The 115343-nt window shown below is 47.2% G+C and carries 102 protein-coding genes and 2 other annotated features (2 of these 104 running past the window's edge); of the genes, 70 read left to right on the top strand and 32 right to left on the bottom strand.

The genetic code is table 11. The annotated features are described in order from the left end of the window. The 3 genes in view from AC58UX_RS11890 to AC58UX_RS11880 are tightly spaced (at most 58 nt apart) and all read right to left on the bottom strand, a layout consistent with a single transcriptional unit that may run on beyond the window. Positions 1 to 499, bottom strand: the 5' portion of a protein-coding gene (locus AC58UX_RS11890) for a TIGR00266 family protein (protein WP_497252758.1). It extends 182 nt beyond the left edge of the window; 499 of the gene's 681 nt are visible here — the first part of the coding sequence; the start codon lies at positions 497 to 499; the stop codon falls past the left edge of the window. A 49-nt stretch (positions 500 to 548) separates the two neighbouring features. Next, positions 549 to 1748: an MFS transporter gene (locus AC58UX_RS11885; protein ID WP_497252756.1), complete on the bottom strand. Its 1200-nt coding sequence runs from the start codon at positions 1746 to 1748 to the stop codon at positions 549 to 551. 58 nt (positions 1749 to 1806) lie between these two features. Further along, entirely contained in the window at positions 1807 to 2694 is an 888-nt protein-coding gene (locus AC58UX_RS11880) for a helix-turn-helix transcriptional regulator (protein WP_497252754.1), read from the bottom strand. A gap of 159 nt (positions 2695 to 2853) precedes the next feature. Between AC58UX_RS11880 and AC58UX_RS11875 the strand changes: the two genes are divergently transcribed. The 3 genes from AC58UX_RS11875 (at position 2854) to AC58UX_RS11865 (ending at position 7016) form a co-directional block, all read left to right on the top strand. Continuing rightward, a complete protein-coding gene (locus AC58UX_RS11875) occupies positions 2854 to 4251 on the top strand; it encodes an MATE family efflux transporter (protein WP_497252752.1) in 1398 nt (465 codons plus the stop codon). Positions 4252 to 4571: 320 nt separating this feature from the next. Beyond that, positions 4572 to 4904, top strand: coding sequence for a c-type cytochrome (locus tag AC58UX_RS11870; RefSeq protein WP_497252750.1), 333 nt, complete (start codon positions 4572 to 4574; stop codon positions 4902 to 4904). Between the two features lie 99 nt (positions 4905 to 5003). Continuing rightward, the gene (locus AC58UX_RS11865; protein ID WP_497252748.1) at positions 5004 to 7016 is read left to right on the top strand and encodes an LTA synthase family protein; all 2013 of its coding nucleotides are present in this window, start codon (positions 5004 to 5006) and stop codon (positions 7014 to 7016) included. Positions 7017 to 7076: 60 nt separating this feature from the next. On the opposite strand, the gene AC58UX_RS11860 is transcribed toward AC58UX_RS11865, so the two are convergent. Beyond that, on the bottom strand, positions 7077 to 8300 hold the full coding sequence (locus tag AC58UX_RS11860) for an amidohydrolase (protein WP_497252746.1): 1224 nt from the start codon (positions 8298 to 8300) through the stop codon (positions 7077 to 7079). Positions 8301 to 8537: 237 nt separating this feature from the next. On the opposite strand from AC58UX_RS11860, the gene AC58UX_RS11855 reads away from it, so the two are divergent. The 13 genes from AC58UX_RS11855 (at position 8538) to AC58UX_RS11795 (ending at position 23288) form a co-directional block, all read left to right on the top strand. Continuing rightward, positions 8538 to 9314, top strand: coding sequence for an ABC transporter permease (locus AC58UX_RS11855; protein ID WP_497252744.1), 777 nt, complete (start codon positions 8538 to 8540; stop codon positions 9312 to 9314). Beyond that, on the top strand, positions 9311 to 10102 hold the full coding sequence (locus tag AC58UX_RS11850; protein ID WP_497252742.1) for an ABC transporter permease: 792 nt from the start codon (positions 9311 to 9313) through the stop codon (positions 10100 to 10102). The genes AC58UX_RS11855 and AC58UX_RS11850 overlap by 4 nt, the downstream gene beginning before the upstream one ends. Before the next feature lie 32 nt (positions 10103 to 10134). Then, positions 10135 to 11106, top strand: coding sequence for an ABC transporter ATP-binding protein (locus AC58UX_RS11845; RefSeq protein ID WP_497252740.1), 972 nt, complete (start codon positions 10135 to 10137; stop codon positions 11104 to 11106). A gap of 128 nt (positions 11107 to 11234) precedes the next feature. Further along, on the top strand, positions 11235 to 13553 hold the full coding sequence (gene helD, locus AC58UX_RS11840) for an RNA polymerase recycling motor HelD (protein WP_497252738.1): 2319 nt from the start codon (positions 11235 to 11237) through the stop codon (positions 13551 to 13553). Between the two features lie 310 nt (positions 13554 to 13863). Further along, positions 13864 to 14955 carry a GerAB/ArcD/ProY family transporter gene (locus AC58UX_RS11835; protein ID WP_497252736.1) on the top strand — a complete coding sequence of 364 codons (1092 nt, stop codon included), beginning with the start codon at positions 13864 to 13866 and terminating at the stop codon, positions 14953 to 14955. Next, positions 14955 to 16406, top strand: coding sequence for a spore germination protein (locus tag AC58UX_RS11830; RefSeq protein WP_497252734.1), 1452 nt, complete (start codon positions 14955 to 14957; stop codon positions 16404 to 16406). Before AC58UX_RS11835 ends, AC58UX_RS11830 begins: the two co-directional genes overlap by 1 nt. Beyond that, positions 16403 to 17563 carry a Ger(x)C family spore germination protein gene (locus tag AC58UX_RS11825; RefSeq protein WP_497252732.1) on the top strand — a complete coding sequence of 387 codons (1161 nt, stop codon included), beginning with the start codon at positions 16403 to 16405 and terminating at the stop codon, positions 17561 to 17563. The genes AC58UX_RS11830 and AC58UX_RS11825 overlap by 4 nt, the downstream gene beginning before the upstream one ends. Before the next feature lie 223 nt (positions 17564 to 17786). Beyond that, complete coding sequence (locus tag AC58UX_RS11820) at positions 17787 to 18722, top strand: hypothetical protein (RefSeq protein ID WP_497252730.1); 936 nt, start codon at positions 17787 to 17789, stop codon at positions 18720 to 18722. Between the two features lie 66 nt (positions 18723 to 18788). Beyond that, positions 18789 to 19544, top strand: a complete 756-nt coding sequence (locus AC58UX_RS11815) for an ABC transporter ATP-binding protein (RefSeq protein ID WP_497252728.1) — start codon at positions 18789 to 18791, stop codon at positions 19542 to 19544. Continuing rightward, the gene (locus AC58UX_RS11810; RefSeq protein WP_497252726.1) at positions 19537 to 20289 is read left to right on the top strand and encodes a DUF2705 family protein; all 753 of its coding nucleotides are present in this window, start codon (positions 19537 to 19539) and stop codon (positions 20287 to 20289) included. The genes AC58UX_RS11815 and AC58UX_RS11810 overlap by 8 nt, the downstream gene beginning before the upstream one ends. A 4-nt stretch (positions 20290 to 20293) precedes the next feature. Beyond that, positions 20294 to 21769 (top strand): sensor histidine kinase, encoded by a 1476-nt coding sequence (locus tag AC58UX_RS11805; RefSeq protein ID WP_497252724.1) that lies wholly within the window; start codon positions 20294 to 20296, stop codon positions 21767 to 21769. After that, a complete protein-coding gene (locus AC58UX_RS11800; protein WP_497252722.1) occupies positions 21766 to 22455 on the top strand; it encodes a response regulator transcription factor in 690 nt (229 codons plus the stop codon). Before AC58UX_RS11805 ends, AC58UX_RS11800 begins: the two co-directional genes overlap by 4 nt. A gap of 146 nt (positions 22456 to 22601) precedes the next feature. Beyond that, positions 22602 to 23288: an MgtC/SapB family protein gene (locus AC58UX_RS11795; protein WP_497252720.1), complete on the top strand. Its 687-nt coding sequence runs from the start codon at positions 22602 to 22604 to the stop codon at positions 23286 to 23288. A 63-nt stretch (positions 23289 to 23351) separates the two neighbouring features. Here the strand turns inward: AC58UX_RS11795 and AC58UX_RS11790 are convergent, their stop codons facing one another. After that, on the bottom strand, positions 23352 to 23795 hold the full coding sequence (locus AC58UX_RS11790) for a flavodoxin (RefSeq protein ID WP_497252718.1): 444 nt from the start codon (positions 23793 to 23795) through the stop codon (positions 23352 to 23354). Between the two features lie 164 nt (positions 23796 to 23959). On the opposite strand from AC58UX_RS11790, the gene AC58UX_RS11785 reads away from it, so the two are divergent. The 6 genes from AC58UX_RS11785 to AC58UX_RS11760 all read left to right on the top strand — a co-directional run bounded on the left by AC58UX_RS11785 (position 23960) and on the right by AC58UX_RS11760 (position 30380). Further along, the gene (locus tag AC58UX_RS11785) at positions 23960 to 25033 is read left to right on the top strand and encodes a TrmB family transcriptional regulator (protein WP_497252716.1); all 1074 of its coding nucleotides are present in this window, start codon (positions 23960 to 23962) and stop codon (positions 25031 to 25033) included. Next, on the top strand, positions 25030 to 25689 hold the full coding sequence (locus tag AC58UX_RS11780; RefSeq protein ID WP_497252714.1) for an HD domain-containing protein: 660 nt from the start codon (positions 25030 to 25032) through the stop codon (positions 25687 to 25689). Before AC58UX_RS11785 ends, AC58UX_RS11780 begins: the two co-directional genes overlap by 4 nt. 832 nt (positions 25690 to 26521) lie before the next feature. Further along, positions 26522 to 27769: a DUF445 domain-containing protein gene (locus AC58UX_RS11775; protein WP_497252712.1), complete on the top strand. Its 1248-nt coding sequence runs from the start codon at positions 26522 to 26524 to the stop codon at positions 27767 to 27769. 26 nt (positions 27770 to 27795) lie between these two features. Further along, positions 27796 to 28635 (top strand): ABC transporter ATP-binding protein, encoded by an 840-nt coding sequence (locus tag AC58UX_RS11770; RefSeq protein ID WP_497252710.1) that lies wholly within the window; start codon positions 27796 to 27798, stop codon positions 28633 to 28635. Further along, entirely contained in the window at positions 28568 to 29332 is a 765-nt protein-coding gene (locus tag AC58UX_RS11765; protein WP_497252708.1) for an ABC transporter permease, read from the top strand. The genes AC58UX_RS11770 and AC58UX_RS11765 overlap by 68 nt, the downstream gene beginning before the upstream one ends. 13 nt (positions 29333 to 29345) lie before the next feature. Next, positions 29346 to 30380 (top strand): ABC transporter substrate-binding protein, encoded by a 1035-nt coding sequence (locus tag AC58UX_RS11760; RefSeq protein WP_497252706.1) that lies wholly within the window; start codon positions 29346 to 29348, stop codon positions 30378 to 30380. Positions 30381 to 30445: 65 nt separating this feature from the next. Here AC58UX_RS11760 and AC58UX_RS11755 read toward each other — a convergent pair whose 3' ends face one another. Next, complete coding sequence (locus AC58UX_RS11755) at positions 30446 to 30898, bottom strand: bactofilin family protein (RefSeq protein ID WP_497252704.1); 453 nt, start codon at positions 30896 to 30898, stop codon at positions 30446 to 30448. Between the two features lie 14 nt (positions 30899 to 30912). After that, positions 30913 to 31926 carry a peptidoglycan DD-metalloendopeptidase family protein gene (locus tag AC58UX_RS11750; RefSeq protein WP_497252702.1) on the bottom strand — a complete coding sequence of 338 codons (1014 nt, stop codon included), beginning with the start codon at positions 31924 to 31926 and terminating at the stop codon, positions 30913 to 30915. Positions 31927 to 32116: 190 nt separating this feature from the next. On the opposite strand from AC58UX_RS11750, the gene AC58UX_RS11745 reads away from it, so the two are divergent. Next, positions 32117 to 33304 carry a YCF48-related protein gene (locus AC58UX_RS11745; protein WP_497252700.1) on the top strand — a complete coding sequence of 396 codons (1188 nt, stop codon included), beginning with the start codon at positions 32117 to 32119 and terminating at the stop codon, positions 33302 to 33304. Between the two features lie 515 nt (positions 33305 to 33819). On the opposite strand, the gene AC58UX_RS11740 is transcribed toward AC58UX_RS11745, so the two are convergent. Next, positions 33820 to 34659 (bottom strand): MurR/RpiR family transcriptional regulator, encoded by an 840-nt coding sequence (locus AC58UX_RS11740; protein WP_497252698.1) that lies wholly within the window; start codon positions 34657 to 34659, stop codon positions 33820 to 33822. Between the two features lie 189 nt (positions 34660 to 34848). On the opposite strand from AC58UX_RS11740, the gene AC58UX_RS11735 reads away from it, so the two are divergent. Genes AC58UX_RS11735 through AC58UX_RS11720 form a run of 4 tightly spaced genes read left to right on the top strand, consistent with a single transcriptional unit; the run spans position 34849 to position 39008 of the window. Next, on the top strand, positions 34849 to 35709 hold the full coding sequence (locus AC58UX_RS11735) for a DUF8171 family membrane protein (protein WP_497252696.1): 861 nt from the start codon (positions 34849 to 34851) through the stop codon (positions 35707 to 35709). Further along, on the top strand, positions 35709 to 37454 hold the full coding sequence (locus AC58UX_RS11730) for an ABC transporter ATP-binding protein (RefSeq protein ID WP_497252694.1): 1746 nt from the start codon (positions 35709 to 35711) through the stop codon (positions 37452 to 37454). The genes AC58UX_RS11735 and AC58UX_RS11730 overlap by 1 nt, the downstream gene beginning before the upstream one ends. Then, positions 37432 to 38238: an energy-coupling factor transporter transmembrane component T family protein gene (locus AC58UX_RS11725; protein ID WP_497252693.1), complete on the top strand. Its 807-nt coding sequence runs from the start codon at positions 37432 to 37434 to the stop codon at positions 38236 to 38238. Before AC58UX_RS11730 ends, AC58UX_RS11725 begins: the two co-directional genes overlap by 23 nt. Positions 38239 to 38258: 20 nt before the next feature. Next, entirely contained in the window at positions 38259 to 39008 is a 750-nt protein-coding gene (locus AC58UX_RS11720; protein WP_497252691.1) for a PHP domain-containing protein, read from the top strand. Positions 39009 to 39040: 32 nt separating this feature from the next. On the opposite strand, the gene AC58UX_RS11715 is transcribed toward AC58UX_RS11720, so the two are convergent. The 4 genes from AC58UX_RS11715 to AC58UX_RS11700 form a co-directional block, all read right to left on the bottom strand. Beyond that, positions 39041 to 39535 (bottom strand): hypothetical protein, encoded by a 495-nt coding sequence (locus tag AC58UX_RS11715; protein ID WP_497252689.1) that lies wholly within the window; start codon positions 39533 to 39535, stop codon positions 39041 to 39043. A gap of 27 nt (positions 39536 to 39562) precedes the next feature. Beyond that, complete coding sequence (locus AC58UX_RS11710) at positions 39563 to 40741, bottom strand: MGDG synthase family glycosyltransferase (protein ID WP_497253639.1); 1179 nt, start codon at positions 40739 to 40741, stop codon at positions 39563 to 39565. 28 nt (positions 40742 to 40769) lie between these two features. Then, complete coding sequence (locus AC58UX_RS11705; protein WP_497252687.1) at positions 40770 to 41345, bottom strand: thymidine kinase; 576 nt, start codon at positions 41343 to 41345, stop codon at positions 40770 to 40772. Positions 41346 to 41406: 61 nt separating this feature from the next. Next, on the bottom strand, positions 41407 to 42387 hold the full coding sequence (locus AC58UX_RS11700; protein WP_497252685.1) for an HD domain-containing protein: 981 nt from the start codon (positions 42385 to 42387) through the stop codon (positions 41407 to 41409). A gap of 375 nt (positions 42388 to 42762) precedes the next feature. Here AC58UX_RS11700 and gltB point away from each other — a divergent pair, with 375 nt between their 5' ends. The 3 genes from gltB to AC58UX_RS11685 all read left to right on the top strand — a co-directional run bounded on the left by gltB (position 42763) and on the right by AC58UX_RS11685 (position 49541). Continuing rightward, positions 42763 to 47355, top strand: coding sequence for a glutamate synthase large subunit (gltB, locus tag AC58UX_RS11695; RefSeq protein ID WP_497252683.1), 4593 nt, complete (start codon positions 42763 to 42765; stop codon positions 47353 to 47355). Between the two features lie 26 nt (positions 47356 to 47381). Next, a complete protein-coding gene (locus AC58UX_RS11690; RefSeq protein ID WP_497252681.1) occupies positions 47382 to 48866 on the top strand; it encodes a glutamate synthase subunit beta in 1485 nt (494 codons plus the stop codon). A 213-nt stretch (positions 48867 to 49079) separates the two neighbouring features. Then, positions 49080 to 49541 (top strand): hypothetical protein, encoded by a 462-nt coding sequence (locus tag AC58UX_RS11685; protein ID WP_497252679.1) that lies wholly within the window; start codon positions 49080 to 49082, stop codon positions 49539 to 49541. 54 nt (positions 49542 to 49595) lie between these two features. Here AC58UX_RS11685 and AC58UX_RS11680 read toward each other — a convergent pair whose 3' ends face one another. Beyond that, positions 49596 to 50282, bottom strand: a complete 687-nt coding sequence (locus tag AC58UX_RS11680) for a response regulator (RefSeq protein WP_497252677.1) — start codon at positions 50280 to 50282, stop codon at positions 49596 to 49598. A gap of 21 nt (positions 50283 to 50303) precedes the next feature. Then, entirely contained in the window at positions 50304 to 51506 is a 1203-nt protein-coding gene (locus AC58UX_RS11675; protein WP_497252675.1) for a sensor histidine kinase, read from the bottom strand. Positions 51507 to 51693: 187 nt separating this feature from the next. Between AC58UX_RS11675 and AC58UX_RS11670 the strand changes: the two genes are divergently transcribed. Next, a complete protein-coding gene (locus AC58UX_RS11670; protein WP_497252673.1) occupies positions 51694 to 52632 on the top strand; it encodes an ABC transporter ATP-binding protein in 939 nt (312 codons plus the stop codon). 19 nt (positions 52633 to 52651) lie between these two features. Then, the gene (locus tag AC58UX_RS11665; RefSeq protein ID WP_497252671.1) at positions 52652 to 53560 is read left to right on the top strand and encodes an ABC transporter permease; all 909 of its coding nucleotides are present in this window, start codon (positions 52652 to 52654) and stop codon (positions 53558 to 53560) included. A gap of 54 nt (positions 53561 to 53614) precedes the next feature. Here AC58UX_RS11665 and AC58UX_RS11660 read toward each other — a convergent pair whose 3' ends face one another. From AC58UX_RS11660 to AC58UX_RS11650, 3 genes are all read right to left on the bottom strand, one after another. Then, positions 53615 to 54349, bottom strand: coding sequence for an HAD family hydrolase (locus AC58UX_RS11660; protein ID WP_497252669.1), 735 nt, complete (start codon positions 54347 to 54349; stop codon positions 53615 to 53617). Positions 54350 to 54431: 82 nt separating this feature from the next. Next, positions 54432 to 54884 carry a bactofilin family protein gene (locus tag AC58UX_RS11655; RefSeq protein ID WP_497252667.1) on the bottom strand — a complete coding sequence of 151 codons (453 nt, stop codon included), beginning with the start codon at positions 54882 to 54884 and terminating at the stop codon, positions 54432 to 54434. A gap of 1 nt (position 54885) precedes the next feature. Next, positions 54886 to 55926: a peptidoglycan DD-metalloendopeptidase family protein gene (locus AC58UX_RS11650; protein WP_497252665.1), complete on the bottom strand. Its 1041-nt coding sequence runs from the start codon at positions 55924 to 55926 to the stop codon at positions 54886 to 54888. 198 nt (positions 55927 to 56124) lie between these two features. Here AC58UX_RS11650 and AC58UX_RS11645 point away from each other — a divergent pair, with 198 nt between their 5' ends. Then, a complete protein-coding gene (locus AC58UX_RS11645) occupies positions 56125 to 57216 on the top strand; it encodes a ParM/StbA family protein (protein ID WP_497252663.1) in 1092 nt (363 codons plus the stop codon). Between the two features lie 89 nt (positions 57217 to 57305). Here AC58UX_RS11645 and AC58UX_RS11640 read toward each other — a convergent pair whose 3' ends face one another. The 4 genes from AC58UX_RS11640 to AC58UX_RS11625 are packed head-to-tail and all read right to left on the bottom strand — an operon-like array spanning position 57306 to position 61587. Beyond that, positions 57306 to 58658, bottom strand: coding sequence for a GerAB/ArcD/ProY family transporter (locus AC58UX_RS11640; RefSeq protein WP_497253637.1), 1353 nt, complete (start codon positions 58656 to 58658; stop codon positions 57306 to 57308). 38 nt (positions 58659 to 58696) lie between these two features. Beyond that, a complete protein-coding gene (locus AC58UX_RS11635; protein ID WP_497252661.1) occupies positions 58697 to 58927 on the bottom strand; it encodes a hypothetical protein in 231 nt (76 codons plus the stop codon). Positions 58928 to 58930: 3 nt separating this feature from the next. Next, entirely contained in the window at positions 58931 to 60103 is a 1173-nt protein-coding gene (locus AC58UX_RS11630; RefSeq protein ID WP_497252659.1) for a Ger(x)C family spore germination protein, read from the bottom strand. Next, the gene (locus AC58UX_RS11625; protein ID WP_497253635.1) at positions 60100 to 61587 is read right to left on the bottom strand and encodes a spore germination protein; all 1488 of its coding nucleotides are present in this window, start codon (positions 61585 to 61587) and stop codon (positions 60100 to 60102) included. The genes AC58UX_RS11630 and AC58UX_RS11625 overlap by 4 nt, the downstream gene beginning before the upstream one ends. Before the next feature lie 388 nt (positions 61588 to 61975). Between AC58UX_RS11625 and cls the strand changes: the two genes are divergently transcribed. Then, the gene (cls, locus tag AC58UX_RS11620) at positions 61976 to 63409 is read left to right on the top strand and encodes a cardiolipin synthase (RefSeq protein ID WP_497252657.1); all 1434 of its coding nucleotides are present in this window, start codon (positions 61976 to 61978) and stop codon (positions 63407 to 63409) included. A gap of 31 nt (positions 63410 to 63440) precedes the next feature. On the opposite strand, the gene ligD is transcribed toward cls, so the two are convergent. The 5 genes from ligD to AC58UX_RS11595 all read right to left on the bottom strand — a co-directional run bounded on the left by ligD (position 63441) and on the right by AC58UX_RS11595 (position 67005). Further along, positions 63441 to 64337 (bottom strand): non-homologous end-joining DNA ligase, encoded by an 897-nt coding sequence (gene ligD, locus AC58UX_RS11615; RefSeq protein WP_497252655.1) that lies wholly within the window; start codon positions 64335 to 64337, stop codon positions 63441 to 63443. Between the two features lie 79 nt (positions 64338 to 64416). Further along, complete coding sequence (locus AC58UX_RS11610) at positions 64417 to 65709, bottom strand: arsenic transporter (RefSeq protein ID WP_497252653.1); 1293 nt, start codon at positions 65707 to 65709, stop codon at positions 64417 to 64419. A gap of 99 nt (positions 65710 to 65808) precedes the next feature. Continuing rightward, positions 65809 to 66243, bottom strand: a complete 435-nt coding sequence (locus AC58UX_RS11605) for a protein-tyrosine phosphatase family protein (protein WP_497252651.1) — start codon at positions 66241 to 66243, stop codon at positions 65809 to 65811. A 1-nt stretch (position 66244) separates the two neighbouring features. Then, the gene (arsC, locus tag AC58UX_RS11600; RefSeq protein WP_497252649.1) at positions 66245 to 66673 is read right to left on the bottom strand and encodes an arsenate reductase (thioredoxin); all 429 of its coding nucleotides are present in this window, start codon (positions 66671 to 66673) and stop codon (positions 66245 to 66247) included. Between the two features lie 8 nt (positions 66674 to 66681). Beyond that, complete coding sequence (locus tag AC58UX_RS11595; RefSeq protein ID WP_497252647.1) at positions 66682 to 67005, bottom strand: ArsR/SmtB family transcription factor; 324 nt, start codon at positions 67003 to 67005, stop codon at positions 66682 to 66684. A gap of 206 nt (positions 67006 to 67211) precedes the next feature. Between AC58UX_RS11595 and AC58UX_RS11590 the strand changes: the two genes are divergently transcribed. From AC58UX_RS11590 to AC58UX_RS11580, 3 genes are all read left to right on the top strand, one after another. After that, entirely contained in the window at positions 67212 to 67553 is a 342-nt protein-coding gene (locus AC58UX_RS11590) for an ArsR/SmtB family transcription factor (RefSeq protein WP_497252645.1), read from the top strand. 288 nt (positions 67554 to 67841) lie between these two features. After that, positions 67842 to 69167 (top strand): FAD-dependent oxidoreductase, encoded by a 1326-nt coding sequence (locus AC58UX_RS11585; protein ID WP_497252643.1) that lies wholly within the window; start codon positions 67842 to 67844, stop codon positions 69165 to 69167. A 132-nt stretch (positions 69168 to 69299) separates the two neighbouring features. Then, on the top strand, positions 69300 to 70640 hold the full coding sequence (locus AC58UX_RS11580) for an FAD-binding oxidoreductase (protein WP_497253633.1): 1341 nt from the start codon (positions 69300 to 69302) through the stop codon (positions 70638 to 70640). Between the two features lie 56 nt (positions 70641 to 70696). Here AC58UX_RS11580 and AC58UX_RS11575 read toward each other — a convergent pair whose 3' ends face one another. Further along, positions 70697 to 71641, bottom strand: coding sequence for an ATP-dependent DNA ligase (locus AC58UX_RS11575; RefSeq protein WP_497252641.1), 945 nt, complete (start codon positions 71639 to 71641; stop codon positions 70697 to 70699). Between the two features lie 269 nt (positions 71642 to 71910). On the opposite strand from AC58UX_RS11575, the gene AC58UX_RS11570 reads away from it, so the two are divergent. The 4 genes from AC58UX_RS11570 (at position 71911) to AC58UX_RS11555 (ending at position 77888) form a co-directional block, all read left to right on the top strand. Continuing rightward, entirely contained in the window at positions 71911 to 75201 is a 3291-nt protein-coding gene (locus AC58UX_RS11570; RefSeq protein WP_497252639.1) for an OmpL47-type beta-barrel domain-containing protein, read from the top strand. A gap of 185 nt (positions 75202 to 75386) precedes the next feature. After that, on the top strand, positions 75387 to 76595 hold the full coding sequence (locus tag AC58UX_RS11565; RefSeq protein ID WP_497252637.1) for a multidrug effflux MFS transporter: 1209 nt from the start codon (positions 75387 to 75389) through the stop codon (positions 76593 to 76595). A 99-nt stretch (positions 76596 to 76694) separates the two neighbouring features. After that, positions 76695 to 77543: a hypothetical protein gene (locus AC58UX_RS11560; RefSeq protein ID WP_497252635.1), complete on the top strand. Its 849-nt coding sequence runs from the start codon at positions 76695 to 76697 to the stop codon at positions 77541 to 77543. 183 nt (positions 77544 to 77726) lie between these two features. Continuing rightward, positions 77727 to 77888: a hypothetical protein gene (locus tag AC58UX_RS11555; RefSeq protein WP_497252633.1), complete on the top strand. Its 162-nt coding sequence runs from the start codon at positions 77727 to 77729 to the stop codon at positions 77886 to 77888. Between the two features lie 256 nt (positions 77889 to 78144). On the opposite strand, the gene AC58UX_RS11550 is transcribed toward AC58UX_RS11555, so the two are convergent. Next, on the bottom strand, positions 78145 to 79080 hold the full coding sequence (locus AC58UX_RS11550) for a DNA-3-methyladenine glycosylase family protein (RefSeq protein WP_497252631.1): 936 nt from the start codon (positions 79078 to 79080) through the stop codon (positions 78145 to 78147). Positions 79081 to 79229: 149 nt separating this feature from the next. On the opposite strand from AC58UX_RS11550, the gene AC58UX_RS11545 reads away from it, so the two are divergent. The 5 genes from AC58UX_RS11545 to AC58UX_RS11525 all read left to right on the top strand — a co-directional run bounded on the left by AC58UX_RS11545 (position 79230) and on the right by AC58UX_RS11525 (position 84316). Continuing rightward, positions 79230 to 79772, top strand: a complete 543-nt coding sequence (locus AC58UX_RS11545; protein ID WP_497253631.1) for a bifunctional transcriptional activator/DNA repair enzyme AdaA — start codon at positions 79230 to 79232, stop codon at positions 79770 to 79772. Between the two features lie 102 nt (positions 79773 to 79874). Next, positions 79875 to 80411: a methylated-DNA--[protein]-cysteine S-methyltransferase gene (locus tag AC58UX_RS11540; protein ID WP_497252629.1), complete on the top strand. Its 537-nt coding sequence runs from the start codon at positions 79875 to 79877 to the stop codon at positions 80409 to 80411. Positions 80412 to 80481: 70 nt separating this feature from the next. Then, the gene (locus AC58UX_RS11535) at positions 80482 to 82014 is read left to right on the top strand and encodes a spore germination protein (protein ID WP_497252627.1); all 1533 of its coding nucleotides are present in this window, start codon (positions 80482 to 80484) and stop codon (positions 82012 to 82014) included. Between the two features lie 19 nt (positions 82015 to 82033). Further along, complete coding sequence (locus tag AC58UX_RS11530; protein ID WP_497252625.1) at positions 82034 to 83185, top strand: Ger(x)C family spore germination protein; 1152 nt, start codon at positions 82034 to 82036, stop codon at positions 83183 to 83185. Between the two features lie 21 nt (positions 83186 to 83206). Then, positions 83207 to 84316, top strand: a complete 1110-nt coding sequence (locus AC58UX_RS11525) for a GerAB/ArcD/ProY family transporter (RefSeq protein WP_497252623.1) — start codon at positions 83207 to 83209, stop codon at positions 84314 to 84316. Between the two features lie 50 nt (positions 84317 to 84366). On the opposite strand, the gene ku is transcribed toward AC58UX_RS11525, so the two are convergent. Beyond that, positions 84367 to 85248, bottom strand: a complete 882-nt coding sequence (gene ku / locus AC58UX_RS11520) for a non-homologous end joining protein Ku (RefSeq protein ID WP_497252621.1) — start codon at positions 85246 to 85248, stop codon at positions 84367 to 84369. 158 nt (positions 85249 to 85406) lie between these two features. Here ku and AC58UX_RS11515 point away from each other — a divergent pair, with 158 nt between their 5' ends. From AC58UX_RS11515 to AC58UX_RS11485, 7 genes are all read left to right on the top strand, one after another. Beyond that, complete coding sequence (locus AC58UX_RS11515; protein ID WP_497252619.1) at positions 85407 to 85592, top strand: hypothetical protein; 186 nt, start codon at positions 85407 to 85409, stop codon at positions 85590 to 85592. After that, positions 85589 to 85771 carry a small, acid-soluble spore protein, H family gene (locus AC58UX_RS11510; RefSeq protein ID WP_497252617.1) on the top strand — a complete coding sequence of 61 codons (183 nt, stop codon included), beginning with the start codon at positions 85589 to 85591 and terminating at the stop codon, positions 85769 to 85771. Before AC58UX_RS11515 ends, AC58UX_RS11510 begins: the two co-directional genes overlap by 4 nt. Before the next feature lie 148 nt (positions 85772 to 85919). Further along, entirely contained in the window at positions 85920 to 86426 is a 507-nt protein-coding gene (gene tsaE / locus AC58UX_RS11505) for a tRNA (adenosine(37)-N6)-threonylcarbamoyltransferase complex ATPase subunit type 1 TsaE (RefSeq protein WP_497252615.1), read from the top strand. Further along, positions 86407 to 87216 carry a tRNA (adenosine(37)-N6)-threonylcarbamoyltransferase complex dimerization subunit type 1 TsaB gene (tsaB, locus tag AC58UX_RS11500; protein WP_497252613.1) on the top strand — a complete coding sequence of 270 codons (810 nt, stop codon included), beginning with the start codon at positions 86407 to 86409 and terminating at the stop codon, positions 87214 to 87216. Before tsaE ends, tsaB begins: the two co-directional genes overlap by 20 nt. A 2-nt stretch (positions 87217 to 87218) precedes the next feature. Continuing rightward, positions 87219 to 87722 (top strand): ribosomal protein S18-alanine N-acetyltransferase, encoded by a 504-nt coding sequence (gene rimI / locus AC58UX_RS11495; RefSeq protein ID WP_497252611.1) that lies wholly within the window; start codon positions 87219 to 87221, stop codon positions 87720 to 87722. Positions 87723 to 87731: 9 nt separating this feature from the next. Continuing rightward, positions 87732 to 88826 (top strand): tRNA (adenosine(37)-N6)-threonylcarbamoyltransferase complex transferase subunit TsaD, encoded by a 1095-nt coding sequence (gene tsaD, locus AC58UX_RS11490; protein ID WP_497252609.1) that lies wholly within the window; start codon positions 87732 to 87734, stop codon positions 88824 to 88826. A 333-nt stretch (positions 88827 to 89159) separates the two neighbouring features. Continuing rightward, positions 89160 to 89411, top strand: a binding site (T-box leader). 70 nt (positions 89412 to 89481) lie between these two features. Further along, positions 89482 to 89742, top strand: a binding site (T-box leader). Between the two features lie 359 nt (positions 89743 to 90101). Next, positions 90102 to 91679, top strand: coding sequence for a 2-isopropylmalate synthase (locus AC58UX_RS11485; RefSeq protein WP_497252607.1), 1578 nt, complete (start codon positions 90102 to 90104; stop codon positions 91677 to 91679). Between the two features lie 513 nt (positions 91680 to 92192). Here the strand turns inward: AC58UX_RS11485 and AC58UX_RS11480 are convergent. Then, positions 92193 to 94154 (bottom strand): ABC-F family ATP-binding cassette domain-containing protein, encoded by a 1962-nt coding sequence (locus AC58UX_RS11480; RefSeq protein ID WP_497252605.1) that lies wholly within the window; start codon positions 94152 to 94154, stop codon positions 92193 to 92195. A gap of 199 nt (positions 94155 to 94353) precedes the next feature. Here AC58UX_RS11480 and AC58UX_RS11475 point away from each other — a divergent pair, with 199 nt between their 5' ends. From AC58UX_RS11475 to groL, 8 genes are all read left to right on the top strand, one after another. Continuing rightward, complete coding sequence (locus tag AC58UX_RS11475) at positions 94354 to 94986, top strand: 5-formyltetrahydrofolate cyclo-ligase (protein ID WP_497252603.1); 633 nt, start codon at positions 94354 to 94356, stop codon at positions 94984 to 94986. A gap of 16 nt (positions 94987 to 95002) precedes the next feature. After that, a complete protein-coding gene (gene moaC, locus AC58UX_RS11470; protein ID WP_497252601.1) occupies positions 95003 to 95497 on the top strand; it encodes a cyclic pyranopterin monophosphate synthase MoaC in 495 nt (164 codons plus the stop codon). Between the two features lie 59 nt (positions 95498 to 95556). After that, complete coding sequence (locus tag AC58UX_RS11465) at positions 95557 to 96048, top strand: MogA/MoaB family molybdenum cofactor biosynthesis protein (protein ID WP_056608535.1); 492 nt, start codon at positions 95557 to 95559, stop codon at positions 96046 to 96048. Between the two features lie 29 nt (positions 96049 to 96077). Next, on the top strand, positions 96078 to 97091 hold the full coding sequence (locus AC58UX_RS11460; RefSeq protein ID WP_497252598.1) for a molybdopterin-binding protein: 1014 nt from the start codon (positions 96078 to 96080) through the stop codon (positions 97089 to 97091). A 36-nt stretch (positions 97092 to 97127) separates the two neighbouring features. Then, entirely contained in the window at positions 97128 to 97646 is a 519-nt protein-coding gene (locus AC58UX_RS11455) for a twin-arginine translocase TatA/TatE family subunit (protein ID WP_497252596.1), read from the top strand. Between the two features lie 311 nt (positions 97647 to 97957). Then, positions 97958 to 98713 (top strand): twin-arginine translocase subunit TatC, encoded by a 756-nt coding sequence (gene tatC, locus AC58UX_RS11450; RefSeq protein ID WP_497252594.1) that lies wholly within the window; start codon positions 97958 to 97960, stop codon positions 98711 to 98713. A 230-nt stretch (positions 98714 to 98943) separates the two neighbouring features. Beyond that, the gene (groES, locus tag AC58UX_RS11445) at positions 98944 to 99225 is read left to right on the top strand and encodes a co-chaperone GroES (RefSeq protein ID WP_497252592.1); all 282 of its coding nucleotides are present in this window, start codon (positions 98944 to 98946) and stop codon (positions 99223 to 99225) included. 76 nt (positions 99226 to 99301) lie between these two features. Then, positions 99302 to 100930, top strand: a complete 1629-nt coding sequence (groL, locus tag AC58UX_RS11440; protein ID WP_497252590.1) for a chaperonin GroEL — start codon at positions 99302 to 99304, stop codon at positions 100928 to 100930. 175 nt (positions 100931 to 101105) lie between these two features. On the opposite strand, the gene AC58UX_RS11435 is transcribed toward groL, so the two are convergent. Then, entirely contained in the window at positions 101106 to 101342 is a 237-nt protein-coding gene (locus tag AC58UX_RS11435; protein WP_497252588.1) for a hypothetical protein, read from the bottom strand. 274 nt (positions 101343 to 101616) lie between these two features. Here AC58UX_RS11435 and AC58UX_RS11430 point away from each other — a divergent pair, with 274 nt between their 5' ends. The 3 genes from AC58UX_RS11430 to AC58UX_RS11420 all read left to right on the top strand — a co-directional run bounded on the left by AC58UX_RS11430 (position 101617) and on the right by AC58UX_RS11420 (position 106594). Then, positions 101617 to 101859, top strand: a complete 243-nt coding sequence (locus tag AC58UX_RS11430) for a hypothetical protein (RefSeq protein WP_057315025.1) — start codon at positions 101617 to 101619, stop codon at positions 101857 to 101859. A 113-nt stretch (positions 101860 to 101972) separates the two neighbouring features. Next, a complete protein-coding gene (locus AC58UX_RS11425; RefSeq protein ID WP_497252586.1) occupies positions 101973 to 103532 on the top strand; it encodes an SWIM zinc finger family protein in 1560 nt (519 codons plus the stop codon). 20 nt (positions 103533 to 103552) lie between these two features. After that, positions 103553 to 106594 (top strand): DEAD/DEAH box helicase, encoded by a 3042-nt coding sequence (locus tag AC58UX_RS11420; RefSeq protein WP_497252584.1) that lies wholly within the window; start codon positions 103553 to 103555, stop codon positions 106592 to 106594. Between the two features lie 39 nt (positions 106595 to 106633). Here AC58UX_RS11420 and AC58UX_RS11415 read toward each other — a convergent pair whose 3' ends face one another. Next, positions 106634 to 109162 (bottom strand): O-antigen ligase family protein, encoded by a 2529-nt coding sequence (locus AC58UX_RS11415; RefSeq protein ID WP_497252582.1) that lies wholly within the window; start codon positions 109160 to 109162, stop codon positions 106634 to 106636. 167 nt (positions 109163 to 109329) lie between these two features. On the opposite strand from AC58UX_RS11415, the gene AC58UX_RS11410 reads away from it, so the two are divergent. The 6 genes in view from AC58UX_RS11410 to AC58UX_RS11385 are tightly spaced (at most 26 nt apart) and all read left to right on the top strand, a layout consistent with a single transcriptional unit that may run on beyond the window. Further along, on the top strand, positions 109330 to 110604 hold the full coding sequence (locus AC58UX_RS11410) for a glycosyltransferase family 4 protein (RefSeq protein WP_497252580.1): 1275 nt from the start codon (positions 109330 to 109332) through the stop codon (positions 110602 to 110604). Between the two features lie 24 nt (positions 110605 to 110628). Beyond that, a complete protein-coding gene (locus AC58UX_RS11405; RefSeq protein WP_497252578.1) occupies positions 110629 to 111711 on the top strand; it encodes a mannose-1-phosphate guanylyltransferase in 1083 nt (360 codons plus the stop codon). 26 nt (positions 111712 to 111737) lie between these two features. Continuing rightward, on the top strand, positions 111738 to 112712 hold the full coding sequence (gene gmd / locus AC58UX_RS11400; RefSeq protein WP_497252576.1) for a GDP-mannose 4,6-dehydratase: 975 nt from the start codon (positions 111738 to 111740) through the stop codon (positions 112710 to 112712). A gap of 3 nt (positions 112713 to 112715) precedes the next feature. After that, the gene (locus AC58UX_RS11395; protein WP_497252574.1) at positions 112716 to 113669 is read left to right on the top strand and encodes a GDP-mannose 4,6-dehydratase; all 954 of its coding nucleotides are present in this window, start codon (positions 112716 to 112718) and stop codon (positions 113667 to 113669) included. Continuing rightward, positions 113656 to 114585 carry a GDP-L-fucose synthase family protein gene (locus AC58UX_RS11390; RefSeq protein ID WP_497252572.1) on the top strand — a complete coding sequence of 310 codons (930 nt, stop codon included), beginning with the start codon at positions 113656 to 113658 and terminating at the stop codon, positions 114583 to 114585. The genes AC58UX_RS11395 and AC58UX_RS11390 overlap by 14 nt, the downstream gene beginning before the upstream one ends. Positions 114586 to 114595: 10 nt before the next feature. Further along, on the top strand, positions 114596 to 115343 hold the 5' portion of the coding sequence (locus tag AC58UX_RS11385; protein WP_497252570.1) for an ABC transporter permease. Its footprint extends 35 nt past the window's final position; only the first 748 of its 783 coding nucleotides appear in the window; its start codon is at positions 114596 to 114598; its stop codon lies off the right edge, out of view.

Below are 115343 nucleotides of genomic sequence, written 5' to 3'. Positions count from 1 at the left end.
CTAGATGCCCGTTGTCGATCACGACCTCTTGGCCTGGCGCCAAGTTGATCGCATGGATCGCGCCGTAGGAGGAGAGGAACACAGTGCCTCGACCGCTAATCTCGACGATGAAAAAGCCTTCGCCTGACATGAAGCCGCTAGCTAGATTTTGCATCTTGGTGTTCACTTGGATGCCTGAGGTGCCGGCTAGGAAGCCGTCTTTTTGTACGTATAGCTTGTACGAGCCGTCTAATTCAACAGCTTCAATATCACCGATAACAGCGGGAGCTAGAAGCACTTCGCCTGATCCACGGTTAGGGCTTAATTCTTGAAAGAAGAAGCTCTCGCCACTCAGCATCCGTCCAAGTCCTCGCATTATCCCGCCGTCTGCCGTTCCTTTAAGCTCGATATTCGGGGACATGGACACCATGGCACCGGATTCAGCTTTAATGTTTTCTCCAGCTTCAAGCTGCACGCGCAGCATAGGAAATGCACCTTTATATAAGATTTCGTGTTTCATCGTAATCCTCCAATTTAGTTAATTTTGATGATAAAATTCCCGTATATTTCTACGCTTCTTTAGGCCGTATGGTTGCATCCAAATTTCGATTCACATACACGAACACAGCACATAGCAGCAAAATACTCATCGTGACATAGAACACGGAAGTGAAGCCATACGCAGCAGCTAAATGGCTGCCGAGCAAAGGGCCAATCAGATTGCCAAGGAACAGCGAGGAAGTATTGAATCCATAAGCTGTCCCTTGAATCTCAGCAGGTGCAAGCTTCATGACGAGTGCATTCAACGAAGGGATCATCCCGCCAATGAACAATCCGAGCATGAATCTGCCGATTAATAGCGTCGAGATATGGGTGGCAAAAGCCTGCGGAATGAAGGCGACAGCCGCCATCGATAAGGCGATAACGAGCGTCATGCGCTGCCCGATTCGGTCACCAAGTCGACCTAATGTCGGGGCGCCGACCAAATTGGCGATACCCGTAATTGCGACGATAAGTCCGGCGAAAAACGCTAAGTGTTTGCCCATGTAGATGGTTTTGGCATACACGGTTACAATCGGTTCGATGCTCATCATTCCGATCTGAGTGATCAAGGATGCAGCAAAGACGGGCAGCAAGGGGCGGAATAAGTGCCATTGTGTGCGCTGTCGCGTTTTTTTCGTGGTGGAAGGCTTACGCTCTTCCCTGATGAAAACCATCACGATAATGCTGGCGCATAGCATGAGCCCTCCCGTGAAGAAGAACACATGGTGGTACCCAAGGAAGCTAGCCAGTACACCGCCGATTAAGGGGCCGATGAGTGTGCCGGCGATCGCTCCTGTTTGCAGTGTGCCGAGTGACTTGCCCGAATGTTCCCGCGGCGTTAGGGAGGCTTGCAAAGATACCGCCATCGAGATGAAGCCGGAGAAGAATCCGTTCAGCAATCTCAGCGACAACAGCTGCCAAGGCGATGTGACGATGCCCATAAGTGCGGTTACGATGGCCATTCCGAATCCTGCGCGCAACAGCATGATTTTGCGTCCGCGTCGATCGGCAATGGCTCCCCATAGTGGCTGGGTCAAAAAGGACGTGATGAATTGGGCAGCTACGATCCAGCCTGTCCAACGGACAACATCATCTAGATCGTGTACCCCTAACTCCCCGATGTAGAGAGGTAAGAACGGAAGAACCAGATTCATGCCACACGTGATGGAGAAGTTCGCGCCCCAAAGTATCCATAATGACTTTTTCCAATGTAAGGGGGTTGCCATGAGAGGACTCCTTCTCTTTTTGTCTCAGTATATCATAAATGGCGTGATCCCCAAGCAACTAGGACCCGTGTGAGAACTGCTGCCGATAGCTCCGAGGGGACATCCCTTCCAGTTTGGTAAAACTAGCTGCAAAATAAGCAGCCTGCTCAAACCCAACCTCCTGGGCAATGTGTGCAATGGGCCGTTCGGTTTGCAAGAGTAGGAGCTTGGCCTGTGCTACTCGTAATTTTAGGAGATACGTGACGGGCGAGCAGCCGTACTCCTTTTGCATACAACGGGCTATGTAGACTGGGTGGAAATTGATTTCATCACCAAGCTGCTTAGCGGAAACCGGCTCGCGAAAGTGCTGCCTTAAATAGGAGGCCGCTTTCTCAGCACAGGCTCTGGAGGCGGAGGTATGATCCGTTTCGGCAGACGCAGACAGCTGGTGCAGGATCTCTTGAAATAATTGCTGTTGGGCAAAACGCACACTGCTCACATGCGCACGGGGTTGAAGCTGCAGAAGCTGATCGAAGACCTCGTACATTTTCTCGGGGTGCTGCAGCGATGTGAACTGTGGTATGCGCATTGTAAAGGGTTCTATAACGAAAGCCTCAATCACATTTGAAGCCGGAGGAGGTTCTTCAAGGGAAATATTTCCCACTGTAGGTTTTATTAACTCCCATGCGCCGCCAACATGGAAATGCAGCCAGTAGGTATGAGTTAGCTCCGAGCATACCTTAGTCGCAAAATGGTAACGGTCCGGCAGCAAAATGACAGCCTGTCCAACCCCCACTTCGAATCGGGCATCCTCCTCACCGATGTAGAAGCAGCCGGAAGTTGTGATTAGGAGATCAAACACTTGGATATTGCTGCGACTGGGGTGCTGTCCTCCCTTGGGGATGGAGTTCAATCCACTCGCGATATAGTGAGGCAGAGGAGGGATAGTAATCTCCAGAAATGCCATGGAACGCACCTTCTTTTATCTGTAATGAAAAGTTGGAATTGTATAAGTTTCAGTTGCGATGTTGATACATGAAGTCAACTATACCAGCTATAATGTGAACTGACTACAAAGTTTCATTTTCATAACAAATAGAGATATGTACTGGATGGTGGCGTGAACATGACGGCTGAGAAAAATAAGTTTTCCTTATGGTTTTTAGCATGGCCTATATTTGTAGAATTACTGCTGCAGCTGTTACTTGGGGCCGTTGATACGCTCATGGTGAGCCGAGTCTCTGATGATGCGGTAGCTGTGGTCGGCTTGGCGAATCAGATCTTTCAAGCAGTTATGATTTTATTTATGACGGTGGCGAGCGGCGCAGGGATTTTAATTGCTCAGAAAATTGGGGCAAAACAGCAGGATTCCGCACGAACGGTGGGGATCATGGCCGTGACGATAAGCGGGTTCATCGGTGCCATACTTAGTGTGATCTTGTATGTCTATGCTGTTCCACTGGCGAGGCTATTTCAATTAGAGGAGCGGTTGCTTCCGCTAGCTCAGACATATATTTCGATTGTCGGCAGCGGCATGGTGTTAACTGCATTAACAGCAACACTCAGCACAGCGATTCGGAACACTGGCAACACGAAGGGACCGATGATTATTGCGATCGGGATGAATGTGATCCACGTGGTTTTGAACTACGTATGGATTAATGGCGCTTTCGGATTTCCGCAGTTAGGCTTAACCGGAGTTGCAATTTCAACATTAGTGAGCCGGTTGCTTGCGACTTGTTTGCTTCTCTATATGTTTGTATCCATTTTTGATCGCAGGATTCAGTGGCGTGATCTTGTTGTTTTCAACCGGAAATTATTTCGTGAGATTATCAAAATCGGTTGGCCGCTCGGCGTCAATATGTCGTCCTGGGTGCTCTCCCAGCTCGCGATTTACTCCTTTTTGGCAACGATGGGCGCTTCGGCTTTGGCAGCTAGAACCTATATGAACACGCTGGAATCCATCTGCTTCATGTTGGGCTACTCGATTGCTCTCGCGGCTCAAATCCAGATTGCTCATTTATTCGGTTCTGGGCAAACGCAGGCGGCGTATAAAGCGGGCTACCGCGGCACATGGATTGGACTCGGCTTAGTCGGGTGCAATAGTGTCCTTCTTTTAATCATAGGAAAAAGCTTTCTCGGTTTCTTCAGTTCAGACCAAGCGATTATTGAGCTAGCCCTCTCCTGCTTAGTGCTGTCAGCGGTGCTTCAGCCGGGAAGGATGATTAATATGGGCTTCGGCAATGCTTTGAATGCGATTGGTGATACCCGATTTCATATGGTGGTTTCGCTGTTCTCGATGTGGTGCGTTGCCGCGGGACTTTCCTATCTGTTGGGATTACACTATGGCTGGGGGTTGGCGGGTATCTATGTGGCGATGATGTGCGATGAGTATTTCCGGGGTGCTCTGGTGGCTTTTCGCTGGCGTAGGAAGAAGCATTTGCGTCTTGCGGAGGGGCGGACGAAGGGGGTGGAAGATGGGCGTAGGATTGAGAGTGGTGATATGAGCGTTCATAGTGCTTAATCCGTGAGCGTAAGGGAGGGAGTGGAAACATCCAACGCTGCCTGCCTCGTACTTGTAGTGATGTATTTTATCACTATGAGGATCAAATCTTACTTCCGCGCCACTGTAGCGATGATTTTCAAGACTATAACAAGGGAATTCGCATTTTAGTGGATTGCCATGCTATAAAAAGCCGCATTTCGCCCCATAATAATCATATGAGAAGCCTCGAATGAGAAGTTCAACGAGGTTGCCCATGTGAGGGTGCCGCGGCTCATCTTTATTTATGAATCCATGCTCTGGTATGATAATAGAAATGAGACTATAAGGGGCATGGGCACATGAAAATGAGAGCAGGTTGGATGAGTGGTTTGATGCTGGTGGCAGCAATAGGTTTAACGGCATGTGGGGACAAGCCATCGGCGACACCGAGTGCGAGCGCTACTACGAAAGTGGATGTTCCAAAGCTTTATCAAAATTATTGTATCTCCTGTCATGGTAATCAATTACAAGGCGGTCAAGGTCCCAATATCCAAAAAGTGGGAGAACGCCTCGATGAGGCCGAAATCATAAAGCGGATACAAAAGGGTGGTGGCGGGATGCCGCCGTTTCAAGTCACGATGAAGGAAGAGGAATTGAAAGCACTTGCAACTTGGTTGGCCGGTTTGAAGTAAATGGTATAAAATGGCAAGTTTAAGGTTCCTTTAAGGTAAGCAACATAATTCCTTCACAATTAAGTTTTACAATAAGGGGCATGAGGAGAGTGATGTAAGATGCACTTGAATTTGAAGCCCCGGAAGCGTCTTTCGAGTAAGAAGAGCTCAAGCCGTCTGGGAGCATCGATTTCACTAGTTTTATTTATGATCGGTTTACCGATTCTGTCTGTTGTTGGTATGGAGTTTCTTGAACGTGGCAATCTATCTGAAACCATGGAATGGATTACTGGTAATCAATCTTTATTTATGCTAAATGTAGGGCTAACCTTCTGTCTGCTGGCCTTCATTTATGCGCTCGTAGGATCATTGGCGATCTCTGGCTCCATCACGACATTACTTCTGGGTCTGATGGCAATTATCTCGTATATGAAAGTGAAAATGATTGGGGAGCCGTTCTTCCCTTGGGATATATTGCTTAACAAAGAGAGTATGGATATTGCCTCGTTAGTTACCGGTAAGGCAGCATTAATTCGAATTGGTGCCATTGCCGCAGCCATTCTTATCGTGTTGGCACTGAGATGGGTGATCCCGCGTGTTACACTGCCAGTTATAGCTAGAATCGGTTTAGGGCTATTTTCGCTCTATGCCTTGTATGCATTTGGGATCAAAACGCCGTTAGCAGGCAAAGTATTAGACCACGCGGGTGTTGATGAAATTGTTTGGGATCAGAAGCAAAACTATGCGAATAATGGTCTCACATTAGCGTTTACCCTCAATGTGAAAAACTCGATCGTTCAGAAGCCGGAGACTTACAGCGAGCAAGCACTGGCTGCGGCTGCGGCGACAATTCAAGAGGCTTCTGCGGGGCAACAGGATACAGGGGTCCGTAAAGCGAAAGCGACCGTTGCAGATGGCAAGAAGCCGAATGTAATTTTCGTCATGAGCGAAGCTTTCTGGGATCCCACACTGTTGACGAATGTCACATTCAGTGAAGATCCGCTGCCAACGATTCACCGTTTGCAGAAAGAGTCTAGCTCAGGTTATTTGCTGTCACCGCAATATGGTGGCGGTACGAGTAACGTGGAGTTTGAAGTGTTGACGGGGAACTCGATGAGCTTCCTTCCTGGCGGATCCATTCCGTATCAGCAGTACATTTCAAAGCCAATTCCGAGCTTAGCCAGTTATTTTGCTGATCAAGGATACAAGAGCATGGGGATTCACTCCTACGAAGGCTGGTTCTGGGATCGGAACAACGTCTATAAGCAGCTAGGTTTTGAATCCTTTAAAAGCAGTGAGCATTTCGAGAATCCAGAAACGAAGGGTTACTTTATCTCTGATGCTGAGGTCGCAAGAAACGTGATAAATGAAGTGGATAAAACGGAAAATCCAATGTTCATTTACACCGTGACGATGCAAAATCATGGACCGTATGATGATCCTCGTTATGGGGAAAATCAGTTTAAAGCAACAGGCGATCTTTCCGCGCAAGCAAAAAGTATTCTAGAAACATACACGCAAGGCGCGCATGACGCAGATCAAAGCTTGCAAATGATGATTGATCATTTTAAGGATTCCGATGAACCGACGATGATCGTTTTCTATGGTGACCATTTGCCAATGCTAGGTATGGATTACCAGGTTTATAAAGAAGCGGGCTTCATTTCAACAAGCGATGCTAACAAATGGTCGTTGGAAGAAATAAAGAAAATGCACAGCATTCCGCTTGTGACATGGTCCAACTTCGACATCCCGAAGCAGGATATTCCGTTGTTGAGTGATTCCTTTTTAGGCGCTCATGTCCTTGATATGCTGGATATGGAAAAGCCAGCGAACTTCGCATTGAATGCGGATCTTGCGCAGCAAGTACCAGGTCTGCTAAGCAACTTGGTCGTTGACCAAGAGGGACAATTGCATGCAACTACGCCGGAATCCGCGGCAACCCTGCTCGATGATTATCGGAACGTGCAGTACGATTTGATGTTCGGTAAGCAGTATTTAGCTGACTATCTGGATCATGATTATTTGACCAAAGGCACACAAGCGGACTACAATGCCGAGTTTGGCGGCACGGACGCTGTAAAAACCGAAGCGCAGGGCAGCAACGACGCGAAGTCGTCAAGTACGCAGTAGCTAGGATATAATTAAGGCCCTCTCTCAAGAAGTTGCTTGGGAGGGGCCTTTTTGTGCTTTTTACAGAGATCCGCTTACGAGCAATCCCTTGAAGCATACGGCTTGACGCGACGTTCTTCGCGCTACGGCTTCGGCCGAGCAGCTGGCAGGCAGGAGCACAAAGCTTGCGGTGTCACCAACTTTTGGCCATACTTGTTCACCTTTTGGGTCGAGCGGCATTATCCCGCCAGTAATGAAGCCAAGAGATTGAGAGAGCGCGTACTCATCGTTATAGCCGTAGAGTTCAGCGAATCGCCCAGCCCTCTCCAGCTGATCGCCACTGCCAAATGGAGACCAGTGATCCGTCAGGCTGTCTGTTGCTAATTTCACATGAACACCCTTGTTATGCAGCATCGGGAGAGGCATTGTAGATTTTCCGATAGGCACCGTCGAGGCAACGGACATGCCAAGCGAAGCCATTCTTGCAGCGACTTCTTCAGCTTCCTGAATAGGAGCACTAGCGAACCAAAACGCATGGCTAACGGTCACTTTATCTTGCAAGCCAGCTTCTTCCGTTAAATCAGCCAGCCGCAGCAAAGTTTGCTTCCCTTCTTCATGTCGATCATGCAAGTGTAAATCAATGCCGACATTGTTCATCACCGCTAGCTCTACCATGGTCTGCAGTGACTTTTCAATATTGCCATCAACCGTGTATGGATCTACCCCGCCGACAAGGGTTGCTCCTTCTGCCAAGGATTGCTTTACGAGCCCAACAGAATCTGATCGAAGCAGCCCATGCTGCGGGAAAGCGACAATTTCGGAAGAGATTTTACCAGAAAAAGTCTCCAAAGCTAGCTTAGTTGCCTCTAACCGGCGTAGTCCACTGACAGGTTCGATGTTACAATGGCTGCGGACATACGTGGCTCCAAACCCCTGAATTAGCGCCAAAATGCTCTCAGCTTGCCGTCTTGCCGTAGGCAGTAGTTTAGGCAATAAAACTTTTTCTTCTTCAATCCGCTCGAAAATGCTGGAGATTTTTTTCACCGCATTCCACGGTCCGTCAAAATACGTTTTATCTAAATGAATATGCGCCTCCTCGAAAGAGGGCAGCAGCAGGAACTCCTTGCAGTCGTACCTAGGAAGATGGCTCTGAGGTTCCATTTCCGCTCCAATGATTTCGGCTATAGCGCTGCCTTCAATCCTAACATGACAAATCTTCGTATGTGTACCAACCACTTGTCCATCTTCTATGACATAACCTTGCTCTAATCTCACATTTGTTAACCAATAGGAAGTATTCAACATGATATCCGTCCTTTCAAAAATAATTTCGGAATAGGAAGTCTCGGCGTCTTGGATACATTGTACAACAACCCCAACCCCAACCCCAATCAGTTAGACAAGTAAGAGGGAGTATGGGGAAGAAATAACTGTTGCCAACAACAGGGTTATTTTGGTAATATGAGATTCCGTCTCTACGCGGCGACTGCACGGCAAACGAAAAGGCTAACCGATCTTGAACGACAAAACAGGAGGTGTTTTATGCTTTTCGCGGTTTTAGCGCGCAAGGCGTACGCAAGGAATTTGCAGTATCGTGGCTCGCATATGCTGCATAACGCAGTTAGCGCAGTGTTTGGCTTCATTTATGCCAGCATCTGGATGGGACTTGGCAGCGACACATCGCTCGGTGAGTACGGTGCCCACGGAATCGTGAGCTATATTGCTTTCAACCAGGCCATACTGTGGATTACACAGTTTACGACGAACGGACTCGGACTCGAGCAAGCGGTTCGGACAGGCCAAATAGCGGTCGATCTGATGCGGCCGGTGCATTTATTTTACCAAGCGATGAGCCGTGAATGGGGCCAAGTGTGGTATCAATTTTTATATAAAAGCATTCCGATTTATGTCCTCTACATCTTCATCTTCTCCTTACAGCTTCCACAGCACGCTTCGGTGTATGGGTGGACAGCACTCTCGCTCGTTATGGCCTCTTATATTTCGATCAGCATGAATTACTTAATTGGGGTTGCTGCACTGTGGACGACCGAATCTCGCTGGTTTTACTGGGTGAACTACTCGTTCGCGATGCTGTTATCAGGCTTCTTTATCCCTGTAGAATGGCTGCCGGGCTGGCTCCGGACCATCAGCACGTACACACCTTACCCTTATTTACTCTACTACCCAACACGAATCTACCTCGGACTTGAACATGGAACTGTTGTGCTCGGCTCTCTCTTGTGGAGCATCGGGTTTACTTGTGTCTGTTTGGCCGTTACCCAAATGGTTCGCAAGAAGCTGGAGGTGCAGGGCGGATGATCTCGATTCGGCTGTTTATGCTGCTGATTAAAGCAAGCTTTCGAAGTCGTATGCAGTATAAGTTCAATTTTATTTTCTCCACGATCATGGCTTCGTTCATTCAAATATCAGAGTTCTTAATGGTAGCGCTAGTGATGATGAAATTTGGTCATATCCACGGCTGGACACTGTACGAGGTGAGCTACTTGTATGGGGTGATGATGATTTCCAAAGCGATCTATCGCACACTTGCTTCCGATGTGCATCATCTCGAAAAATATCTCGTTTCAGGAGATTTGGATGCGATACTGATTCGCCCAGTTCCCGTACTGCTTGCCCTGATGACGCAAAATTCCCGGATTCTAATTGCCGAAATCGGACAAGGGCTGATTCTGCTCTTTATCTCGATGAAAGCGCTGTTAGCAAGCGGGCAAATTGGCTGGAGCGCCATCCCATGTACAGGTTTCATTATCCTCACAGGCGCGGTCATTCTATTCGCAATTGGGCTTGCGACGGCGGCGGCCGGCTTTTGGCTCACACGCATTGAGTCCCTGCAAAATATGACCGAAGACGCCTCACAAACAGCAGCGCGTTATCCACTCAGCATTTATCCCAAATGGCTGCAAGGCGCATTATTAGTGCTCGTACCGGTAGGGTTCGTTAATTATATCCCTGCTCTCTATGTACTGAGACATCAAGGAGGCGTAGGCCTTCCCCTAGGTACTTTAGCGGTTTCTGTAGTTGTAATGTGGCTCGCCATGCGATTCTGGAAGCTAGGACTTTCACGCTATCAAAGCACAGGCAGTTAATTCGATGTTCAAAAAGGGAGAGCAAGCAAGCCATGATAACGGTTAGACATTTACGCAAAACCTTTCAATCCCCCGTCATCCAAGAAGGGAAGTTTTCGGGGATTCGGACCCTTTTTTCCAGGGCATATAAAGAAAAAGAAGCCGTGCGCGATGTGAGCTTCGAGATTGAAACCGGCGAATTCGTCGGGTATATTGGACCTAATGGAGCGGGGAAGTCGACGACGATCAAAATGCTGACAGGCATCCTGCATCCAACCTCAGGGGAGGTGCTCATTCATGGTCGCAGCCCGCAGAAGCAAAGGAAGCAGGTTGTTCGGCAGCTTGGGGTTGTTTTTGGACAGCGAAGCCAGCTGTGGTGGGATCTGCCTGTGAAGGATTCCTACGAAATCCTCATTGCGATGTATCGCGTGGGAGAGGCGGATGCTCGGCGTCGCTTAGGCGAACTGACAGAGCTACTGGATTTAAAAGAAATTCTAGATACTCCCGTTCGCAAGCTCTCCCTCGGTCAGCGCATGCGAGCGGATTTGGCGGCTTCGATGCTGCATGATCCGGATATTTTGTTCCTAGATGAGCCTACAATCGGTCTGGATGTCGTTGCGAAGCGGAATATTCGCGGCTTCCTGCAAACGTTGAATCGGGATTTCGGGAAGACGATCTTGCTGACGACACATGATATGGACGATATCGAACAGCTATGTCCAAGGGTTATCGTCATTAATCATGGACAAATTGGTTATGATGGTTCCATAGACAAGCTGCGAGATCGAATTGGCTTACCAACGATGATGAAGGTCTCCTATCGCGGTGAGATTCAAATACCTGAGAGCTGGGAGCTGCCTTTTCGCGTGGTGGAGAAAGAAGCTAATCTGCTGACGATTGCCTGCAACCGTCAAGAGCTGAAGGCAATGGACGTGCTGCGCATTGTGAGCGGCTGGGGTGATATGGACGATGTCCATATGGAAGAACCAGAATTTGAAGAAGTGATACAAAACGTGTACCTTTAATAGACGAAATAAACGGCTACGCCGTCCTTCAAGGACGGGAGCGTTTATCTAGAAATTCAGCATAATTAGGAAGTGAAACATATAAATGCTGATATTTTACAGAAATCACTTGGGAGTGGAATGAAGCCATGGCGATAGGGAATGAAGAACGAGAGAAGGAAGCGCAGCGCGTCTCTGTGGTGCGAACCAAGATTAAAGAGCGTATCGTAGAGCTGCGCCAAACGGTGGATGACCGCAGATCAGAAGCGACGGCGATTGGCCGGAGCTTCTGGGACGATATTTCCGTCAACGCAGACAATGACGATGATTTGATTGAAACAGCAGCGAGTATGGCCCAGCAGGAGCACGTGTTGCAAGGGCAAGAGCGCAGCTACCGTCTTGCGCAGGATGCCCTGCGCAAGCTAGAGCGAGTCGTCGATGCGCCGTATTTTAGCCGGATCGATTTTCAAGAGAAGGGCGAGCAAGAGCGGGAGAAAATCTATATCGGGTTGACCTCGTTTATCGATAGTAAAACCGATGAAATTCTCATCTATGACTGGCGTGCGCCTATCGCCAGCTTGTTCTATGACTATCCGCCGGGCCCGGCGACGTATCGCACGCCAGAGATGGACGTCAGCGGCGAGCTATGGCTGAAGCGTCAATATATCATCAAGGCTGGCGAGCTGCAGGATGTGTTCGACACGGGCATCTCGATCGGTGATGAGATGCTGCAGAAGATGCTCAGCCGCAGCGCAGATGAGAAGATGAGCTCCATCGTGACGACGATTCAGCGCGAGCAGAATCAGATCATCCGCGATGATCAGCACAAGGTGCTGGTCGTCCAAGGTGCGGCTGGCAGTGGTAAGACATCCGTCGCACTGCAGCGCATCGCGTACCTTCTCTATAAGTATCGGACGACGCTTAGCGCCGATAATATGATTCTCTTCTCGCCGAACTCGCTGTTCAGCGATTACGTATCTCGCGTCTTGCCAGAGCTGGGCGAAGCGACGATGCAGCAAACGACCTTTCAGGATTATTTGACGCATAAATTAACCGATACGGGGCTGAAGCTGGAGGATCCGTACGATCAGCTGGAGTTTATTTTGACTGGCAATGATCAGGATCCCGTTTACGCTGCACGCTTGCAGAGCATAACCTACAAAACCTCCGAGGCTTTCCTGCGTGTCATTGAAGCCTACGGGGAGAAGCTGAAGCAGGGCGGAATTCGATTCGTTGATTTAGCAGTTGGTAAAAAGGTGCTGATCACCGCAGCTGAGTTGAGCGAGCGTTTCTACGGTAAGCCTTCGATTCTTGCGATCGGTGAGCGCATGGAGCAGCTGTCGGAGTGGATACTGGAGCAGCTGGACGTGTTTCAAGCCGATGTGCAGAAGCGGTTTTATCGCAAGCTTGTGCGTGAACCGAAATATATGGGCACAGAGCCTGAGATGAAGAAAATGAGCCGTGTCAAAGCGCATAAAGCGATCACCCCGCTCAGGGAAAAAGCGCAAAAGCTAGCTTATGTCGACGTGCTCGGCATGTACAAAGAGCTCTTCACCGATACGAGCCTTGGGCAGGAGCTTGTGAAGCTCGCTGGTCAGCCGCTGCCAGAAGCATGGGCAAAGATCAGTACCTTCACCGTGGAAGCGCTGGAGCAAGGTCATTTACGCTACGAGGATGCCACACCGCTTGTGTATTTGAAGGGACTTGTCGAGGGACAACTGCGTGTGGGCACGATCCGTTATTGTCTGGTCGATGAAGCGCAGGATTATTCCCCATTCCATTATGCGTATTTGAAAAAGCTCTTTCCACGCGCTCGCTTCACGCTGCTTGGCGATTGGAACCAAGGGATCTTCACGCATGCGAACGCCAGTTCTGGCGAAGGGGCAGGCGCAGCTGGTCAAATGAAAAAGCAAGAGCAAGGCTACAGCTCGATTAGTGAGCTGATGGGCGAGGACGAGACCGAGACGATTCGTCTCGTCAAGAGTTACCGCTCGACACGCGAAATCACGGACTTCGCGTGTCAGGTGCTGCCGGGCGGCGAACCGGTGGAACCGTTCAGCCGCAGCGGCGAAGAGCCTCGCTTGCTGCGCGCAGCAAGCGAGCAAGAGCTGGTCCGCCTCGTTGCCGAGGCGGCGGCCATGAGGCGCGACGGCGGCGCAAGCTCCGTCGCGATCATTTGCAAGACCGAGCGCGAGACGGAGTCTGCGCACGGACGCTTGAGGCCGCTGCTGCCGGACCTCACGCGGATCAGCAAAGATACGCTGCACTACGAGGCAGGCGTCATGATCTTGCCGGCGTACCTCGCCAAAGGGCTCGAGTTCGACGCGGTCATTCTCTACGACGCCGGAGCAGCTGTCTACGCGGAGGCGAAGGAACGCAAGCTGTTTTACACGGCTTGCACCCGGGCTCTTCACTATTTAGATGTCATCTATCTAGGTGAATTAACCCCTTTTCTTCCGCACAGATAGACATACGTCCATACCCATCCGCCCTGCCTAACATAGAATACATGGAGCAAACAAGATCAGGTCTAGCAGGCGGAAGGGGGAACTAACCATGTCAAACGTTGGATACTCCAGCACAGCAGTTGTTTTGGTACTGTACATTTTGTTGGTTATCATATTGGCAACATTCTATTAATGTAGTTGACCGCATAAGCCGCCTTCCGATTGTAGGAAGGCGGCTTTGTTGCGTGTTTACGCATAAATTCCCAGTTACGGGAAAAGTTAACGATACCTGTTGTTGTATGTCCACCTCATACCAAAGAGGGAGAACTTTATGCCTGTAAAAAACCGGATTACTACACTTCAACTATATTGTATCGTGATTATTTCAATTGCTATAACGAATCACGTCCTGTTAATCCCTGTGCTGCTGCACTACGGGAAGAGGGATTCCTGGTTTGGGGCCTCATTGGCCATTATCCCCATGCTTTTTATAGCCGGTCTGATTTATTTCCTGGTGAGACGAACGAAACAGGGAGAGTTGATCGAGTGGGTCAGAATGAGAGTGGGAAGATGGGGGACGTATTTCTTTCAATTGATTATCCTATTAAGCTGTTTTACGCACGCCGTGATTACCATCAAAGATGTCACCATGTGGACCCATATTACCTATCTGCCAAGAACTCCTATGTTTATGATTATGTTCTTGTTTATCTTATTTTGCTTTTTTGCAGCAAGAGAAGGCATTCAGGCGATTGCAATTACTTCGGGTATTCTTTTACCGGTTGTTATTATCCTAGGGTACTTTGTCATGGGGGCAAACTTTCAATACAAGGATTACACGCTGCTCATGCCACTTTTTACACATGGGTATGGTCCGACTCTCATTTGTGTGCTGCTAACCTGCAGTGCTTCTTTCGAGATTATGAGTGTTCTCGTTATACAGCATCATGTTCGAACCCGTATCCGGTTGCGAGGGTTGTTAATTCTGTCCACTTGTGTCATTGGGCTTACAATAGGTCCATTAACAGGGGCGATCGCCATATTTGGTCCCTTCGAGGCGGCAGATATACGATTTCCAGCTTTTGAACAATGGCGCATGGTGACTCTTGGGAAATATATTTCCCATTTGGACTTTCTATCCATTTTTCAATGGATTTCTGGGGCCTGCATGCGTACCTCGATCTTAATGTTCATGAGTGTAGACATGATGAAAGTTCAGAAAAAATCAACTAGAACACACATCCTCATTTGGATCAGTTTAGGTCTGTTTGGACTAGGTACGTACCCCGTATCCGATAACCATATGGTACTGTGGCTGCAAACCTATTATTATACGGCAATGTTTGTAGTTGGCTTGGTACTGTTGTCGTTCTTGCTTGTGGTCTCGATGCTGCCTGTACGGAGAAAGGAGAAGGATGCTTAGTGAATGAGCAAGATTTTCGCGAATGGTTTGCTCTTTCGGACGACATCATTATCAAAACATATCCAGTCACAAGCGGTGAAATGGTCCAGCGTGTTACGATGCTGTATTGCGAAGGCATGGTTAGGACCAACATGATCGATGGTCTTGTGCTGCCTAAGCTACAGGCTTTTGTTGACAGTGATTTTTATCGAAATGAGGATGCTTTGGATCTAAGCTCGATGCTGCAATTTGTGCAGTTGACAGGTAAACAAATGGTAGCCGACATGAAATTAGCTGCTTATGCGGGACAACTGATCTTATTTTTTGAAAATACCCAAGCGATGTATGCACTGGATATTGCTTCTCCACCGAATCGTTCTCCAGAAGAATCAAGTACGGAAACATCCATTAAAGGACCTCGCGACGGATTCACAGAAGATGTGATCACGAATATCGCTTTAGTTCGTAAACGATTGGCCACACCGAGCTTATGCTGTGAGAAGATACATTTGGGGCGAAAAAGCAACACAGTTGTTGCCTTATTGTATCTAGGCGACGTCATCAATGAGTCGGTTCTTCAAGAGGCGAGAGACCGATTGCAAGAAATTGATGTCGATGCAGTTATTAGCAGTGCACAGCTCGAGGAGGTCTTATCAGGGCGAACGTATTCAATATTTCCACTGTTAAATTACACAGGAAGGCCTGACTTTGTGGCGGATAGCCTGCTGCGCGGGCGCTTTGCAATCATCGTAGACGGATCTCCGATGGCACTCATTGCGCCAGCTGGCTTGAGCTTTATTTTGAATTCACCTGAAGATGTTCATAATTCCTTCTTTTTCGTCGCTTTCGAACGTGTGCTGCGAATGATAGGTTTAATGATCTCGGTATTATTACCTGGACTGTGGATTTCAGTTTCCAGTTTTAATTTGGACCAAATTCCTTATCAGCTTGTGGCCACGATCTCTTCTTCAAGGCTAGGTTTGCCATTATCGGGGCCAATGGATTTTATTATTATGCTTCTGTTATTTGAATTGTTTCGAGAAGCGGGTGCCAGGTTACCTAAAGTTGTTGGACAAACCGTCACGGTAGTAGGTGGTCTAATTGTAGGGGATGCGGCGATCCGTTCGGGTATTACTAGTCCGACAACACTGGTTGTTACTTCCTTGTCTACCATCTCGATGTATACACTGGTCAATCAATCGCTCGCAGGGACAATTACGGTATTGCGTATCGTTATTCTTTTGATTTCAACGGTATTTGGTATCTATGGTTTTATGATGTCCCTCATGGGTCTTGTTCTTTTCATGTCTACGCTCCAGTCGTTTGGCGTTCCATACCTCTCTCCATGGTCACCAACTCAATTCGGGGAAATGATTGCATCTCTGTTGGCCAAGCCTTGGAAGAAGCTAAAACGAAGACCGCATGATCTCAGCCCGAAAGATGACTCCCGGCAAGGGGGGCAACCTTCATGAGGAAAACAGCTCTTATGAAATTGGTAGTGGGCGTAGTCGTATTAAGCAGCCAAACTGGCTGTTGGGATATGAAAACCATACAAGATACGAATTACATGACAGCGATTGGTTTTGATTATAAAGATGGGAAATACATTGTTTATGGGCAAATGCTTGATTTCGCCAGCGTGGCCAAACAAGAAGGTGGGCAGTCGTCACAAGTGCCTTTGATTTGGGTTGGCAGAGAGGAAGGTACAACAGTAAGCGACGCGTTCAATAAGCTGTATCGTACGTCTCAGCAACGCGTTTTTTGGGGACATGTCGGTGCATATTTGTTCTCAAAGAGTGCACTTGAACAGGGCATTGGTAAATTTACGGACGGATCCGTTCGGTATAGTGAAACGAGATTCACCCAATGGGTGTATAGCACGGATGAGTCGATCGAGGCTGTTTTCTCCGTTATCCCGTTCTTTAATGTCTCACCCATGAGCTCCATATTAATGCAACCGGTAGAAAATTATCGACAACATTCGTTCATTCCTCCGCATCGCTTATTTGGAGTAGCTTCGAAATTACGGGAACCCGGGTATACCTTGATGCTCCCCACGTTAGACATCGAAAAAAAGACATGGGCCAAAAATGAAAAGCCAGATCCGAAATTAAGAGTGAGCGGCGCTTACTCCTTGGATAAACGAGATAAAATAGAATGGTTTTCGGATAAGCAATTTATCGGTGCTAGATGGTTGAATAAATATACGACTCGTACCCCACTAGTTGTGTATCTAGAGGGGAAGGCCGTTCAAACTGTGAATACCAAACCGAAGTCTCATATTAAGGTACGAACGCAGGGAGGGCAAGCTATCTTCGATATTGAGATTAAAGCCCCAATTGGTATTGCAGAATTATTTAAAGAGATCGAGGAGAGTGAGCTGGAAAAGATAATATCCAATCAAATCAAGGAGGAGATAGAGCAGACTTTTAAGCTTGGCAAAAGCCGCGGAATTGATGTGTACTCTTTAGAGCATGTTTTGTATAGAGATGAATTCAAGGAATGGGCGAAATTAACCAACTATGGTGAAAAACCGCTAAGTGACTATGAGCTCGGCAACATTACGGTGAAAGTGATTGTTCTCCACTCTGGGATGCTCAAGATGAAAGAAAAAACGACACAATATTAGTTTATAAATAGGCTGCCTACTGACGGTTCGATGCTCAGGGGCGGCTTTATTATTTTTGTAGTAGTCCCCACCCCAGTTTAGAAAAAATTAAGAATTGTTTTAGGCCGTGTTAATAGGCGCTTTAGTGGCACTTAAGTCTTGAGGGCTAAGATAGTCAATATGGAAGCGCAAGTAGCGCAGCCAAATTAGAGATAGCGTATGGATTACGCGGAGGCAGGACGAGATGAATAAGAAGTTAGCGATGTTGGGTTTAGGTGTAGCAGTAGGCAGCATGATGCTAGTTACTTCCGTATATGCAGGTGTGGGAGAAGCGCCCGGATATGAGGCTTTCAAAACAGCTGTGAAGCAAACAGCGACGATTAAGAACGTCACGCGTCAAGTGAACGTGTCCCTACAGGATAACGGAGCTTCCTTGCTCCAAGTGAAATCGACAATCAAAACTGGCGGAACCGATCACGCTGGAAGTGCACAAGTGAATGTCGTTAGCGGTACTAATGAACAGCAAACAATTCAATTCTACAGCCAAGAGGGCAAACAGATTATTAAAACAGCCGATTCAGACGTGTACAAAGTCATTGAAGGTGACAACGCGCCTGGAAAGTTCAAAGGACCTAACAAAGGCAATCATACGGCAACACCAGAAGCGATCAGCGAAGTTGAAAATGTGGTAGATACGCTAGTCGGCAATTTGAAAAATTATGTCACGATGGACGAAACAGCAGGGAACGGCAAGGAAATACATTTCAAACTTTCCGGAAGCCAGATCTCCCCTGTGGTTAACACAGTCGGTTCACTTGTGATCAAACATGGCACGATGGCCAAAGACGAGCCAATGCCAACGAAAGCGAACACGCTGGGGATTGACCTCGCGACACTAAGGAATAGCCTGCCGCAGCTTGCTTCCGACATTTCGATGGATGAAGTGGAAGTAAACGCGAGCGTGGATAGCGATGATCACATTACGAGTCAATCAGCCCAAATTCACTTGTCTGGTAAAGATGCGCAAGGCGAGGAGCATGATGTTGTGCTTCGCATTGACATGACACTTTCCAGCTTGAATTCGACGACACCCGATACCGTTGATTTGAGCGGGAAGCAAGTGGAGAATGTGAAATTGGACGAAATGGCGAACCACAAAAAATGGAGCGACAAGCACTAAGAAGCGCTAATCGTCCGTGAAATTAAAGAGGAGTCGTCAACCTCGGTTGACCTCCTCATTTCCTATTTGAAAGGCGGAAGCAATGTGAAGCACGTCGTTGAACTGAACAATGTGACGAAAATCTTCAATAACCTGCGCGGCATCCATGGGGTTACTATGACCGTGCAGCGCGGTGATATTTATGGCTTTTTTGGGCCAAATGGCGCGGGGAAAACGACCGTCATGAAGATCATGACCGGCCTATCCCAAGCCCAACAGGGAGAGGTAAAGCTGTTTGGCTATAATGTGAAAACGCAGTATGAGCAAGCGATGGCGAAGGTCGGCGTGTTGATTGAAACGGCAGAAGCGTACACCTATATGAGCGGTAGACGAAATCTGGAGCAGGCAGCGCGTTTATATCCAGAGGTGCGTAAACAGCGAATCGACGAAGTGCTGGACATCGTAGATTTGACACCCTATCAGCATGAAAAGGTAGCGGGTTACTCGCTGGGCATGAAGCAAAGGCTGGGACTAGCGGCCGCGATGCTGGCTAAGCCTGAACTATTAATACTCGATGAGCCGACGAACGGTCTCGATATCGAGGGCATGGTGCACATTCGTGAAATTATTCTGCGGTTAGCGCGTGAGGAACGGATTACGTTCCTAATCTCCTCTCACCTCATCCACGAAATGGAGTTAATGTGCAATCGCATTGGCATTATCCATCAGGGGAAGCTCGTCCGCGAGGGCATGGTGTCGGATTTGACTAAAGGCAGCCCCTCTCTAGAAGCCGCCTACCTACGAGAAATTCAAGAAGTCAGGGGGCTTGCCGCCAATGCCTAGTATTTTAACCGCTAATGTCTGGAATGAGACGCTGAAATTAGCCTACAAAAAGAAAACGATCTTCTTTCTAGCCGTCACCTTGCTGCTCCCCATTCTGGCAGGTATCTTGCTCTCGAGGTTCCAAGATGGTATCGGCATTGGCGCGATCGCCGCGAAAGATTTTCCCATTGTGATGCTAGGCTTGTTCACGAGTATTTTCCTGCCTTTATTCGTGTTCATGGGCGCGGCTGATGTGTTCTCTGGCGAGATGGGGGATCGCACGATGAAAAATATCCTAACCCGACCTCTCTCCAGATTCAAAGTGTTTGCATCTAAACAACTGGCGCTGGCCATCTATATTGCGCTCTATCTAGTCGTAGCGCTCATCGCCTCAATGCTCTCGGCGTTGCTGTTTCAACATTTCGGAGGCATAGGAACACTCGCGACTTGGCTTCTGGCGTACGGCTCGGCTTTCGTTCCCCTTCTCGTACTGAGCATCGCAGCGGTATGTTTAGCTCAGTTTTTCTCGAGCAGCAGCTCCGCGTTAACGGTGAGTATCCTTGTGTATTTGGCGTTTAAAGTAGCGGCATTTTTCATACCGCAGCTGGCAACTTACTCGCCTACAGCGTATATGGATTGGCATATGCTTTGGGTTGGCGGTACGATGGTCATGAGCAAGATCATGTCGATCTTTATGTTTCTAATAGCGTGCAGTATACTATTTTTTACAGCAGGTTTTTATTTGTTCGATAAAAAGGAGCTATAACTCGATGTCGATTCGCGTACGGCTAGTTCTATCCTATATTGCCATGCTGCTTGTACCGCTTGTGCTCTTTGGGCTAGCCGTCATTCTGATCAGCATCGCCACCTTCGGCAGCATGAAATCTGTCTTTGATGTCGACTTTTCGCATGGCAACCCCATTAAGCGCGTCATTGAACAGGAAGCAGAAAATGTCGCTTATATTAAGGCAAAAATCGAAACCGATCCCGATGCCTTCCTGCAGGAGACGTTTGTGAAGGACTTGAACGAGCGGTTTCATAAAATTAATATGGGACTGATCATTCGGAAGGATCAAACCATTACGTATTTATCTTCCTATCTGAAGGAAAAAGAAGCTGGAAACACCTCGCTGCTCCCGCTCTATGGTACACCGCCAGGGAAATTTCAGCGGAATCAAGGTTCCCTGTGGATAACTAGACAGCAGGATTTCTTATTTTCGGATCAGAGTAAAGGTACTGTGTTCGTGTTTCTAGATGGCGGGCCTTTTCAGAAATATTTGCACAAATTCTCAAAAACGGTATTCTTAACATTTATCTTCATCCTCATCGCTACCAATGGCGTGCTGACCTATTTGGTTTCACGCAGCATTATTCGACCGTTACGCGCTTTGAAGCGGGCGACTGAAGACATTAAAGAAGGCAACTTGGACTTCGAAATCGTGCCTCATCGCAAGGATGAGCTTGGCGAGCTTAGCGTTGCATTTGAAGAAATGCGTCGTAAACTCAAGAAATCCGTAGAGCTTCAGCTCCAATATGAGGAAAATCGTAAAGAGCTTATTTCGAATATTTCCCATGATTTGAAAACGCCAGTCACTGCAATCAAAGGCTACGTGGAAGGCATCATGGATGGCGTCTCGAATTCGCCGGATAAGCTGGATAAATATGTGCGTACGATTTATAACAAAGCAGCGGATATGGATCGGCTGATTGATGAGCTGTTTCTATTTTCTAAGCTGGATCTGGGGAAAGTTCCGTTTCAATTCGAAACCGTGGATCTAGGGCACTACGTGCAGGATTGTGCGCAGGAATTGCAATTTGATATGGAGAAAAAAGGAGTCCAGTTTACACTTGTCGATCTGCCCCAAGAGCGAATCTTGGTTACCGCGGATCGTGATAAGCTTAGACGTGTGCTTCTGAACATAATAGAAAATGCCGTCAAATACAGTGAAGAGGGCAATTGCCAGATAACGTTACGTGTATTGAGAGAAGGCGATTACGCCGTTATTCAAATCAAAGATAATGGCCAGGGCATCTCGGAGGAGGCGCTTCCGCATATTTTTGACCGTTTCTACCGTGCGGATCCTTCACGCAATACGGCAACAGGAGGCAGCGGGTTAGGACTTGCAATTGCGAAGCAAATCATCGAGGAGCATGGCGGGCGCATTGGCGCAACGAGCGTGCTGGGGCTGGGCACTACCGTGTTTATGGCCCTGCCACTTGTTCAGGGGAAGGGAAGCGAAGCATGAGTCGGATTTTGATCATAGAAGATGAACAGAGCATTGCCGAGCTAGAGCGTGATTATTTGGAAATTAACGGGTACGAGGTGGACATCGAAACTAGCGGCGAGCGTGGGCTGGAGCGGGCTTTGACGACAGATTATGATCTCGTGATACTCGACCTGATGTTGCCGATTATGGATGGCTTTGAAATTTGCCGACGCATTCGTAACGTGAAGGACATTCCAATCGTCATGGTCTCAGCTAAAAAGGAAGACATCGACAAGATACGCGGCCTCGGTCTTGGTGCGGACGATTACATGATTAAGCCTTTTAGCCCCAGTGAGCTGGTAGCTAGAGTGAAGGCCCATTTAGCGAGGTACGAACGGTTGATGGGAAGACGAGAGTCGAAGAACGATGAGGTTCGTATACGGGGCTTGATGATCGATAAAACAGCGCGGCGCGTGTTCGTTAATGACACAGAGGTCATGTTCACGACCAAAGAATTCGACCTGCTGACCCATCTGGCGATGAATCCAAATCGGGTATACAGCAAGGAGCAGCTTTTCGATTTGCTCTGGGGCATGGATGCCATGGGGGAGATCGCCACAGTAACGGTACATATCCGCAAGCTTCGCGAGAAGGTGGAGCAGGACCCGTCGAATCCACAATATATCGAAACGATTTGGGGAGCGGGCTATCGCTTCCGAATTTAACTTATACAAAGCTTGGGAGAGTTGCCAAACGCCTCTCAGGCTTTTTGGTTGTTAGCATAAAAATGTTCCTCATCGACAATTGGTTATTTACTTCATTAAATTGTTAAGCTATTGTAAAGGTTACTTAATATGAGGAGTAGGCGACGATGGAATTTACAGTAGATCTACATATTTTAATGAAGCTTGGGATTTCGGCCATTTTTGGACTTATTATTGGATTGGAACGGGAAATTCGGAATAAACCGCTTGGACTTAAGACTTCGCTTGTCATTTGTTTGAGCAGCTGTTTGCTGACTATCGTGTCAATTGAATCCGCGAATAAATACGCTGTAGCCGGACTACATGTGATGGATCCGATGAGGTTGGCTGCGCAGGTGGTGAGCGGGATCGGTTTTCTCGGGGCAGGGGTTATTCTCCGCAAGCATAATGATGTCATTATCGGTTTGACGACAGCTGCGATGATTTGGGGAGCGGCGGGCCTTGGGATTGCAGTCGGAGCGGGATTCTATGTGGAAGCTTTCTTCGGACTGATGCTAATTCTCGTCAGCGTTATTGTTTTGCCTTATTTTATTAAAAAAATGGGGCCAAGACCGCTGATCATGAAAGATCTCCGCGTACGACTGATCGTTTCCCATGACGGGAATTTAACGGCGATTATCAAAGAGATTATTGCCAAAGGGTACAAAATGAAAAGTGTTCATATTAAAGAATTGAACCAGGAGCTGCAAGAGCTCAACTTCATCGTGTACGTTGACCGCAAATATGCTTCTGAGGTGTACGATGAAATGAAAAGTATGAAGTACATCGAGATTGCCGAAGTTGAAACGTTGTGAGAACGGGACCGGATCGTGGCCGCAGAGGCTGCTTTCCGGTCTTTCTTTTGGACTATGTAGCTGTTAGCCTATGGCTGCTGCAAATTTAAGGCCAAGCTCATGGCATAATTGCTTCTCATCTTTGGATGGGTTAAGTTCAACTTTGAAGCCTTCAAATACTTTTTCTCCGCCAATTTCAGCGAGTTTTTCTTCGAGTGTGTCCACGGCTTTGCCAAAGTACGTGTAAGAGGAGTCAGCAGAGCCGAATACGCCGAACTTGCGTCCTTGCAGATTCAAATCATCCATATCATCGTAAAAATCTTCGAACTCATCCGGTAAATCACCGTCACCCCACGTATAAGCTCCTAGTAGAACACCTTCATAGTTCTCGAGCTCACTGGCGTTCGCGTCCATCACGTTTTTGAGAACAGGCTCGATGCCTGCCTCTTGAATACCGGCTGCAATCGCTTCTGCGAGTTCCTCTGTGTTTCCTGACATGCTTGCGTATACGATAATAATTTTGGACATGGTGGACCTCCTATAGGGTAAATAAACCAACCCATTAACTTCCACCATATTAGTTGATAATGATTATCATTGTCAACATAAATATTTAGATTGTTCGTACCGTAACCCGATACGACTAGGCCTGAGAACGTGCTACAATAGGGATATGAAGGGGGCTGCGCGCCATGGAGAATGTTCTACAGCATTTGAAAAACCTTGGCTTCACGGATCTGGAAGCCAAATGTCTGCACGTGCTTGCCGTGAACGGCACACAAACCGGCTACGAAATCGCCAAGGGGCTTGGCGTATCGCGCTCGAACGTGTACGCAGCTTTGCAAAAGCTCGCGGAAAAAGGTGCAGTGCTCACGAGTCATGGTGAGCCTACGGTGTATCAAAGCGTGCCGATTGAGGAAATCGGCGAGCGCATGGAAGCGGAGCTGCAAGCCTCCATCCGCTATGTGAAAGAGCATCTGCCCAAGCAAGAAGAGCATCGGTCCGAGTACTTTAGCTTGGAAGGCGACACCAAGGTTATTGAGCGTGTTCGCTCGGAATTGAGAAAAGCCAAGGAAGAGGCATTCTGCGATCTGTCACCAGAAGAAGCAAAGCTGCTGAAGGAGGACATTCGTGTGGCGACTGCACAGGGCGTGCGCGTAATCGTCATGCCGACACGCGACGCGGGGGCGGGTTTTTATCCTTTTGCACGTAAACGAAGTGAAGGTTTGAAGGGGCTGGAGGGCCGTAAATTTGCGATGCTGATCGATCGTAAACTTGCGATTGTTGGCACACGCGGCGGGCAGGATCTAACGGTGGCCATGCTAACTGAGCACCCTGCGATGGTGGAGATGTTGTTTAATCATTTTTGCAGTAGTGTTGTGTTGCATGAGCTTCAGCAGGATATGGGTACAAAGCTTGAGGATAAATACGGCAAAAATTTCAAGAAGATCATTCAGAAACATATAGATGGCAAAGTGCCTGAACCGAAGAAAGTGGATGAGGGTAAATTAGTTGCAGTTAAGCTTCATGCGGGGAATGAGGTCGCTGGAGAGCTGGGAAGTCTCCGTCTTGATGAGGGGATTTCTGGTGAAGAGACGATGGAGAAAGAACCGCTGGAGCAAGGAAAGCTTGAGCTAGATAAGTCGGGGCAGGGCAAGATAGACGAAGGTAAGACAGGACAAGGGAAGTTAGAACCAGGTAAGTCAGGACAGGGAAAGACAGAAGAAGGAAAGTCAGGACAAGGAAAGAGGAAGAAAAAGAAATGACGTTTGGAAAAGAGCAAGAAGGAATACTACTCGCGGCGGAAGCGCTCGTGAAGGAAAAGCTGGAGCGCGATAGCAGCGGCCACGATTGGTGGCATATTTATCGCGTGGTACAGACGACGAAGCGCATTGCCGCCCAAGAGGGCGCAGATGGCTTCGTCTGCGAGCTTGCGGCGTTGCTTCACGACGTCGTCGACGAGAAGCTGAACGCCGATCCAGCCGCTGCGCAGCGCGAGCTGGAGGCTTGGCTCGCCGCCAGCGGCACGCCGGCGGCGCAGGTGGCGCACGTGCTGGAAATTATCAGCACGATGTCGTTCAAGGGCGGCGCGCGGCCGCCGATGCGCACGCTGGAAGGCCAGGTCGTGCAGGATGCCGACCGGTTGGATGCCATTGGCGCGGTGGGCATCTCGCGCGTGTTTGCCTATTCGGGCTGGAAAGGCCGCCCGATTCATGATCCTTCCGTCACTGCGCGCGAGCACATGACGGAGGCGGAGTATCGCGGGGGCAATGACACCGCGATTAATCACTTTTATGAGAAGCTCCTCAAGCTGAAGGAGCTGATGAATACGGCCTACGCGAGGGAGCTCGCGGAGGAGCGACATCGCTTCATGGAGCTGTATCTGCAGCAGTTTTATGCAGAGTGGGAAGGCGAGCGATAAGGTGTGGGGAGAACCTGAACCTTGGGGCACTTTCAAGTTTTGGGCTGAGCGAATGCTCAACCTTTATTTATGCCCAGTGCTTAGGTGTCAAAGATGCAAAAGAGCATCCTTTACACGATTATTTAATACGATGATAAAAAAAATTGCAAAAAGGCAACTTTTTGGGTTGAAAAAGTCTGAAAAGAGCTGAAAACACCAAAATGGATGCCTTTTTGCATCAATTTTAGTTGAAATCGTATATTTGATGGGGAAAAGTTGCCTTTTTGCATTTCTCAACCACTGGAGCGTATGCTGGTTGCCGGCGCCAGTTGATTTATGGTGCCCACAGTTCCACAATAGTTTTAATGCTTAATAACACTATTTGTCACTCGTTCACCTTCATTTCTATACCAACTAACTGCTACTCGATCCCCAGTAACCGACCGCCTGCCACCTACCACCTACCACCTATCCCATACCACCTATCCCATACCACCTATCCCATACCACCTATCCCATACCACCTATCCCATACCACCTATCCCATACCACCTTCCCCAACCCTAACCACAAATAACTGGATTTCTCCACTTAAATCTGCAGAATCCCCCATTTATACCGATTTACTGTAGCTGCATATTCTCCACTTATTTCAACATGCATGGGCGAGCAGGGATGAGTCGGAGTCACATAAAGTTTAAATTAGTTGAAAACAATGAGCGCGACCGAGGCGCAAAGTTGGATTTGTAGAGCTACGAGTAAGTCTCTAACCCCGCTACCACCTTTCCTTCCAATTTGTGATAAAATAAAAAGAATGATTCATCAACCTCACGCGGAAAGAGATGTTACGACGATGAAAAAAGAAGCAAAGTATATAGCAACGGTTTCACTAGGCGTTATGGGCGCGGGCTTTTTGGCTACGATTCCGGTATCCGATACCGTATGGGGAGCGTTCTTGCAAGGAGGCTTCGAAGCCGGCGTTGTCGGCGGACTAGCCGATTGGTTCGCAGTCAGCGCCTTGTTCCGTCACCCGCTTGGTATTCCAATCCCGCACACGGCGCTACTGCCGAACAACCGGGAGAAGATCACGAAGGCGCTTGTCTCCACCGTGCAGAACGAGCTGCTTTCCAAAGAAACGATTCGACAACGTTTGCAGCAAATTCGGTTCTTGGAGCGCGGCCTTGAGCTGGCGGACAAGCAACTGGACAATGAGTCCCTGCACAAAGGGCTCACTGCGCTAGCGAAGCAAGCGCTCCAAGCGATTGACCTAGAGAAATTAGCTCCGCTCTTAGCAGAGGAAATTCATAAAGCGCTCCAAGATGTAGATACGAGTCGTCTCGTACGCACCATCGTGAATAGCATCGAAGACGGCGGCTACGACGGCAAAACGTTTGATTTTGTCCTCGACAAAGTGGCAGCATGGGCGATCAAAGCGGATACTCGCGACCAACTAGGCGCGATGGCGATTAAAGCATTCGAAGGCTTGCAGTCCAATGGCTTCATGGCTTTTGCCGTGAATGCGTTTATTGGGATGGTGAACGAGGAGAAAATCGGCGGTATCATCCAGAATTTCGTGTTAAGCTACATCGACCAAATGCGTACTAAGCACCATCCGCGTCGGGAATCCGTGCTTACTTTTATCCGGAATGAGCTGCACAAGCTGGAACGCAATCCACAGCTTTTAGCGGAGTTAGAGTCACTGAAAACCAAGCTTCCTGAACTGTTTGACCTGGATGAGAAGCTAACTCTTATGCTCACCAAATTAAAAGAGAAGGCAGAAGCCTTCATCGATGAGCCGGATTTTGTCCCTCAGCACGTGGTGCCAATCATCCGCAAAATGCTGCTTTCCATCCGTGAAAATCCCGATATGCTGCACCGCGGCGAGAACTGGATTCAAGAGCAAATCACGTCTTATGTGGAACAAAATCACAGTAAAATCGGCCAACTGGTCAAAGAGAACCTAGACAAACTCGATAACGAGAAGTTAACGGAACTCATGGAAGACAAGATCGGCAGCGATCTGCAATGGATTCGGGTGAACGGTGCCATTTGTGGATTCATTATCGGAATCGGCTTGGCAGGCTTGAAAATGTTATTCTAACGCGACAACGTGGGGGATGAGAGAGCTTGATCGAGATTAAGGGAGTCAGCAAGACGTTCAACCAGCGTATCGGCGGCAATTACAAAGCGTTGGATGATATCACACTAACGATTCAAAAAGGGGAGTTCGTCTCCCTGCTAGGCCCTTCAGGCTGCGGGAAGTCGACAGTTTTGAACCTTGTCGCAGGCTTTGATACGCAGTCTGAAGGCACCATTCAGGTTAATGGGAAAAAGGTAACAGGCGCCGGAGCGGATCGCGTCGTCGTGTTTCAGGAGCATGGTCTGTTTCCATGGCTGACGGTGCTAGACAATGTTGCCTTCGGCCTGAAGCAGAAGGGGATCGCGAAGAAAGAGCGCCATGAGATGGCGATGGAACAGATCAAAGCTGTGCACCTCAGCCGCTTCGCAGACCGATATCCGCATGAGCTTTCAGGGGGAATGAAACAGCGGGCAGCCATTGCGAGAGCGCTGGCGATGGATCCGGAAATTTTGCTGATGGACGAGCCTTTCGCGGCACTGGACGAGCAAACACGCCTTATTTTGCATAAAGAATTGGAAGAAATTTGGATGCGTACGCGCAAAACGATTCTCTTCATTACCCACAATATTCGCGAAGCGGTTATTTTGTCGGATCGGGTTTTGGTGATGTCTACACGCCCTGGCACGATCAAAAAAGAATTCGCTGTCAAAGCCGCGAGACCCCGCGATAGCGCAGATTCCGTGCTTCATCATATGGAGGCGTTGATTATGGACGCACTGGCGGATGAGCTGGAGAAGGTTGTGAGAGAGGAGACTGGCGATGAGTACAGCATTAAGAAGAACGATTTTCCTGGTACTACTTTTGATAGCTTGGGAGACGGGATATAGAGTCTTCGGCTGGGGCTGGAAGTTCCCTTCCGTTACACAGACGCTGCAAGCGTTCTATGACGGCATCGTGCATGGAGAGCTGCTGGAAGCAGCTGGAGCGAGTATGATGCGGCTGCTCTTATCTTTTGCCTTATCCCTCGCCATAGGGACGACACTAGGGTTCTTATTTGCCCGCTATCGCTGGCTTGATGATACAATCGGTTTTCTCGTGGTCTCCTTGCAGACGATTCCGAGTATTGCTTGGCTGCCTTTTGCCATTATCTGGTTCGGTCTTAACGAATCTTCGGTTATTTTCATTACGACGCTTGGTGCCACGTGGACGATGGCTTTGGCAAGCCGGACAGGGATCAAAAACATCCCGCCGATTTATTTGCGTGCTGCCCAGACAATGGGAACGGGTAATGGGTTCAATCTGTTCCTCCAAGTGATGATTCCGGCTGCTTTTCCGCATTTGATTAATGGGGTACGTACCGCATGGGCGTTCGCTTGGCGCGCACTCGTTGCGGGGGAGCTGATCGCCAAGGGTGCTGGGCTGGGTCAGCTTTTGCAGGACGGACGGAATCTCGGAGACACCTCGCTGATGCTCTGTATCGTCATCATTATCGCTGTGCTAGGCACGGTTTCAGACCATTTCTGCTTCAAAAAACTAGAAGATAAAGTGCTAGAGCGCTACGGCCTCGCTGGCTCCAAGTCGTAGGGGAGTGGACGGGATGGCTAAACGACGCATCAAAGTACTTCCACTTTTTCTGCTTTTGCTTGTCGTTACGCTCTTGAGCGCATGTGAGGAGAAGCTGACCGCCTCAGGTAAGCCTCAGGTTGTTCGGGTCGGTGTGTTCAAAAATGTGACCCATGCCGCCGCCTACATCGCGCTGGAAAAAGGGTATTTTGCCCGCGAATGGGGCGCTGAAGTGAAGATCGAGGTGACGCCCTTCGACAATGGTTCGGATCTGTCTATCGCCATGGCGACGGGGGATATTGACGTCGGTTTTGTAGGACCAGGACCTGCAACGACCTTTTTCTTAAAAAGCGGAAATTTCCGCGTTGTCTCTGGCTCGAATAACGGCGGCGCCGTGCTGGTAGCGAGATCGGATACAGGTATTCAAGCCGTCACGGACTTAAAAGATAAAACCATCGCAATCCCCGCCAAGGGGAACACGAATGAAATATCGCTGCGCTTGCTGCTGCAGCAAGCTGGCATCTCACTCGGACGTGGCGCAGATAACGCGCATCTCATCGTCCGTTCACCGGCAGATACGCTGATCTCTTTCCGGCAGAAAGAAATCGATGCCGCCTTAGTCCCTGAGCCATGGGGAACGCAGATTGAAAAGGCAGGGCTCGGCAAAGTCGTCGCCGATTGGCAGGCGATCCCGCCAAACCATGGCGATTACCCAACGGTCATCATGGTCGCCAGTGACAAGTTTATCGAACGGCATCGCGACATCGTGAAAGGTGCCATCAAAGCGAACATGGACGGCATCGCGTTCATTCAGAACAGTCCCGACCAAGCGTTTGACCTGATCAACAATCAGTTGAAGCAATATAGCGGAAAGGGCATGGACAAGAGCTTGATCAAGGCCTCGCTCAGCCGTCTGAAGCTGACCACTGAAGTTGACGTCAAGGTGATGGAGGAGATGGCGAAGGTGTCCATCGGCGCTAGGTACATCAAAGGCATCAAGCCGGAGGAGCTGGACTTGAGCAAGTTCGTGGACCTCTCCATGTTGGCCGAGGTGAAATCCGGAAATTGAGAAAGAGCTCGTCGCATCCCCTTAGAGGGGATAGGACGAGCTCTTTGTATATGTAGACCGCTGGGTTAATTCCCGCCGGAAGCAGCCTGTTGTTCGCTTTTTTGCTGTTTATGCGCCTTGGCATCGATGACCTTGCCGCCACTATTCTTATCCCCACTGCTTTTATCCACTTGTACCGCTCCTGCTGCATTCATTGCACTGCTTCCCTGGAAGATGCCGCCTTCTTCGATAATGAAGGATCGCACATCAATATTCCCTATTAACACACCTGAGCTGGTCACGATCAGCTTGCCTTTTGTGTAGATATTGCCTTTTACTTTGCCAGCTACGATCACATCGCGCGCGTGGATATTCGATTGGACGACAGCGTTCTCACCAATCGTAATGTCACCGGCGCATTCGATATCGCCGTTCATTTGGCCCTCAATTCGAAGGCTGGCTTCAGACATAATTTTGCCTTCACAGATCGTACTGCCTCCGATCAGGGTATCCGTTGTTTTTGCATCTATCCGTTTCAATTTCGAGCTTCCTATCATTTGCGTTCATCCTTTCGATCTGAAATGAGATAAGGTTTAGGGTCAATCTGGATACCATTTTTATGAACTTCATAATGAAGATGGGAGCCCGTGCTGCGTCCGGTAGAACCAACAAGACCGATTTGTTGACCTTTTGTTACAGATTCTCCGCGTTTTACCAGTATTTTATTCAAATGCATATACTCTGTTTCAATGCCTCGCGTGTGATCAACGATGATATAGTTGCCAAACTCGCCATCATAGCCCACAGCTTTGACTTTACCTGCAGCCGTTACATAAACAGGGTCGTTGTACTCGCCGTCGATATCATATCCAGTATGCATGGAGGGTCTTGAAGTAAACGGGTCAATGCGGACACCGAAGCCAGAGGTAATGCTGTGCGAGGTGATGGGCCAGATCGTAGGCGTAATGCTGCGCATGTATTCGGCTTCTTTAATTTTGGCTTCCGACTTACTCAAATTGTCGAGAAGCGCATTAATATCGCCAACTAATGAAAAAAGCCCCTGCTTGGTCGAGCTCACGAGGGATGATACGTCATTTGAAGTGACCGGAGTGTCGCTTCCGCCAATATCGAGCGTTGATCCAGTTCCATTTACTGGTTTCGTAGCAGCTGTTTTTTTGCTTGTCCCGTTTGTGCTTTCCGGCTGACTCATGAGCTCTATGACATGATCTATTTTCTTAATTTCTTCTAACTTGACCTTAAACTCTTCGGCCTGCTGAGCCAGATCAATCAAATCAATCTGCAGCTGCTCAATTTCACTTGTTTTATGTGTGATTTGATCAACCAACTGACGTTCTTGTCCATCGAAAGCTTGCTGCATACTGTTTTGAGTTTGATGAGAATGGGTATTCATGAAGTAAATCGTCACCGTAAAACCAATCAAAACAAGCAGGATCACACTTGGCACAATATAAAGACTACTGTGCGGAAGCTTGAATCTTACGGTATGGCGGTTGGCACCCGGAATGATCATGAAGGTGAGTTCCTTTTTGCCCCAAATGAATTTCAACAGATCCTCCTCCCTTTCCCTTTCCGTAACAATGTCCCCCTTCTTGTTTACGATTGTATTCCACAGCGGGATGAGTCATGCCTATTTTCTCTCAAAATGGAGAAGATGGTAGAATGTAACCTCAACTTTTCCCTCCTAGATAACGTCAATGAAGTATCAACTACACATGGAAGTGAAGGGAGTAATGATGATGCTAAAAAGAACAATCTTGCTGTTGGCGCTAACAACCCTCACCCTAACAGGATGTAAATCTTCTGGACAGTCTAGCGGAAACGTGACGGTTTCGGAATCACCAATACCGAGTGCGGTGGCCTCGCCGACGCCTTCAGCAACTGCTACGACGCCTGAGCCTACAACGGCACCTACGAAAGGTAACGAAGGCACATCAGCACCTCGTATGCAAGGGGTAACTGCTGTAAGGCTTGCTGATGCGGGGAAAGGCTGGATTGGCGGCAAGGGCTGGATCGCTCGCACCGATGATGGCGGTGGGAAGTGGCAGGTGCAAGTTACGGGAACTGGTGAAGTCGGGCAGATTTTTGCTCTGAATGATCAGGATGCGTGGGCCACCGAAAAGGCAACAGGGAAGCTGTTAAGTACCCATGATGGCGGTGCACATTGGTCAGCTGTAGGGACAGTACCGAATCAAGCGTTTTTCCACTTCGTGTCGAAGCAGGAGGCTTTTAGCGGCAATGCGCAGACTGTAGATGGTGGAGTGAAATGGGTGAAGCTTCCAGTTCCCGCAGATACGATTGGGGATGCTTACTTTCATGACCGTAAGAATGGCTGGGCTGTTCGACAAGTGAAGGATAAGATCGAGGTATTGCGGACGCAAGATGGCGGGCAAAATTGGAAAACTGTCATGTCACGCTCAACCGTGGCGACATTGACTGGCACCGTTATTCGCTCGGCGGGCGTAGATGACGCGTGGATCGAGCTGATTGGGGAATCAGGGATGTCACAAACGTCGTATTCGCTGTTCCATACACGGGATGGTGGGAAGAGTTGGCAGACCGTGCTGGTGAACAGCACGGCTGGCGGCGGCCCGGCCCCAGGCTTCCCTAGCGGGGAGAATAAGGGGCCGAAGAACACGGGCTCGAAGCCCGGCCCGCTCTACGTCTTGAACACCGACGTAGCCTTTATGGGCGGCAGCTGCCCGGCGTGCGACAAGCCAAACTCCGTCGGCTGGACGAAGGACGGCGGCAAGACCTGGGTGAACGGCACGGAGTCGTTCACGGGGTATGGCGAGCTGCTGCTGGGCATGGCAGACGCGAATAGCGGCTGGCTCATCACGAATGATAATGAGCAGCCGAGCGTTATGTACACCACCCGCAGCGGTGGTGTGAACTGGAACAAGGTGCATACGTTTGATGCACCTTGATGTAATGGGCCACCGCGGCTGTTTTTGCGCGGTGGCTTTTTTTGTGGCGCAGTCGAGGGAGGCGACTGGCATGTAGGAGTTACTCGATTTTATCACCTTACGCTACTCCAATAGCCTCTGCCGCTACTTGTAACTCGATTTTATCGCCTTACGTTACCTCAATAGCCTCGGTCGCCACTTGTAACTCGATTCTATCGCCTTAGGCTACTCCAATAGCCTCTGCCGCTACTTGTAACTCGATTTTATCCGACTAACTGCCTCCCAGAAGCAGCCCTAAGGCAATAGATAGTCGCCGAAACCGACTAACTCGGTATCTGAAGCGGCCCTGGGGCTGGAGATAGTCGCCGAAACCGACTAACTCGGCATCAGAAGTGGCCCTGGGCTGGAGATAGTCGCCGAAACCGACTAACTCGGCATCAGAAGTGGCCTTGAGGCTGGTTTTAGTCGATGAAACCGACTAACTGTCCTCCAGAAACACCTGACCCTGATTGCACAGCCAGCCGCCCCCCTTAAAACTAACGCTTATACTGCAACGAAGAAGCATGCTTCTGACGCAAATCGTATAATCGCTGCAGATGAGGAATAGCGCGCTGCTCGTCCTGCTTAGCGAGCGCGATGGTTAGTGAATCTATGAGTGCTACAGGTGCCACCATAGAATGAAATTCCTGCTTTTCACCCCTGCAGGTATATAAGACATGGGTTGCCGCATCCACAAGCTCGGATACTAAGAGATCTGTGACAAGAATAGAGGTGCAATGCGTGGCCATCGCCATTTCAAGAAGAAGCTTGGCTTCCGGCGGTGTATTGGAAAAGCCGAAAACAATCAACACATCATTCTCTCTAATTTGCGAGACCGACTCGAACAGCTCAGAACCGCCTCGGCTTATATGGTTGACACGGTAACCGAAACGGTTCAATCGAAAATACAGCAATTCGCACAGTGCATACGAAGGCCCGGAACCATACACAAGGATTTGATTGGCTTTCATAATCGCTTGCACGGAACGATTAAAATCCTCGCGCGATAACCGTTCCATCGTCACAGCCAGATGATTCATTTCAAGCTCCATCATTTTTCCAACGATATCGTCGTCGGCTACTTTTTGCAGCTTATCTTTCATTTTTAACGCAGGTGTAGGGACGGCTTCTTCTTGCAGCAGGCGCTTGTATTCTTTGAAATTCAAGTAGCCGACTGCTTTCCAGAATCTGGACACAGTTGCAATGCTAATGCCTAATTGGTCGGCAATGTCCTGTTCGGTCATATAAGCAATCTGATGGGTGTTCTTTGTAATGAAATCAGCAATCTTTTGATGTCCTGCGGATAAGGCTTCAGCTTCAAATCGTTTGGATTTCACGCACATCATCCTCTCGTCGTCAGCTTAGTTTTACCATAACAGCATGCATAGCTCAATAGATAAATGTAAAAAATATTTCACTTAATATAATAATGAAATTATTTTTACAAATTAAACAAACTAGCTTAACGCACATTTAACACTTCCCAATTACGATGAAGGAGAAGAAGAAATTGGGAGGTTATGGGAATGAGTAAAACACTAACGAATCAACAGCAGCGGAATCAGTCACAAAATTTAATGGTCTTCGTTTTATCTATGGCTCTTTTCGGATTAGCAGATTTGGTAACGGAGTTGATTCCTGATGTCGGTTTCGGACCGATTGAAATCGGTGTCCCGTACTTCGGGTTTGTTGCACTCATTCTAGTTATGTTATTCAACCCTTTTTACGCAGCCCTCGGCGCGGCAATCGGTGAAGTTATTTTTGGAGATTTACTGATGGGGGATTTCGGCGGGATTGGGGAGTTTGAAGGTGTCCTAACGTTATTTATCGGTCTCTATATTGCTGGCCTGTTAGTTACCAATGCCAAAAGTAAAGTGAACATTGCTATTGCAGGCATGATTGGTATTGGCATTGACCAGATGCTGAGCGGGGTTTCCGACATTATTAAAGTCTCTGTTGGTGTAAAAGAATTTGAAGCCATTGAGGGGTTACCGCAAAGTATCGTTTTTCTTGAATTAATCGAAAATTTGAATGAGTGGATCGTTGCAGGATTAATTGTAGGGATTATCCCAGCCATGTTTATGATTCCTAAGCTGCACGGTAAGCTGGAGCCGTTGCTGGGCATGAAACCGCGCACCAACGGGATGTATCGCGCAGCAGCAGGAACGGTACTTGCCCTAAGTGTTGGCGTATTTATCCTTGCCGTGTTGCTTGGTGTATTGGGTGAATCCATTGAGCTTGGCGAGTGGAAACCAGATTTTGTTGATCAATACGGAGGCGGCTTTATCTGGGTTGGTATCGGAATTGCAGCATTGGTTGCCGTCGCTGTCACGTTAATCGGGCTTGCTTCACGACGTGGAAATGGCTCTCGTGCTGAGAGAGTATGATGACAACAGACGGTGTTGTTGAACTTAAGGGTGTTATTGCACTCAAGGATGTCTCGTTCTGCTATCCTGGATCGGAGCGCATGGCGCTCCACCAGGTTACATTGACAATTAATGCAGGGGATTTTATTGCTGTCATGGGGAGCAATGGCAGCGGCAAATCCACGCTGTGTAAAGCGTTGAATGGACTGATCCCTCACTTTTATGCAGGTGACTTTGATGGCGAGATTAACGTATGTTCTTTAAATCCGCTGCAAAGCACGGTGTCGGAGATGTCAAAGCACGTAGGTTATGTGTATCAGGATTTCGAGAATCAGTTAGTTCGGCCTACTGTGTTGGAAGAGCTGATTTTTGCCAGAATGAATTACGGATATGCAGATTATCGTGAAAAAGCATTGGAAATCATGGAGCTGCTCGGTCTAACCTCGATCCAGCATAAATACATATGGCAGCTGAGCGGGGGACAAAAGCATATGGTGGCTCTTGCAGCCGCCATTGTCATGGAGCCCTCTGTTCTCGTCGTGGATGAACCAGCCGCACAACTTGACCCGCTGAACGCCGTTCATATCTACGAAGCGCTTAAAACGATGAATTTAAGGTATGGTACAACGATTATTGTCATAGAGCACCATACTGAATTTATTGCGGAATATTGTAAGCATGCCATTCTGATGGATCAAGGTAATCTGGTCTGGAAAAAGGAAACCGCAAGTGCACTCAATGAGGTAGAGGCCTTGCTTGCGCGCAACATCTATCCACCGCAGGTTACCCAAGCGGCTTATCAATTACAGCCAGAACGTAAACCCTACCCTGTTCGACTTCTGGAAGGCGTAGAGGTGTTTCAAAAAGACGAACTTGCAGTAAATCGTGTTCAACCCCAAATCCACGAAGAAAAACGGGATTTCATTGCTCAGTTTCGTAACGTTTCTCAAAGGCATCTAACGGTGTTGGAGCGTTCCGAAAAAACCGTGCTGAATCAGATCAACCTTGATTTCTTTGAGGGAGAACGTATCGCACTTGTGGGTGGGAATGGAGCTGGAAAATCGACGTTGCTGAAGTTAATGACGGGGTTGACGAAACCATCCCAAGGCACGGTTTACGTTCGGGGCAGCGATACTTGCAAGGTTACGCCAGAGCGATTAGCCGAGCATGTGGCTTTCATCTATCAACAGCCCGAGGAAATGTTCATCACGGATAACATTTGCTCGGATATTGCTTTTTTTCAGAAAGCACGTAACGTCTCCAACTACAATGACGATGTGGATCAATTACTCGAAGATTTTCGCTTGAAGGAAATTCAAGAGCAGGACGGCAGATTACTCAGCGGTGGACAACAGCGAAGAGCTTCGCTTGCAATTGGTATGGGCATGCGCCCAGAGCTGTTGCTGCTGGATGAGCCAACAGCCAGTCTAGATGTAGCTAGCCGTAAGCAAGTTGTAAACATGCTGAGTCGAATTGGCAGCAAGGTGAAAACGGTAATCATTGCAACCCATGATATGCAGCTGGCAGCAGACTGGGCAAACCGAATTATCGTACTTGGGCAGGGAGAAGTGTTGGCTGATACGACGGCGCAAGCTTTATTCACTGACACTCATCTCATGAACAAGGCGGGGTTACAGCCTCCGCAAATTGTATCGCTTAGCCTTGCTATAGGCATGCATCCGCCTGCCTTAAGTGTAGACGCGTTTTGCGCCAGGCAGCGCTTGCTGAGGGAGGAAGAGACACGTGATCAACAAGCTGTTAACTAATCTATCGATCGAGCGGCTCAAGCTGACATTACTCAAAATAGTTTTTGTGCCAAACACAACGTTTCTAACCAAATTTGACCCGCGCGTGTTATTGCTGTGGTATATGCTTTTCGCCATCCTTCCTTGGTTTATGTATAATCAAGCGTTGCTGATCGTCTTATTTATGACGATGCTCGTACTTGCTTTAATCTCTCGTGTCAGTGGACTCGTTATGGCCTTGATGGCCGTTAGCACCATATGCAACTTGCTGTATTTAATTGTGCTGACGCTCATCCTCGGCGGTGATATACAAGCTTTCACGGCTATGATTACGTTGACATTAAAGCTGTTGTCTGTCGCCTTAGTCAGTGTTGCGGTCTTTACCAGTCTCAATCCGGAGAAATTCAGCGACGCGCTATTAAGTCTGGGGGTGCCCGCACAAGTATGCTTTGGCATATCATATGGATATCGTATGATTCCCATTTTAATCGAACAGTACCAGCATATTATATACTCGTATCGTCTTCGAGGCCGCATGCCGGAAGGAAGTGTGAGAAAGCTGTTTTATCTATGTAAAATTGCGATTCTTGCCTTCTATCCGATGCTGCTGAATACGGCCAAACGTACACGTACGACGGTAGAGGCGCTTGAGGTGAAAGGTTTTACGTACTCCCTTCATAGTAAAGAGGCCAAAAGAATGAAGTTATCCTATCTACAATTATCTTATAAAGATGCGATGTTTATTGGAGGCACATTGCTGTATGTAATAGGCCTGTATGTGATAGGGACTATTTTTTATTTGTAACCAGAAATGAGGGAAAGATCATGTGGATAGACTTTCATACCCATACGAAAATGTCCAAAAAGATCGATTTTCAACTCGATTATTTTATGAAAATGGTGCGCAGCGCCCAAAAGAACGGTTTAGATGCGTTAGCCTTAACGGAGCATTTTAACACGAAACGCTATGAAGATATTTACACGACGCTCAATCAACATTTCCCGTATCACCATGATTACTATGATGTGGATGGGTTTAAGGTATTCGCTGGGATGGAAGTGGATATTCGGGAGAAGGGGCATATTCTGTTAATCGGGAACCGTGAGGACATTGGGACCATACGCAAGGCGTTTAAGGGTAAAACAGAAAAAGCGAAGTTTCCGACTTTTGAGGATGTACTAGGTACAGCCGAACGATTCAATGTGCTTAAAATAGGTGCTCATCCTACGCGGATTTCCACTCCGCTAACCCATTTGAGTGATGTGCAATTACGACGGTTTGATGCGTTTGATCTGAACGGGAAAGATGTCGCAAAGCAGAAAGATACGATCGCAAGCTTACAGCAGTTGGGACAGCGGCTAGGCAAACCAGTTGTATGCGGCAGTGACTCGCACTTGCCCGTACAGTTTGGTTGTGTCAGAAATAGATTATTCAAGGAATGCGAAACCATTGATGATCTGCGGCAATGTCTAGTAGAAGGCCAGTACGAAATTAACATCTCCGACTATGCTGCGCTAAAAGTGTTTGCCGCGCGATTCGTGAAACGCACCCTGAAGCTAGCAGGCCAATGTTAAGCGTATGAATGAAACGGGAGTGAAACGCCTACTTACTTCGTAGGCGTATCACTCCCGTTTCCATTTCCGTTCGTGCCATTCGTATTTTTCCCGTTAAAGAACGTCGATGTAAGATCGCGAAGCTTCTCCATAAACTTCCCGTACCCATAGCCCGTCAAAAAGGCGAGAGAAATACGCGCTGGCATAGAGTCGTCGACCTCGAGAATCATAATCCCGCTCTGGAATAAAATAATGGTAACAATCGCAGAGCCGAAGCAAAGAATAGGCCGCATGAGGTACCAGTAGATCCACTGTGTGGTAAGTTCTTGATAGTGCTCATGAAACATGCGTAAGCCGTATAAGGAACCGCCTAGCGCTCCTGCAAAGCCAAAGATCGCATACTCATGAAAGAGGAGAAAATCAACGCCCATCACCTTTTTCTCAAAGGTTGTGCTGCCTAGCACAGCCATCATCCATAGGCTGCCGACAAACCACATCATTAAATAGCCGAAAATAGCCTGCTTGCCGAATCGGTGAATGGGATTCATAACAAAACACCGCCCTCACAATGATTACTACCATTGTATGAGCGGTGTTTTTGATGATGCCTGAATATAGGAACGCTTATCCGACTGTTCGAGATAGGCGAGGATAGCTGCAGCGCAGCTTTTTCCATCCTCATTGTTGCCTTCACGGATGTCCGTTCTCCGTTTATCCAGTTCAGGATATTGCTCAAGCAGCAGCTTGAACCAATGGTCAATCATCGACAAGGATGTGATGCGTTGTCCGTATCCATTTTCCTGGAAATAGGAACAGTTTTTCTCTTCCTGTCCAGGAATCGGGTTGTAGAACAGCATCGGGATACCTTTGGTCATCGCCTCGGTACAGGTCATTCCGCCCGGCTTCGTGATCAGTAGATCGGAAATGTCCATCAGCTTGCTAATCTCCGTTGTGTAGCCAATGAGGTGGACATTCGGCTGGCGGAAAGCATCTTCTTCCAGCAGCTGCAGACGCGCTTTTTCATTGGTGCCGAGACAGATGAGCAGTTGAATATCTTTGCTCCAACTCGCTAAGTAGGTCAGAAGCTCTTCTTTTTCTTCTTTCTTGAAAACGCCCCAGCCTCCGCCCATCACCATGACCGTTGGCATGGCTTTAAGTCCGAATTCCTGGCGGATATGTTCCTTACTATGCGCTTTGCGGAAGTTAGGGTGAACGGGAATCCCTGTTACCTCAATATGCTTGTCCTGCACGCCGCAGTCCAGGAGACGTTCTTTCACAAGCGGCGTGGACACCAAATATTTGTCAACGGCCGAGTCTATCCAGGTGCCATGCACATCATAATCCGTGATGACGGTGAAGAGCGGAACCTGGAGTCCCGCGCGTTTCAGCCGAGAAACAATAATACTCGGGAATGGATGTGTGCAGACGATCAAATCCGGCTTTAACTGCTTAATGACCGACTTCGCCTGCGCGTAAAAGATGCGATGCAGCACGAGACTGGCTACGCGGCTCGGCCTTTTGTCATAGTGATTACGATAAAGCATACCATACAGTCTTGGTTGTGAAGTCACCGTGCGGCGGTATGCCGAGAAGACCCAAGGTGCTAAGGTAGGATGCAAAAAAGCGCCAAGCTCAATCACGCGTGTAATCATGTCTGATGAGGATTGCCGAAGCTCGCCAGACAACGCGTGAGCAGCTTGTGTATGACCTTTCCCAAAGCCCTCAGATAATAGCAAAATCCGTTTTTTACGCAAGGAACTCACCTTTCAATGTTTGTCATCTCTAGATTTGAGCAGCTTTCTTTTTGGACGCGTAGCATTTACGGCATACTGGCACGTAGCTTTCGTTCCCGCCAATTTGGATCTGCTCGCCATGGAAAATAGGTGTGCCGTCTTTGCAGCGCATATTCATGATGGCTTTTTTATCGCAATACCAACAAACGGTTTTGATTTCCTCAATTGTATCAGCCACTGCTAAAAGAGAATTGCTGCCTTCGAATAATTGTCCCATAAAATCAGCTCGAAGCCCGTAAGCGATGACTGGAATGTCGAGCTCATCGACCACTTCAATCAACTGAGCGACCTGAGCTTTGTTCAAGAACTGAGCCTCGTCGACCAAAATACAATTCGGACGCTCGGTCTGCGCGAGGGCGACCATATCTAAATGCTCATCGACAACGATGGCTCCTTTTTGCATACCAATGCGGGAAACGACTTTACCAACTCCGAAGCGATCGTCCACAACGGAAGTGAGGAGAAGCACCTTTTTGCCCTGCTCCTCATAATTATGAGCAACGCGTAGGACTTCAATCGATTTACCGCTGTTCATTGTGCCATAACGAAAATACAATTTAGCCAAAACTGGGACAGTCCCTTCTGCGGATGTATGATATGTAAATTCAATAAATGCGAAATGCGAATTATATCGTGAAAAAGTATGTCGCCGCCATGCTATCCAACTCAGCCAGCTTCATGGCAATGTCAAAGCTAACCTCGGATGCAGGTTTATCGCCAAGTAAAGGCTGCTTCTTGTAAAGCTTCCCGATCTTGACTTCAATGCTGCCAGGAACAGGTTCCTGCATAATTTGAATACGATGCGGCTCGTACATGAGCACCTGAATGGTTTCTCGTGCCGTTTCGTTGTTACTCTGCAGCAATTCCTGGATCAATTCGTGATCCATCAATGCAGGAATACGATCCCTCATGCTTGGATTGGACTCGCAGTGATGAGCCGTTGCTTTTGCCAGCAGCGCATCCATGGCAAGAAATTGCGGGTGAAGGAAGAGGCGATGATCTTCCACAATCGCATCAACAAGCGCTGTAGCGGCTGCCTCATCCGCTTCGATGTAGGGGCCGCGTAAGCGAAGCCCTTTTACAAGCTCAGAGGGTGACATCGTTGTCCGCAGTCCAGCATAGTAGGTGTCACGCAGAAAGCTATCCAGATGATCAAAACCGATAATGGTTGATTTGTTCGTTAGCGGTGTTTCTTGCTTCAAAAGCTCGATAATGGTCGGTGGTGAAATGCCGTGCTTAATCAAAATGTCAGCAACAACGCCCTGCCCGATCAGCTGTTCCGTATGACGGTGATGATTATACCCAAGTGTTCGTTCAACCGCATGGGAGAAGGGCAAGTGCCCGATATCATGGAGTAACGCCGCGATGCGCAGAAGTGGTTCTTCCGGGCAAAAGTGAGCCATGAGTGACCAAACGCCAACCGTATGTTCGAATCGTGAATGTGTAAGTGGTGAAAACAGAGCAGATGCTCCGAAATGGTGTAAAAATTTTAAACGGCGAACCGGCTTTGAGCGAAATAGCTCAATTTCAACCGGATGAGCTTCTATCTGCCATTGGTACAGAGGCTCGCTAATCATGCCGTCCACAAAAGTATGCTGTATACTCAAACAGAGCTCCTCCTAAGATGTGGGATCTGGATGTTGTTCTTGCAGCGGTAATTGTTATCATAGCATGAAACATAGAAAGTTTGCTATCACATGCACAGCTTGTCGTATTTATATAGGAAAAGAGATAAATACTCGCGTCTATACAATATGATTTAGGCGGCAATTCTATTAATATGAAAACCTTTTCAATTTAAATATTTTTAAATTGAACTATGGGAAACCAAGTGTTAATATAATATAAAAAATATTGAGAATATTTCCTCTACTTATTGCGGTTGTAGTCGAAATATGTAGCTTTCAATCTTTACTTTTTAGCACTTTAAAGCAGGCGTTTAACAAAGTCCAGCAAAAACGAGGGAAGAAAGGTTGCACAACATGACTATTAATGGATTACCTCCCAAACAGGGATTGTACGATCCGAGGAATGAGCATGATGCTTGCGGTATAGGCTTTGTCGCCAATATCAAGGGTGTCAAATCTCATGCCATCGTCAAGCAAGCGCTTCGTGTACTTTGCAATTTGGATCATCGCGGCGGGCAAGGTTGTGAACAAAATACGGGGGATGGCGCGGGTATTTTGATGCAAATTCCAGATACGTATTTCCAATCTGCCTGTGAACAAGAGAACATTAAACTTCCAGTTTCAGGCAGCTATGGCGTAGGCATGGTGTATTTGCCTCAGGAATTAGAGGCGCGTCAAGCCTGCGAGAGTACAATTGAGCGAATTGTCAAACAAGAAGGCCAGCAATTCCTTGGATGGAGAACAGTTCCAACAAATAACAGTTCCTTAGGAGATTCGGCGAAATCAGCGGAACCTTATGTTCGTCAGGTCTTTATCGGCCAAAGCGCGGATATTGCAACGAATCTGGATTTTGAGCGCAAGTTATATATTATTCGTAAATTATCTGAAAACGCTATCAAAAATTCCCTGCCGGGAGCGCAATTTTACTATTCTAGCTTGTCTAGCAGAACGATTGTTTACAAAGGTATGTTAACACCTGAGCAGGTGGATGCGTATTACGTGGAATTACAAGACGAAAAGGTAGACTCTGCCTTAGCGCTCGTTCACTCTCGTTTCAGTACGAACACCTTCCCAAGCTGGGAACGTGCGCATCCGTACCGCTATTTGATTCATAATGGTGAAATCAATACGCTTCGCGGAAACGTGAACTGGATGCACGCGCGTCAAGCGATGTGCGAGTCCGAACTGTTTGGTGAAGATTTCAAACGCATTCTTCCTGTCATTGATACCGATGGCTCCGATTCCCAAATGTTTGATAATACGCTTGAGTTTCTGATGCTCTCGGGTCGTTCTTTGCCGCATGCTGCTATGATGATGGTGCCAGAGCCTTGGTCCAAACATGAAAGCATGGATGATGAAAAGAAAGCGTTTTACGAGTATCACAGCACCTTGATGGAGCCGTGGGATGGGCCTGCTGCGATTGCCTTCACAGACGGCAGCCAAATCGGCGCGATTTTGGATCGCAATGGCTTGCGCCCTTCGCGTTACTATGTCACGACGGACGATCTGATCGTGCTTGCTTCTGAAGTAGGCGTATTGGATATCGAGCCTGAGCGCATCTTGTACAAAGACCGTTTGAGACCGGGACGTATGCTCCTTGTAGATACCGTGGAAGGCCGCATCGTGACGGATGAAGAAATCAAGAGCGGCATCGCTAGCGAGCAGCCGTATCGGGATTGGTTGAACGAGCATCTCGTTTCGTTAGAGGATCTGGAAGATGCGCCAATTGTACTTGGCTCTGACCATGACACGATACTGCAGCGTCAGCAAGCGTTTGGCTATACCTTCGAACAACTGCGCAAGACCCTTGAGCCTATGGGCAAAACAGGTGTGGATCCGATCGGTTCCATGGGTACGGATGCTCCGCTTGCGGTGCTTTCAGACCGTCCGCAGCTGCTTTATAACTATTTCAAACAATTGTTCGCACAAGTAACGAACCCGCCAATTGATGCGAACTTTGAGGAAATTATTACGGCACAGGGGACGACGATTGGACCAGAGCGCAACTTGATTAAGCCAGAGCCAGAGAGCTGTCGCCAAATCCGTTTGAAATCGCCGTTCATCTCCAATGAAGAGTTGGCGAAGCTGCGTCATATCCAGCGTGATGGCTTCATAACGGTCACGTTGCCAACGCTTTTCGAAGCATCAGCTGGTACAGCTGGTCTAGAGAGTGCGATGCAAGCTTTGTACAAGGCTGCGGATCAAGCGATTGTGGACGGAGCTACGCTTCTTATTTTGTCTGACCGTGGCGTAGATCGTGTTAACGCACCGATCCCAGCGTTATTGGCAACGTCAGGTTTGCACCACCACTTGATTCGCCAAGGCACTCGAACAAAAGTTAGTTTGCTCGTGGAGTCGGGTGAACCGCGTGAAGTGCATCATTTTGCTTTGCTGCTCGGTTATGGAGCTGGGGCGATTAACCCTTATCTGGCACTAGAAACGCTAGATGACATGATTCAGCGTAAGCAGCTTGTTGGCGTTGATCATGAGAAGGCTACTTACAACTACATCAAAGCGGTTACGAAGGGTGTAGTTAAAGTATTGGCGAAAATGGGGATTTCCACCATTCAGAGCTATCGCGGAGCGCAAATTTTTGAAGCGATTGGCTTGAGCCAAGAGCTGGTGGACAGCTACTTTACTTGGACGTATACGCCAGTTGGCGGTATCGGCATCGATGTGGTCGCGAAGGAAGCGATCATGCGCCACAACCGCGCGTTCTCCGAGCAAGAGGGCCGCGACCGTGTGCTCGATACAGGCGGAGACTTGCAATGGCGCCGTGACGGGGAAGATCACATTTATACCCCGGAAACTGTGCATGCGTTGCAATCCGCAGTTCGCAGCAACAACTACGGGATGTATAAGAACTTTAGCAAGCTCGTCAAACGTGAAGACGAGAAATATATGGCTTTGCGCGGACTGCTGAGCTTCAAGGCAGGGCGCACACCGATTCCGATCGAAGAGGTTGAGCCGATCGAATCGATCTTCAAGCGCTTCAAGACGGGAGCCATGTCCTACGGCTCCATCTCCAAAGAAGCGCACGAAACGATCGCGATTGCGATGAACCGCATCGGCGGTAAGAGCAATACCGGCGAAGGCGGGGAGCATCCGGAACGCTTCACACCGGATGCGAACGGCGATCTTCGCCGCAGTGCCATTAAGCAGGTGGCGTCCGGCCGCTTCGGCGTCACGAGCCATTATCTCGTCAACGCTGACGAGATTCAGATCAAGATGGCGCAGGGCGCGAAGCCCGGCGAGGGCGGTCAGCTGCCGGGAACCAAGGTGTACCCTTGGGTAGCCGAGGTTCGCGGTGTTACGCCAGGCGTAGGCTTGATTTCGCCGCCGCCGCATCATGATATTTATTCGATCGAGGATCTCGCAGAGCTGATCCACGATCTCAAGAACGCCAACCCACGGGCACGAATCAGCGTTAAGCTGGTATCCGAGGTGGGTGTTGGCACGATCGCTGCCGGCGTAGCCAAAGGGAAAGCGGACGTTGTCCTTATCTCCGGCTACGACGGAGGTACAGGCGCGTCACCGCAGACGAGTATTCGTCACGCGGGACTGCCGTGGGAGCTCGGTCTGGCGGAGACGCATCAGACACTCGTCCTGAACAATCTGCGCAGCCGTATCGTCGTCGAGACAGACGGCAAGCTGATGACAGGGCGCGACGTTGTCGTAGCTGCCCTGCTCGGTGCCGAGGAGTTCGGCTTCGCAACGACACCACTAATTACAATCGGCTGCGTGATGATGCGCGTCTGCCACTTGGATACTTGTCCGGTTGGGGTCGCTACGCAAAATCCGGAGCTTCGCAAGAAATTTGCTGGGGATCCACAGCATGTTGTTAACTTCATGACGTTCATCGCGAATGATGTGCGTGAAATGATGGCAGAGCTTGGCTTCCGCACGATTGAGGAGATGGTTGGACGCACAGATATTCTGGAGTCCAAGCAAGCCGTCGAGCATTGGAAAGCCAAAGGCGTCGATCTTTCGCCGCTGCTGCACCAACCAGACATGGGCGAAGAAGTCGGTCGCTTCTGCCAAATGGCGCAGGATCACGGCTTAGATCGCTCCCTGGACATGACGAAGCTGCTTGAGATTTGTGAGCCAGCGATCGAGCGCAAAGAGCACGTTCACGCGATTCTGCCAATTACGAACGTTAACCGTGTTGTCGGAACGATTGTGGGCAGTGAAGTGACTCGCCGTCATGGCGTGGAAGGTCTGCCGCACGATACGATTCGTCTTCATTTTGAAGGCTCAGCAGGTCAAAGCTTTGGCGCATTCGTTCCGAAAGGGATCACACTGTCCCTAGAAGGTGATGCCAATGACTACGTAGGGAAAGGATTGTCCGGCGGTAAGCTGGCTATTTTCCCATCGAGCAAGTCCGCTTTTGTACCTGAAGAGAACGTGATTATCGGAAATACCGCTTTCTACGGTGCAACAGATGGAGATGCTTACATCCGTGGTATCGCGGGCGAACGCTTCTGTGTGAGAAACAGTGGTGTGCGTGCTGTCGTTGAAGGTGTTGGCGATCATGGTTGTGAATACATGACAGGTGGTCGTGTTGTTGTTCTTGGTTCAACAGGGCGCAACTTTGCTGCTGGTATGTCAGGCGGTATCGCTTACGTATTGGATGAGAAGGGTGACTTCCAAAGCAAAGTGAATAAAGAGATGGTTTACCTGGAACAGCTGGAAGAAACGTATGAGATGAATGAATTGAAAACGATGATCCAGCATCATGCCACATTTACGGATAGCAGCGTTGCCCACCGAGTCATTCAACACTGGGATGAGTACGTTTGGAAGTTCGTGAAGGTTATACCGAAGGACTACAAACGGATGTTTGATGCTATCGAGAAGGTGAAACGCTCCGGTCTTAGCCAGCAAGAAGCGGTCATGGTTGCTTTCGAGGCGAATATGAGAGATGTTTCCCGCGTCGGTGGAAACTAACGAAACTCAGGAGGGATTAAACGTAAATGGGTAAACCAACCGGTTTTATAGAACACGCTCGTGAAGTGGCATCCGAAGCTTCTCCTCTGGTCCGAATCGGCCATTGGAAAGAGTTTGCGACACCGCTCACGCAAGATAAATTACAAACACAAGGCTCCCGTTGTATGGATTGCGGGATTCCTTTCTGCCACACAGGGGCATTAATCAGCGGCATGGCCGCTGGTTGCCCAGTGAACAACCTCATTCCTGAGTGGAATGATCTCGTGTATCGCGGTCAATGGCGTGAAGCTTTGGATCGTCTGCACAAAACGAATAATTTCCCGGAATTTACGGGCCGTGTGTGTCCAGCGCCTTGTGAAGGCTCTTGTACCGTAGGCTTGAAGGATACGCCGGTTACGATTAAAAGCATTGAGAAAGCCATCATCGATAAAGGGTTTGATGAGGGCTGGATCAAGCCTGAACCGCCGGAAACGCGCACAGGGAAAAAGGTTGCGGTTGTTGGTTCAGGTCCTTCCGGGCTTGCGGCAGCTGCGCAGCTGAACAAAGCTGGGCATTGGGTTACTGTGTTTGAACGGGCCGACCGTGTTGGCGGCTTGCTGATGTACGGTATCCCGAACATGAAGCTGGACAAAAAGTATGTCCAGCGCCGTGTGGATCTGCTCGAAGCTGAAGGTGTAGCGTTCGTTACAGGTGCGCATGTCGGTGTGAACTATCCGATTGAGAAACTGCAAGAGGAATTCGATGCGATCGTCCTGTGCGGCGGAGCTACGAAAGGCCGCGATCTTCCGATCGAGGGCCGTGAGCTCGGCGGCGTGCATTTGGCGATGGAATTCCTCAGCAAAAACACAAAAAGCTTGCTCGACTCCGAGCATGCCGATCGTGAATTCATTTCCGCCGAAGGCAAAGACGTTATCGTTATCGGCGGTGGTGACACAGGAACTGACTGCGTAGGTACTTCCATTCGTCATAAATGTAAGAGTGTGACGCAGTTCGAGATCATGCCGAAGTCGCCGGAAACACGTCCAGCGAACAACCCTTGGCCGGAATGGCCGAAGGTGCTGAAAGTGGACTATGGTCAACAGGAGGCAGCTGCGCTTCAGGGTGAAGATCCGCGTACGTACTTGATCAACACCAAGAAATTCGTGGGGGATGAGAACGGCAACTTGAAGGAGCTGCACACGGTTCTGATCGAGTGGCAGAAGAACGAGAAGGGTGCGTTCGTGCCGGTTGAAGTGCCAGGCAGCGAAAAGGTTTACCCAGCGCAGCTGGTGTTGATTGCCATGGGCTTCACGGGACCAGAGAGCACTGTTTTAGATCAGCTTGGCGTAGCTAAAGACGAGCGCTCCAATGCAAAAGCCGACTACGGGAAGTTCGCTACGAACGTAGAAGGGGTTTTCGCTGCTGGCGACATGCGCCGCGGGCAAAGTCTCGTGGTATGGGCCATCAACGAGGGCCGTGCGGTAGCGCGTGAAGTGGATCGCTTCTTGATGGGATCGTCGAATTTACCATAAGATTGTGAGACTGCTTGCAGGTAGATAATCTACTTGCAAGCAGTTTTTTTATCGCGCTAAATATGCTGCACATGCATTAGTCCGATAGGACTAAATCAGCTGCTTCGCCTGCATGCACTAGATAAACGTGAACATTTCCGAATTCTCATGTACAATAAGAGAAAGTATAAGTCCAAGCAGGGATTGCATGACGTACGGAATGGAGGAATGCACATGAAGAGGGAAGAACTCTTAACACCAGCGGAGTTGCAGGCGTTACTGGCGGGGAATGATGAGATTGCGGAGGAGCTTGAACACGATGAGCAACTTGGGGCGCAAGATCTGATTTCTTTGCAAAGATCTGTGACGCATCTTTCCAAGCAGGTCTTAGAGCTTCAAAGACAGCTTCATGAGCAGATTGAACTCCAGAATAGCCGGCAGGAGCAATTTCTACGACTCTGTAGGCACGAGCTTGAGAACAAGCTGTATGAGCAGTTAGTCACTACGATGGCGGCACATCAGCAATCTTCTAATCAAGTAGACCATGCTGCAAAGGCTCCCGATGAAGTCAGTCCCAAGAGGGAAACCTCGATTGACACGAAGGAAGCAGATCCGCAGCTACCGTTCTCCAGAGTTAAGAGCTACAGCAAAATTCGCAAAAGAAAAAAGGGCTTCATCGAGAAGCTCTTCGAATAGCTTAAACAAAGACCGCTTCTTCACAGAGTGAAGAGCGGTCTTTGTTTATTAATACTACAACATCCCCTCATCATGCGCCTTCTTCGAAGCTTGAACCCTGTCACGGACGTCCATCTTCGAATAGATGTTAGAGATGTAGTTCTTCACCGTACCCTCGGACAAAAATAGACGCTCAGCGATCTCGCGGTTATTAAGGCCGTCGGCAATGCAGTGGAGCACCTGCAATTCACGATCACTGAGCCCGTAGGAATCTGCTCTAACACTCACTTCCTTATCTTCAGAGGAAGCTCCAGCCCCACTTGCCCCGTCTCGCGCCTGCTGAACGAGCATCTTGGCAATGTCATGCGGGATCAACGTGCCGCCTTGATGAACCCATTTAATTCCAGTAGCTAGCTCCTTGGGATGAATGGCTTTCAATAAATAGCCTTCGGCCCCTGCGCTAAGAGCGTCTACAACGTAGCCAATCTCTTGGAAGGTCGTCAAAATAACGACGCGGATGTTCGGCCAGGCGATTTTGATTTGGCGAGTGGCTTCAACACCATCCATGATCGGCATATGAATGTCCATGAGCACGACATTGGGCTGCATTTCTTCGCATAGCTTGATAGCGACGTCTCCGTTTTCGGCTAAACCAACGACTTCAATATCAGGGTCCATCCCCAGCACGATGTGTAAGCTTTCACGAATTAAATCCTGATCATCTACCAGGAGCAGTTTGAGTATAGCTTGGTTAACAGTCATAGGTAATCCTCCTCACAGCGATTAAAAGGTTGGAAAACGTTTTACAGGAATGAAACAATGGACAACCGTCCCTTGCTCAGGTAAGGAGCGTACTTGCAAGGTACCTTGCAGCGCGGATATTCGTTCTTGCATCGCGGTGATACCGAAGCCTACTTTCAGCTGATCCGTGCCAATGCCATCGTCTTCAATGCGAAGGGAAATTTGGTTGTCCGCATAGGTGAGCACGATCTCAATTGAGGTTGCTTTTCCATGGCGTTTCGCATTTGTTAATGATTCCTGCAGGCAGCGAATGAGCGAAAGCTTGGTCTGTTTGGGAATTTCGAATTCTTCACTAACCGTCGTGAAGTGAATTTGAGTGCCCGTGTGCAAGGCAAATTCATTTGCCAAACGGGAAAGCTGCTGAGATAGCAGGGTATCTCCCTCTTGGGGGACCATCTGGTGAATGCTGCGACGGACTTCTTCTAGGCCACCTCTAGTCACGTTGCGCAGGACGTCGAGTTTTTGCTTCGCCTTTTCTGGCGAAACTTCGATGAGATAAGATACGGCGTCCATGCCCATGATGACGGATGTAAAGGTATGTCCGACCGTATCATGCAGTTCGCGGGCCATCCGATTGCGCTCTTCAACTAAGGTAAGCTGTTCAATCTGATTCGCGTACTGCTCTAGCACGTTATTTTGTTCATGAATCAAATGGTATTGACGTTGGTTTTCCTCTAGCAGCTTCTCGGTCTTCTCATTCGAGGAGACAGCACGCTGTAAGCTGAGCCCGATGGCGAAGAAGAGGACGGCATTCAGGATAAAACTAAATAATTGCCCGACGCCCATGTCACTATGCAGCAGGAAAAAGTAAGTGACAGGCATCCCTACCATGAAGATCGGGGCGGTCCACCAAGCATTTTTTCGGTCGGTGAGGAATCCAATGACCATAATTGGGCAATTAATGGTAAGTAGAGCGTCTTGCTCCATCCACGCCAAGTATATTTGCAAGGGGATACCGGTTAATAAAACAGCTATCGGGTACAAAGTCGAGTTAATATACTGAGGGCGCCAAAATAGAAAAGGGGCTCCGTAAGACAGCAAAATAGCTAGTATGGTTAACAGGATGTGGGAGAACGTTTGTTCATAGATGTGAAGGCAGCTATACAGTAAACCAAGCAGTGCAGCACCGGTCAAAACAATAAACAGCGACCATTCTACACCATGCCAGGGTCTTCTTTGGATCATAGATGAGCTCCTTTACTAACGGGTCGTATCTTTCCATTGTACATAAATTTAGGGAAAAGCCATAGTGAACGCAGTCATATGATTCAATTGTGACTTCATTATGACTCAATTATCACTGGGCAAGACATTCGAAGTAGGATAGAGTAGGATTGGATTATATTGGTTTTAAAAATGAGGAGGATATCGCATGTCAGCATCGCAAGAGGCGCTTACGTCGCCCATCGTGCAGGTGGATCGTATTTCCAAACGCATTGGTTCTAAGACCATTATTGATAAGTTAAGCTTTGATGTGCCGCGAGGGGAAGTGTTCGGTTTTTTGGGGCCGAATGGTGCGGGCAAAACAACAACCATCCGCATGATGGTTGGATTGATGTCGATCACAGAAGGGGATATACGCGTAGGCGGGTATTCCATTCGGACGCATTTTGAACAGGCGATTCGTTATATTGGGGCGATTGTTGAAAATCCCGAAATGTATAAGTTTATGAGCGGTTATAAAAATTTGGTGCATTACGCCAGGATGATTCCAGGCATTGAAGAGGATCGGATTCAAGAGGTGATTGATCTTGTTGGGATGACGAATCGCATTCATGACAAGGTGAAAACCTACTCCCTCGGGATGCGCCAACGATTAGGCATCGCCCAAGCGCTTTTACATAAGCCTTCCGTCCTGATTCTGGACGAACCTACGAATGGGCTGGATCCTGCCGGCATTCGGGAGCTTCGAGATCATTTGCGTAAACTTACACGAGATGAAGGGATATCCGTTATCGTTTCTTCTCACTTATTAGCGGAAATGGAGCTTATGTGCGACCGTGTTGCCATTATTCAGAATGGGAAGCTAGTCGACGTCAGACTGATTAAAGAATATGTAAAAGAGGATGGCAAACAGCGGGTTGTCTTCGAGGTAGAGGCGCTCGATCGCGCGCTTCAGTTAGCTTCCGCACAAGGTCAAGTCGTGGAAGTGATCGAAGAGTTCCTCGTCATGGTTCTAGATAAGGAAGAAACGGCTGCATGGAATAGGCGATTCGTTGAGGCAGGAATTGCTGTATACGGCATCCGCAAATCGGCGAAGTCACTGGAAGATCAATTCTTAGAAATGACGGGAAGTGATCCTATTGCTTAACCTAATCAAAAATGAACAGATGAAAATTTACAGTCGACTTCGAACTTGGATTTTAGCAATATTATTAGTTGTCATTGTCGTGCTTACGGGGATATTATCGCATTCGGATTATAACCAAGATGATAGCTGGAAACTAAGAGCTTCAGAAACTATTGAGCATAATAAGAAGGAGCTTGCGAGTCCAGACCTTCCCGAAAATTTTAAGAAGCAGATGAGGGAACAAAATGCACTACAGCAACACATGCTGGATCATAATTATCCACCTATGGAGAATACGCTGTGGGGCGGAATGATGACCGCTTCAGGTCTGATCATTCTGGTTACACTGTTCACGGTCATTATTGCCGGAGACATGGTGGCCGGTGAGTTTACTTGGGGAACCATCAAACTGCTGCTCATTCGTCCTGCGAGTCGATCGAAGATTCTTTTGTCGAAGTACCTGACAACCTTACTTTTTGCAGCTACACTGCTGGTGATCTTGTTCATCACAGCTCTGATCGTGAATGGCTTCATGTATGGCTTTGGGCGATTAACCCTTCCGCATCTAATTGTAAATGCCGCAGGTCAAGTACAGGAGAAGAGCATGCTGTTCTATGTATTTGCGACTTATGGATTTAAATTAATCGAGCTGGTGATGATCGTTACGTTAGCTTTTATGTTTTCGACAGTGTTTCGCAGCGCATCTCTTGCGATCGGTCTCAGCATATTTATCATGTTTGCAGGGCAAGTGATTACGTTATTGTTCCTAAGATACACTTGGGGGAAATATTTCCTATTTGCCAATACTGATCTCACGCCGTATCTGGAGGATAGACCGTTAGCTGAGGGGATGACGATGGGCTTCTCCATCACGATGCTCGTATTTTATTTCTTACTGTTCAATGTACTTTCCTGGGAAATATTCCGTAGACGCGATGTCGCGGCTTAATAGCGTAAAAAAGAACGATCCTTCCGGTTCAACTTTCACCGTGGGATCGTTCTTTTATTTTTGAATATACGATTGAATCGTTTCTGGCACTTCCAGAAGCGACGGCAGCTGATAAAACGCGCCTTTTGGTGTGACGTCGATCGTCCCCTTGTTAAACACCCAGTCATCGACAACAGGAATATGAATCGCATGGATGCCTGCGTGAAGCGCTGGCAGAACATCTGTCGTAATCGAGTTGCCAATCATCCAAGTGTGCTGGCGGTCAAAACGTTGTTCCTGCATCAGCGTATTCATGAACTCACGGGTCTTGTGTACGGTGACGAAGATACGATCTTGAAAGAATTCGTCGAGGCCAACGTCCTTAATTTTTTTCAATTGAATGGAGACGTCTCCGCCAGTATATAGAAACAAGTTGTGACCTGCTTGTTGAAGGCTGTGAAGGGTCTCATTCATCAATGGATAAGGCTCAACTGTGTAGCTGTAGACCGTGTGGCCGAGCTGCATAAGCCAGTCCATTTCTTTGGCGCTGACAGGACGATTATAGTGCTGTGCAAACCATTGATAGGTCTCAACGAATGACTTGGGAAAGCGCTCCGGCATGAAGCCGTGAATTTGAATGCCAGCAAGGTCGATATCCAACTGCTTTTTTTTAATGTCCTGCTTAGTCAGAGCGTGTCCTGAATACCAAGTTAGCATCAGATCAACGAACTGATCAATCACGAAGTCAAAATATTTATTGCAATGCACCAATGTATCATCAAGATCAAATAGGATGGATTGTTCTCTCATAGTCCTTATGTCTCCTATACTAGTTAGAAATAATTGTCCAACCAGTATACCATGCGGCTAGCTGCAATCCTAGCATTCGGGATTACATGGCAACGGTGTTGCCTTTGTACATAGGTTCAGGTGCAGCAACAGGTCTGTTCCCTGTCTCAGGCTCGTTGTTAGGCACAGGCGCTGCAACGGTTGATTTTGTATCCATTTTGCTGCTGCCTTGGAATACGCCGCCTTCTTCAATGATGAAAGAGGCTGCGCTAATATTGCCATGCAGGGAGCCTGTGGAGGTAATCGTCAGCTTGCCTTTGGTCGTAATATTCCCATGGACGCTTCCAGCCAAAACGACATCTCGCGCATTAATATTGGATTTCACAACGCCGTGCTCGCCAATAATAACGTCCCCTGCACAATCGATATCGCCAGTAATTCCACCTTCAATGCGGATGCTAGCCTCCGATTTAATACGGCCTTCGAAGCTGGTTCCCTCCCCTATCAGCGTATCGGTTGTATTAGGATTCATGAGATTTTTTGTCTTTTTGAACATGTTAGTTATCATCCTTTCGAATCGATTTAAGATAAGGTTTGGGGTCGATGCTTTCACCGTTTTTAAGAACTTCATAATGGAGATGTGCACCTGTACTGCGGCCAGTGGAGCCGACTAGACCAATCGTGCTGCCTTTTTCGACAGTATCTCCTTTGTTAACAAGTATTTTATTTAAATGCATATACCAGGTGCGTAAGCCTTTGGAATGCTCAATCACAATGTTGTTGCCGTGGTAAATGTCTTTCCCTGTACTGACGACTTTCCCAGCAGCGGTTGCAAATACGGGATCATTCTCATGAGCACCGAAATCAATGCCAGAATGATAACTCGGTATTTTGGTAAAAGGGTCTGATCGATATCCAAAAGGGGAAGTAACGACCTTTGTGCTAGTTGGCCACAGTGTTGGCGTTATGCGCAGCTGCTCTTGTTTGTCGGCAACCTTCTGCTTGGTTGCGGTCAAATTCGTTTGCAACGCTTGAACTTCCCCGTTAAGTGCCGTAAATGAGGCAAGTGTATCTTGACCTAGCTTAAGAATGACATCTTGCGATACAGGATTCGGGCTTCCTCCCACACCGGTTGAAGCGGATGATGCATCAGCAACTGGCTGATTGGCATCTTTCTTATCCTTACCTGCGGTTGAGGCGCTTGCAATGGCAGTTTTACCTGGTTCTGGGTCAATCCCTGCGATCGATTTGAGATCATTCTCGAGCTTCTTCACTTCTTCGACCTGCGATTTCATCTGTTCCGCTTGCTGGGACAGTTGAATCACTTCATTTTGCAATTGCTCGATCGCCTCGTTCTTGGAGGATAAGGCTGCGCTCCATTGCTCGTTGGCACCGCTCAGCTTGGTCTGTAAATCACTCGCCTGTTTCAAGCTATGTGTATGTAAAACATATATCGATATGGAAATCAGCAGCAGCAAGGAAACGAAGGCAGCTGCGATATAGGCTGCTAAATGGGGAATGCGAAACCTGACGACCGATTGATTAGCGTCTGGTATGATAACCAGTGTCAGTTTTTTGGGTTTCCACTTGAGCTTCATAAGGGCTAGATTATCTCCTGTCGTGGTTGAATTTGGTAATGGGTGGTCTGTACAACATTCGTCATATTGCGCCAAAAACCTGCCTTCCTGCCTACTAGTCCTAGTAAATTGAGTCTAAAGTAGGAAGGAATCCTGTCGTATATGATCGAATGTACTAATACAATTACAGAAAGCTGTAGATTTGGAGTGGAGGCACACATGATTAAGCTTGCAGGTATTGACATAGGGAACGATAGTATTAAGTTGGTGCTAGATGGGTCTAGAGAACCATTAGTGATACCGAATATCATTGCGCCTGGCTACGAGAGACACATTTTGCAAGAAGAAGATTCACCTTGGAAAGCGTTGGATGTTGTCATTTACAGTCCAAGCCTTTCACAAAGGAATCAACGTTATTTCGTAGGGCAGCTTGCCTTGGAGCACGAAGATAACTTAGAGCTGGAAGATACAGATAATAAAGCGCTATCGGATCAATCCCTCATTGTTGCACTGACTGCACTTGCTTATCAAGGTCTCACAAACCAAGTGGCTAACCCTGGCTACGGCAACGTTGATGAAGTTGAATACACAATTGGTACGGGCTTACCTGTTCGTTCTTTTCCGAAATATCATCAATCCTTCGAGCATCGACTTCTGGGTGAGCACGAAGTGACGTTCCTTTCCACACCGCAATTCCATAATCGCAAAATCAAAGTTTCGATCCGCAAAGTAGCGGTCTCCATTGAAGGCGCTGCGGCTATGTTCCACTTGGCGACGCATGACAGCCTGCAGGTGAGAGACGAAGAAATTTACAACGGCTGCATCGGTGTTTGTGAAATCGGTGCGTTGACGACAGATTTCCCGGTCATCAAGCGGATGGCGATTGATAATCATTTTAGCCATGGCGAGCAAATTGGTATCGCAACTTATTTGGATGCCATCATTCGCGATGTGGAAGATGCGTATGGCCACTTGTTCCCAAGCCGTGCGAAGCTTGCGCAGCGCGTGAAGAATCGGCAATTTACGATTCAGCTTCCAGGGGAAGGCCAAGTGGATATTCGGCCGATCGTGGATCAGCATTTCCGTCGTGCTGCTGTGCGCATGGTCGAAATGATTAAAAAACGCTGGCGCAAATGCCCAGATATTCAATGCTTTTACGTGATTGGCGGCGGTGCAGCAGCGTTGAAGCCTTACATTCAAGACGCTGCGGGAGCGATGAAATTACGCTTCACGAATGAGAGCGAATACTTAAACGTTCATGGCTACTTGAAAGTAGCGAAAAGCCGTTTAAACCAATCCGTTCCTGTTTAATATAACGAGGCACCTGCATAGGCAGGTGCTTTTTTCATTTGTATAAGCATTCCTCCACAACTCATTTCACGTTAATGTATGAATTCACATTAGTTGCTGCTTTCAGCTTGCTTGAGTTTGGTGAGCTCCATATAGGTAGTCAAAGTCGTTAGCAGGAGGCAACTGCCGAAACCAATTGCACAAATCATCCCCATTAGCGGAGATTTCTCACCGAACATAAGGCCTACGAGGACAAATGAAACGCAAAGAAGCAGTACCAGATTTCCTCCTTGTAGCCATTGCATATAGGTCAGGCGCTGGCTTAGTTTAGCTGCACTTTGTGCGGGATCCTTCTTGGCATGTGTTCCCCCGGGGGGAGGAGGAAAGGCATGCGGATATTTTCTTCGCTTCCAGACCCCTGCGATGAAGAGTAGTGCCATGATGAAGGGTTGGTAAGTCATAACAATGACCGACGAGCTGTAGTTGGAGAAGGAAAGCAGCTCGGTGGTGCTTTTGAAGGAAAGGCAAGTACATAGTGCCAGTAACAGCGCGATAGGCTTGTTGATCATCGGATAATTACGCTGTTTGAATATAGAGCTGATCCCGAGCAGAAGTGCCAAATAAATGGCAATGATTTTACATCCCACTGTCGGAAACCAGATCATCAGCATGACGAGATCAAGACGGTCGAGAAAGTCAGTGACATGGATCGTTTGGACTAAGTTATAGCTGGGATATGATAAATTCGCAGGTATCTTAGGGCCGAGTACGGCGATTAAAGCGAAAAGAACGAGTGTGAGTAGAAAAAAACCAAGCAGGGAGCCGTGTCGAATGGCCGATCGGATATGGTTGGCATTGTACAACATATGAAGGAACGCACCTAATATGAAGATGTCACCAGCATTTCCGAGTGTCAAAAAGGAGCTTGCCGTCCAGTTCTGGAGCGGCATGGTCAGAATCGGCGTCGTCAGTCGCAAATAAAATTCGTTCGATAAGAGCAGCGGCATAATGGTAATGGTCGCGACGAAAAGTGGGTAGAACAGGTCATTTACACGTGCAATGACTTCTACACTCGTTTTGCCAAAATACATGAGCAACAAGCAGTTGAGTAAAATTAAGATTTCTAAGGGTGTTGTGCTCAGCAGCAGGGTTGAACTAAATCTAGATACGGAGGAAATGTCCCGGACTACAATCTGCCAGAAATGAAACAAAATAAGTAAATTCACACAAGTGCCTAGCCATTGTCCTAATAAAGCTTTAGACATTTCGAAAATGTTCTTTTGCGGATAGAGCTTGGCCATATAGCCAAAGAAACCAGCAATCAGGAATACATAAAATATAGAAAGTAAATAGCTGAACCAAGCATCCATTTGATTGATCCGTATCAATTCATTTTGCAAGGTTAGGATGCCTCCGCTAGTCACGATGGAAGAAGCCAGCCATGAGAGTTGACGCTGGTTAATGACTTGTTTGCTATTGATGAGAAAAACCTCCTTTCTGCTTAAATACCAAGAACTTTTACGATCCAGGGAGAAACCACTTGCACGAAAAAATAGGATGGCATGGGTATAATCACATGTAGATATTTCGTAATCAGCAGGACAGTGATAATCCCGATGGCGAGACCATACGTTATTTTGTTCCCAATTCCCGCTTGTTGCAGCATTTTACGATCGACAATGAAGGATCCGATTAAAATGAAGAGAAATGAGATGACGAAGATCCCATCCATCGTTTAGATCCCTCCCTTCGTCACGTTTTGGTTAATCATGCCAGTATCTGGTATGGAGGCATTCACGACAATGTTGAATTCGGCCTCTTTAAAATAATGTTCCCAATCCTTCTTAAAGTGTTCGTTCCACTTCTGAGGATGGGTTCGCCAAACGATGAGACCGAGTTGAGCAGAATCCGTGCCTTCTTTTTGCATCTGTTTTATCGTTGCGAGAACGGACGATTTGACTTGCTCTGCAAACTTGGTTTCCACGCTATGAAGGTTTTCGGATTTGAATAAATCCTTATTAGATAAGTCTTCTCTGACTGCTCCACGAGCTTCCACGACCACGTCGAACATCACTTTGTCTCCCATTAGCTTAGGTGTGATGGCTGTCTTTCCGCCTATGACGGCTACCGAGATTTTAGAATCCTCCTCCAGGGGGAATGTGTACTGCTGTGCTTTCACTTGATTTCTTAGCCACATTAGGCCTTGGGCTTCAATTTTCTTATAGACACCAACCATCCGATCACCTTTGAATTGAACGTAACCAATCAATTGGATTTCTTGAGAAGGGTCCTTGGTGGCTTGTGTTTCTTTCGGCTCAAAATAGTTCATAATCGGGTCACTATTGAAGCTTAGCGAAATGCCAATATCCTTGATGGAGGTGGGCATAGCATATCGTGATTTTGCCAGTTCTCGAATTACTTCTGCTGGGAAACGTTCAAATTTCGGCGCTGTATTGAGCAAATCATAGCCCTTCCCTTTCGTAACGACGAGGAATGTTGTCATCCGATTCTCCGTTGAACGAGGCAGCACATCGAACAAGGAATGAATGCCTTGTTTTGCAAGCTTCTCACCGATGACGATCGTTCTTCGATGTGAGAGAAAGAGTCGCCTTGCCATACGCGATTGGAGCTTACTGAAAGCATCACGGTAGGTAATGCCTACTTCGGAATCAATGTAATAGCTTTTACCTCCTGACGTGCCCCCGCCTCCGCCGCTTGCTCCACCCATGGAGCCGGGCAGCGGAAGCATATGCGCGATACGATATCTGCCATCATCCTCTAAATCGGCGGAAGAAGTGACGACAAATGCGAGGTCATTGGTCTCCGTACGATCCCAGCAGCCAGTAAGAAGAGTCGTGGCTGCTAGTATGGTTACGATCAGGCTGATACGCTGTTTAGGTTGTATCATTTCGACTGTTCCTCCTCACTGGCTTTGTGTACGTGCTCTATACTGCTTCCGTCTACGCCTCCGGATTTCTTGATTTGTTTCGCAAGTGAATCATCTTGACTAACGTTATCTTGCACTGCCATAAATTCGGGACGCTTCCATATTTGCCACAAAGGAGCACGAACAAGCACATCTTTCATATCACTAACAGATAAGGGACCGATGGGAGACAGATATGGAACTCCAAAGGAACGGAGATTCGCCATATGACCGATCAAAATCATGATAGAGAAGAAAATGCCATAGAAACCGAATACGGCAGCGGCAATGAGAATGGGAAAGCGAAGCATCCGAATCGCAATCGCTCCGTTAAATCTTGGAATGGTGAAGGAAGCGATACCTGTAATCGAGACGACAATAACCATCGGTGCGGATACGATTCCGGCTTGTACGGCTGCTTGCCCAACGACTAGTGCGCCTAAGATAGAAACGGCGGAGCCAACTGCCTTCGGCAGGCGGATCCCCGCTTCTCGCAGGGCTTCAAAGGTAATTTCCATGATGAAAGCTTCAACCACAGATGGAAACGGAATCGCCTCCCGGGAAGCAGCGACACTCAGCATTAGTGCGGTTGGGAGTAGTGCTTGATGGTACGTTGTTATCGCTACATAAAGCGCCGGCGTCGTTAAGGATAGAAACATGAAAACATAACGAAGCAAGCGTAACAATGTGCTAATTTGGAATCGTTCATAGTAGTCTTCGCTCGTTTGCATAATTTGAATGAAGACGAAGGGGACGATGAGAGCGAATGGTGTTCCGTCAGTAAGAATTGCAACGCGCCCTTGAAGTAAAGCGGCAGCAACCACGTCGGGGCGCTCCGTATATTGCATTTGTGGAAACGGCGAATAGGCATCGTCCTGAATGAGTTCTTCAATCATGCCTGATTCCAGAATGGCATCAATCTTGATGAGCTCTAGTCGTTTGACGACTTCTTCAATTAACGAAGGCATAGCTAGGTCTTCCATGTAGCAGACGACAAGGTTGGTATTGCTCTCTTTGCCGACACTCATCGATTTCATCTTCAGTCGAGGCGTCTTTAGCTTGCGTCGGATCATAGAGGTATTCGTACGAATGCTCTCTACGAAGCCTTCTTTCGGTCCACGTACGACCGTTTCAGTCTCTGGTTCACCGACGGAACGTTTCTCAGTACCACGGATGCCGAGCAGAATGGCTTTCGCGTTTCCTTCTACCAGCAGGGCGGCATCCCCGCCTAAGACGGAGGCAAGCAAATCTCCGTAGTTATCGGAAATCTGCGTCTGTGACACCGGCAGAATGACATTGGCGATACGCTCAATGGAGGTTTCACCGCCGCCGATCAGCATGAGTGATTTCATCGTATCGTTCAGTAGCTGTGTATTGGTTAGACCATCCACGAAAAGAAGCAGGGCTGGAATATGAGGATCAATTTCGAATTCCCTCACGACGACATCGGAACAATCCCGAAACATGTCTTTGATGAAGGCATGATTCTCATCCAGCAGCAGCGAGAGCTTGGTCTTTTTAAGGTCTTCGATAAACTGAATCTCGAGAGCTTGATCCAAATCAGCAGGAGGGCTGTCTTTGCCTTCGCCTTCGCTAACTTGTGTAGATGCACGTCTTTGCAGGATGCTTTTCATCAAATTTTTAGATGTTTTGGTCAAGCGATTGGCACCTCCTGCTGATATCAAGTTAAAGAAATAAGAATGCGTAGATTATGTTCTGCGATTCAGCAGGATTTTATTACGAAAGATGGAAAATTTTATTCGCACAGCTGATCTTGGAAAGAAAAGGTATAGCTCAGATAACCTTAGCAAAAGCTATCTCAGCATGAGCATGCAGGGATAGGAGATGGTGTTATTGGTATGGCTTGTTCTATTACTGCTGTTATTTATTTTTCAGGCAGCTACGATTCTAATTTGTGAATATAAAAGGCCTGCCAAGTCTGTGGCATGGCTAAGTATTTTGTTTATTTTTCCAATCATTGGATTCATTATGTATGTTTTCATGGCTAGGGAATATGTAAGACGAAAGAAAGTTCATGGGCATAACAGAACGTGTCGTGAGAAAAAACAGCTCCAAAGTGCTGGCGATAACAACGATTGCTTAGGGGAAGTGGTAAGTAGTGATGACAGCTTTCTGACTGGGGAACAGCGTCTTCGTGCGTGGCTGCGGCACGTGCCAGATGCACCGATTACAACGCGTAATCGGGCCCAGATATTGACGAATGCAGATGTGACATATGAGGCCATGCTGACGGAAATAGGCAAGGCCAAGCACCATATCCATTTCGAATTTTATACGATTCGTGATGATGAGATTGGCGTACGATTTCAAGAGGCATTGCTTCAGAAAGCGAAGGAAGAGGTAACCATCAGGGTCATTTACGATGGCGTGGGGAGTCACTCTCTTTCGAAGGCGTACATCACCAAATTAAAGCGAGCGGGTATTGCTGTACAACCTTTCTTAAAGCCGTTGATCGCATTCTTCGATAAACGGTTAAATTATCGGAACCATCGTAAAATTGTAGTCGTCGACGGCTTGGTTGGTTTTGTAGGTGGCATTAACATTGGCGATGAATATTTGGGCGGAGATCCTAAGCTGGGCTTCTGGCGAGATACCCACGTCATGCTGGTTGGCGATGCGGTGTACGATTTACAGCGCACGTTTCTGACGGACTGGTTTTTCGTGAGCGGGGAAAGCTTGGAAGGGTACAGCTATTATCCTGCTCATAGGGAGCAGCATTCTTCCTATGTTCAAGTTATTTCAAGCGGTCCTGATGCCAGATGGGATGCGATTCAGGAGATGTATTTTGCAGGGTTGATCGCGGCGAGGAATCGGATTTGGATCACAACGCCGTATTTCATTCCCGATCCGAGCATCATCATGGCACTCAAATCAGCAGCGATCAGTGGCGTAGAGGTGAAGGTTATCCTTCCTTACAAGGCGGATTCGCGCATCGTACAATATGCTTCAAGGTCTTATCTGCAGGAATTACTGCAGGTAGGTGTTCGATTCTTCTTGTATCGTAAAGGATTTATACACGCAAAAGTAATCATCGTGGATGACATCTTGGCGACGGTTGGTACAGCGAATGTGGATATGCGCAGTTTTTTTAGCAATTTCGAATTGAATGCGGTGATGTTTGATACCGAGATGATTGTTCGTTTAGAAGAAGATTTCGAGAACGACCTAGCGGAATGTATGGAAGTTCAGTTAGATGAATTTGAAATGAGGTCTCGGGGAGAAAAGGGGAAGGAGTTAGTCGCACGCTTGTTGTCACCTCTGTTTTAAGGAGATGCAAAAAGAGTAGTTCTATAAAGAACTACTCTTTTAATTTACTTAAAATGGCATCTAAATTTTGAGGTGAAACGCGGTCAATCAGATCCCCATAAGTTCGCAGTCGACTCATAATGTTCAGCTGATTGAATTCGCGAGGACTTGGGCGAAGCTCAACCTCTTTCCAGAGCAAGGGCGTCGAGATCGTGGCGTCCTTTTTGGCGCGCGGCGTGTAGGGGGCCGATAGTGTTTTTCCATACCAATGCTGTAGGTAATCGATATATATTTTATCACCGCGATTTTTCTTGAAACGCTCAATGGTAAACAGCTTCGGATGCGTCTGAACCGCATAAGCAGCGATGAAATGGCCGATCTTTCGAAGCTCTTCAAAGGTATAGCCTGCCTGTATGGGGATGTAGATTTGTACCCCCGTTGCGCCAGAAGTCTTAGGGACGGACTGAATGCGTAACGAGTCCAACACTTCACCGATGATAAGCGCCGCCTCCATGATGCGAGGTTCTTCCTCCAAGGTCGGGTCGATATCAATCAGCCATTCTGCGGGCAGCGTCTCGCCAATGTAATGAAAAGAAGGGTGAAACTCTAGGCAAGTCAGATTTCCCAGCCACATGAGTGTGGATAAGGAATCCAAATTCACATAATTAATGCCGTCGAGCGGTGCTAGCTTAACGAAGCTGGGCACGGGATCTGGCGCATTTTTCTGATAAAAGGACTTGTCATCATACCCATGCGGAAAGCGAATGGTCGTTAGATGGCGATTGCGGCAATAGCGTAAAAGGTAGGGCGAGAGCTCACTCAATTTCGTGAGATAATCTGCTTTCGTGATACCCAAGTCAGGCCATAGCGGCTTATTCGGATTCGTGATCGTCAACTCGTTGCCCTCTACGAGAAGCGTAGCTTTCTCTGCTTTGAACGCCATTGGCATTGCTCCTTTTGAGCTTGTGTCGTATCACCAATTATTGCCTTGGCGAGCCGATCTCAAACGGGCTAGAGAGGCATTCAACTTAAGCGACGACATGCAACCATAGATACAAACCAATCAACGTGATGAGCAGCGTAGGAACGGTCAGGACAAAACCTGCTTTCATATAACCGCCCCATGTGATTTTTACCCCTTTTTTGGAAAGCACATGAAGCCAGATGAGGGTAGCAAGCGAGCCAATCGGCGTCATTTTAGGACCTAGATCCGTACCGACAACATTGGCATAAATAAGCGCCTCTCTTAGAATGCCCTCTGTTTGTGTTCCCTGAATCGCTAACGCGTCAATTAATACAGTCGGCAAATTATTCATGATCGAGGACAAAATCGCCGCGAGGAAGCCCATGCCAATCGTAGCTGCGAAGAGTCCTTCTTTCGAAATAACTTCGATGAAATCCCCGAGAGCATCGGTGAGTCCAACATTTTTCAGCCCATAGACAACGACATACATCCCGATCGAGAAAATAACAACCGCCCATGGCGCTTCTTTCAAAATCTTCTTCGTATCGATCACAGCGCTGGAACGAGCAGAAAGGATAAAGCCAATTGCGGCAGCACCGACAATGAACGAAACAGGAATTTCGACGAATCCACTCCCAATATAAGCAACTAAGAGAATGCCGAGAATCCACCAGGATAAGCGGAAAAGCTTAGGATCTCTAATTGCATCCGATGGCTGTCTCAGCTCAGTGATGTCATAACGAACCGGAATTTGTTTGCGGTAAAAAAGGTAGAGAACAAGCAAGCTCGCCCCTAACGAGAACAAACTCGTCACGAACATGCGGCTTGCATAGGTCACAAAGTCAATCCCGAAGAAATCCGCAGATAAGATATTCACCAAATTACTGATGATAAATGGAAGTGAAGTTGTATCTGCGATAAATCCGCTCGCCATAATGAAGGGGAGAATAGCAGCATCCGGCAATTTCATGGCTCTAACCATGGCTAGTACGATTGGCGTAAGGATCAGGGCTGCGCCATCATTAGCGAAGAAGGCAGAAACCGCCGCGCCGAGCAGGATCACGTAGATGAACATCAGCTTCCCGTTGCCTTTCGCTAACCTAGCCATATGGAGTGCTGACCATTCGAAAAATCCAATACTATCTAGCACAATTGAGATGATAATAATGCCGACAAAAGCGAGTGTAGCGTTCCAAACGATATCCGTTACAGTAGCGACGTCCTGGAAGGATACGACTTGGAAGATGAGGGCGAGTAAGGCTCCAGCGGAAGCTGACCAACCAATACCGATCCCTTTCGGCTGCCAAATGACAAAGGTAATCGTAAGTAAAAAGATTATAATAGCCAAATAAATCATGAGATCCTCCTAGCAAAAAACATATAAATGTCGTTGTTAATATTCTCAAATTTATGGCTATCTGTATAGCAAAAAATAATTGGTAATAGGCTACTCAAATTATTTGTCAAATAATTTCTCCAGTGCCTCACGTTGGGGTTGTCTAACATGAATAACCGGGCGAATGCTTTTTGCTAAATTTTCAGCATCCGTGATGTTTTCGCTTTTTCCTAGTGTAATCAAAGTGCCAATAGCTACAGCGCCAGTGCGACCTTTGCCACCACCGCAATGGAATCCAACCTTTTTGCCACTCTTATAAGCATCTACAACGTGATTGATAGCTTGTTGGAACAGTTGGTCTTGCGGAGCTTCCGCGTTGTCACCAAGCGGAACTTGCAGCCATTCTACGCTATCTGCAGGATAGGCAAACTCCGTAGCCTCACCGCGCAAATCAACGATAACCTCAACGTTTTCATTTTTAATCATGTCTTCGACGTCTGCAGCTCCGCCAAAAAATATTTTGTCTTCAACTAACGCTTGATAATTTTTCTCCATGTTACTTACCTTCCTTTACAAATTGTTCAATACGGCTCTTAATGGACTCACGCACTTCACGGAATTTTGTTGTAATTTCTTCTTCAGTGCCAGTTGCTTTGGCAGGGTCTTCAAATCCCCAATGCCATCTTTCCGCTTTATCATTTCGAACAACAGGGCAGTTGTCATTAGCATGACCGCACAAAGTAATGATGTAATCAGCTTGAGCCAAAATTTGAGGATCGATCACATCAGAGGTATGGTTTGATATGTCGATACCAGCTTCCTTCATCGTTGCTACTGCACGTGGGTTTAATCCGTGAGCTTCCAGACCCGCGCTTTTCACTTCGTATTTGTCCCCGTCTAAAGCTTTCAAATAGCCATCAGCGATTTGGCTGCGGCAAGAGTTTCCCGTGCAAAGAAAATATACTAAAGGTTTTTTGTTTTCCATAAATCCTCCTAATCACAACAATTTAAATCTTCACAAGATATCGCATCTACTTTTTCTTTCTGGGAGGGCAGGTACCGAAAGATATCGTGCAGATAAAGCTTATCTTCAATATGCAATGAATAAAATACCCATTGGCCCTTTTTGGTTTCCTTGACTAAACCGCCTGATTTTAGCTTTCGCATGTGTTGGCTTACATTGGGCTGACTGGTTTGTAGGAGTTCGACTATTTCATATACGCACAGTTCACGTTCTTTGAGCAGAGAGAGAATCGACAATCTCATTTTGTCCCCGAGCAGCTTAAACACTTCAGATAATGGTTCAATATCAGGCAAAATAACACGCTCCTTTACATCCGTCGAAATCCATTTGTAAATTATTATATAATTATTCACTTATATATAAAAGTTAAGGTTTTGTGAATAAATTATGCATGCACATTTAATCAATTTATTTTGATTAAGTATTGTTTTGTAATTCATTTTGGTATATATTATCAATACATCAAAAATATTTGATTTAATGAATCGGGTGAGAACAGATGAAAACAATTATTCCTATACATGAAGTAAAAATAAATACAACACCAAGTGACTCATTTTTCATTTCATACGAGGCAAAATTTAAAGCATTAGCGGATAGCAAGCGTCTGCAGATTATGTATGAGTTAACCCAACGTGGTAAAACGTGCGTTTGTGACCTATGTGATATCGTTGAAATGGCTCAATCCAAACTGTCGTATCACTTAAAGATCTTGTTAGATGCAAACCTAATTTCGAAAGAAGTCATTGGTACTTGGAGTTACTATGAGATTAATCAATTAGAGGTAAACGGATTATTATCTGAGCAGCTTTGCTGTATTTTTAGACCTAGCGGAAAGTAAAATTTTTTTGAATAAATAATCAATTTTTTTTGATTAATAGATCAATATTATTTGATTAAGGGAGTGTTGTATTATGTTGTTTCACGATGTGAATCCACAGCTTATGTATGTATCTCAAGCGGACAAAAGGGTTGACCACCTGGAATGGAGGGAGCCTCAAAGTAAAAAGCAATTTCGTTTCCGATTCGATAAAATTACTAACTTATTTAGAACAAAAAAAACTCAACCCAATTGTTGCGCACCTGCTTGCTGTTAAGATTTGAAAAAATATGACTTGGAGGTTTCTCAATGTCTGAAAATAACTTGCAAACAAGATTACCAGTAGCAATTATCGGAGCAGGTCCTGTCGGCCTTGCCGCGGCTGCGCATTTAGTAACACGTGGGGAGCCTTTTGTATTATTTGAAGCTGGGAACGAGGTTGCTTCGAATGTTGCTTCATGGGCACATGTTAGACTCTTTTCCCCATGGGAATTTAATATCGATAAAGTTGCTCGCCAATTACTCTCCTCACACGATTGGATAGCTCCAATTAACTCGGATATACCTACCGGTCTTGAGATGATTGAAAATTATTTCAAGCCATTGGCCAACCTGCCTGAAATTAAACCTTACGTTCACTTCAATACAACAGTGGTTGCAGTGAGTCGTAAGGGGCTTAACAAGGTGAAAACAGAGGGCCGCGACGTGCTTCCATTTGTACTCCATGTTGAGAAAAATGGTGAGAGAATCGTGGTCGAAGCTAGGGCTGTTATTGATGCCACGGGCACTTGGGCGAACCCGAGTCCTGTTCTATCAGAAGGGGTTTGGACGGCCGAGGAAAATTCTCTAAGCAGCCATATTTACTACGGGATGCCAGATATTCTAAGTAAGCATAAAGGGCGTTATAGTGGCAAGAAAGTGCTTGTTGTAGGAAGTGGCCACTCCGCCATTAATACGCTTTTGGAACTTGGTGAACTCCAAGATGAAGTACGAGAAACTGAAATTGTTTGGGTACTCCGAAAATCCAAGCTTAAAGATGTTTATGGAGGGCAAGAGGAAGATCAGTTGGCTGCTAGAGGCGAACTTGGTTCGCGTATTCAGAGGCTTGTTGAATCAGGTAAAGTCAAGGTTTTAACGTCATTTCATATTCAAGAGTTAAAAAACAATGGTGGAAAGATTCAAGTCAGCGGTTCTGTTGAGAATGAGCTATTATATATTCATGGAGTAGATGAGATTGTTTCAAATACGGGTTCCCGTCCGGATCTATCTTTCTTAAGAGAAGTCCGAGTGACCACTGATCCAAGTCTGGAGAGTACGGTGGAACTGGCACCTCTCATTGACCCTAATCTGCATGGTTGCGGCACAGTAAGACCGCACGGGGAGAAAGAGCTAAGACAACCAGAGAAAAATTTCTATATTGTTGGTTCCAAAAGCTATGGCCGAGCGCCTACTTTTTTAATGGCTACAGGGTATGAACAAGTAAGATCCGTTGTTGCGGCTCTAGTCGGTGATCATGCAGCTGCGGAGAGAGTTGAACTTGTACTTCCTGAAACAGGGGTGTGCAGTATCCAGACCAGTTCTTGCTGTACAAAAATAAACATACCGGTAGTTGCGAAGTCTACTTGCTGCAGTTAAATCCTTAAGTTTAGCCCCCCTTACATGCATAAAGCCCATACCCGCGACAAATGTCCATCATACGTTATAGGATGCATGGCTTATTCATGAATAACATGAACGGTCAATAACCCATAGGGAGATGGAGCTGTGATTTCAAAGTCGGGACTTACAGGGCGAGTAATCTTTAAAGGAGATCCGGGGTATGATGCTGCACGAAAAAATTGGGATCCTCATACAGACAGATTTCCGAGAGTGTTTGTGTTTGCTCAGGGAACGAAAGATGTGGCAAATGCGATAAGATGGGCGCGTAAAAATAATGTCCCCATTCGACCAAGAAGTGGAAGACATGCCTTGGAAACGAATCTGTCCCAGGTCAATGGGGGCATTGTTATTGATGTAAGTGATATGAAGAAAATTCAGCTCAATAGAAAACTCGGAACAGCCGTTGTTGGTTCAGGCAATACAGTGGGAAGAATAGTGAAAACGCTTGCCAAGCAAGGCATTCTGGCTCCCTTTGGCGATAGCCCATCTGTAGGGATCGGCGGTATCACAGCCGGCGGGGGGATTGGGCCACTTCAACGGACGACCGGTCTTCTCTGTGACAACCTTCTAGAAATTGAAATGGTTGATGCGAAGGGGAAAGTGATTCGTGCCAATAAAAAGTGCAATAGCGATCTGTTATGGGCTACTCGCGGGGGTGGCGGAGGTAACTTTGGTGTGTATACAACATACAAATTCAAAGTACGGCGAGCTCCACAAAAGGCAACTGTTTTTACCATTACCTGGCCATGGAACCAGTTTGAAGAGGTAACAAAAAAGTGGCAAAGATGGGCTCCTTTTATAAGCACCAAACTGGGGAGCGAATTGTCGATTGGGCCCAAAAAAGGCGGCAATGTCAGCATGCTAGGGATGTATTTAGGGCCGAAAAATGAGGCTCTTCGATTATTAGCACCGATCCTAGCTGTCGGAACGCCTACAAAAGATGTGCGGCTGCTCCCTTACACGAAAGTCGTGGATTTTATGCTTGCTCCTGATCCAATACTTCCTCAGAAGTTCAGCAATCAGTTTTCTAGTGGTTTCGGAAGAGCACCTTTTCCTGATAAAGCTTTTGTAGCGATGCGCGAGTTTCTAGAGAAAGCAGAAGGGGGCACACCAGCAGGATTCTTTTTCCTCAACTGGGGCGGTGCTATCAGCCGTGTCGCACCTAGAGCTACTGCATTTTACTGGCGAAAAGCGGATTACTACGTAGAATGGAATAGCTCATGGGTTAAACCATCGCATGCTGCTAAAAACATTGCCTTAGCTCGGGGAACACGTAAAAAGTTACAGCCCTATATTATAGGGTCCTATATCAACGTGCCAGACCAAGGGATCAAAGACTCTGGGCCGGTGTACTATGGCAAGAACTATGAAAGATTACGCAGAGTAAAAGCGAAGTATGACCCTAAGAATGTGTTTAACAATCCGCAAAGTATTCCTCCAGCGAAATAAATGAAAAAAGCCGATAGATCACTCTTTAGAGCGATCATCGGCTTTTTTACGTACAACTAATTCTGGCTTAGGGTGCATTCTTTGATATCCATATTCACAAAAGATTGTATACTTGGGTGCCTCAATGTTTTGTTGGAGGTCCATTCTAAATAACTTACTTTCACAACGATTTGTGGAATTATCCAAGTGGCTTCTTTCGCTCTTTCGGGCTCATTAATAAATGAACGTTCAGTCGTTATCATGCTTTGAACTTGCTCAGTTAGATGTTGCCAGTCTTTAACTGAAAGTTTACCAGTGCCTGCATGACCAATGTACCATAATTGATTCTGATCATCGTACAAGCCTAATAATAGTGAATTGACAAGGTTACCTCTGTAGGTAACGCCACTTACAACCGCAAACAGATCTTTGAAAATTTTCTTCTTGAGCCATCGCTTATCTTTACCGTTAATTAAGTAACTGCTGTTCAGGTCCTTGATCATAATTCCTTCTAATCCATGCTGCTCTACAACCTTAAAGAGTGCTGCAATATCATTGTGGTTAGTAACGATTTGAACTAGATGGTTGGGTTTAATGATTTTTGCTATCACAGCTTGTCTTTCTTTCAGACTTAAGTGCGTCAGCCATTTTCCGTCTAAATAGAGGATGTCAAAAATCATATAAGTGATTGGAACATTGCGCATGGCTTGAGTCACTGTGGTTGATTTCCTTGCACTGTCCCTCCTCATAATCTCATAAAAAGAAGGTTTGCCTTCTGAAAGTGCGATAATTTCCCCATCTAATATGACAGAATTGGCTGTGCAAAACTCACGTGGATTGGTCAATTCGGGATACTGTAATGTTCGCTCATTGGCTCTTCGATTTATTAACTTGGTCTTGTTTCCATCAAAATATAGGAGCATTCTCACCCCATCCCATTTGATTTGGCCAGTAAAATGATTACCCAATGGCAATTCGTCCGTGCTAATTGGCTCAAATGGGATTATTGGTACAAAATCCAACTCGGATACCCCCAATGAATTGTTGTCTTAGTAACATTCTTAACAATTTACTGGATAATAGACTGTTAATCGTAGATTCATTTCCCTTTTGGGAAATATTCTAATTCAATGGTTTTACTGCACAAATTTTCATGTCTTTACAATAAAATAGCAATTTTCGCAATTATCCTATGGTAGAATAAGGGAGTTCTTAGATGGCTTGTCTGTTCGATAAGCTGCTGCTTACGTAGAAGGTTTTGATTCAGCCCATTAGCTAAGGAGGAATTGAATTGAGTAGGCCCATAGGATGGAAGGCGAAATTATGGAAGACAACGTTGGCGTTGACAGTGGCAATCCCGTTTCAAATGCTGGCTGCCACCAGTTGGCAGACGGTAATGGCCGAGGGACCGACAGATCCGGCGCCATTTATTGAAGCTAAAGTAGTGAACGGCAATGCCGGGAAGAAAGTGCTCTTTGACAACACGCATGAACAGACGGCTGGAGCAGCGGATTGGGTAATTGATGGGGCTTTTTCGGATTTCGGTAATGCGCTGGCGAATAATGGTTATTACGTCAAAGAACTGCGCAAAACCACGCCAATTACGTTGGCGGATTTGAGCGGTTATGATGTTTTTGTAGTAGCGGAGTCGAATGTTCCGTATAAAACGAGTGAGCAAGCTGCTCTTGCCCAATATGTGCAAGGCGGCGGCAGTATTTTCTTCATCGGCGATCATTACAATGCCGACCGTAACAAAAACCGCTGGGATGGCTCCGAGGTGTTCAATGGGTATCGCCGAGGCGCCTGGATGAATCCAGCAGCCGGGATGAGCGCGGAAGAGGCAGCCTCCTCAGCCATGCAGGATGTCGCAAGCTCGGACTGGCTGGCGACGCAGTTCGGTCTGCGTTTTCGCTATAACGCCCTCGGCGACATTAATGCGAATAACATCGTAGCGCCTGCGCAAGCTTTTGGCATCACGACAGGCGTCTCGAGTGTAGCGATGCATGCGGGATCTACGCTGGCTATTATCGATCCGACGAAAGCGAAGGGGATCGTGTACTTGCCGCAAACGAATGATGCGTGGGCCAATGCCGTAGATCAAGGTGTCTACAACGGAGGCGGCGTGGCAGAAGGACCTTACGTGGCCGTTGCAAAAGCTGGCGCAGGAAAGGCTGCCTTCATCGGGGACTCATCACCGGTTGAGGATGCAACGCCGAAATATGTGCGCGAAGATACTGGCGCGAAGAAGACGACGTATGATGGGTTTAAAGAAGTGGATGACGGAACGCTGCTCGTGAATATGGTGAACTGGTTATCCACCAAAGAAAGCTATACCAGCTTCACGGAAGTAAGTGGCTTGCAGCTTGACCAGCCGACAACGTTGTTGCCTTTTGAAGCGCCAGCAGCCTCGACGGAACCGCAGCCAGAGCCTTGGGCGGCGCCGAACGCCGGCTATAAGTGGTACGACCGCAGCACGTTTAAACCAGGCTCCTATGGCGGACCTGCAGCTACAGCGAATACGACGTACAGCTTCGTAAAACAAGCCGTATTGCCGAATGCGGCGGACTTCCCTGTAAGAGTCGTTGTGGATAACTTGCCGCCTTCGACAACGGTAACGGGATTCTCCCTGGGCATCTATCTGGTTAGCGGAGGTTCGCAAATCGCCAAGGTGCAGAATGCGGACGGCACATGGCCGACGGCATACGCTTATAGTTCCACGTTCAGCGTAACCGCAGATATCAATGGACACGCGACGAAGGATCTGAATGTGCGCGTTGTTCCGGGGACGACGGCACCAGCGAATATGCGCTTGCGAATTAATGGTACGAATATCAAAACCGAGAGTGTCACCCTAGGCAACGTACCTCCAGAGTCCTTGCCAGAAGAACAGAATCCGATTCCAGCCAAAATCACCATTGCAGAAGCACGTGCCAAAGCAGCAGGTACGTTGGTGACAGTTGAGGGTGTTGTTACGACGGAGCCGGGAGCTTTTGGCGGGCAAGCTTTCTATTTGCAAGATGCGACTGGCGGCTTGTATGTGTTCCAAAGCTTGAGCGGCTTCCATCAAGGCGATACGGTTAAGGTTACGGCGCCTACAGCGCTTTTCAACACGGAGTTCGAGCTCACGGATCCTGTGGAAATTACCAAAACAGGCGTCGCTGCGCTCCCAACACCAACGCCTGTTTCCGCTGTGACAGCGGACAATCAAGGGCAGCTGCTCTCACTTAGCGATGTGACGATCAGCAATATAATCACGGCATCACCGACGGGTTCTTTTGAGTTCGACGCTGTCAAAGGCGAGGTCAGCAACCACATTCGTGTCGATACACGAACAGGCTTGTCCTTAAGCACCTTCCCATACACAGCCGGGCAAAAGGTGACGATTCAAGGTGTTGGCGCTATTTTCAAAGGTGTCTTCCAATTAAAGCCACGGGGCTTGAGCGATTTCAGCGTGGCGGCTGACACGGTGGCGCCTATAACGACTGCAGCTTTATCGGGAATTCCGAATGGAGCGGGTTGGTTTAAGGATGACGTCACCGTTACATTAACGGCTGTTGATGATCAAGAGGGTGAAGTGGTCACCCAATATGCCATTAACGGTGGTGTATCGGCTATTTACACAGCGCCAGTGGCTATTGGGAGCGAGGGCACGACAACGTTGAGCTACGCCTCTTCAGACGCTGCAGGCAATGTGGAAACAGCCCAATCCCTGCAAGTGAAGCTGGATAAAACAGCGCCAACAGCGACCCTAACCGAGTCGGGCCATGCGATTACCGATGTATCGAATACGGCTGCGGTGAGATTCGACTTAGCGAGCACTGATGCGCTTTCGGGCGTTGCGGAGCAATCCCTGACCTTGGATGGCAGTGCGATTACAAGCGGTCAAACAATTGCCGCAGGTAGTCTGGCTGTAGGCACACACACGGTAGCCTATCTGGTAGTGGATGCGGCAGGTAACACGACGAGTGCTTCACAGACGTTTAACGTGGTAAAGCCATTATCCCTTGGCGCGCCTGGCCAGCCCGTTTTATCCTCCAATAACGGCTATTCCGGTTTAAAAAATGGTAACTACACCGTCACCATGAACATGTGGTGGGGGAATAATGGAAGTATTTTCAAACTGTACGAAAACGGAGTTCTCATTAGTACTACTACATTATCTGATGCCACTCCAGCGGCTCAAACCGCCAAAGCGGATGTATCCGACAAACCAAACGGCACTTATACGTACACAAGTGAACTTATTAATGTATTCGGAACGACAGCTAGTCAGCCACTCGTTGTAACCATCACAGACGCATCCCCAGGTAAGCCTGTCTTATCCCAGGATAATTGGGATGGTGATGGCAATTACAATGTGAGCACGAACATGTGGTGGGGGACAAATGCAACAGGGTACCGCCTCTACGAGAACGATGTGCTCATCGATACCAAAACGCTGCAAGCAACTACACCTAGCGCCCAAAGCGCTGTAACAGCCATCGCCGGTCGCGGCATTGGCGCTTATCAATATCGCGTCGAGCTGTTCAACGCCGCAGGCGTGACATCCAGCGACGTCTTGACGGTGACGGTTACGAAGTAACGTCTATAGAATAAGTGAAGCCCTTCAGGTCGTGGACCTGAGGGGCTTTGCTTTTTGTGGGATGGCCCCCCCCACCCATCGTAACCGCAGCATGTAACAGCTTCTGCCATCACGCTGAGCAACTAGACAAAAACCTATCCCAATGGTAGGTTAAATGAATTACTTAAGAAAGTTTGTGATCTCTCATGTCTATCGCTTCGCAATCGAAAGAAATATCGAGCGGCAGCCGATTATGGATGGTGCTCGTACTTGGTTTACTCGCATCCTTCGGGCCGCTTTCCCTAGATATGTATCTGCCAGCGCTGCCCGTCATTGCGGAAGATCTGCATACGACAACCTCGCTCGCGCAAATGAGTCTAACTGCCTGCATGCTCGGTCTCTCGCTGGGCCAGCTTGTTGCTGGAGCGGTGAGCGATGTGCGTGGCAGGCGCTTGCCTCTGTTAGTCGGACTCTTGGTTTACGGCGCAGCTTCCGCACTCTGTATGGTTGCTCCATCCATCTGGGCCTTCCTCATCCTGCGATTCGTGCAGGGGATGGCAGGTGCCGCAGGGATCGTTATTTCCCGGGCTATCGTTCGTGATATGTATGAAGGGGTGGCATTGACGAAGTTTTTTGCGCTGCTGATGCTCGTGAATGGTTCGGCTCCTATCCTTGCGCCAATCATCGGTGGCCAGCTGCTGCAGTTTACTTCTTGGCGTGGCGTGTTCCTGGTGCTCAGCTTGATCGGTGTCGCGATGCTCATTATTGTTGTACTTGGGCTAAAAGAAACACACCCGCCTGAACGCCGCACCAAAAGCGGACTTACGACTACACTGCGCATTTTCCGGGGTTTGCTTACGGACCGTTTGTTCATGGGCTACGCGTTGACGCAGGGGCTCGTTTTTGCCGGCATGTTTGCGTATATTTCGGGGTCGCCGTTTGTTTTGCAGGATATTTTTGGTGTTTCTCCACAAATGTTCAGTGTCATCTTCGCTGTCAACGGTGCAGGCGTGATCCTTGCAGGCCAAATAACAGGGCGACTTGCTGGCAAAGTCAGCAATCAACGTCTGCTAGCTGGAGGCTTAACGATAGCTGTGCTAGGTGGTCTGCTGCTGCTTATCGCAACGCTTAGCGGGGCTGGGCTGTATTTGATTTTACCGGCGTTTTTCCTCATCGTGTCCTGCATTGGACCCATTTCCGTATCTACTTCATCATTGGCTCTGCAAAATCAAGGCAAAACCGCCGGCAGCGCCGCAGCCCTGCTAGGTTTGATGACCTTCGTCATCGGCGGCTTAGTGGCCCCGCTTGTTGGTCTCGGCGGCAGCCAAACGGCAGTGCCGTTAGGTATTATCATCGCGCTCATGGAGCTTGGAGCCGTGCTTTGCTTCGTCTTCCTAGCGCGAGAAAAAGCGTAAGCGGGATCACTTTTTTTCGAAATATTCAAATATTTTTCACAATTATCATTTATACTTGAAGAAGAATCGACCAATTATAGAAAAAGGTGGGTAACTCGGATGAAGCGCATTCATAAAACGTGGCTTATCGGCACGCTGGCAGCTGGCTTATTGATCAGTGGCGGCTTCGTACTTCAGCATAATCAAGTTTTTGCTACTGACACCAACACGACGTCATCAGTACCTAAGAAGTTTCAGGATAAACATAGCCTTCAGAAGCATCAAGCGCCACAAAGGGGCAATTTTGAATTTGGTAGAGGCGGTTTTGGCGGAGTTTTGGATTTTGCAACCATCCTTGGCATCGATAAGAGCGTTCTGAAAGAGGAATTTGCAGCGGGTAAAACCCTCGTTCAAATTGCTCAGGAGAAAGCCAATCTTACTGAAGATACACTGCTGGCTAAGCTGACAGAGGCGGAAACAAAGAGAATTGATACAGCGCTTAGCGAGGGTAAAATCAAGCAAGAGCAGGCGGATAAGCTCAAAGCGGATATTGCTGATCGCATTAAGAAGATCGTGGAAGCGAAGCAACCGGTGATGAACTTTGATAAAAAGCCGATGATGCCTCGCGGCGGCAGCATGCCAATGCCTGCGCCTGGTTTGGGTGCATGGGGGAATCCGAAAGAAATCGCTGCGATTCTTGGCATCACCGAGGAAGAGCTGGCTACAGAGCGTAAAGCAGGGAAATCACTTACTGAGATCGCCGCAGCGAAGGGCATCACAGAGGATCAGTTGATCGCTAAGATCAAAGACAGTATGACAGATGAGCTGAAAAGTTTCGTCGAACGCAAAGGCGGAGATCGCCCTATGCCACAGCTGCAGCCACGCGGCGACGGCGGTTCATTTAAAGGAAAGCCCGGCCGCGGCGGGGAGCACAGACCTTCTCCACCAGCACCCCCTTCAGCTACTTAAGCATTGCTAGCAATGCCCATACAGAAATACCATTAGGTTGCCACAATCGATCACATCGAGCGAGGCAGCCTTTTGTTGTCTGTACGTAGGGAATGGAGGGAAATAGCTAGGTAGCGTAGAAGTTTGTCGCAAGCATATCGTGATCGTGTTAGGTAGCGTGAAGTTTAAAGGAGGAAAAGCCAAATGGAAGAGCTCATCGGACATTGCCGTGCATGTGAGAAGCCAGTCTACTGCAAAATGGGGTTCCTAGATGGCGTCGTGCAGGCGGATAAAACTTTATTATGCTTCGAGTGCTCTGGCGAGGAGGAGTCTGAGGACGGAGTAGGTGTGAAGCCTCACGAGTGAAGGCCTGCACCCTCTCGCCCCCTCCGCACCTCGTTAGATGGAAAAAGTCCATCTATTTTCATCCCATTTAGCCGAAATTAACAATTAACTGGAAAATGTACAGCTAATATCGCCAGTTTTGCGCATTAGGGTAGAATTCAGCATAAATAGCTTCATAAAATCCAGTTAGTTTGCCCAAATGGGGGAATTCGCCAGATTTAACTGTAGAAAATCCAGTTATTTTCGCCGTCGCTCCGGTAGCCTGGAGGGGCCGCCGCTAATACAAAACTCGCCACAAGTAAAACGTGGCGTAAGCTTCCCAGCCCCGCCAGCGCTCCGCAAGCTGGCGAATCTCTTCAAGCGAGGGCTTGGCGTCAAGCCCAAGCACGTGCTTCAGCGCGTTATGCAGGCCGACATCGGCCAACGGGAACGCGGCAGGGTTGCGCAGACAGCGCATCAGCACATAATTGGCCGTCCAAGGGCCAATGCCGCGAATGCGCAGCAGCTCTTTTTCCATGGAGAGGAAATCGCCCATCGCAAGCAGCCCAGCCTTGGATAACGATCCTTCCGCCATGGGATTGGCAACACCAATGAGGTACTCCGCTTTTTTACCTGTGAATTGTAAAGCGGTTAAATCAGCCGTTGTCAGCGCTGCGACCCGCTCCGGCGTCGGGAACGTCCAATACGTTCGACCCTCCCATTCCAGCGAGGTGCCGAAGGTTTCGACTAGACGCCGCTTGAGCGTATAGGCAAAAGCCAAATTAATTTGCTGTCCAATAATCCCCCAGCTCATCGCCTCAAACAAATCGGGAATCCCCATCAGGCGCAGTCCCCAGAATTGTTCTGTCACCTGACGCAGAATCGGATCCTCCATCGTATACAATGGCCGTAAATCCGTCCCCAAATCAAACCACTCCCACACATAGCGAGCGATGTCCTCGCGAACCTCATTGGTTAGACTAGCACCACTATAATGAACAATCCGGATGTGAAGCTCCTCATCATCCTCACTGTGGACAGCGATAAGCGCCAATTTATCCCCAACCGGCAATAACTTGTAGATGCTGGAGTTATCCACAGCGAATAGGCACTCATTGGTTGAGCGGCTTAAATAGCCGATATTTTGCGTATATCGAAAAGGCTCAGGCAGAGCTAACGAGAGCGTGCTCGTGGGTTCGTGCCATTTTAGACTGGACAGGTGTGGCATCAACATTCTCCTTAACAGTTGTAAAATCGTTACTTCCATTATCGCTGAAAGAGGCTTTTGTAATCTTGCTTTCTCATCTCCGAACACTTACAACCGCGGGCATGTTTGGGTATACTGAGCTTATTCAAGGAACCACGTGGAGAGGGGCATCTGGTATGCAGGAGCGGTTTTGGAAAGCGATCGTTGCGAATGATGCGACGTATGACGGGACGTTTGTTTATGCGGTGGCCACGACAGGCATTTACTGTCGACCATCCTGTAAGTCTAGGCTTCCGAAGCGGGAGCATGTGCGTATTTTTCATCATAGTCGTGCGGCAATGGCCGAAAGCTTTCGTCCATGCAAAAGGTGTCGTCCTGACGGCATCAGGCTCCCCGATGAGGAATGGGTCGAGCAAATGAAGGCGCATATCGATGAGCACTTCGCTGAGCCGCTGTCGTTAGCGACGCTTGCGGAGCATTTTTATGCGAGTACGTATCATCTGCAAAGAACGTTTAAACGAATAGCGGGCGTAACGCCACTTATGTATATTGGGCAGGCCAGGCTAGAGGCAGCTAAAAAGCTTTTAACCACTTCGGACATGGCCGTACATGTGATTGGCGCGCAGGTGGGGATAGTGAATGCTGCCCATTTTGCGACGTTGTTTCAGAAGAAAACCGGGCTAACGCCGACGGAATATCGCCAAACGTATGTTCATTAACCATAACCGACAGGGGGCGGTGATGCAACCTAAGGTGTATGGGGTGTGGGGGTATCAAGGTATCAGATGAGCACGCAAGAGAAGTTAGGAGCGAAATTAAGGATGAAGATAAATAACACAGAAGTCATTTACTGGACAACAGTACGTTTGCAGGGAAGTGATTTTGTACTGGCTGCGACGGAGCAAGGGCTTGGCTACTTACAGTTTCAGGAGGAGAATGCGGCTGAAGGTGTTGGAGAAGAGGCCTGGCAGCAACTCAGCAAATGGGCAAAGAGGAAGCTGCAGACTAGCTTGATCAAAGATAGCGAAGCCCTAATGCCGTATATTGAGCAGTTGGACGAGTACTTAGCCGGGAAACGATCAGCGTTTTCCCTTCCCTTAGACTTACGAGGGACGACGTTCCAACAAGACGTGTGGGCGGCTTTGAACGACATTTCACACGGTGAAACGGTCAGTTATTCACAGGTAGCACAGTCGCTAGGGAAATCGAGTGCTGTTAGAGCCGTTGGTACCGCTATTGGTGCAAATCCCGTACTCATCGTTGTGCCTTGCCACCGTGTAGTGGGGAAGGATGGGGCGCTGACGGGTTATCGGGGCGGGTTGGCGAATAAGGAGAAGCTTTTGAAGTTAGAACGATGATTGCATAACCCCCTTAATTTGGGAGCATAACAATACGTAAATGGATGTGAGTATTAAAGGAGAGTTATGCATGAGTCAGCACTTACCTGAGGATCCAAGTATAGACAAGGAAATGTTTCATACCTTGGTGTCTGCTGAGCTTTCCTCGAATATCCGTCATTTACAAACCATGTTCATCGACTGTGCGGATGTTTTGTTCAAACCTTTTCAATTGGCTAACAGCATGAAAGGTTCCGTTGTTTATTTAAGAGGCATGGTGAACGTAGAACTGCTGGATGGAAATGTCCTAGAACCACTTAAAAAAGCTAGCTCAGAACGCATGGAATCGATGGATGCGGTGAAGAGTGAGATCACGGTGTCGGATATCAAAGAGCTGCGCCTCATTGGTGATATCTTGCATGAAGTGCTGGAAGGCAAGCCAGTTCTATTGGTGGATACCATTGAAGGCGCATTATCGTTTGGATTAGCGCAGTTCGAAGGTAGATCCGTTGAAGAGCCTTTGGCTGAATCCGTCGTGCGTGGGCCTCGCGAGGGGTTTGTAGAATCCTTAGTCGTAAATACGTCATTAATTCGCAAAAGGTTAAAGACACCCGCGTTAAAATTCGTTCATTTCACGATCGGCAATTATTCAAAAACGGAAGTTACGATGGCTTATATGGAGGGGATCGCTAAACCCGACATCATCAGCAAAGTTTCCGAACGAATCTCTCAGATCAGAATAGATGGCGTGCTGGATAGCGGCTACATCGAAGAAATGATCGAGAGCAATATCTACTCGCCTTTTCCTCAAATTCAAACGACGGAACGTCCCGACGTGACGGTATCGGCACTGTTGGAAGGCCGTATCGTTATTATTACGGATAATACGCCTATTGCCCTTATTGCACCTGCAACCTTCTGGTCGTTGATGCAGTCCCCCGAAGACTATTATCAGCGTTTCATTATTGGAAGTCTGATTCGTTGGCTTCGTTACACTTTTTTCTTAATTGCTATGTTGGCTCCAGCCATCTATGTTGCGGTATTAACGTTTCATCATGAGATGGTGCCTACAACGCTGCTGCTTCGTGTTGCGAAATCACGGGAGGAAATCCCTTTCCCAGCTTTGGTTGAAGCGTTGATCATGGAAATCACCTTTGAAGCGTTGCGAGAGGCCGGTGTTCGTCTTCCCAGACAAGTCGGTTCCGCTGTCAGTATCGTAGGTGCGCTCGTGATTGGTCAAGCCGCTATTCAAGCAGGGTTGGTTTCTGCACCAATGGTCATGGTTGTAGCGATTACTGGCATTTCCTCCTTTATGATGCCGCAATACTCAGCAGGTATCTCCTTACGCATACTTCGTTTTCCGATCATGATACTCTCCGGCATATTAGGCTTGTTTGGTCTCATTCTTGCGCTGCTGTTGATCATTAGTCATCTGTGTATTCTCCGTTCGTTTGGAGTGCCTTATTTGGCGCCGTTAGCCCCCATCTATCCCCAAGGGATAAAAGATGTCTTGTTTCGCGCTCCTATAAGCAAATTGACAAAGCGTCCCGCCTTTTATGCGGACAATGATAATTTGAAAAGACAGGGCACAAATCGGAATGGATATGACCCGAATGAGAATTAAGGGATGGGAGGACTGTGACATGAGGTGTTATGTAACCATTCCTGTTCTTTCCATATGCTTCTTACTCTTAACGGGCTGTTGGGATCGTACAGAAGTGAATGACATGGCCTTTATCATTGCAGCAGGAATCGATAAGAGCACGGATGATAAGATTGAAGTGACGATCCAAGTATTCATACCGAATCCTGCTGCTGCTTCGGGAGAAGGAGGAGGTGGGCAAGGTAATGTTTACACCACTTCCATGAAAGGCAATTCCATGCCGGATGCGTTGTCAGAAATGCAAAAGAAGTTTCCCCGCTACTTCTCTTGGGGGCATGCCAAAGGGTATTTTTTTGGTGAAGAGTTGGCCCGAGACGGGATGTTTGATGATTTCGAATTTTTATTTCGAGATATCCAACCGCGGGAACAGGCCAATTTTTTCGTATGCAGAGGAACGGCCAAAGCACTGTTAGATGCGCAAAATGATCCCAATTCCTATGAAACCTTGATTAAACTATCGCAAAAGCCATTGATTCGAGCTGCAACCATGCATGATATTGAGGCGGAGTTGAGCGGAGAATCGGGAGACTTTTTACTGCCGGTTGCGGGTAGAAGTAAATTATTTGCGAATGAATCCCAGAAATCCATTATTGCAGTGGACGGCATGTCCGTTATTCAAAAGGGGAGGCTAACAGGCTTTCTAACACATGAATCGCAGATGGGGGTTCGTTTATTTATACCAGAAAATCTTGGCCGGAATATCACGCTTACTGAACAAGAGGATGGTGGGAAAATCGTCATCAAAATCATCACCACCGATGTTGAGCTCCATCCTTCGATTGAGAATGGGATTTGGAAAATGAGAATTCAGTTGGAGCTAGAGGCTGATATTGTACAAAATTCAACGAATATAAGGCTTGCCAATGGTTTGGATAATATGAAAAAGCTGCAAGAGCCATTTGATCAGAAAATAAAGAAAATCTTGACCAATACCTTAGAGCAGATACAAAAAGATCAAAAGGCTGATGTACTCGGCTTTGCCCGGGCTTTTCATAAAAAATATCCGAGGGAGTGGCAGCAAGCCAAAGGGGAGTGGAGCACGATTTTCCCAACAATTGATGTTCAACTGGATGTGAAAAGCAAGATCAAGCGACCGGGTGTATCCAATTTCTCTATCCTAACGGCTCAATAAAGGTAGAAAGGAGGGGTTATGATGAGTGATATGGCGTTATCAAACCGACAAATTTTCTGGATGATGGTTAGCATGCAAATTATTATGACGATACTTCTTACGATTTCTCCTGCTGCTCAAATCGCGAAACAGGATGCGTGGATCTCCATCACGTTAGCAACTGGGTTAGGCATACTCATTGCTTATATGTCTGGAAAGTTAAGTACGATTTTCCCTGGTCTGACAATAGTTGAATTCAATCGAATTTTGCTAGGGAAATGGTTCGGAGGATTGATCTCAGCCCTATACGTCTTGTTCTGGATTGTTACGCTCACCGTGATATTGAAACAATTTAGTTTGTTTATCACGGGGACTATTATGCCTAAGACTCCCCTCTGTGTCATTGAGCTGCCGATGCTTCTCGTTGTACTTTATCCTACTTTGCATGGCGTGGGTGTGCTTGCACGTATTTGTGAAATTACAGGACCTATCATTTTACTATGTGTGGTAGGTCCTATGTTTCTAAGCATCAATCAAATGAAGTGGGACCGACTCAGTCCAGTCTTCTTTGATAACAGCGTGACGTCATTACTGCACGGGGCTCTTCCTACAGCGGCTTTCTTAGGTGATTGTATTATGCTCATGATGTTGATTGCTTTTGTTAGCAAGAGGAAGGAGACGGTCCGTCATGCCGTAAGCGGCGTTATGCTTTCAGGTATACTCACGATACTATCTATGATAGTCAGCGTCTTGATGTTCGGACCTAACGTGACGGCTGGTTACCCATACCCGATGTTAATGATTGTTCGCTCGATCTCGATTGGCGGGATTATTGAGAATTTGGATGCTATCGTAGTTACAATTTGGATCATGAGTATTTTCACCAAATTAGGTCTTTATTTATTTGTTGCTAGCTATGGAACGACACAGCTATTGGGATTGCAGAATTGGAAAATAGTAACGTGGGTGATTACGATCTGCGTTATGCTCGTATCCTTTATACCCGTTAACTATGAAGAAATATCGGTTATTTTCCTCCATAAAATAGCCGTTCCCATCATATTTCCCACTATTATGTTTGGTGGTCCCTTGGTACTGCTTCTGCTCGCGTTAATAAAACGTAAAAAGCTGAAGCTCATGCCCAAGGGATAGCGCAAAAAAGTGCCCCATCTTGGATGCCAAGACAGGGCACTTTTGTATATCTAGGTAACGGGCTCTTTTACCTTTTTTGCACGAGGCTTCGCCGCGGGCTTTCTCCCCGCTGTTTTCTCCTCGGTCAACGAAGCATCCGCGCCAATCGTTACTGGACTATCGAGCGGCTTGGTCGCGTTTAAGCTGGCTTGCAGCGCAGACATCAGGTCGATGACGCTTGTTTTTTGCAGCTCAGGTGCGGTCTGGATTTCTTCGCCAGCGACTTTACGATCAATCGCATCAAGTAAGCGGGCACGATACTCATCTTTATATTTTTCAGGTTCAAAAGGGGTGGAGAGCTGATTGATCAGCATTTTCGCCATCTCCATCTCCCGCTCATTCACCGTAACCTTCTCGGGAAGGTTCGGCACTTGCGAGATCGGACGGATTTCATCCGGATAGAAGATCGTTTCCATCGCTAAGCAATTATCTATTACACGAATAGCGGCTAGTGAGCTTTTGGAGCGGATCGACACCTTGGCGATACCGATTTTGCCTGTTTGGCGCATGGAATCGAGCAGCAGCATGTAAGCGCCGGCGCCCGTATCGCCAGGGCCGAGGTAGTAAGTCTTTTGAAAATAAACCGGGTCAATATCTGTTAAGTTTACGAAGTCCAAAATCTTAATTTCCTTATTTGCTTCGCCGGAGATTTCCTCGAGTTCATCCTTTTCAAAAAGAATAAAACGGCCGGGCTCAAACTCATATCCCTTCGAAATTTCCTCCCACTCTACTTCCTTCTCGCAGGTCTGGCATTTCCGAACATAGGAAAGCGGGGTAATACAAGTTTTGTGAATATAGCGCATAGAGATATCTTTATCCTCTGTGGCCGAAAACATTTTAACAGGAACATGAACAAGTCCGAAGCTGATTGCGCCTTTCCACACGGTATGCATAGATAGCACTCCTCCCCAACATACGTAATTGTACTAGTATTCTCTTGATGTACTGCCTTTATACGGTAGAAATTTAGGAGAATGGTTAGCAGGGAGAATGGAAATCTTATAAATGCAACAAGGATAGCCCAAATAGCGAACCGAAGGAGGGATTACGGATGGCATCAGAATCAGATCTGTCGCAAAATACGAACAACGAAGATAGGGATGATTGTTTCATGGACATTGATCGTATGATTAATGAGGGGCTTGGAGGCGGTAACGTCACCATGCAGGGTGGATTAATTGAACACTCAACCACGGATACGATGGCAGCTCCGGAATCCGTACTGGATGAACCATGAATGTTCACCGCGCTCAGGAAATTTTAGCTGCTGATGAGAAAATTGATGTTGATCTGAATGGGATTGCTGTCTGGATTGACAGTGTAGACTCTGCAAAAGGTCTCGTCAAAATACATGCGGAAGGAAATCCCGCAGATGCTCGGGTCGTACCAGCTAAGGAGCTTGAAGAGGTACACTAAAGGTCCGCATGGGCACAGATAAGCCTTCTCCGATTGTAGAATCGGGGAGGGCTTTTTCCGCTTTGGTGGAGGATTTCTTAGTGACAGGTTGCTGTCACCTGCTGGCGAGGACTATAATAGAAGCAGCACGCGCACGCGTAAGAAAGGGATGGGATCATTGACTCAATCCACATATAAGTTCCATTCTCAGCATGAAGCAGATACAGATAAACTGGGAACTCTATTAGCAACGTATCTACAGCCTGGCACGGTCTTCACATTAGACGGTGATCTGGGCGCGGGTAAAACGAGATTCTCCCAAGGCTTCGCTAGGGCGATGGGCATATCGGAGCATGTTAATTCGCCTACATTTACCATTATCAAAGAATATGAGGGAGCTGGTCTCCCTTTCTACCATATGGATATGTACCGCATTTCACAAGAGGAAGCGGATGAGCTCGGCTTAGAGGATTACTTCTACGGGGCAGGCGTTACGCTGATCGAATGGTCAAGCTTAATTGAAGATTTGCTGCCACCCGACAGATTAAGTATTACGATCACCCAAGAGGCTGATCAGACCCGCGTATTTCACCTAACTCCGCACGGTTCGCCGTATGAGAGCTGGTGTATACAGATGAAGGAGAACGGACATTTACATGACGGAACGGATGAATAATACAGGACGATGCTTGGCGATTGATACCTCGACATCGGCAATGACGGTGGCTATTGTGGAAAATGGACACCTGCTCGGAGAGATTAGCTCCCACGCGGAAAGGAATCATTCCATTGGTTTGCTTCCCCACATACAAGACTTACTCTCACGCTTAGGAATGAAGCCGCGAGATCTGCGCTCGGTAGCTGCCGGTCAAGGACCTGGCTCGTATACGGGCGTGAGAATTGCTGTTTCCGTAGCAAAAACATTCGCTTGGTCTTTAGGACTGGACTTAATCGGAGTATCAAGTTTAGAAGCGATGGCACTTGGTGGTTCTGTACAGAACGACTATAAAGGGACAGGGGTAACTTGGGTTGTTCCGTTGATGGATGGAAGACGCAAACAAGCTTTCACCGCAGTATATGCTTTTGAGGGAGCGGCAGCTATTACCGTTGATAGAGAGCCGGATGCTTCTTGGCGGGAAGTATTGCCTGACGGAATTCGGGTTATCGGAGCGTGGACGGAGGAAATCTTGACACAGGCTAGAACTGGAACGCCTGACCACATCCTGTTTGTCGGTGAAACAGCGGGCTTTACAGTGGAGCTTGAGCAGTTTAAAAAGGATTTTGCAGGTACCGTCAATGTGGTTCCTTATGGTTTGGAAGCGGAGTATATTGGACTATTGGCCGCTCCAAGATTAGCGAATGGCGAGAAGGCAGATGTGCATACCTTTGTACCGAATTACACAAGGCTTCCTGAAGCGGAAGCGAATCTGCTGGCTGCCCAGCCGACGAAGAAGGGGGAGCATTGACCATGGAACAGAGACAGCCGCATGCCATAGAGAATTCCTTGGTATTCCGCTCGATGACCATGGAGGATATTCCTTTTATTTGTGAGATCGAGCAGGAAGCGTTCACGACACCTTGGACCTCGAATGCTTTTGAGAATGAACTGACGAATAACCAATTTGCGCATTATATGATTATGGACATCGAAGGCGAAGTAGCTGGCTATGGAGGCATGTGGCTCATCATGGAGGAAGCGCATGTCACGAACATCGCCGTCAAACATTCGTATCGAGGCCGCAAGCTAGGGGAAAGACTGCTTCGCGAGCTGATGAAAACATCAGCCTTTCTCGGTGCAATTCGTATCACGCTTGAGGTAAGAGCCTCGAACTATGTGGCGCAAAATTTGTACGAAAAGCTTGGCTTCCGCTCTGTAGGTGTGCGTAGAGGCTATTATACAGATAATCGCGAGGATGCCGTCGTCATGTGGGCAGACCTGCCCAAACGTAGAAAGGATGGTCTCAGTGACTGAGGCTTTCAGATGGTGAATGATGTGAGTAATGAACAAAAGATACAACAGGATAGACAAGAGCAAATAGGGCAGGAACAAGATAGAGTCTCAAACAAACCCGTTTATATTCTGGCTATTGAAACGAGCTGCGATGAAACTTCTGTGGCTATCGTAGAAAATGGGAAAATCATTCGCTCGAATGTGATTTCCAGCCAGATTGAAACACACCAACGCTATGGCGGCGTTGTGCCGGAGGTGGCTTCCCGGAAGCATGTGGAGTCGATCACATGGATGCTGGAGGAAGCCGTCACTGAAGCTGGCGTCTCGCTCCATGAGCTGTCCGCCATTGCCGTAACGGAAGGCCCCGGGCTGATCGGGGCCCTGCTCGTTGGCGTCGTCGCGGGCAAAGCGCTCGCTTGCGCCCTAGAGCTGCCGCTGATTGGTGTACACCATATCGCGGGACATATTTATGCCAACCAGCTTGTGCATGAGCTGGCGTATCCTTCGATTTCGCTCGTCGTGTCCGGCGGACACACCGAGCTCATTTTGCTCGAAGGCCCCGGCCAGTTCCGTATCATCGGGCGCACGCGCGATGATGCGGCCGGCGAGGCTTACGATAAAATTGCCCGGGCCATGGGATTGCCTTATCCGGGCGGCCCGCACGTGGATCGGCTTGCGCAGGAAGCCGATTCCGAAATCAAAATGCCTCGCTCCTGGCTCGAGGCAGATTCCTACGACTTCAGCTTTAGCGGATTAAAATCCGCGGTGCTGAACGTCGTCAACCAAAGCAAGATGCGCGGCGAAACCGTTCAGGTCGCGCAGATTGCCAAGGGCTTTCAAGCATCCGTCATCGACGTGCTTGTGGAGAAGGCAGGTCGCGCCGTGAAGGAATACGGCGCGAAACAGCTCTTGCTCGCGGGCGGTGTAGCCGCGAACAAGGGGCTGCGCAGCAGGCTCGCCGAGCGCTGCGAGCAGCTGGGGGTGCCGCTGCTGGTGCCGCCGCACCGGCTGTGCACAGACAATGCGGCGATGATAGGCGCCGCCGCTTTTCTTAAGTGGGACAAGCAGGAGTTCGACTCGATGGAGTTGAAAGCCGAGCCGCAGCTTAAGCTGGAAGAGTGGTAGAGTGGCAGTCCCGGCACCTCCTAACGCAATTAGTTCGAAAAAACCGAACTAAACTAGATTTATTCGACCCCGAGGATGATTTAGTTCGATTTCACCGAACTAATCAGCGGTTTTCCGGGGTAACAGCTGTTTTGTGGCGTTTTAAGTAGGCGGAATCGAACTAATGTCGCTATTCTCCGCGAAAAGTGGCAAATAAGCGTGTAAAATCGAACTAAATTAGGATCTGTCCAATTACCGTACTTTACCTTCTGCGGCTTTTGACTCGAAAAATAAATTTTCAGACAAGTGTATTGACTTTGCAAAAAGTGCATACTATAATCACAATCAATACTTTCAAACGCAACGAACGGGAATAGTAAGGCATGATCAGTTTCGCTCAGAGAGCTGTGCATTTGGTGAAAGCACAGACGAAACGACACCTGAACTCGCCCGGGAGCGGTAGGACTGATAAGGATGCCAAGGATCCAGCACCCAAGTAGGTCTTGACGGTTGACCCCCGTGATCAGGTACATGAGTGGTTTCGAGCCTAGCAGCTCGGATCAATTAGAGTGGTACCGCGGAAGGTTCAAGCCTGTCGTCTCTTTTATAGAGATGGCAGGCTTTTTTGGTTGTTCTGAAACTGGATTACAAGTACATGTACGTCACACACATATAAAATAACGCGATGAACAAGAGTAGTAAGGGCTCACTTCTCCGATACAGAAAGCTGCGGGTTGATGCGACGCAGACCGGGAACGCCCTGAACTCGCTTGGAAGCGGTCATCCTGATCGGCTGGTGCACAGCTGTTAGGGATGAACGGATGACCTCCGTGATCGGGTGATATAGCGAGCAGTTGGCTGGCTATATCTGAGGTGGGCTCCTTAAAGGAGTCAACAAGAGTGGTACCGCGCTGGGTGAAGACCCGTCGTCTCTTATGTGGAGATGACGGGTCTTTTTGTCGTCTGTGGAAAGTGGACTGCAGCCACTGTTCATAGGGCGAATACCTGTCGCATCTGACCAATCTCTAGCTGTAGTGATGAAAATCATCACTACTGCAGCCAAAAACCCAGCATCACCTTCTGTAGTGATGCAAAACATGACTACAGCGATAAAAAACGCAGATCCGGCTGAATCACTCGCCGTAGTGATGTAAATCATCACTAGAGCAGCCAAAAACCCAGCATCACCTTCTGTAGTGATGCAAAACATGACTACAGTAGACGCGATCGGGCAAAACGCCCTGAAAACGAACTATACACAGCCCCACACGGGCATACCTTGAGGAGGAATTACCCATGGAAAACAACATAAACACGAATCGACGCATTCGCATTTTTGATACGACACTACGAGATGGCGAGCAGGCGCCTGGCGCGTCCCTTTACCCGGAAGAGAAAATTCGCATCGCGAGACAGCTTGCTCTGATGGGCATCGATACGATTGAGCCGGGCTTCCCGATCTCAAGCCCTGGCGATTTCCAAGCGGTGCAGCAAATTTCCCGCGAGCTGCAAGGCGTTGAGATTTGCGGCTTCGCCCGCGCCGTCAAAGCGGACATCGATGCTGCGGTTAAAGCTACGCAGGACGCGGCATCCCGACGCATTCACATGTTCCTGTCCTCGTCGGACATTCACCTGGATTTCCAGCTGCGCAAATCGCGCCAGCAGGTCGTGGAAATGGCCCGCGCCATGGTCGGCTACGCCAAGCAATTCGTCGATCGGATCGAATTTTCACCGATGGATGCAACTCGCACGGGCGATGAGTTCCTTTTCGAGGTGCTGGAGGCTGTCATCGCGGAAGGTGCGACGATTCTCAACATCCCAGACACGGTGGGCTATGCGCTTCCTGAGGAGTATGGCGCAATGTTCCGCAGAGTGCGTCAAAGTGTAAGAGGCGGCGATACGGTAGAGTACAGCGCACACTGCCATAATGATCTGGGTCTGGCTGTTGCCAACAGCCTTGCGGCTATCGCAGCGGGAGTCACACATGTGGAGGTAACGGTGAATGGCGTCGGCGAGCGTGCTGGAAACTGTTCACTGGAAGAACTCGTCATGGCGATTGAGACGCGCAAGCATTCGATGGGCGTGGAAACAGGGATCGTGACGAGTGAGATTTTTAACACATCCAAAATGGTCTCCCGCATCATGGGCTTCCCGATTGCCTATAACAAGCCGATTGTCGGACGCAATGCCTTCCAGCACGAAGCGGGCATTCATCAAGATGGACTGCTGAAAAACCGCAATACGTACGAGATCATGGATCCTGAAAAGCTGGGCATCCCGCGCTCCATGATTATCCTTGGCAAGCATTCTGGCCGCCACGCACTGAAGCATCGTGTTGGTCAGTTCGGTATCGAGCTTACAGGTGAGGAACTAGATTCACTGTATACGCGCTTCAAAGAAAAAGCAGATGAGCAGAAAATGGTCACCGATGACCAACTGATGGCGCTTGTAGGCAGCACTGTAGATGGGCAAATGGAGCCATTCACGCTGTCGCATATGCAAGTCATTTCGAGCAGTGACCGCAATCGCGTTGCTTCTGTATCAGTTAGAAACAATCAAACGGGCACAGAGAGCGTCTACTCCGGCACAGGGGAAGGTCCGATCGAAGCGATCGTACACTGTCTACAGCAAGCCATGCCGATGGATGTGGAATTCTCAGATCTTGAGCTTCACTCGTTGTCCACAGGGGAGAAGGCGACCGGTGAGGCCGAGGTAACGATTTCCGTTGGTGGCCAAACTTACAAAAACACAGGGATCGATCAAGACGTCCTTGTCGCTGTAGCGAAAGCGTTCATTTCAGCGTGCAATCAAGCTATTCGGATGCAAAATAGTGAGTTGCAAGAAGCAGCTGAGACAGTTATACCAGCTTCGTAATCAACAGATTATGACCTTTTCATTTAAATTGTAAGAAAACTTAGATATATACACAGCTTGTGAGCAAGGTTATGCACATACCCTGTGTACAATGTGTATAACTCACGAAAAACCCGATTTATCAGCCTTTTTTAAAGGGGGTTGAAAGGGATAACTTTTTCGCAAAAAAATGTGGGTAATGTGGATAACCTTGTGGAAAAACAGGGAAAAGGTTGATATGGGGCGGAAAACGCCCCCTTTTTTCTGTGGATAACGCTGTGTATAACTATTGCGGGTGGAATTCTCAGGCTTTGAAATTATCGGAACAATTCGTCATTATTTTGCTGTGCATAAGAGGGAGTTGGCAGGGGGGCGTGGTATGCAATTCAAGCTATTTTCAACGAAATAGGAAGTCAAATCTGCATGCTCTGTGGGTAACTTTGAACATTTTGTGAACTTGTCCACAGGACACGGACTGATTCAATAAACAATCCACAAAAAAAGCCCGCGTCAACTGACGTGAGCTCCACTATTTTAAGCCAATAAAACTTCCCATTCCTCGTAGCATGCCGCAAGTGAGCTTTTACGTTTATCAACCTCGGCCGTTTTCTCCTGAACAAGCAAGTAATCGTTATACACAGCCGGATCTGCAAGCTCAGCTTCAAGTGCAGTAACTTCCTCTTCCAGTTGAGCAATATCCAGCTCTAACTGCTCTAACTTCCGCTGACGACTGCGCTCTTCACGCTTAGCCAACTTGTCGGCCTCGTAGCTGCCACCGCTGGCAGGTTCAGCTTTTGCAGCAGCAGAACCAACGGATGACCCTCCGCCAGTTGCTTTCTTCTCAGCCTCTTTAGCCAGACGCTTTGTTTCCATTTCAGCAAGCTCAGCTTTTTTCTCCACATAGTCGTCGTAGTTGCCAAGGTAGCTCGTTAAGCCATCCTTTTGCAGATCGAGCATGCTCTCCGCCATTTTATTGAGGAAATAACGGTCATGGGAGATAAAGAGCAGGGTGCCCTCGTAATCCATCAAGGCTGATTCCAACACTTCCTTACTATATAAGTCCAGATGGTTGGTAGGCTCATCGAGAATCAAAACGTTGGCTTTTTGCAGCATGAGCTTAGCCAGGGAGACACGAGCTTTCTCTCCGCCGCTTAGAGCAGAGATTTTCTTGAACACTTCTTCGCCGCTGAAAAGAAAGTTCCCCAGCACGGTACGAATCCGCGCCTCCTCCAGGTGAGGATAGGTGTTCCACACTTCTTCCAACACGCTGTTGGACGGATTCAGACCTTTTTGCTCCTGATCGTAATAACCGATTGTGACGCCAGCCCCCCATTTGAACGTACCAGCGTCTTGCGTGTGTTGGCCGATCAAAGTCTTGAGCAGGGTGGATTTTCCGACCCCGTTAGGACCGATCAGCGCAGCGGTTTCGGAACGGCGAAGCTGAAAGGAGACGCCATCGAGTAGACGTTTTTTGCCATCATAGGAAAGCGAAAGTCGGTCAACTTGCAACACTTCTTTCCCCGAGGTTTGCTCAATTTCAAAAGAGAACGAAGCCCGTTTCAAATCCCCCATCGGCTTATCTAAGCGATCCATTTTCTCTAACTGCTTGCGACGCGACTGCGCTCTTTTCGTTGTCGAAGCTCGTACAATGTTGCGCTGCACGAAATCCTCCAGCTTTGAGATTTCTTCTTGTTGCTTTTCAAACTGTTTCAACTCTATTTCATAATTCGCTTCTTTTATTTCGATAAAACGGGAATAATTCCCCGTATACCGTTTGGACGCATGACGTTCAATTTCATAAATAGCCGTTACAAGCGCATCGAGGAAATAACGGTCATGGGATACGACGAGAATTGCGCCCGGGTAGCCGCGTAAATAGCCTTCGAGCCACGTTAATGTGGCGATGTCCAAATGGTTGGTAGGCTCATCGAGCATGAGCAGATCGGGTTCTTCCAGGAGCATTTTAGCTAGCGCCAACCTGGTCTTCTGCCCTCCGCTGAGGGTGTTAACCAAGGTGTCTGGAGAGAACTGTCCGAAGCCCATCCCGTGCAAAATACCGCGAATCTTGGCCTCAATTTCATAGCCGCCATGCTCACGAAACCATTCGGAGCGAAGCGCATACCGATTCATGGTGGACTCATACTTTTTCTCATCGGAGATGAGGTCAGGATCAGCCATAAGGGCTTCCAGCTCACGTAGCTCGCGTTCTGTTTCCAATAAGGAACTGAACACGCTAAGCAGCTCGTTCCAGATGGATTTGTCGGTGTTAAGACCGCTATTTTGCTTGAGATAGCCGATTTTGGTTTCTTTCGCTTTGAAAAGATCCCCGCTGTCATAGGACATTTCACCCGCGATGATTTGAAGCAGGGTAGATTTTCCGGCACCATTAACACCGACGAGCCCGATGCGTTCCCGATTTTCAATCTGAAGCGTTATATTAGAGAGTACAGAGCGTACTCCGTAGCTTTTGGAAATGTTCGAAACTTGTAATAGCATGTTGCTGCTGCCTCCTGCGTTTGGATAGTCAATTTGATCCCATCAATTCATTAGTATACACGAAGTGAGCAAGCAACGTACGCATAATTTAGACATGAAATAACGCCTATTCGATAGGGTCTCTGGCACGAGTATAGTTTTTTGCTTTATTTATGTTAAAATGGGGGAAACCACTCCTCGCTAGGAAGGGCTGTAGCTTATGATGAACATCCGAGAGCGGAAAATAGAATTGCGCAAGGAAATGGAAACACGACGTGCTTCGATTGTTGCAGAGATACGTGACGAGAAGCAGCAGTTGATAAATCAGAGAATGGTGAAGCTATGTTCAGATAAGCTGTTTGATCAGGGGCAACCACAGTCCGATTCACAGCCGACTCTGATGAGCTATATGCCTTTTCGTTCAGAGCCGGACGTAGCGCCATTAATGGAATGGTGTTGGCAGCAGGGAATTCGTGTGCTGATACCGAAGGTAGTGGCGGATACGAAAACAATGAACTTGCATATTATAAGCCGCTATGAAGATCTCGAAAGTGGTGCTTATGGGATTAGAGAGCCGCGCAGCGATGTGCAAATTGAACATAATTTAGGTACAATTTCGATGATTGTTGTGCCAGGGTTAGCGTTTGATTTGGATTTTGGTCGCTTGGGTTACGGCGGCGGGTTCTACGATCGCTTTATGCAGTTATTTGCTGCGCGTGGTTTGAAAAGACCTTTTGCCGTTGCAGCTGCATTTGATAATCAGTTGATTCCTGCAGTACCGTCCTCTTGGCATGATTTCCGAGTGGATGGGATCGTAACCGAAAGTAAGATGGTATTCAAAACAGAAACCTAATATAGAGGTGATTGCAGTGCCCGATTCTTCACCATTGACGCATTTTAATGAACAGGGAAGAGCGCGAATGGTCGACATATCGGATAAAGCAGAGACGAAGCGCACAGCCACCGCACGCTCTACCTTATTAATGAAGACAGAGACGCTTGATTTAATTCTGCAGGGTAAAATGAAAAAAGGCGACGTCCTCGCCGTCGCTCAAGTAGCTGGCATTATGGCCGCCAAGAAAACGTCCGACTGGATTCCCATGTGCCATCCAATCGCGTTAACTGGGGTCGATATTCAGTTTTCGAATAATGGCATCAATGAACTTTACATAGAAGCAACTGTGCGAACTACGGGTCCTACTGGAGTAGAAATGGAAGCCTTAACGGCTGTTTCTGCCGCGGCCTTGACCGTGTACGACATGTGCAAAGCTGTAGAGAAGGACATGATTATTAACTCGACGCTGCTTGTTATGAAAACAGGCGGCAAAAACGGGGATTTTCACAGGCAAGACAACAAAGCGTGATGCGTCACGCCGGTTAGTGGGTTGATCTCATTCAGTGAACAAGGGAGAGGTGACGAAGGATGCACTGGAAAGTTGCGATTTTGACAGCCAGTGACCGCGGTTACCGAGGAGAACGAGAAGACACTAGCGCTCAGGTAATCCGCGAGCTGATTGAAGAGGAAATTCAAGGCGAGATCATCGAGTACCGGGTCGTTCCGGACGAGATGGACGAAATTATGGCTTCTTTAATAGAAATGACTGATTATTATCAAGCTGATTTGATTTTAACAACGGGCGGAACCGGACTGGCTCCGCGGGATGTCACACCAGAAGCGACGCTCAATGTGATTGATCGTGTTGCCCCTGGCTTTGCAGAAGCGATGCGCATGATTTCGATGCAAAAGACGAAAAAAGCGATGCTATCCAGAGCGGTCTCTGGTATTCGCGGACGTACGCTGATCATTAATTTGCCAGGCAGTCCGAAGGGCGTGCAAGAGAATTTGATGGCGATTATCGATCAACTTCCTCATGCGCTGGGTATTCTGACAGGCAAAGAAGGCGATCACGGGTGAGCAAGGTGAGGAACGTAAGAGAAACTTCCATGCTGCGCGAGGTGAAAGTGGAAGATGCGATCGGCATGATTCTGCCGCATGACCTCACGCAGATTCTGCCAGGCGAGTTCAAGGGTCGTCTGTTCCGCAAAGGTCATCAGGTGACGGAGGCGGACATCCCTGCCCTGCTGAGTATCGGCAAGGAGCATATCTACGTGATGGAGCTGCAGCCTGGTTATTTGCATGAGGATGAGGCTGCGCTACGCATGGCGCGGGCGGTTGTGGGAGAGAGTGCGAGTGCAAGTGCGGATCTTAAGCTGACCGATCCGCACGAGGGGAAAGTGAACGTGAAATCGGAGATTCACGGTTTGGTTAAGATCGATAAGGCGTTCGTCGACAGCGTGAACGCCATCGATGAGGTCGTGTTGTCGACGATTCGCAGCAACACGGTCGTTCAAGCTGGCGCTTCGCTGGTCGGCACGCGGGTGATCCCGCTGATCGTCGACGAAGCGAAGGTCTTGGAGGTCGAGCGGCTGGCCGCCGCTCGCCGTGCTGAGGGCTTCACCTTGTTAGAGGTGAAGCCGTTTCGGGCGCTGCGCGTCGGCGTGATCACGACGGGCAGCGAGGTCTTCAAGGGCCGAATCAAGGATAAATTCGGCCCGGTTGTGAAAGAGAAGGTCGCGCAGCTTGGCTCCGAGGTTGTCGAGCAACGCTTCGTGTCGGATGACAGCGAAGCGATTGTGGGTGAGATCCACGCGCTAGCAGCGCTAGGCGTGGATTTGGTGTTGGTCACGGGCGGCATGTCCGTGGACCCGGATGATCGCACGCCGGGTGCGATCAAGGCGGCCGGCGCCCGCGTGGTCAGCTACGGCACGCCGATGCTGCCGGGCTCGATGCTGATGATCGCCTATCTAGGCGATCTGCCGATTATGGGCCTGCCGGGTTGTGTGATGCACGACCCGTACACGTCCTTTGATGTGCTGCTGCCGCGCATATGCGCAGGCGAGGAGATCGTGCGCAGCGACATCACGGAGATGGGGTACGGCGGATTTTATCAATGTTAGATATTCATAACGCAACACATGATGGAGATGAAGTCCATGTTTCAAAATATAGGATTTACCGAGCTTTTGTTGATCGCGATCGTGGCGCTTGTCATCTTCGGACCGCAAAAGCTGCCGGAGATCGGCCGTGTGCTTGGTCGCACGCTTAGAGATTTCAAGAAAGCAACAAGCGAGCTCATGAATGACGAGCCGAAAACACCCATAGCTCCAACTAAGCCCGTTGTGCCAGACCCGATTACCCCTGTTGCGGTCGCCCAAGTGGCTGTGCCTGAAGTAGTAGTGGCTGAGCTTAAGCCGCCACAAGAAGGTTTATCACTCGCGAAGGTGGAATCTGCGTCAGAGTCAACAAGCTCACCGGATGTGAAGCCTGTTGTTTCTTTTGTATCGAATAAGTCTTCCAAAGTCGTTCATGTTACCGGTACGCCAGTTGAAGCGCCAGAAGCGCTCTCCGTTCCGCTTGCGTCGTCCGCCGAATCTGCACAGGCCTCGACCCCTACCCCGGCGCCATCCCAGCAGTCAGGCGGAGCTAGCAGTACGCGGAGGTTACCGGATTAGTTTTTGTTAGGCTAAAGCTTACTCCCTCTTTATGGCTCGTTGGCTAGGTAGCAAAAATGCAAAAGAGCATCCTTTTCGGTAGAATTCACTTAAACGGTTTACATAAATGCAAAAGAGCATCTTTTTGGATCGAAAAGGTCTAAAATGAGCTGAAAACAAGAAATTGATGCCTTTTCGCATCAATTTTAGCTGAAATCGTTGATTTGATAGAGGAAAGTTGTATTTTTGCATTTCTCAGCAGATGGATAGTAGGATGCTCATACTTGAAATCTTCGATAGAAGTTTTTCTTAATTTAGGTAGGTGAAATCAGTTGAATAATGAAGAAATGTCTCTCGTAGATCACCTTGGTGAGCTGCGAAAGCGAATCATGTGGATTTTAGTTGTACTCGTCATTGGCATGGTTGGCGGGCTCATTGCTGCGAAACCTGTCATTCGCTATCTCAAAAGTATCCCGCCAGCGGATGGCATCGGATGGAACGTTTTTTCCCCTTGGGATGCCTTGCGATTGTATATGAATTTCGGTTTAGCCGTTGGACTTCTTATCACTTTACCCGTGATTTTGTATCATATATGGGCGTTCGTTAAACCTGGTCTGCGGGAATCGGAGCAGAAGGCTTCGATTATTTATATTCCTTATGCGTTTTTACTTTTCTTAGCTGGGCTCGCGTTCGGATACTTTGTTGTTTTTCCGATGGCGTTTTATTTTACTTCATCTATTAGTAAAAGCTTAGAAATTACAGAGTTGTATGGTGCTGCGCAGTATTTTTCCTTTATGTTTAACATCCTTCTTCCGCTGGCCTGTGTGTTTGAAATGCCGATTGTTGTGATGTTTCTTACGAAGATCAAGCTGCTGAATCCGAAGCGCCTGCATAAGTTTAGACGATATGCTTACATGCTGATGGTGATTCTGGCAACAGTCATTACTCCACCGGATGCGATTTCAGCCATTCTAGTTGCAGTTCCGCTCATTATCTTATATGAATTCAGCGTCTTTATGTCTGGCTTCATATATCGCAAGCAGCTTGCGAACGACGCGGCCTGGGAGCTGGAGTATGGTCCTAAATAGAAAATGCATAAAATAGCCCTTTTGGGGGCTATTTTTTTCGTTTTCATAGGGAATATTTGGTTATCATTTGGGTAGAATGAGGGGGGTGTCCTAAAGAATGAAAAATGTGTAAAAGGACTTGCAAATTACTCCCAGAATGAGTATCATAAGAGGTGTTGTTAGCACTAAACACATTCGAGTGCTAATAAAGAAATATAACCAGACAATTTTCTAAAGGAGGCTATTTTTCCATGATCAGACCGTTAGGTGATCGAGTTATCATTGAAGCCGTTGCGAAAGAGGAGACTACAGCAAGTGGCATCGTGCTGCCAGATACAGCTAAAGAAAAACCACAAGAAGGTAAAGTTGTAGCCGTTGGCGCTGGCGCGTTGAAAGATGGCGTACGTGTTCCGCTTGATGTAAGCGAAGGCGACCGCATCATTTTCTCCAAATACGCTGGAACTGAAGTGAAATACGAAGGCCGCGAACTGTTGATCTTGCGCGAAAGCGACATTCTCGCTGTATTAGCCTAAGTTAGAGCAGCATATAGATCGGCTAGACGTTTTAACAATTTATATCTAGGTTTTTAATTAGAGGAGGTTTCCTATCGTGGCAAAAGATATTAAGTTCAGTGAAGACGCACGCCGCGCGATGCTTCGCGGGGTAGATGCTTTGGCAAATGCCGTTAAAGTAACCCTAGGTCCAAAAGGCCGTAACGTTGTACTTGAGAAAAAATTCGGCAGCCCGTTGATCACAAATGACGGTGTTACGATCGCGAAAGAAATCGAGCTTGAAGATGCTTTCGAAAACATGGGAGCACAACTTGTTAAAGAAGTTGCTACCAAAACAAACGATGTTGCTGGTGACGGTACAACAACTGCAACAGTTCTAGCGCAAGCTATGATCCGTGAAGGTCTGAAAAACGTTACTGCAGGCGCTAACCCAATGGTTATCCGCAAAGGTATCGAGAAGGCTGTTAAAGCGGCTGTAGAAGAGCTTCAAGCTATCGCGAAGCCAATCGAAGGCAAACAATCCATCGCACAAGTAGCGGCAATCTCTGCTGCTGACGAAGAAGTAGGCGAATTGATCGCTGAAGCTATGGAAAAAGTAGGTAAAGACGGTGTTATCACAGTTGAAGAATCCAAAGGCTTCTTGACGGAGCTTGAGGTTGTAGAAGGTATGCAATTCGACCGTGGATACACTTCCCCATACATGATCACAGATACGGATAAAATGGAAGCAGTTCTAGACAACCCGTACATCTTGATCACTGACAAAAAAATCTCGAACATCCAAGAAATCTTGCCTGTTCTTGAAAAAGTGGTTCAATCCGGTAAACAACTTCTGATCATTGCTGAAGATGTTGAAGGCGAAGCACAAGCAACACTTGTTGTGAACAGACTTCGTGGCACATTCACTTGCGTAGCTGTTAAAGCTCCTGGTTTCGGTGACCGTCGTAAAGCGATGTTGGGTGATATCGCTGCTCTAACAGGTGGCCAAGTGATTACAGAAGAGCTAGGATTGGATCTAAAATCCACTACTCCTGATCAATTGGGTAGCGCTCGTCAAATCCGTGTTACGAAAGAAAACACAATCATCGTTGATGGTGCTGGTAACCCGAAAGATATCGCAGCTCGCGTTACACAAATTCGTTCCCAACTGGAAGAAACAACTTCCGATTTCGATAAAGAAAAGCTTCAAGAGCGTTTGGCTAAACTTTCTGGCGGCGTAGCTGTTATCAAAGTTGGCGCAGCGACTGAAACTGAATTGAAAGAGCGCAAACTTCGCATCGAAGATGCTTTGAACGCGACTCGTGCAGCAGTTGAAGAAGGTATCGTTTCTGGTGGTGGTACTGCCCTAGTTAACGTATACAACGCAGTAGCGAAAGTTGTAGCTTCCGGCGATGAGCAAACGGGTGTTAACATCATCCTTCGTTCCCTTGAAGAGCCAGTTCGCACAATCGCAGCTAACGCTGGTCAAGAAGGCTCCGTTATCGTTGAGCGCTTGAAAAACGAACAAGTAGGCATCGGCTACAACGCAGCAACTGGACAATGGGTAAACATGTTCGAAGCTGGTATCGTTGACCCTGCGAAAGTAACACGTTCCGCACTTCAAAACGCAGCATCTGTTGCAGCTATGTTCTTGACTACAGAAGCGGTTATCGCTGATAAACCAGAAAAAGACAAACCAGGTATGCCTGATATGGGCGGCATGGGTGGAATGGGCGGCATGATGTAAGAAGCTCCTTAGAGCTTCTGCACATGCGGCAGTTGAAAAAGACTCCTTCGGGAGTCTTTTTTTTTTTTTTTTTTTTTTTTTTTTTTTTTTTTTTGCGCGAAAATCAAAACTTCATACAAATTAGAATGTATGTTCGGATTTTAAAGGGAATAAAAAGCCCATAGGGCTGCGAATGTTATCTGTTTTTTAACTTGTCGATTTCAATGGCGTGATCAACGAGCTGTTTATCGATGACATTAAAATGATGCGCGAATGTATGCTGTTCTGTCACTAAATTTCTTTGAACAGCTTCTAGTTGCCTGATATCTTCACGCGTTTCTAGGACTGCTTGTCTAATTAAGGGAATGTCCGATGCAAGAGCTTTGATTTCTTTCAATTCCTCTAAAATTTGTATCAATAATTGCTCACTCATGTGCTTATTCACCTCTTCTAATGTTTTATCTTGTATATCTTATCTATGGTTTATTATACAGGGTAACTCCCAGACTGTGAACGCTAACCATAATTCACTAATGTTTACTTCTAGATACTCACTCCACAGCCTGGCTCTCATCCATTTGCTTGGACCCCATGCCTGCTTGGCCCACGCGCATCAGCCTATTTATCGGAAAGATAGGCATTGGTACACTCTCTGGACTAGGGATAGACGTATACTATCTCAAACTAACAGAGGAGTTGAGTCATTCATGGCTTTACAACCAAACCAAGGAAAACAATTTCAGTGTCCACCTGCTGACCCGATAATGACAGATCCAGAAAGAGTAGTTAGAGATTTTTATCATCCGCAAAAGGTTCAAGTTATTCATCCGATTCAAATTGTGAATCGCCATCACTGTGTACCGGTATATGAGCATGTGTATACGTGTACCGAAACTGATGAGTATTGCGGCACTCACCCCCACCCTCATCAAGGTATGCTTAGGAAGTAACACGAAGCACTTCCCACCAAGAATCATTGATTCTGGCGGGGGGTGTTTTTTTGTAGGAAGAATTGATTATATAATGGAGGGAGATGATTGTGTAACGGGGGATAGCAAAAAACATGCAAGAGCTAGCAATAGACTGGCCGTTCTGGATTGAACGAATACGACCTAAATTTGATAAAGTAATTATCGCGCGAGGTTGGGCTTATTTCAATGAAGGTGCTGTAAGAGATATTCAAGTGGAAGGCGCCTCGATTATAAAAGCAATGGTGGACGGAACCAAAGGGTACAAGGTTACTTTGGACCTTAAGAGCTTCACAAAGAGTGGCTGCACGTGTCCGTACGGATATAACTGCAAGCATATGGCTGCTGTGCTTTTTGAAGTGGCGAAGCAAGAAGGCTATGATCCGGAGGAGTTTCGCTTTGGCAAGTTGAAGGTGGCGCAGCCTGATCAAAAGAAAAAAACGACGAAGCTGCCAGTGCCGACGGATAGTTGCGAGATGTGGCGAGCTTATTTTCATAAACAGTATGGCCATGCGAAGATTTACAATGCATTTAGTCTCGAGGAAGTATGCCTACGGGCATGGAGAGAGCTGAACAAGCTGGCGGATACGTGGGAACCGACGATTCGAAGTCTGTATGACATCCAGGTGGCGCTATATGTGATACAGCTCTGCGATGCGATGGTGGGATCGAAGGCGATTACGTATGATTTTTATCAAAATACAAGCTATTATGTCAATCGTGTGTTGAAGCATGGACGTGAACAATTGGAAGCAGCACTGGACGTGCTTGATGTCAGTAGGGCATATCAGCAGCACGCAGAGCGTTTACAAGAGTTATCGACCTATTTGGGTGATATTTGTGAGAATGGCGAGGGCTTGTACCTTTATGACTGGCTCGATTTGTATAAGCTGTTGTGGTCACAATTATTTCGGGACCCGGAGATGGTAGCCCAAGAAGCGTCGAGGCTCAGACTAGTGCTTGCCGACCCGGAAGCAAGTGGGCAGGCGCGAAAAGTCGCCCTGCTGGCATCTATCCATTTGGATATAAGTAAAACTGAGGATCAGAATGCCTTTGAACGTGCTGAAACGGGTATGATGGAGATCAAGCCTGATTATTGGTTTAATTATTTGAATGGATTTGTTTTTGAGAGTCAGTGGGATCGTTTATTGACATGGCTGCGTTGGCTGAAACCGAAAATGGCTTGGAAAGATGGCGTATATGCGGATGATTTTTTAAGTTTTTGGCGTTTGGCGGCAGAACAACGGGATGTGGAGAAAGAGCACAGGGATGTGATGATTTCACTTTTACCTGCGAGTTATGATCACTATGCGAAATTTTTACTAGCGAAGAGTGAGTACCAGGAATGGGCAGATCTGTGTCTGCTCTTGGATCTAACGACAGTCCAGATCGATGCAGCCCAGCTAAAACTCGTTGAGAAAGCCAATGTTCAATTCCTTTTGCCGATTTATCATCATGCTATTGAAGCCTTTATACAGGGTAAAAATCGTCCCGATTATATACAAGCTATTAAACTGTTAAAGAAATTAGCCGCTGCTTATAAAAAGCTGAAGCTGACACCTCGTTTCGATGCGTACTTGGGGCAAATCGTGAAGCAATACGCGAAGTATCGTGCTTTTCATGAGGAATTGCGGAGAGGCGGGTTCCTTCTATGATGACCTTGTCACCTATATATATGAGAATGAAGAGGCTGCCATCGGGAAGCTTTGCGCTATATGGAGAAACAGAGGAAGCAAATGAGGTTCCGGGATATATGCTGCGTAAGCTGCTTTTTGCTTGGCATGAACGCTCGTTCTATGGAACGCAGTTGGAAGTGACGCGAATCCCGCATGGAGATGCTATTGTGCTTACTCCTGCTATGGCTTTGGATTATTTGCGTGTCCCGGGAGTGCTGCTTCATAGCCGAATTTATTGGGAAGACGGATTTGTAGAATTGCAAAAAGGAGCAGTCTTTCTTAGCGAGGCGGTTGACACTGGTTGGTATGTACCGTCGTATGAGCTTTGGCGCGAAGGACGAAATGGATGGAAGCTAAGGGTACCAGCGGGGCAGGCGGAGAGGTTTGCAGAGCTTTGCTCGGAGGCGTTTTCGGAAAGTTTTTGGCAGCGATGGTTTAGTCAAATCGTTGAAGAGCTGCTGGTGATGGATTCGGATTTCAGGATGGCCCGAGTGTGGGAGGGCTTGCTTCAAGCCAATAGGCTGCTGCGAGTTAACGAGCCAGGGTTCGACGCTTTGCTGACGGAATCATCTTGGATGCAGGAAGAGGACTGGCTTATGGCCATTGGTTGGACTCATGACGACGATGCACCGTATCGAATCTGTGTTCAGCTTGTTGAACCCTATGCGGAGACGTATGTCGACGGGACGACGACGGCTAAGGATAACGCAGCGGATTGGCGTTTGCGCTTTATTGCCCAGGATCGCAGGGATGCGAACCGATTCGTAGAGTTGAGCACGACTGGTAATGTGTTAGTTGGCGAGATCCCTTTTGCATGGAAGGCTGACATCGTGGATAAGATTGAAGAGCAGGCGAAGCGTGTGTTGAGGATACTGCCGGAGCTTGATAGTGCCTATCAACCAGGCAAAATCATCGAGCAATTATCGGATGATGAGGCATGGACATTTCTAACCGAATCCAGTTTGAAGCTGGTGGCGGCGGGTATTTCTGTCTTTTTGCCCTCATGGTGGGAAGAAATTCAAAAGTTGCATCGTCCTCAATTGAAGGCGAAGATCAAAAGCTCCGTTGGTTCTACACGCAAAGCGATGTTCGGGATGGATCAGATTGTACAGTTTGATTGGCGAGTGGCGCTGGGTGGCGTGGAATTGTCTGAGGAAGAATTTGGGCAAATGGCATTAGAAAAAAAACGTTTGATCTATATCCGCGGCAAATGGGTGCAATTGGACCCTGCGCATTTGGAACAAATTCGTGAAACGATGCGGCAGGTCGAGAGGAAGAAGGGATTATCCTTCCGGGATGTATTGGAAATGCATTTGTTAGAAGATGAGGTAGAGCTCGCGGCAGATGGGGATGAGAAGGGCAAGGTTGTCGGGGTCAAAGTAGAGCTCAATCGTCATTTACGTGATTTGATCAAACAGTTAAGTCAGGCGAAATCCATTCCCCTTGTGGAACATATAGAGGGATTATGTGCGGTGCTGAGGCCTTATCAGGTTCAGGGGGTGTCGTGGCTGCTATTCCTGCGCAGCATGGGGTTGGGCGGATGTCTGGCGGATGATATGGGGCTTGGGAAGACGATTCAGTTTATTGCGTTTTTGTTGAGGGTGAAGGCGGAGAGCGGGGCAGCGTCAAGGGCGAAGTCAGAGTCAGATTCCAGATTAACCAATTCTAAATCAAAACCGTCATTGCTCATCTGTCCGACCTCTGTGCTAGGCAACTGGCAGAAAGAGCTGGCACGATTTGCGCCAACCCTACGAATTCAACTTCACTATGGTGCTCAGCGGGCAAAAGGGGAGGCTTTCGCAGCATCGCTGGGGGATGCTGATTTGGTCATTACGACCTACAATCTCGCGCAGCTCGATGAGGAAGAGTTGTCTAGCGTCACTTGGGACACGCTTTGCTTAGATGAAGCTCAAAATATCAAGAATGCTTATACGAAGCAGTCGCAGGCGATTCGCAAGCTAGAAGCTGGGCAGCGGATTACCTTGACGGGCACGCCGATTGAGAATCGATTGACCGAGTTATGGTCGATTTTTGATTTCGTGAACCCGGGGTACCTCGGGACGTTAACTCATTTTAACCGACAGTATGTCGGGCCGATTGAGAAAAATGGGGATGGTGCAAAGGAACTCACAGCACGTGTTCAGCGTTTGATACGGCCGTTCCTGCTGAGACGACTTAAGAAGGATCCAGCGATTCAGCTGGACTTACCGGATAAATACGAGGGTAAAGCGTATGTCCGCCTCACTCCTGAGCAAGGGGCCTTGTACGAGAATGTCGTGCAGAGCTTGATGGAGAAGATTGAGGGAACGAGTGTAACGGGAGAAACTTTGAAGGGGATCGAAAAGAAGGGCTTGATCCTTACATCGTTGATGAAGTTGAAGCAGATTTGTGATCATCCGGGGTTGTTTTTGAAGGAATTTGGGGGAGCGGGAGCAGGAGCGAGAGAGGGGCGCGGCGCACTCGCCGCCGCGGAGATGAGGGCACGCTCAGCGAAGCTGGAGCGGCTGGTTGAAATGATTGACGAACTCAGGAGCGAAGGAGGCAGCTGCCTCATCTTCACCCAGTTCGTCGAGATGGGCCGGCTGCTGCAGGCTACGCTTGCGCAGGCGTTGGGTGAGCCCGTGCAGTTCTTGCACGGGGGGATTCCTGCAGTGAAGCGCGATGCGATGATCGCGCGCTTCCAGGACGATGCGCTCCCTGCGGAGGAGCGCTGCCACATCTTCATCCTCTCGCTGAAAGCAGGAGGAACGGGGTTGAACCTGACAGCGGCGAATCACGTGTTTCACTACGACCGCTGGTGGAATCCGGCCGTGGAGAATCAGGCAACGGATCGGGCTTTCCGCATCGGGCAAACGCGCAACGTGCAGGTGCACAAGTTTGTTACGCTCGGCACGCTCGAAGAGCGAATCGACGAGATGATCGAGCGTAAGCAAGGCCTCAGTGACCAAATCGTCGGCACCGGCGAGAACTGGGTCACGGAGATGTCGACAAGCGAGCTGCGCGAGCTTTTTGCCTTGAGAAGAGAGTGGATTGAGAAATAGGAATGTAAAAAAAGCGCCACATCGCTGTGGCGCCTTTCTTTATTTTGCTGGAAAAACTGTTGCCACAATCGCATCAACATTTTGCTTCTCAGCTGGATCTTTTGCGATTAGCTTGTTCATCAAAGCTTGATCTGGGGTGCCTTGCTTCTGCAATACAGCCAGATACCAGCGAATAAGCAGGCGGTTTACGGGGTCATCCATATTTTCGGTCACATACGGTTGAATCTGTGCAGCTGCACCTTTGTAGTCGCCACGCATGTAACTAATTTGGCCAATGTTCAGTGCCATCGAAGGCGTTACTGCAAACTCACGACCTTGCGCTTGTTCTTTAGGCAAGCTCTTCAATGTATCAATGCGAGCGAGCACATCTTTATACGTGAGTAGAGCATTGTCCAATCTTGTATTGAACTCTTGCGTGTTGCCTTTCGCATTTGCTTGGCTCGCAAGCTCGATGTTCAGTGAGATGCTCTTTTCATACATATCCATATACCAAGGGTAGTTTGGAATTTGTGCATTCGACCATTCTAAGGCTTGTTGTTGCTGGCCTTTCATGAGAAGCATGTTTAGTTGCTGCATGGCAACGATCCGGTTATGTGGTTCTTTTTTCAAAAGTTGACTCATGAGATCCTGGGCTTGATTAAAGAAAGGCTCACTCTTCTTAGGATCATTCGGATTTTCCTTTTGTGTTTGATTGTACACACTAAGGAGAATGCCAATGCGACTGACCTGTCCTGTCAACAAGTAATCCGGATGAGCAGGATGCATGGAAATTGCTTTGTCGAGCGGTGTCACGATCTGATTGTAATCTTTGCTCGTTTTTACAACTTCAACAGCTTGCTTGTAGGAACCATTAGCAGAAAGCAGGCCCGCTGATATAAAGAACATTACAAGAGATAAAACCGCGATACTTGCAGGGAAAATCTTGTGGATCACAGCAGATTTCGATTTCAGTTGCAGCTCACTGGAGGAGCTGTTGCTCAGCATACCGCCAAGAGCGAGGAATAAAATCGCGCCCAAGTACACGTAGCTCAAATCAAAGTCGATCATACTGTGGACCAAAAGAGATATCATGATAATGAAAAATAAGAAATGCTGGTCTCGTTTTTCCTGTGAACTCTTGATATAGCTTCGAATATAGAACCAACAAACGGCAATTACGAAGCCAATAAAAGCTAGGAAGCCCAGCGCGCCAGCCTCAACCAAATATTGAAGGGCAAAGTTATGCGCCTGGCGACTTGTATAAGGATTGCTCTGATATTTCTCATAAAGGGAAGCCCAAGCTCCGCCACCAGCACCAATGATAGGATAGTCCGTCCAAAGCTTCACAGCATCTTTATAAAACGTTCCACGCTCCAAAACACTGTGCTGCTGGAAGTTAATATTTTCAACGCGCGTTTTCACGTTTTCGGGAAGAATGTTTTTAAATCCAGTGTCACTTAGAATAAGAATGGCACCAACCACCCCAATGACGACAGCCGCAATAGGAAGGATAAAAGTCGCATATTTCTTAGCATCAAAACGTGCCGTTATGCGCTCCAACCAAGGCTCTCCAAAGCGTTGAATAGCGACAGAAAGACCAGCGAAAACTAGGGAAGCTAATAGTAAGATCCACCAGCCGTGCCAAGATTCTGAAGCGCTAGGTTGTTTTTGTAGTCCAATACCAATATTCGTTACCTTTTCTAAAATAATAAGGGAAGTCCCGAACGCCAGTCCGATTTGGACGAGGGCTAAGATCTGTCGACTCATTTTGAAGAAGAACATCATAATTAGGAATACGACAGGGATGACCACGATCGCTCCGCGAGATAGCGTTAACCAGAATGAAACAATTGTCGGTATCAGTAAGAACGCGTTTATGAGAACTACATACCATTTCCGTGATTTACTAATGAAGAAAATGGAGCTAAGTGTTAAGGTTATTAAAAAGGCAGCATACGTGTTGGCATATTGGAAAACCGATGTTAACCGCAGACCATTTGAGTCCGTCATGACGGCATCACGGTACAGGTTCGCATTCGTTCCATCCATTAGTGCAAACCATCCGACTAGGTGTCCAGCGAAGGTTTTGTTGCCTAACCAGTACAAAAGTCCAAATAAAACGAGGAAATATCCCGATATCATGAATAAACGGGCAACAATCGACACACCGAGCTTGTTTTTTGTCAAAAATACACCTAAAATGAAGAAAGTTGCATACAGCATTTGGATGTAAACCATATTTGTTGCCAAATAATGCGAAGCCGCATTCGACAAAGAAATAACGTAAGTAAGAGGCATCATGAAGACCAGAATGGTAAGGAGATCTTTCTTTTCTTGAAGCTTAAAAACAAAAAATGCAAGGATCGCAACTAGCAACAGGATGATGGAGGACCACACAGAAGCAGAGTAAATACTTCTCTCAAACTCCGATGTACCGCCATTAAACAGCGCCCTTTGAAAAGGTGCCCAGAACATGAATAAGCCCGTAAATACGGCTAATATCCAAAAGATGATAGAGCTCTTATCAGTTGTTATCGTTCCATTCGATTTTGCACGCGAAGCCGCGTAGGCATTCTTACTTGCACTCATTCCAGATAGTCTCCTTCTTCGCTAAAGTTCGACTTTATTTTAGCATACTGGAAGAGGGTTTCCAAATGGATATTTTAATTGAGAGAATATACCAAGGAAACTTTTTCGGACATTTGATAGACAAAAATAGAAGTAAATTGATAGACTTTTGGTGGTGAATAATTGAATTGAAAAAAGCTATATTTAAGTTACTTTATAAATCAGCTGTCTATGGAAAAAGGCACTTAAATCCACTGCTTTCTTCTAGGTTGAAGAAGTTCGTTAAGAAAAATTTACTATCCAGAGCGTATCCACTAGATGATATCTCTTTAAATAAGCAGGACAATAGTCGCTCTATTGGGACTCAGACTGGAATAAATTTAATTGGCTATTCAAGGGCAGAAATGGGGATTGGAGAATCCTGTCGAATCGCCGCTAAAAGTTTAACAGCTGTAAACCATCAATTCGGAATTATTAATTTTGAAGGAACTAACTCATCTCGGATGGGCGATCTTACTTGGAAACATAAAGAAATACAAGAACCTCTTTATAATGTTAACATCTTTCATATAAATGCCGAGCAAATGATGGAAGTATATTCAAATAAGGGAAACGAAATATTTCAGAATAGATATAATATTGGTTATTGGCACTGGGAATTGCCTGATTTTCCAGATGAGTGGGTGGAAAACTTCCGGTTTGTTCATGAAGTTTGGGTACCTTCTAACTTCGTTCTTGATTCAATTTCTATGAAGAGCCCTGTACCCGTCGTGAAAATACCACACAGTATTGAAGTTATTATAGAAGAAGAACGTTCTAGGCAATATTTTGCTCTCCCAGAAGATCCTTTCTTATTCTTGTCCATGTATGATGCCCATAGCTATCAAGATCGCAAAAACCCGGAAGCTGCGATTCACGCATTTAAAAAAGCTTTTTCACCTGAAGATGTAAGTGTTGGATTAGTGTTAAAGGTGAACAACTCCAAATCAACACCCGATGAAATGAAACGATTAGAGAAATTGATTCATGGATATCCCAATATTTATCTGATAAAAGAAACTTATCATCGCAGTGATGTTAATGCACTTTTAGCTGTAATTGACTGTTTTGTGTCCTTACATCGTTCAGAAGGCTTTGGACTTGGACTAGCTGAGGCTATGTATCTAGGGAAAGCAGTTATAGGCACGAATTGGTCATCCAATATCGATTTTATGAAGCATGATAATTCCTGTCTGGTTGACTATGAGTTGATTCAATTAGGGAAAGACTTTGGCCCTTATCAGGCATATCAATACTGGGCTGACCCTAATGTCGATCATGCAGCATCCTATATGGAAAAGCTCGTAAATGATCATGATTTTTATAGCAGGATTGCTCGAAATGGAGAAATGACGATCAAAGAGCAGTTTTCACCTAAAGCAATAGGTTCATTAATTCAAAAGAGATTGAAATATATCACTTAAGACATAAATCACGGAGGTAACCATATGAGAACGATTACTTCTGTAATCATGGCTGGTGGTAAAGGGGAACGATTCTGGCCCAAAAGCAGGACAAACCTTCCTAAACAGTTTTTGAATATCTCTGGAAACAAGTCGATGATTCAACAGACGGTTGGGAGACTTGAATCCCTTATAGATATTAGTCAAATATTCATTGTCACAAATGAACTTTATGCTGAGCTGATAAGAGGGCAAATTCCGCATTTACCAGCAGAGAATATCATTATTGAGCCAGTGGGTAGAAATACAGCGCCATGTGTAGGCTTAGCTTCCATTATTATTGAAGAGAAGTTTCCTGATAGTACAATGATTGTTTTACCCTCGGATCATATCATTGAGAATGAAGAAGGCTTTATGGAGATTTTGAAAGCGGCTGTACAAGTGGCTGAAACTGACAACAATCTTGTAACTTTAGGAATTACGCCTACATACGCGGAAACGGGTTATGGGTATATTGAGAGTACAAGGGAGCTGCAGGTAGTAGATAAGCTTGATGTTTATAAGGTAAATCGATTTGTTGAGAAGCCGGATGTTAACACTGCAGAAGCCTATCTGAAGTCAGGTAATTTTTATTGGAACAGCGGGATATTTATTTGGAAAATTTCTACGATTCGGCATTACTTTCAGAGGTTGTTGCCACAACTTCATGATATATTAGAAACTATGAAGCAAGGTTTCCATTTGAGTAGCCGTGAAGAGATCATTAAATCTGAATTTGCTAAAATGCCAGATCAGTCGATTGATTATGGGATTATGGAAAAGGCAGAAAACATCTATGTCATTCCGTGTACGCTTGGATGGGATGATGTTGGAAGCTGGACTGCTTTGGATCGAATTAATGATCGTGATGATGATGGCAATGTTATACGTGGTAATATACTTAATATCGATACCAAACGTTGCATAATCGAGAGTAACAACGGCAAATTAATAGCAACACTGGGGATTGAAGATCTCATTGTTGTTGATACAGATGATGTAACGTTAATTTGTACGAAAGATAAAGCACAAGAAGTAAAGCTGCTTTTAAAAGAGTTAAGGACACAGAAATTAGATCATTACTTATAAATCAATGCTTAGGAGAGATAATAATAATGTCACAGAAAAGAGCTTTAATTACTGGGATTACAGGACAAGATGGATCTTACTTAGCTGAGTTACTGCTTTCTAAAGGTTACAAAGTATATGGACTTAAAAGAAGAACAAGTTCTCCAATTTTGGATAATATTATACATATTGTAAATGAAATTGAGTTCATTGATGGCGATTTACAGGATCTTGGATCTTTAATTCAAGCTGTGAAAATTTCGAATCCAGATGAAGTTTACAACCTTGCTGCACAATCTTTTGTAGGAACTTCATGGGCTCAACCGGTTTTAACAGGTCAATCCACAGCTATCGGGGTAACCAATATGCTGGAAGCCGTTCGTTTGGTTAAGCCTGATGCTCGTTTCTATCAAGCGTCCAGCAGTGAAATGTTCGGAAAAGTGGTTGAAACCCCGCAAGTTGAAACAACGCCATTTTATCCGCGGAGCCCTTATGGAGTAGCTAAAGTATACGGCCACTGGATCACGGTTAACTATAGAGAGAGCTACGATATGTTTGCATGTTCAGGGATCTTGTTCAATCATGAATCACCGCGCAGGGGCATTGAATTTGTGACCAGAAAAGTAACAGACGCGGTAGCTCGCATTAAACTTGGGCTGCAAAATGAGCTTAGAATGGGAAATCTTGACTCCAAACGTGACTGGGGTTTTGCAGGCGATTATGTACAAGCAATGTGGCTAATGTTGCAACAAGATACACCTGATGATTTTGTTATTTCAACTGGAGAGACTCACACGGTTGAAGAACTTGTGGAGATTGCTTTTACTCACGCTGGTTTAAACTGGAGAGATTATGTTGTGATTGATCCGAAGTTTGTTCGTCCTGCTGAAGTGGACCTTTTGCTTGGAGATTGCACGAAAGCGAAAGAGACACTGGGTTGGAAGTTAGAGGTTGGGTTTGAGCAGTTAGTGAAAATGATGGTTGATAGTGATCTCGAGAGAGTGCGAAAAGAAATACGATAAGGTGTGATTTTTCTGAAAGCACTAATTACGGGAGCAAGCGGTTTTGTTGGGACCGTGTTGTCTCAATCAATGATGAAACAAAATATGGAAGTTTTAGGGATAGCTAGATCGGAAGCATTTTATAATAATCGTAAGAACGATGATTTCAAATGTGATATTCTGGATAAAGCTAAATTAAAGGGAATATTAACATCCTACAGACCCGACTACATTGTTCATCTTGCAGGCCCAGCCTTTATACCTGATTCATTTATTAATCCATTAAAGACATATGAAATTATTTTTAATGGGACATTAAACTTACTTGAGTGTGTAAAAGAATTAGAATTAAACTCAAAAATTTTATATGTTAGTTCGGCTGATGTGTATGGAGGAAATAACAATAGCGTGTTGGTTGAGACTGAACACTATGATCCTAAAAGTCCTTATTCAGCAGCTAAAGCTTGTTCCGAACTGTTATGTAGACAATTTACAAATTCATATGGTTTAAATACCGTAATTGCACGTCCTTTCAATCATACAGGTCCAGGGCAATCAATAGACTTTGTTTGCTCGAGTTTTGCTCACCAAGTAGCAACCATGGCAGGGCAAAATGAAAAAATACTACGTACAGGAAACATTGATGTTAAAAGAGATTTTCTTGATGTTAGAGATGTTGTGGAAGCTTATATCCGGTTATTAAAGTTTGGAGTTAATGGGGAAACATACAATGTTAGCTCTGGTAAAGCAATTTCCTTAAGAGATATAATTGAAATATTGTTCAGAGAAGCAAATATCAATAGGTATGAAATTTATGTTGATCCCCAAAAAGTAAGGAATAATGATATTCCGGTCAGAGTGGGAGAAAGCAGTAAACTTAGACAATTAACTGGTTGGCTTCCTCAATATAATATTGAACAAACTTTAGCTGACATTTTCCATTATTGGAAGGAGAAAAGCCTGCATGTTGACAGATAAAAGAATTGTAGTGACAGGTGGTGCTGGTTTTTTAGGTCACCATGTTGTAGAAAAACTAAAGGAAAAAGGTTATAAACATATATTTGTTCCAAGAAGCAAGGATTATAATTTAATAACAGAAGCTGGTATTACTAAAATGTTTCATGATATGAAACCTGATTATATTATTCACCTTGCAGCAGTTGTTGGTGGAATTGGTGCTAACAGAGAAAATCCAGGTAAATACTTCTATGATAATTTGATGATGGGTACTCAATTAATTGAGCAATCGAGAGTCTTTGGCGTGCAGAAATTTGTCGCGATTGGTACAATTTGTGCATATCCAAAGTACACACCCGTACCATTCTCTGAACAGGATCTGTGGTTGGGTTATCCTGAAGAAACTAATGCGCCATACGGATTGGCTAAAAAAATGATGCTAGTCCAGTCCCAAGCGTACAGAGAGCAATACAATTTCAATTCAGTTTACCTTTTACCTGTGAATCTTTATGGTCCTAGAGATAACTTTGATCCTAATACATCCCATGTTATTCCTGCATTGGTGAAAAAGTGTATCGATGCTATGAAGAATGGTGACAATTCGATCACTGTTTGGGGAACAGGGAATGCTACTAGAGAGTTCCTGTATGTTGAAGACGCTGCAGAAGGGATTGTTGCAGCAATGGAATCTTACAACAAAAGTGATCCGATTAATCTTGGGGCAGGTTACGAAATCTCCATAAAGAACTTAGTAGAAAAGATTGCTGAAATGACTGGATTTACTGGTGAAATAATTTGGGATAGTACTAAACCGGATGGTCAACCTAGGAGAAGCTTAGACACGACTCGGGCTTATGAGGAATTTGGCTTTAAATCGAAAACTGATTTTGATAATGGTTTAAAGAACACAATTGAATGGTATAAAACGAATAGCTAGGTGGTAAGGTATGGATAGTATTTGGAAATATCGAAAGTATATTTGGGACAACTCAATTTCAGAACTGAAAAATCGTTACGCTGGATCATCATTAGGAGCTGTCTGGAACGTATTGCAGCCTTTATTCCAAATACTAATTTTCACCTATATATTCTCACAAGTTATGATTGCCAAAATACCGAACATGGAATCGTCCAGTGCATTTGCAATTTATTTATGTGCTGGATTAATTCCATGGATATCATTTTCGGATATTGTTGTAAGAGGAAGTAATGTATTTCTTGTTAATTCAACATATTTGAAGAAATTAGCTATACCAGAATATATATTCATGCTACAAGTATCATTAACCTCAACAATCATATTATTCATTTCTATGGTGTTGTTCTTATTTATTGTGCTCATTTTAGGACATGTAGTAACTATAATGTGGCTGATTATCCCAGTCATTTTGATTATGTTCGTTCTTTTCGCTACTGGAATTGCATTCATATTTGCAACAGTTAATGTTTTCTTTAAAGATGTAGGTCAATTTTTAGTTAGTTTTATACAAATTTGGATGTGGCTAACCCCTATTGTGTACATTAAGGAGCTTTTACCTACTTCTTTCGCAAGTGTAATTAATTATAATCCAGTTTTTTATTTTATTGATTCCTTACAGCAAATTATTGTATACAGCAAGATCCCTACTACTTCTAATTGGGCGCTAATGGTTATCTTCACTTGCATTTCAGTTTTTATAGGCATTTTTGTATTGA

Source organism: Paenibacillus sp. J22P90 (assembly GCF_059692195.1).
This window is presented reverse-complemented; position numbering and strand designations above follow the sequence as displayed.

Bases quoted from the DNA above. Each gene is read 5' to 3' on its own strand.
- AC58UX_RS11850 (WP_497252742.1), top strand. From the start codon at position 9,311: ATGATCTCGATTCGGCTGTTTATGCTGCTGATTAAAGCAAGCTTTCGA.
- helD (WP_497252738.1), top strand. From the start codon at position 11,235: ATGGCGATAGGGAATGAAGAACGAGAGAAGGAAGCGCAGCGCGTCTCT.
- AC58UX_RS11820 (WP_497252730.1), top strand. From the start codon at position 17,787: ATGAATAAGAAGTTAGCGATGTTGGGTTTAGGTGTAGCAGTAGGCAGC.
- AC58UX_RS11865 (WP_497252748.1), top strand. From the start codon at position 5,004: ATGCACTTGAATTTGAAGCCCCGGAAGCGTCTTTCGAGTAAGAAGAGC.
- AC58UX_RS11665 (WP_497252671.1), top strand. From the start codon at position 52,652: ATGAAAATTTACAGTCGACTTCGAACTTGGATTTTAGCAATATTATTA.
- AC58UX_RS11485 (WP_497252607.1), top strand. From the start codon at position 90,102: ATGGAAAACAACATAAACACGAATCGACGCATTCGCATTTTTGATACG.
- AC58UX_RS11590 (WP_497252645.1), top strand. From the start codon at position 67,212: ATGAAAACAATTATTCCTATACATGAAGTAAAAATAAATACAACACCA.
- AC58UX_RS11855 (WP_497252744.1), top strand. From the start codon at position 8,538: ATGCTTTTCGCGGTTTTAGCGCGCAAGGCGTACGCAAGGAATTTGCAG.
- AC58UX_RS11745 (WP_497252700.1), top strand. From the start codon at position 32,117: ATGCTAAAAAGAACAATCTTGCTGTTGGCGCTAACAACCCTCACCCTA.
- AC58UX_RS11860 (WP_497252746.1), bottom strand. From the start codon at position 8,300: ATGTTGAATACTTCCTATTGGTTAACAAATGTGAGATTAGAGCAAGGT.
- AC58UX_RS11515 (WP_497252619.1), top strand. From the start codon at position 85,407: ATGGCATCAGAATCAGATCTGTCGCAAAATACGAACAACGAAGATAGG.
- AC58UX_RS11765 (WP_497252708.1), top strand. From the start codon at position 28,568: ATGAGTACAGCATTAAGAAGAACGATTTTCCTGGTACTACTTTTGATA.
- AC58UX_RS11430 (WP_057315025.1), top strand. From the start codon at position 101,617: ATGGCTTTACAACCAAACCAAGGAAAACAATTTCAGTGTCCACCTGCT.
- arsC (WP_497252649.1), bottom strand. From the start codon at position 66,673: ATGGAAAACAAAAAACCTTTAGTATATTTTCTTTGCACGGGAAACTCT.
- AC58UX_RS11605 (WP_497252651.1), bottom strand. From the start codon at position 66,243: ATGGAGAAAAATTATCAAGCGTTAGTTGAAGACAAAATATTTTTTGGC.
- AC58UX_RS11870 (WP_497252750.1), top strand. From the start codon at position 4,572: ATGAAAATGAGAGCAGGTTGGATGAGTGGTTTGATGCTGGTGGCAGCA.
- tsaD (WP_497252609.1), top strand. From the start codon at position 87,732: ATGGTGAATGATGTGAGTAATGAACAAAAGATACAACAGGATAGACAA.
- AC58UX_RS11675 (WP_497252675.1), bottom strand. From the start codon at position 51,506: ATGATCCAAAGAAGACCCTGGCATGGTGTAGAATGGTCGCTGTTTATT.
- AC58UX_RS11660 (WP_497252669.1), bottom strand. From the start codon at position 54,349: ATGAGAGAACAATCCATCCTATTTGATCTTGATGATACATTGGTGCAT.
- AC58UX_RS11690 (WP_497252681.1), top strand. From the start codon at position 47,382: ATGGGTAAACCAACCGGTTTTATAGAACACGCTCGTGAAGTGGCATCC.
- gltB (WP_497252683.1), top strand. From the start codon at position 42,763: ATGACTATTAATGGATTACCTCCCAAACAGGGATTGTACGATCCGAGG.
- AC58UX_RS11610 (WP_497252653.1), bottom strand. From the start codon at position 65,709: ATGATTTATTTGGCTATTATAATCTTTTTACTTACGATTACCTTTGTC.
- AC58UX_RS11885 (WP_497252756.1), bottom strand. From the start codon at position 1,748: ATGGCAACCCCCTTACATTGGAAAAAGTCATTATGGATACTTTGGGGC.
- AC58UX_RS11880 (WP_497252754.1), bottom strand. From the start codon at position 2,694: ATGGCATTTCTGGAGATTACTATCCCTCCTCTGCCTCACTATATCGCG.
- AC58UX_RS11585 (WP_497252643.1), top strand. From the start codon at position 67,842: ATGTCTGAAAATAACTTGCAAACAAGATTACCAGTAGCAATTATCGGA.
- AC58UX_RS11760 (WP_497252706.1), top strand. From the start codon at position 29,346: ATGGCTAAACGACGCATCAAAGTACTTCCACTTTTTCTGCTTTTGCTT.
- AC58UX_RS11460 (WP_497252598.1), top strand. From the start codon at position 96,078: ATGCTGCGCGAGGTGAAAGTGGAAGATGCGATCGGCATGATTCTGCCG.
- AC58UX_RS11435 (WP_497252588.1), bottom strand. From the start codon at position 101,342: ATGAGTGAGCAATTATTGATACAAATTTTAGAGGAATTGAAAGAAATC.
- rimI (WP_497252611.1), top strand. From the start codon at position 87,219: ATGGAACAGAGACAGCCGCATGCCATAGAGAATTCCTTGGTATTCCGC.
- AC58UX_RS11780 (WP_497252714.1), top strand. From the start codon at position 25,030: ATGACGTTTGGAAAAGAGCAAGAAGGAATACTACTCGCGGCGGAAGCG.
- AC58UX_RS11845 (WP_497252740.1), top strand. From the start codon at position 10,135: ATGATAACGGTTAGACATTTACGCAAAACCTTTCAATCCCCCGTCATC.
- AC58UX_RS11790 (WP_497252718.1), bottom strand. From the start codon at position 23,795: ATGTCCAAAATTATTATCGTATACGCAAGCATGTCAGGAAACACAGAG.
- AC58UX_RS11785 (WP_497252716.1), top strand. From the start codon at position 23,960: ATGGAGAATGTTCTACAGCATTTGAAAAACCTTGGCTTCACGGATCTG.
- gmd (WP_497252576.1), top strand. From the start codon at position 111,738: ATGTCACAGAAAAGAGCTTTAATTACTGGGATTACAGGACAAGATGGA.
- ligD (WP_497252655.1), bottom strand. From the start codon at position 64,337: ATGCCAATGGCGTTCAAAGCAGAGAAAGCTACGCTTCTCGTAGAGGGC.
- AC58UX_RS11735 (WP_497252696.1), top strand. From the start codon at position 34,849: ATGAGTAAAACACTAACGAATCAACAGCAGCGGAATCAGTCACAAAAT.
- AC58UX_RS11685 (WP_497252679.1), top strand. From the start codon at position 49,080: ATGAAGAGGGAAGAACTCTTAACACCAGCGGAGTTGCAGGCGTTACTG.
- ku (WP_497252621.1), bottom strand. From the start codon at position 85,248: ATGCATACCGTGTGGAAAGGCGCAATCAGCTTCGGACTTGTTCATGTT.
- AC58UX_RS11565 (WP_497252637.1), top strand. From the start codon at position 75,387: ATGTCTATCGCTTCGCAATCGAAAGAAATATCGAGCGGCAGCCGATTA.
- AC58UX_RS11775 (WP_497252712.1), top strand. From the start codon at position 26,522: ATGAAAAAAGAAGCAAAGTATATAGCAACGGTTTCACTAGGCGTTATG.
- AC58UX_RS11875 (WP_497252752.1), top strand. From the start codon at position 2,854: ATGACGGCTGAGAAAAATAAGTTTTCCTTATGGTTTTTAGCATGGCCT.
- AC58UX_RS11715 (WP_497252689.1), bottom strand. From the start codon at position 39,535: ATGAATCCCATTCACCGATTCGGCAAGCAGGCTATTTTCGGCTATTTA.
- AC58UX_RS11545 (WP_497253631.1), top strand. From the start codon at position 79,230: ATGCAGGAGCGGTTTTGGAAAGCGATCGTTGCGAATGATGCGACGTAT.
- AC58UX_RS11655 (WP_497252667.1), bottom strand. From the start codon at position 54,884: ATGTTCAAAAAGACAAAAAATCTCATGAATCCTAATACAACCGATACG.
- AC58UX_RS11720 (WP_497252691.1), top strand. From the start codon at position 38,259: ATGTGGATAGACTTTCATACCCATACGAAAATGTCCAAAAAGATCGAT.
- AC58UX_RS11630 (WP_497252659.1), bottom strand. From the start codon at position 60,103: ATGATACAACCTAAACAGCGTATCAGCCTGATCGTAACCATACTAGCA.
- AC58UX_RS11455 (WP_497252596.1), top strand. From the start codon at position 97,128: ATGTTTCAAAATATAGGATTTACCGAGCTTTTGTTGATCGCGATCGTG.
- AC58UX_RS11800 (WP_497252722.1), top strand. From the start codon at position 21,766: ATGAGTCGGATTTTGATCATAGAAGATGAACAGAGCATTGCCGAGCTA.
- AC58UX_RS11415 (WP_497252582.1), bottom strand. From the start codon at position 109,162: ATGAGTGCAAGTAAGAATGCCTACGCGGCTTCGCGTGCAAAATCGAAT.
- AC58UX_RS11390 (WP_497252572.1), top strand. From the start codon at position 113,656: ATGTTGACAGATAAAAGAATTGTAGTGACAGGTGGTGCTGGTTTTTTA.
- AC58UX_RS11480 (WP_497252605.1), bottom strand. From the start codon at position 94,154: ATGCTATTACAAGTTTCGAACATTTCCAAAAGCTACGGAGTACGCTCT.
- AC58UX_RS11525 (WP_497252623.1), top strand. From the start codon at position 83,207: ATGAGTGATATGGCGTTATCAAACCGACAAATTTTCTGGATGATGGTT.
- tsaB (WP_497252613.1), top strand. From the start codon at position 86,407: ATGACGGAACGGATGAATAATACAGGACGATGCTTGGCGATTGATACC.
- AC58UX_RS11680 (WP_497252677.1), bottom strand. From the start codon at position 50,282: ATGACTGTTAACCAAGCTATACTCAAACTGCTCCTGGTAGATGATCAG.
- AC58UX_RS11835 (WP_497252736.1), top strand. From the start codon at position 13,864: ATGCCTGTAAAAAACCGGATTACTACACTTCAACTATATTGTATCGTG.
- AC58UX_RS11425 (WP_497252586.1), top strand. From the start codon at position 101,973: ATGCAAGAGCTAGCAATAGACTGGCCGTTCTGGATTGAACGAATACGA.
- AC58UX_RS11645 (WP_497252663.1), top strand. From the start codon at position 56,125: ATGATTAAGCTTGCAGGTATTGACATAGGGAACGATAGTATTAAGTTG.
- AC58UX_RS11535 (WP_497252627.1), top strand. From the start codon at position 80,482: ATGAGTCAGCACTTACCTGAGGATCCAAGTATAGACAAGGAAATGTTT.
- AC58UX_RS11420 (WP_497252584.1), top strand. From the start codon at position 103,553: ATGAGAATGAAGAGGCTGCCATCGGGAAGCTTTGCGCTATATGGAGAA.
- AC58UX_RS11475 (WP_497252603.1), top strand. From the start codon at position 94,354: ATGATGAACATCCGAGAGCGGAAAATAGAATTGCGCAAGGAAATGGAA.
- AC58UX_RS11795 (WP_497252720.1), top strand. From the start codon at position 22,602: ATGGAATTTACAGTAGATCTACATATTTTAATGAAGCTTGGGATTTCG.
- AC58UX_RS11540 (WP_497252629.1), top strand. From the start codon at position 79,875: ATGAAGATAAATAACACAGAAGTCATTTACTGGACAACAGTACGTTTG.
- AC58UX_RS11405 (WP_497252578.1), top strand. From the start codon at position 110,629: ATGAGAACGATTACTTCTGTAATCATGGCTGGTGGTAAAGGGGAACGA.
- groES (WP_497252592.1), top strand. From the start codon at position 98,944: ATGATCAGACCGTTAGGTGATCGAGTTATCATTGAAGCCGTTGCGAAA.
- AC58UX_RS11810 (WP_497252726.1), top strand. From the start codon at position 19,537: ATGCCTAGTATTTTAACCGCTAATGTCTGGAATGAGACGCTGAAATTA.
- AC58UX_RS11730 (WP_497252694.1), top strand. From the start codon at position 35,709: ATGACAACAGACGGTGTTGTTGAACTTAAGGGTGTTATTGCACTCAAG.
- AC58UX_RS11510 (WP_497252617.1), top strand. From the start codon at position 85,589: ATGAATGTTCACCGCGCTCAGGAAATTTTAGCTGCTGATGAGAAAATT.
- AC58UX_RS11825 (WP_497252732.1), top strand. From the start codon at position 16,403: ATGAGGAAAACAGCTCTTATGAAATTGGTAGTGGGCGTAGTCGTATTA.
- AC58UX_RS11530 (WP_497252625.1), top strand. From the start codon at position 82,034: ATGAGGTGTTATGTAACCATTCCTGTTCTTTCCATATGCTTCTTACTC.
- AC58UX_RS11635 (WP_497252661.1), bottom strand. From the start codon at position 58,927: ATGGATGGGATCTTCGTCATCTCATTTCTCTTCATTTTAATCGGATCC.
- AC58UX_RS11560 (WP_497252635.1), top strand. From the start codon at position 76,695: ATGAAGCGCATTCATAAAACGTGGCTTATCGGCACGCTGGCAGCTGGC.
- AC58UX_RS11555 (WP_497252633.1), top strand. From the start codon at position 77,727: ATGGAAGAGCTCATCGGACATTGCCGTGCATGTGAGAAGCCAGTCTAC.
- AC58UX_RS11805 (WP_497252724.1), top strand. From the start codon at position 20,294: ATGTCGATTCGCGTACGGCTAGTTCTATCCTATATTGCCATGCTGCTT.
- tsaE (WP_497252615.1), top strand. From the start codon at position 85,920: ATGGGATCATTGACTCAATCCACATATAAGTTCCATTCTCAGCATGAA.
- AC58UX_RS11550 (WP_497252631.1), bottom strand. From the start codon at position 79,080: ATGTTGATGCCACACCTGTCCAGTCTAAAATGGCACGAACCCACGAGC.
- AC58UX_RS11465 (WP_056608535.1), top strand. From the start codon at position 95,557: ATGCACTGGAAAGTTGCGATTTTGACAGCCAGTGACCGCGGTTACCGA.
- AC58UX_RS11650 (WP_497252665.1), bottom strand. From the start codon at position 55,926: ATGAAGCTCAAGTGGAAACCCAAAAAACTGACACTGGTTATCATACCA.
- AC58UX_RS11670 (WP_497252673.1), top strand. From the start codon at position 51,694: ATGTCAGCATCGCAAGAGGCGCTTACGTCGCCCATCGTGCAGGTGGAT.
- AC58UX_RS11625 (WP_497253635.1), bottom strand. From the start codon at position 61,587: ATGTTTCGGGATTGTTCCGATGTCGTCGTGAGGGAATTCGAAATTGAT.